This window comes from Bradyrhizobium sp. CCBAU 53421 (genome assembly GCF_015291625.1).
Classification (GTDB): Bacteria; Pseudomonadota; Alphaproteobacteria; order Rhizobiales; family Xanthobacteraceae; genus Bradyrhizobium.
Window position 1 is genome coordinate 6,057,245 of record NZ_CP030047.1, and the last position, 115,343, is coordinate 6,172,587.

General features: G+C 65.0%; 95 protein-coding genes (2 of these 95 running past the window's edge). 23 read left to right on the top strand and 72 right to left on the bottom strand.

All coding sequences use genetic code 11. The features are described from left to right. Positions 1-3,967: the 5' portion of an S-layer family protein gene (locus tag XH92_RS28840; RefSeq protein WP_194455141.1), read on the bottom strand. 5,810 nt of this gene lie to the left of the window's left edge; 3,967 of the gene's 9,777 nt are visible here — the first part of the coding sequence; the start codon lies at positions 3,965-3,967; its stop codon lies off the left edge, out of view. Between the two features lie 235 nt (positions 3,968-4,202). Between XH92_RS28840 and XH92_RS43185 the strand changes: the two genes are divergently transcribed. Next, positions 4,203-4,646 carry a hypothetical protein gene (locus XH92_RS43185; protein ID WP_246787712.1) on the top strand — a complete coding sequence of 148 codons (444 nt, stop codon included), beginning with the start codon at positions 4,203-4,205 and terminating at the stop codon, positions 4,644-4,646. 27 nt (positions 4,647-4,673) lie between these two features. Here the strand turns inward: XH92_RS43185 and XH92_RS28850 are convergent, their stop codons facing one another. Both XH92_RS28850 and XH92_RS28855 read right to left on the bottom strand, forming a co-directional pair. After that, positions 4,674-5,231: a hypothetical protein gene (locus tag XH92_RS28850; protein ID WP_194455142.1), complete on the bottom strand. Its 558-nt coding sequence runs from the start codon at positions 5,229-5,231 to the stop codon at positions 4,674-4,676. A 287-nt stretch (positions 5,232-5,518) separates the two neighbouring features. Continuing rightward, the gene (locus XH92_RS28855; protein ID WP_194455143.1) at positions 5,519-6,067 is read right to left on the bottom strand and encodes a hypothetical protein; all 549 of its coding nucleotides are present in this window, start codon (positions 6,065-6,067) and stop codon (positions 5,519-5,521) included. 331 nt (positions 6,068-6,398) lie between these two features. Here XH92_RS28855 and XH92_RS28860 point away from each other — a divergent pair, with 331 nt between their 5' ends. Continuing rightward, positions 6,399-6,770, top strand: a complete 372-nt coding sequence (locus XH92_RS28860; RefSeq protein ID WP_194455144.1) for a hypothetical protein — start codon at positions 6,399-6,401, stop codon at positions 6,768-6,770. A 149-nt stretch (positions 6,771-6,919) separates the two neighbouring features. On the opposite strand, the gene XH92_RS28865 is transcribed toward XH92_RS28860, so the two are convergent. The 5 genes from XH92_RS28865 to XH92_RS28885 form a co-directional block, all read right to left on the bottom strand. Continuing rightward, positions 6,920-7,180 (bottom strand): hypothetical protein, encoded by a 261-nt coding sequence (locus tag XH92_RS28865; RefSeq protein WP_194455145.1) that lies wholly within the window; start codon positions 7,178-7,180, stop codon positions 6,920-6,922. Between the two features lie 98 nt (positions 7,181-7,278). Beyond that, positions 7,279-8,049: an SDR family NAD(P)-dependent oxidoreductase gene (locus XH92_RS28870; RefSeq protein WP_194455146.1), complete on the bottom strand. Its 771-nt coding sequence runs from the start codon at positions 8,047-8,049 to the stop codon at positions 7,279-7,281. Positions 8,050-8,102: 53 nt separating this feature from the next. After that, positions 8,103-8,900 carry an SDR family oxidoreductase gene (locus XH92_RS28875; protein WP_194455147.1) on the bottom strand — a complete coding sequence of 266 codons (798 nt, stop codon included), beginning with the start codon at positions 8,898-8,900 and terminating at the stop codon, positions 8,103-8,105. After that, positions 8,900-10,288 (bottom strand): transaminase, encoded by a 1,389-nt coding sequence (locus XH92_RS28880; RefSeq protein WP_194455148.1) that lies wholly within the window; start codon positions 10,286-10,288, stop codon positions 8,900-8,902. Before XH92_RS28880 ends, XH92_RS28875 begins: the two co-directional genes overlap by 1 nt. After that, positions 10,285-11,769, bottom strand: coding sequence for an aldehyde dehydrogenase (locus tag XH92_RS28885; RefSeq protein WP_194455149.1), 1,485 nt, complete (start codon positions 11,767-11,769; stop codon positions 10,285-10,287). Before XH92_RS28885 ends, XH92_RS28880 begins: the two co-directional genes overlap by 4 nt. A 219-nt stretch (positions 11,770-11,988) precedes the next feature. On the opposite strand from XH92_RS28885, the gene XH92_RS28890 reads away from it, so the two are divergent. The 3 genes from XH92_RS28890 to XH92_RS28900 are packed head-to-tail and all read left to right on the top strand — an operon-like array spanning position 11,989 to position 15,276. Then, the gene (locus XH92_RS28890) at positions 11,989-13,251 is read left to right on the top strand and encodes a Tm-1-like ATP-binding domain-containing protein (protein WP_194455150.1); all 1,263 of its coding nucleotides are present in this window, start codon (positions 11,989-11,991) and stop codon (positions 13,249-13,251) included. Next, entirely contained in the window at positions 13,248-13,913 is a 666-nt protein-coding gene (locus XH92_RS28895) for an HAD family hydrolase (RefSeq protein WP_194455151.1), read from the top strand. Before XH92_RS28890 ends, XH92_RS28895 begins: the two co-directional genes overlap by 4 nt. Before the next feature lie 10 nt (positions 13,914-13,923). After that, entirely contained in the window at positions 13,924-15,276 is a 1,353-nt protein-coding gene (locus XH92_RS28900; protein WP_194455152.1) for an aminotransferase class III-fold pyridoxal phosphate-dependent enzyme, read from the top strand. Here the strand turns inward: XH92_RS28900 and XH92_RS28905 are convergent. The 10 genes from XH92_RS28905 to XH92_RS28950 all read right to left on the bottom strand — a co-directional run bounded on the left by XH92_RS28905 (position 15,262) and on the right by XH92_RS28950 (position 26,849). Beyond that, positions 15,262-15,549 (bottom strand): hypothetical protein, encoded by a 288-nt coding sequence (locus XH92_RS28905; protein ID WP_194455153.1) that lies wholly within the window; start codon positions 15,547-15,549, stop codon positions 15,262-15,264. The two genes, XH92_RS28900 and XH92_RS28905, sit on opposite strands and share 15 nt — an antisense overlap. A gap of 26 nt (positions 15,550-15,575) precedes the next feature. Then, complete coding sequence (locus XH92_RS28910) at positions 15,576-17,588, bottom strand: tyramine oxidase (protein ID WP_194455154.1); 2,013 nt, start codon at positions 17,586-17,588, stop codon at positions 15,576-15,578. A 65-nt stretch (positions 17,589-17,653) separates the two neighbouring features. Continuing rightward, on the bottom strand, positions 17,654-18,673 hold the full coding sequence (locus XH92_RS28915) for a branched-chain amino acid ABC transporter permease (protein ID WP_246787714.1): 1,020 nt from the start codon (positions 18,671-18,673) through the stop codon (positions 17,654-17,656). 5 nt (positions 18,674-18,678) lie between these two features. Then, complete coding sequence (locus XH92_RS28920; protein ID WP_194455156.1) at positions 18,679-19,545, bottom strand: branched-chain amino acid ABC transporter permease; 867 nt, start codon at positions 19,543-19,545, stop codon at positions 18,679-18,681. Between the two features lie 16 nt (positions 19,546-19,561). Further along, positions 19,562-20,260: an ABC transporter ATP-binding protein gene (locus XH92_RS28925; RefSeq protein ID WP_194455157.1), complete on the bottom strand. Its 699-nt coding sequence runs from the start codon at positions 20,258-20,260 to the stop codon at positions 19,562-19,564. Beyond that, positions 20,247-20,978, bottom strand: a complete 732-nt coding sequence (locus tag XH92_RS28930; protein ID WP_194455158.1) for an ABC transporter ATP-binding protein — start codon at positions 20,976-20,978, stop codon at positions 20,247-20,249. The genes XH92_RS28925 and XH92_RS28930 overlap by 14 nt, the downstream gene beginning before the upstream one ends. 1 nt (position 20,979) lies before the next feature. Next, positions 20,980-22,293 (bottom strand): ABC transporter substrate-binding protein, encoded by a 1,314-nt coding sequence (locus XH92_RS28935; protein WP_246787716.1) that lies wholly within the window; start codon positions 22,291-22,293, stop codon positions 20,980-20,982. 46 nt (positions 22,294-22,339) lie between these two features. Further along, positions 22,340-23,428, bottom strand: a complete 1,089-nt coding sequence (locus XH92_RS28940) for a GTP-binding protein (protein WP_194455159.1) — start codon at positions 23,426-23,428, stop codon at positions 22,340-22,342. After that, positions 23,428-25,095 carry an amidohydrolase gene (locus XH92_RS28945; protein ID WP_194455160.1) on the bottom strand — a complete coding sequence of 556 codons (1,668 nt, stop codon included), beginning with the start codon at positions 25,093-25,095 and terminating at the stop codon, positions 23,428-23,430. The genes XH92_RS28940 and XH92_RS28945 overlap by 1 nt, the downstream gene beginning before the upstream one ends. Before the next feature lie 176 nt (positions 25,096-25,271). Further along, positions 25,272-26,849, bottom strand: coding sequence for a gamma-glutamyltransferase family protein (locus XH92_RS28950; protein ID WP_194455161.1), 1,578 nt, complete (start codon positions 26,847-26,849; stop codon positions 25,272-25,274). A 491-nt stretch (positions 26,850-27,340) separates the two neighbouring features. Between XH92_RS28950 and XH92_RS28955 the strand changes: the two genes are divergently transcribed. Beyond that, a complete protein-coding gene (locus tag XH92_RS28955; protein WP_246787718.1) occupies positions 27,341-28,267 on the top strand; it encodes a D-alanyl-D-alanine carboxypeptidase family protein in 927 nt (308 codons plus the stop codon). A gap of 669 nt (positions 28,268-28,936) precedes the next feature. Here XH92_RS28955 and XH92_RS28960 read toward each other — a convergent pair. After that, the gene (locus tag XH92_RS28960) at positions 28,937-29,611 is read right to left on the bottom strand and encodes a LuxR C-terminal-related transcriptional regulator (RefSeq protein ID WP_194455163.1); all 675 of its coding nucleotides are present in this window, start codon (positions 29,609-29,611) and stop codon (positions 28,937-28,939) included. Positions 29,612-29,834: 223 nt separating this feature from the next. On the opposite strand from XH92_RS28960, the gene XH92_RS28965 reads away from it, so the two are divergent. Further along, complete coding sequence (locus XH92_RS28965) at positions 29,835-31,037, top strand: serine hydrolase (protein WP_194455164.1); 1,203 nt, start codon at positions 29,835-29,837, stop codon at positions 31,035-31,037. 31 nt (positions 31,038-31,068) lie between these two features. On the opposite strand, the gene XH92_RS28970 is transcribed toward XH92_RS28965, so the two are convergent. The 9 genes from XH92_RS28970 to XH92_RS29010 form a co-directional block, all read right to left on the bottom strand. Beyond that, complete coding sequence (locus XH92_RS28970; protein WP_194455165.1) at positions 31,069-32,472, bottom strand: amidase; 1,404 nt, start codon at positions 32,470-32,472, stop codon at positions 31,069-31,071. Positions 32,473-32,488: 16 nt separating this feature from the next. After that, positions 32,489-33,250, bottom strand: coding sequence for an SDR family NAD(P)-dependent oxidoreductase (locus XH92_RS28975; protein WP_194455166.1), 762 nt, complete (start codon positions 33,248-33,250; stop codon positions 32,489-32,491). A 63-nt stretch (positions 33,251-33,313) separates the two neighbouring features. Further along, a complete protein-coding gene (locus XH92_RS28980; RefSeq protein ID WP_194455167.1) occupies positions 33,314-34,024 on the bottom strand; it encodes an ABC transporter ATP-binding protein in 711 nt (236 codons plus the stop codon). Beyond that, positions 34,014-34,733: an ABC transporter ATP-binding protein gene (locus XH92_RS28985; protein WP_194455168.1), complete on the bottom strand. Its 720-nt coding sequence runs from the start codon at positions 34,731-34,733 to the stop codon at positions 34,014-34,016. Before XH92_RS28985 ends, XH92_RS28980 begins: the two co-directional genes overlap by 11 nt. Positions 34,734-34,736: 3 nt before the next feature. Beyond that, positions 34,737-35,810 (bottom strand): branched-chain amino acid ABC transporter permease, encoded by a 1,074-nt coding sequence (locus XH92_RS28990; RefSeq protein ID WP_194455169.1) that lies wholly within the window; start codon positions 35,808-35,810, stop codon positions 34,737-34,739. Between the two features lie 13 nt (positions 35,811-35,823). Further along, complete coding sequence (locus tag XH92_RS28995; RefSeq protein ID WP_194455170.1) at positions 35,824-36,690, bottom strand: branched-chain amino acid ABC transporter permease; 867 nt, start codon at positions 36,688-36,690, stop codon at positions 35,824-35,826. A gap of 127 nt (positions 36,691-36,817) precedes the next feature. Continuing rightward, a complete protein-coding gene (locus XH92_RS29000) occupies positions 36,818-37,999 on the bottom strand; it encodes an urea ABC transporter substrate-binding protein (RefSeq protein WP_194455171.1) in 1,182 nt (393 codons plus the stop codon). Positions 38,000-38,058: 59 nt separating this feature from the next. Continuing rightward, complete coding sequence (locus XH92_RS29005; RefSeq protein ID WP_194455172.1) at positions 38,059-39,054, bottom strand: acetamidase/formamidase family protein; 996 nt, start codon at positions 39,052-39,054, stop codon at positions 38,059-38,061. A gap of 17 nt (positions 39,055-39,071) precedes the next feature. Then, entirely contained in the window at positions 39,072-40,472 is a 1,401-nt protein-coding gene (locus tag XH92_RS29010; protein WP_194455173.1) for an amidase, read from the bottom strand. Between the two features lie 422 nt (positions 40,473-40,894). On the opposite strand from XH92_RS29010, the gene XH92_RS29015 reads away from it, so the two are divergent. Together XH92_RS29015 and XH92_RS29020 are read left to right on the top strand one after the other, a co-directional pair. Continuing rightward, positions 40,895-42,058 carry a transporter substrate-binding domain-containing protein gene (locus XH92_RS29015; protein WP_194455174.1) on the top strand — a complete coding sequence of 388 codons (1,164 nt, stop codon included), beginning with the start codon at positions 40,895-40,897 and terminating at the stop codon, positions 42,056-42,058. Continuing rightward, the gene (locus XH92_RS29020) at positions 42,055-42,651 is read left to right on the top strand and encodes an ANTAR domain-containing response regulator (protein ID WP_194455175.1); all 597 of its coding nucleotides are present in this window, start codon (positions 42,055-42,057) and stop codon (positions 42,649-42,651) included. The genes XH92_RS29015 and XH92_RS29020 overlap by 4 nt, the downstream gene beginning before the upstream one ends. On the opposite strand, the gene XH92_RS29025 is transcribed toward XH92_RS29020, so the two are convergent. The 23 genes from XH92_RS29025 to XH92_RS29135 form a co-directional block, all read right to left on the bottom strand. Beyond that, positions 42,648-54,596 (bottom strand): filamentous haemagglutinin family protein, encoded by an 11,949-nt coding sequence (locus XH92_RS29025; RefSeq protein ID WP_194455176.1) that lies wholly within the window; start codon positions 54,594-54,596, stop codon positions 42,648-42,650. The genes XH92_RS29020 and XH92_RS29025 overlap by 4 nt on opposite strands. A gap of 145 nt (positions 54,597-54,741) precedes the next feature. Beyond that, positions 54,742-55,737: a FecR domain-containing protein gene (locus XH92_RS29030; RefSeq protein ID WP_194455177.1), complete on the bottom strand. Its 996-nt coding sequence runs from the start codon at positions 55,735-55,737 to the stop codon at positions 54,742-54,744. 94 nt (positions 55,738-55,831) lie between these two features. After that, a complete protein-coding gene (locus XH92_RS29035) occupies positions 55,832-56,335 on the bottom strand; it encodes an RNA polymerase sigma factor (protein ID WP_194455178.1) in 504 nt (167 codons plus the stop codon). A 10-nt stretch (positions 56,336-56,345) separates the two neighbouring features. Then, on the bottom strand, positions 56,346-57,020 hold the full coding sequence (locus XH92_RS29040) for a TonB C-terminal domain-containing protein (RefSeq protein WP_194455179.1): 675 nt from the start codon (positions 57,018-57,020) through the stop codon (positions 56,346-56,348). Between the two features lie 203 nt (positions 57,021-57,223). Beyond that, the gene (locus XH92_RS29045) at positions 57,224-59,512 is read right to left on the bottom strand and encodes a nitric oxide reductase activation protein NorD (RefSeq protein ID WP_194455180.1); all 2,289 of its coding nucleotides are present in this window, start codon (positions 59,510-59,512) and stop codon (positions 57,224-57,226) included. Between the two features lie 14 nt (positions 59,513-59,526). After that, positions 59,527-60,339: a CbbQ/NirQ/NorQ/GpvN family protein gene (locus XH92_RS29050; protein WP_305825371.1), complete on the bottom strand. Its 813-nt coding sequence runs from the start codon at positions 60,337-60,339 to the stop codon at positions 59,527-59,529. Between the two features lie 49 nt (positions 60,340-60,388). Next, positions 60,389-61,408 carry an alpha/beta fold hydrolase gene (locus XH92_RS29055; protein WP_194455182.1) on the bottom strand — a complete coding sequence of 340 codons (1,020 nt, stop codon included), beginning with the start codon at positions 61,406-61,408 and terminating at the stop codon, positions 60,389-60,391. Between the two features lie 34 nt (positions 61,409-61,442). Then, positions 61,443-62,777 (bottom strand): cytosine permease, encoded by a 1,335-nt coding sequence (locus XH92_RS29060; RefSeq protein WP_194455183.1) that lies wholly within the window; start codon positions 62,775-62,777, stop codon positions 61,443-61,445. An 81-nt stretch (positions 62,778-62,858) separates the two neighbouring features. Then, positions 62,859-63,896 (bottom strand): aliphatic amidase, encoded by a 1,038-nt coding sequence (locus XH92_RS29065; protein ID WP_016845713.1) that lies wholly within the window; start codon positions 63,894-63,896, stop codon positions 62,859-62,861. A 33-nt stretch (positions 63,897-63,929) separates the two neighbouring features. After that, entirely contained in the window at positions 63,930-64,622 is a 693-nt protein-coding gene (urtE, locus tag XH92_RS29070) for an urea ABC transporter ATP-binding subunit UrtE (protein ID WP_194455184.1), read from the bottom strand. After that, positions 64,615-65,367, bottom strand: coding sequence for an urea ABC transporter ATP-binding protein UrtD (urtD, locus tag XH92_RS29075; protein ID WP_194455185.1), 753 nt, complete (start codon positions 65,365-65,367; stop codon positions 64,615-64,617). The genes urtE (XH92_RS29070) and urtD (XH92_RS29075) overlap by 8 nt, the downstream gene beginning before the upstream one ends. Continuing rightward, a complete protein-coding gene (gene urtC / locus XH92_RS29080) occupies positions 65,364-66,503 on the bottom strand; it encodes an urea ABC transporter permease subunit UrtC (protein ID WP_194455186.1) in 1,140 nt (379 codons plus the stop codon). Before urtC (XH92_RS29080) ends, urtD (XH92_RS29075) begins: the two co-directional genes overlap by 4 nt. A 16-nt stretch (positions 66,504-66,519) precedes the next feature. Next, positions 66,520-67,389 carry an urea ABC transporter permease subunit UrtB gene (gene urtB, locus XH92_RS29085; RefSeq protein WP_194455187.1) on the bottom strand — a complete coding sequence of 290 codons (870 nt, stop codon included), beginning with the start codon at positions 67,387-67,389 and terminating at the stop codon, positions 66,520-66,522. Positions 67,390-67,509: 120 nt separating this feature from the next. Beyond that, positions 67,510-68,760: a transporter substrate-binding domain-containing protein gene (locus XH92_RS29090; RefSeq protein ID WP_194455188.1), complete on the bottom strand. Its 1,251-nt coding sequence runs from the start codon at positions 68,758-68,760 to the stop codon at positions 67,510-67,512. Between the two features lie 128 nt (positions 68,761-68,888). Then, positions 68,889-69,530: an ANTAR domain-containing response regulator gene (locus XH92_RS29095; RefSeq protein WP_092125390.1), complete on the bottom strand. Its 642-nt coding sequence runs from the start codon at positions 69,528-69,530 to the stop codon at positions 68,889-68,891. Then, complete coding sequence (locus XH92_RS29100) at positions 69,527-70,681, bottom strand: transporter substrate-binding domain-containing protein (protein ID WP_210345483.1); 1,155 nt, start codon at positions 70,679-70,681, stop codon at positions 69,527-69,529. The genes XH92_RS29095 and XH92_RS29100 overlap by 4 nt, the downstream gene beginning before the upstream one ends. Before the next feature lie 274 nt (positions 70,682-70,955). Further along, on the bottom strand, positions 70,956-71,405 hold the full coding sequence (locus XH92_RS29105; RefSeq protein WP_194455190.1) for a Zn-ribbon domain-containing OB-fold protein: 450 nt from the start codon (positions 71,403-71,405) through the stop codon (positions 70,956-70,958). Continuing rightward, positions 71,402-72,598: an acetyl-CoA acetyltransferase gene (locus XH92_RS29110; protein ID WP_194455191.1), complete on the bottom strand. Its 1,197-nt coding sequence runs from the start codon at positions 72,596-72,598 to the stop codon at positions 71,402-71,404. The genes XH92_RS29105 and XH92_RS29110 overlap by 4 nt, the downstream gene beginning before the upstream one ends. Continuing rightward, a complete protein-coding gene (locus XH92_RS29115; RefSeq protein WP_194455192.1) occupies positions 72,595-73,878 on the bottom strand; it encodes a CaiB/BaiF CoA-transferase family protein in 1,284 nt (427 codons plus the stop codon). Before XH92_RS29115 ends, XH92_RS29110 begins: the two co-directional genes overlap by 4 nt. Positions 73,879-73,931: 53 nt before the next feature. Further along, positions 73,932-75,155 carry an ABC transporter substrate-binding protein gene (locus tag XH92_RS29120; RefSeq protein WP_194455193.1) on the bottom strand — a complete coding sequence of 408 codons (1,224 nt, stop codon included), beginning with the start codon at positions 75,153-75,155 and terminating at the stop codon, positions 73,932-73,934. A 27-nt stretch (positions 75,156-75,182) separates the two neighbouring features. Further along, the gene (locus XH92_RS29125) at positions 75,183-76,142 is read right to left on the bottom strand and encodes a PDR/VanB family oxidoreductase (RefSeq protein WP_194455194.1); all 960 of its coding nucleotides are present in this window, start codon (positions 76,140-76,142) and stop codon (positions 75,183-75,185) included. 12 nt (positions 76,143-76,154) lie between these two features. Then, entirely contained in the window at positions 76,155-77,474 is a 1,320-nt protein-coding gene (locus XH92_RS29130) for a Rieske 2Fe-2S domain-containing protein (protein ID WP_194455195.1), read from the bottom strand. Continuing rightward, positions 77,452-77,808, bottom strand: coding sequence for a hypothetical protein (locus XH92_RS29135; protein ID WP_194455196.1), 357 nt, complete (start codon positions 77,806-77,808; stop codon positions 77,452-77,454). The genes XH92_RS29130 and XH92_RS29135 overlap by 23 nt, the downstream gene beginning before the upstream one ends. 215 nt (positions 77,809-78,023) lie before the next feature. Here XH92_RS29135 and XH92_RS29140 point away from each other — a divergent pair, with 215 nt between their 5' ends. Beyond that, on the top strand, positions 78,024-78,500 hold the full coding sequence (locus XH92_RS29140) for a MarR family winged helix-turn-helix transcriptional regulator (protein WP_246787720.1): 477 nt from the start codon (positions 78,024-78,026) through the stop codon (positions 78,498-78,500). A gap of 20 nt (positions 78,501-78,520) precedes the next feature. On the opposite strand, the gene XH92_RS29145 is transcribed toward XH92_RS29140, so the two are convergent. The 4 genes from XH92_RS29145 to XH92_RS29160 are packed head-to-tail and all read right to left on the bottom strand — an operon-like array spanning position 78,521 to position 83,700. After that, a complete protein-coding gene (locus tag XH92_RS29145; protein ID WP_194455198.1) occupies positions 78,521-79,714 on the bottom strand; it encodes a CaiB/BaiF CoA-transferase family protein in 1,194 nt (397 codons plus the stop codon). Positions 79,715-79,724: 10 nt separating this feature from the next. Next, positions 79,725-81,953, bottom strand: a complete 2,229-nt coding sequence (locus XH92_RS29150) for an acyl-CoA dehydrogenase (RefSeq protein WP_194455199.1) — start codon at positions 81,951-81,953, stop codon at positions 79,725-79,727. Between the two features lie 13 nt (positions 81,954-81,966). Then, positions 81,967-82,776 carry an enoyl-CoA hydratase/isomerase family protein gene (locus XH92_RS29155; RefSeq protein WP_246787721.1) on the bottom strand — a complete coding sequence of 270 codons (810 nt, stop codon included), beginning with the start codon at positions 82,774-82,776 and terminating at the stop codon, positions 81,967-81,969. A 57-nt stretch (positions 82,777-82,833) separates the two neighbouring features. Beyond that, a complete protein-coding gene (locus XH92_RS29160) occupies positions 82,834-83,700 on the bottom strand; it encodes a FadR/GntR family transcriptional regulator (protein WP_194455201.1) in 867 nt (288 codons plus the stop codon). Positions 83,701-83,781: 81 nt separating this feature from the next. Here XH92_RS29160 and XH92_RS29165 point away from each other — a divergent pair, with 81 nt between their 5' ends. Beyond that, positions 83,782-84,921 carry an acyl-CoA dehydrogenase family protein gene (locus tag XH92_RS29165; RefSeq protein WP_194455202.1) on the top strand — a complete coding sequence of 380 codons (1,140 nt, stop codon included), beginning with the start codon at positions 83,782-83,784 and terminating at the stop codon, positions 84,919-84,921. Positions 84,922-84,975: 54 nt separating this feature from the next. Then, positions 84,976-86,178, top strand: a complete 1,203-nt coding sequence (locus tag XH92_RS29170; RefSeq protein ID WP_194461468.1) for an ABC transporter substrate-binding protein — start codon at positions 84,976-84,978, stop codon at positions 86,176-86,178. 44 nt (positions 86,179-86,222) lie between these two features. Here XH92_RS29170 and hutU read toward each other — a convergent pair whose 3' ends face one another. Genes hutU through hutI form a run of 3 tightly spaced genes read right to left on the bottom strand, consistent with a single transcriptional unit; the run spans position 86,223 to position 90,682 of the window. Further along, positions 86,223-87,893, bottom strand: a complete 1,671-nt coding sequence (gene hutU / locus XH92_RS29175) for a urocanate hydratase (protein ID WP_194455203.1) — start codon at positions 87,891-87,893, stop codon at positions 86,223-86,225. Between the two features lie 18 nt (positions 87,894-87,911). Further along, entirely contained in the window at positions 87,912-89,471 is a 1,560-nt protein-coding gene (gene hutH, locus XH92_RS29180) for a histidine ammonia-lyase (RefSeq protein ID WP_194455204.1), read from the bottom strand. Beyond that, entirely contained in the window at positions 89,468-90,682 is a 1,215-nt protein-coding gene (gene hutI, locus XH92_RS29185; RefSeq protein ID WP_194455205.1) for an imidazolonepropionase, read from the bottom strand. Before hutI ends, hutH begins: the two co-directional genes overlap by 4 nt. A 90-nt stretch (positions 90,683-90,772) precedes the next feature. Between hutI and XH92_RS29190 the strand changes: the two genes are divergently transcribed. The 5 genes from XH92_RS29190 (at position 90,773) to XH92_RS29210 (ending at position 95,597) form a co-directional block, all read left to right on the top strand. Then, complete coding sequence (locus tag XH92_RS29190) at positions 90,773-92,131, top strand: formimidoylglutamate deiminase (RefSeq protein WP_194455206.1); 1,359 nt, start codon at positions 90,773-90,775, stop codon at positions 92,129-92,131. Further along, positions 92,128-92,871, top strand: coding sequence for a histidine utilization repressor (gene hutC / locus XH92_RS29195; protein ID WP_194455207.1), 744 nt, complete (start codon positions 92,128-92,130; stop codon positions 92,869-92,871). Before XH92_RS29190 ends, hutC begins: the two co-directional genes overlap by 4 nt. A 147-nt stretch (positions 92,872-93,018) precedes the next feature. Beyond that, positions 93,019-93,963, top strand: coding sequence for an ABC transporter substrate-binding protein (locus XH92_RS29200; protein ID WP_194455208.1), 945 nt, complete (start codon positions 93,019-93,021; stop codon positions 93,961-93,963). A gap of 78 nt (positions 93,964-94,041) precedes the next feature. Beyond that, on the top strand, positions 94,042-94,815 hold the full coding sequence (locus XH92_RS29205) for an ABC transporter permease (RefSeq protein WP_194455209.1): 774 nt from the start codon (positions 94,042-94,044) through the stop codon (positions 94,813-94,815). Continuing rightward, a complete protein-coding gene (locus XH92_RS29210) occupies positions 94,812-95,597 on the top strand; it encodes an ABC transporter ATP-binding protein (RefSeq protein ID WP_194455210.1) in 786 nt (261 codons plus the stop codon). Before XH92_RS29205 ends, XH92_RS29210 begins: the two co-directional genes overlap by 4 nt. Before the next feature lie 15 nt (positions 95,598-95,612). On the opposite strand, the gene XH92_RS29215 is transcribed toward XH92_RS29210, so the two are convergent. The 7 genes from XH92_RS29215 to urtA all read right to left on the bottom strand — a co-directional run bounded on the left by XH92_RS29215 (position 95,613) and on the right by urtA (position 102,245). After that, positions 95,613-95,963, bottom strand: coding sequence for a zinc ribbon domain-containing protein (locus XH92_RS29215; RefSeq protein ID WP_050627942.1), 351 nt, complete (start codon positions 95,961-95,963; stop codon positions 95,613-95,615). Between the two features lie 100 nt (positions 95,964-96,063). Beyond that, positions 96,064-97,293: a formamidase gene (gene fmdA, locus XH92_RS29220; RefSeq protein WP_050400074.1), complete on the bottom strand. Its 1,230-nt coding sequence runs from the start codon at positions 97,291-97,293 to the stop codon at positions 96,064-96,066. A 25-nt stretch (positions 97,294-97,318) separates the two neighbouring features. Further along, complete coding sequence (urtE, locus tag XH92_RS29225) at positions 97,319-98,008, bottom strand: urea ABC transporter ATP-binding subunit UrtE (protein ID WP_050400072.1); 690 nt, start codon at positions 98,006-98,008, stop codon at positions 97,319-97,321. 12 nt (positions 98,009-98,020) lie between these two features. Then, the gene (urtD, locus tag XH92_RS29230; protein WP_194455211.1) at positions 98,021-98,776 is read right to left on the bottom strand and encodes an urea ABC transporter ATP-binding protein UrtD; all 756 of its coding nucleotides are present in this window, start codon (positions 98,774-98,776) and stop codon (positions 98,021-98,023) included. Between the two features lie 12 nt (positions 98,777-98,788). Then, positions 98,789-99,922: an urea ABC transporter permease subunit UrtC gene (gene urtC, locus XH92_RS29235; protein WP_194455212.1), complete on the bottom strand. Its 1,134-nt coding sequence runs from the start codon at positions 99,920-99,922 to the stop codon at positions 98,789-98,791. A 17-nt stretch (positions 99,923-99,939) separates the two neighbouring features. Further along, complete coding sequence (urtB, locus tag XH92_RS29240) at positions 99,940-100,866, bottom strand: urea ABC transporter permease subunit UrtB (protein WP_194455213.1); 927 nt, start codon at positions 100,864-100,866, stop codon at positions 99,940-99,942. Positions 100,867-100,982: 116 nt separating this feature from the next. Further along, a complete protein-coding gene (gene urtA, locus XH92_RS29245; RefSeq protein ID WP_028331438.1) occupies positions 100,983-102,245 on the bottom strand; it encodes an urea ABC transporter substrate-binding protein in 1,263 nt (420 codons plus the stop codon). 168 nt (positions 102,246-102,413) lie between these two features. Between urtA and XH92_RS29250 the strand changes: the two genes are divergently transcribed. The 4 genes from XH92_RS29250 (at position 102,414) to XH92_RS29265 (ending at position 108,492) form a co-directional block, all read left to right on the top strand. Continuing rightward, positions 102,414-105,782: a hybrid sensor histidine kinase/response regulator gene (locus XH92_RS29250; protein WP_194455214.1), complete on the top strand. Its 3,369-nt coding sequence runs from the start codon at positions 102,414-102,416 to the stop codon at positions 105,780-105,782. After that, positions 105,772-106,698, top strand: coding sequence for a response regulator transcription factor (locus XH92_RS29255; RefSeq protein ID WP_194455215.1), 927 nt, complete (start codon positions 105,772-105,774; stop codon positions 106,696-106,698). The genes XH92_RS29250 and XH92_RS29255 overlap by 11 nt, the downstream gene beginning before the upstream one ends. A 96-nt stretch (positions 106,699-106,794) precedes the next feature. Further along, complete coding sequence (locus XH92_RS29260; RefSeq protein ID WP_194455216.1) at positions 106,795-107,673, top strand: LysR family transcriptional regulator; 879 nt, start codon at positions 106,795-106,797, stop codon at positions 107,671-107,673. A 144-nt stretch (positions 107,674-107,817) separates the two neighbouring features. Next, positions 107,818-108,492: a peroxiredoxin-like family protein gene (locus XH92_RS29265; RefSeq protein ID WP_194455217.1), complete on the top strand. Its 675-nt coding sequence runs from the start codon at positions 107,818-107,820 to the stop codon at positions 108,490-108,492. Positions 108,493-108,546: 54 nt separating this feature from the next. Here XH92_RS29265 and XH92_RS29270 read toward each other — a convergent pair whose 3' ends face one another. Next, positions 108,547-109,542 (bottom strand): AraC family transcriptional regulator, encoded by a 996-nt coding sequence (locus XH92_RS29270; RefSeq protein ID WP_194455218.1) that lies wholly within the window; start codon positions 109,540-109,542, stop codon positions 108,547-108,549. A gap of 130 nt (positions 109,543-109,672) precedes the next feature. Between XH92_RS29270 and XH92_RS29275 the strand changes: the two genes are divergently transcribed. Continuing rightward, positions 109,673-110,209: a carboxymuconolactone decarboxylase family protein gene (locus XH92_RS29275; protein WP_194455219.1), complete on the top strand. Its 537-nt coding sequence runs from the start codon at positions 109,673-109,675 to the stop codon at positions 110,207-110,209. Positions 110,210-110,245: 36 nt separating this feature from the next. Beyond that, positions 110,246-110,770 carry a YkgB family protein gene (locus XH92_RS29280; RefSeq protein ID WP_194455220.1) on the top strand — a complete coding sequence of 175 codons (525 nt, stop codon included), beginning with the start codon at positions 110,246-110,248 and terminating at the stop codon, positions 110,768-110,770. Positions 110,771-111,340: 570 nt separating this feature from the next. On the opposite strand, the gene cobF is transcribed toward XH92_RS29280, so the two are convergent. The 6 genes in view from cobF to cbiE are tightly spaced (at most 7 nt apart) and all read right to left on the bottom strand, a layout consistent with a single transcriptional unit that may run on beyond the window. After that, on the bottom strand, positions 111,341-112,090 hold the full coding sequence (gene cobF / locus XH92_RS29285) for a precorrin-6A synthase (deacetylating) (protein ID WP_194461469.1): 750 nt from the start codon (positions 112,088-112,090) through the stop codon (positions 111,341-111,343). Positions 112,091-112,097: 7 nt separating this feature from the next. After that, entirely contained in the window at positions 112,098-112,826 is a 729-nt protein-coding gene (cobA, locus tag XH92_RS29290; protein ID WP_194455221.1) for a uroporphyrinogen-III C-methyltransferase, read from the bottom strand. Then, positions 112,823-114,133 carry a cobyrinate a,c-diamide synthase gene (locus tag XH92_RS29295; RefSeq protein WP_194455222.1) on the bottom strand — a complete coding sequence of 437 codons (1,311 nt, stop codon included), beginning with the start codon at positions 114,131-114,133 and terminating at the stop codon, positions 112,823-112,825. Before XH92_RS29295 ends, cobA begins: the two co-directional genes overlap by 4 nt. Further along, positions 114,130-114,927, bottom strand: a complete 798-nt coding sequence (gene cobM, locus XH92_RS29300; protein ID WP_194455223.1) for a precorrin-4 C(11)-methyltransferase — start codon at positions 114,925-114,927, stop codon at positions 114,130-114,132. Before cobM ends, XH92_RS29295 begins: the two co-directional genes overlap by 4 nt. Beyond that, positions 114,924-115,292 carry a cobalamin biosynthesis protein gene (locus XH92_RS29305; protein WP_194455224.1) on the bottom strand — a complete coding sequence of 123 codons (369 nt, stop codon included), beginning with the start codon at positions 115,290-115,292 and terminating at the stop codon, positions 114,924-114,926. The genes cobM and XH92_RS29305 overlap by 4 nt, the downstream gene beginning before the upstream one ends. Further along, on the bottom strand, positions 115,289-115,343 hold the final stretch of the coding sequence (cbiE, locus tag XH92_RS29310) for a precorrin-6y C5,15-methyltransferase (decarboxylating) subunit CbiE (RefSeq protein ID WP_194455225.1). It continues 1,127 nt past the right edge of the window; 55 of the gene's 1,182 nt are visible here — the last part of the coding sequence; its start codon lies off the right edge, out of view; the stop codon is at positions 115,289-115,291. The genes XH92_RS29305 and cbiE overlap by 4 nt, the downstream gene beginning before the upstream one ends.

Sequence of the window (115,343 nt, forward strand, 5' to 3'; positions counted from 1 at the left end):
TGACGAACCCGCTCGCCGTCAGGTCGATCAGGTTCGCGGCCAGCTGCTTGATGTCGTTGATATAGGAGCCGTTGTAGGTGTCAGTCTGCGAGTGGTCGATCGACTCCAGCTGGGTCAGCGTCACGATGCCGGTGGTCGGACCGACACTGAGCGTGAACACCGTATTGCCGGCGTTGATCCCGCCTGCGGTGGCCGAGGTCGAGCCGGTGATCACACCGCCGACGTCGTACAGGAAGATCGTGCTGCCCGCATGGGTCAGGCCGCTGGCGCTACCGTCGGCGACACCCGTGTGCAGAGCGAGCGTGTAGCTGATGGTCGTGGATCCAGGGCCGTCCGCACCGTACAGACTGGTGTTGCCGACCGTGAAGGCGCCGGAGAAGTCTTCCGTCGCGATCGTCGCCGACGCGTTGGTGTCGTGCGAGTCTTGCGTGCCGGTGAAGTTGCCGCCGGCGAGGCCGCCGTCGAACGTCAGCAGCACCGGTGCGTTGAACGCCCCCGGCGTCACCGTCGGAGCCTGCGGGCCGTCATCGCCGAACTGGATCTGGTGGCCGACATCGACCGACGCCGAAGCGGTCACGGTCTTGTCGCCTTCGCTGTCGGTGGTGAACGCGCTCGCCTTCAGATCGATCAGGTTCGCGGCCAGCTGCTTGACGTCGTTGATGTAGGCGCCGTTGTAGATATCGGTCTGCGAGTGATCGATCGACTCCAGCTGGGTCAGCGTCACGATGCCGGTGGTCAGACCGACGCTCAGCGTGAACACCGTGTTGCCGGCGTTGATGCCGAGCTGGGTCGCCGAGGTCGAACCGGTCACCACGCCGGTGACGCTGTCGAGATACAGGAAGATCGTGCTGCCGGCATTGGTCAGCCCGCTGTCGACGCCGTTGGACACACCGGCGTGGAAGCCCAGCGTGTAATTGATCGTGGTCGCGCCAGGACCATCGGCACCATAGAGATTGGTGTTGCTGATGGTGAACGCACCCGAGAAGTCCTCGGTCGCGATCGTCGCCGACGGGTTGGTGTCGTGGATATCCTGGGTGCCGACGAAGTTGCCGCCGGGCAAGCCACCATCGAACGTCAGCAGCACCGGCGCCCGGAACGCCGCCAGCGTCACGGTCGGGGTCTGCGGACCGTCGTCGCCGAACTGGATCTGATGGCCGACATCGACCGAGGCCGAAGCCGTGACGGTCTTGTCGCCTTCGCTGTCGGTCGTGAACGCGCTCGCCGTCAGATCGACGAGGTTCGACGCCAGCTGCTGGATGTCGCTGATGTACGAGCCGTTATAGGTGTCGGTCTGCGTGTGATCGATCGACTCGAACTGGGTCAGCGTCACGATGCCGGTGGTCAGGCCAACGCTGAGCGTGAACACCGTGTTGCCGGCGTTGATGCCGCCCGCGGTGGCCGAGGTCGAGCCGGTGATGACACCGCCAACATCGTACAGGAAGATGGTGCTGCCGGCGTGCGTGAGACCGCTGGCGCTGCCGTCGGCGACACCAGTATGCAGACCGACCGTGTAATTGATCGTGGTCGCGCCGGGGCCATCGGCGCCATAGAGGTTGGTATTGCTGATGGTGAACGCGCCGGAGAAGTCCTCGGTCGCGATCGTCGCCAACGGATTGGTGTCGTGGATATCCTGGGTGCCGGTGAAGTTGCCGCCGGCGAGGCCGCCGTCGAACGTCAGCAGCACCGGCGCCTTGAACGCCGCCAGCGTCACGGTCGGGGTCTGCGGACCGTCGTCGCCGAACTGGATCTGATGGCCGACGTCGACCGAGGCCGAAGCCGTGACGGTCTTGTCACCTTCGCTGTCGGTCGTGAACGCGCTTGCCGTGAGGTCGACGAGATTCGACGTCAGCTGCTGGATGTCGTTGATATACGAGCCGTTATAGGTGTCGGTCTGCGTATGGTCGATCGACTCGAACTGGGTCAGCGTCACGATGCCGGTGGTGAGGCCAACGCTCAGCGTGAACACCGTATTGCCGGCGTTGATGCCGCCCGCGGTGGCCGAGGTCGAACCGGTGATCACACCGCCGACGTCGTACAGGAAGATGGTGCTGCCGGCATGGGTCAGACCGCTGGCGCTGCCGTCGGCGACGCCGGTGTGCAGGCCGACCGAATAACTGATCGTGGTCGCGCCGGGGCCGTCCGCACCATAGAGGTTGGTGTTGCTGATGGTGAACGCACCGGAGAAGTCCTCGGTCGCGATCGTCGCCGACGCATTGGTGTCGTGTGCGTCATCCGTGCCGATGAAGTTGCCGCCGGCGAGGCCGCCGTCGAAGGTCAGCAGTTCGCCGGTCTTCGCCCCGGACACCGTCACCGTCGGGGTCTTCGGGCCGTCATCGCCGAACTGGATGTTGCCGCCCAGATCGAGCAGCGCCGAGACCGTTGCGGACGTATCGCCATCGTTGTCGGTGGTGACCGCACTCGCCTTCAGGTCGATCAGGTTCGCGGCAAGCTGCTTGATGTCGTTGATATACGAGCCGTTGTAGGTGTCGGTCTGCGTATGGTCGATCGCATGCGTCTGCGTCAGCGTCACGCTACCCGTGGCGTCCACGCTCAGCGTGAACACGGTGTTGGCAGCCGTGATCCCGGCTTCCGTCAGCGACGTCGAGCCGGTGACGATACCGCCGATCTCGTACAGATGGATCTCGTGACCGCCGGACGTCAGACCGGACGCGCCGCCGTCACTGAACCCGGTATGGAATTGCAGCGCGTAGGTGATCGCCGTCGTACCGTGGTCGGCACCGGCATCGTTCAAATTGCCGAACGTGAACGCGCTGGCAAAGTTCACCGTCGCAACCGTCGGAGACGCGTTGGTGTCGTGCGCGTCCTGCGTGCCGACGAAATTGCCGCCGGCGAGGCCGCCATCGAACGTCAGCAGCACCGGCTCGACGCCGGACGTGACCACCGTCGGGTTGACCGGGCCGTCGTCCAGGATCGTCAGATGCGATCCGACATCGGCGGTCGCGGTTGCGGACTGGCCGAAATTGTCCGTGATCGTCGCGGTCACCGTGATCAGGCCGGACGCCAGCGTGATGCCTTCATTGAAGTCGCCGGGCGTCAACTCATGAACGGCGCGCAGATCCGTCAGCGTCACGTGGCCCGTGGCATCGACCGCGACCGTGAAGACGAGATCGCCACCGATCGCCGTGCGTCCTTCCACGACGCCGGCCGCGTTGACCGTCAGCAGCACGTGCTGACCGGTCCCGGAATCGATCAGACCGGAATCGGCGTGGGGTGAACTGATGGACAGCGAATAGGTCAGCGATTGCTGGCCACCCGGCACGGTGACGTTGAACGACACCTGCACGGTGGCGACCGTTGTCCCTGCGGGACCCTGCCCCGAACCGGCAACGCCGTTGGTGGCGGCGGTCAGGAAGCTCTCGTCGACGATCAGTTGCGGTACGAGACCGCCGGAAATGGTCGGGCCCGGAGGGATTCCGTTCAGCACAAAGCCTGGCGGCACCGTGGTCTGGAAGCCCGGCAGCTCTTCGTTCCCCGCCAACGTATTGGTGCCCACCGGGCCGAGCGGATCAACCGCGAACGGGCTGAAGTTCGCGCCGCTCGCCTGCGCGTTGCCGTTCGAGTTGCCGCCATTGTCGGCCGCCGGCAACACGGAGGAATCGGTGCTGATCGGAAACAGACCTGCAAACTCCTGCACCGAGACGTCGCGCCCCGGCGCCATCTCGATGGTGATGTTGCTCTGCCCATCCGCGCGGGAGTCGAAGAACGGCTCAACCGTGACGGTCGACTGGTTGTCGAACAGGATGATCAGCTTTTCGCCGACATGAACCAGCGTGATCTTCTCGTTCGCGATCGACGAGAAGTCGACCTTCACCTTCTGGTCGTATCCGAGATTGATCACCACTGCCTGATCGGTCAGTGGCTTGGTCAGCTTGTAAATTCGTACGGGAGCCGAATTGGTGGAATTGCCGGTGCCGGTAGCCTGAGCGACCTGAAACGAACCCTGCATTATCAACTCCGCAAAATGCGATTAGAGGAAAAGTTGTAGAAAAATTTAGTTTTAGGCTATTGTTAACCCTCCCCTCGGTCAAGGAATGTATTTGGTTAATCAATGCTTTCCGTCGAAGTGTGGTAAAGATCGGACAGGTCGGTGCTGCAAGAACAACGGCATAGCCCGTTTGACTTGGTCGAAAGCCAGTATTTGCCCGGCCCAGTTCGTCCTTGCCGACTATTCGGAGCGCTCGATGCGGGTGATTCTTCTTCTGGCTTGTGCCGCCGTCTTGATTTGGGACTCCTTCGGCACAGTGGCCGCGCAAGCCCCGCAACCACCAGTCCCGCGCGAGACCACGGTCGAGCGCCAGGTTCAGGCCCTGGCCAACCGGGACACCCAGATCGGCCTCTACCTCAACGTGCTGCCGGACTGCACGTCGGGGCCGCTGCCAACCATCCGGCTGGTCAGCCCACCCACTGCCGGGAAAGTTGTGGTGAAGTCAGCGAAGGCCAAGGCCACCAATTACAAGGCCTGCCTGGCGCTCGAGGTCCCCGCCTATGTCGCCTTCTACAAGGCGCCGCCGGAATTCCTCGGCGACGACGCCTTGACCCTCGAGGTCAAGTATCAGGGCGGCCGCACCGAGATTCAGAAGATCACCGTCAAGGTGAGCGGGCCGGGCAACCAGCAAAAGATCTGACGGCCCCCTGCGGGCCTGAACAACGCGTTAGAGCGGTTCGCCGTCGGCCGTTTCCTGCTCGACATCGTGCGAGACCTCGCTCGGCGCGGCGGCCGGCTGGCCGAGCTGTGCCCTGTCCTCGTGGCAATCGCTGATCCGGCGGGCGACCACCCGGTCCATCCGCGGCGCCTGGCCGTGGACTTCGTTGACCTCGGTATAGGCCTCGTCGCTCAGCACCGTGATGACGGTGCTGACCGGGCCCATGTAGTCGCACCGGTTGGAGAACACGTACCGGTTGCTGATCTTCTCCGGCCTCGAGGAATGGCAATTTCCGATCGACGGGGACGAGAATGTCGCCTTCATCGCCTGGGTCGGGTCGACACAGCGCGTCATCTCGCGCTCCAGCAACTTCTGCCGGCCGCTGGATGGCGACACCAATTCCAGCGTCCGCACGAAGCGCCACATCCCTTTTCGGAAGGTCGGCCCATTGAAGCTTTCCTCGGCCGCAGCACCCTGGGATGCGAGCAAGGACACGGCAAGGGCGGCCACGACGCCAAGCGTGCATGCGAAGACCTTCGACCGCCCGAAGCTCTCACGCGTAGTCATTCGGTGAATCCTTATCGGCTGCACGATACGCATCGCGTGACTTCACTTGAAGCACGCCCAACCTCACTTCATTCCAGAACACTTCGCGTTAAGGTGGAGTAAATGCTCGCCCTTTTGGCTGGAGATCTCCGCCGTCGACTGCTCGATCCGGCGCGAGGCGCGATCAAGGCTCACTGTGGAAAATCCTCTCCGGAAAACTACGGACCCGCCCGGGCCCGTCGCAAACGAGGCCCGCGCCTCAGCCTCCCAACCGCTGAGGCTGGCAAGCTGCCTCGGCTGATCGCAAGCTAGTGCTGCAAACGCGCCGCCGCGGATTTCTCGGAATTGGCAGCGCCGCTATCGTCGCAGTCGCCGATCCGCGTCGCGACCACCGTGTCGGTCCTGGGATGCTCGCCGGTGCTGACCTCGTTCAGCTCGGTATAGGCCTCGTCGCTGCGCACGGTGATCACGGTGCTGACCGCGCCCATGTAATCGCATCGACGCCCGAAGGTGTATTGATTGCCGACCTTTTCAGGCTTGTCCGAGACGCAGCTTCCGACCGGGTCTGGTGAGAAGGTCGCCTTCATGGCGAAGGTCGGATCGACGCAGCGGGTCGTTTCCGCGTTGACCACCCGGTACTTGAAGTTCTTGTTGGCGCTCTTGACGACGTCGAGCGTTCGGATGAAGCGCCACAACCCCTTGCGGAAGCTCGGCCCCGAGAACGCCCGATCGCTCTGCGCCGGCTGCGCCGCCGCTGTCCGGCCGTTCGCCGGCTGAGGAGATGGCGTCTGCGCGTGAGCCGCAGGGACGATCAGCAAGGTCAGGAGCGAACCTGCAATGGCACCACGGAAGTTCATTCCCACCCCCGATGTTCGCCCCGAAATCCGCTCGCGATGCGATCCGGCCGGGCGCTTGAAGCAGTCGCTGCAAAACGACTCAAATACCCCTCACCAGTTGCAGGCCAATTGTGGCCAGTAAAGGCACGTTGTCGCAGCCGGACGGTCTCGAGCGCAATTCCGTTCCAGTGCAGCAAACGCGCAACACCTAAAGCTCAATCCGCAAGCTGAAGGAGCCAATCAGTCGCGTTGCACCGGGTGGCGCGGTTTGACCTTGAAGGTTTTTTTTGCTCATTTAGCGCGAGTTATTTTTCCTCAATTACTTAGCCTATCGCTGGACAAGGGGGCACTGATGCGCATTCGGTTTTGCTACGTGGTCGCGGGCATTTTGGCATTGAGCGCAACGCTATCGGGCAACTCCCGGCCGGCAGCGGCCGCAGATCTTGGCCTGGTCACGAAGGCACCGGTCGGCACCTGCACCGAGATCGTCTTCACCTGCGAGAACGGCCATCAATATCCGCTGTGCCCGCGCGCCGTGTCGGTCGAAGGCGAGGTGGTCACGGCTTCGCTGCTGACCGGCCATGGCGGCGTGCATGTGCGGCTGGTGCCGATGGGCGTCGGATATCGCTATGCCGGTCAGGGCATCTGGCTGGACGGTTTCCGGGAAAACGCGCTGCTCAACTTCGGCAAGCACCACCAGGTGGCCTGCGCCATCGCGCATTAATCAAGGCCTGACCTGCCAGCTCCGCGCCCGCGCGGAGATCATACTCAAACAAGGCGCGATAGCGATTCGGCCCGATCGATCGCGCGTCACTTTGCGCTCCGCGCCGCACCGATTGGCGCGACACGAAGCACATCGTGAACGGCCGCTCCTCACCCCTTGGTGCGGAGCACGGCGCGCGATGAGCGCGAGAACATATACGCCTTCGGATAGACGTAGACCGGGCAGTAATCCTGCCACTGGTACAGCTGCCAATTCCATTTCCAGCAGCCCTGCTCGATCTGAGGCTCCTGCACGTAGTCCAGCCGGTACGGCGGATCGCCAAACGGATAGTCGCCGCATCGCGCCGCCGTCGACGACAGAACGACGATTGAAGCGGCCGCGGCAATGATCACAGAAAATGACTTGTTCATAACGCCCCTCGATCGAATGACGTGACGGCGCGAGAGTGCCAAATCCACCGGTCCTTATCAAGGTGCCGGCCGCCACACCCCGACGCCAAACGACCGTTCTAGACCGCGCGATTCTGCGTCGGCGAGCGGCCGCCGCCGTCGGCGACCAGCACCGCTCCAGTCACGAAGGACGCCTCGTCGGAGGCCAGGAACAGGCAGCACGCCGCGATCTCGGCAGGCTCGGCCATCCGTCCCAAGGCGATCCGCCGCTCGACGCCGCTAAACTCGGTCTCGGCGGTGGTGCCGTTCTGGTCCGCGAGCAGCTGCATCTCATAGGCGCTCATCGGCGTTCGTACCCAGCCGGGCGCCACGGCATTGGCGCGGATGCCGTCGGCGCCATGGGCGTAGGCCAGCGAACGCGTATAGGCGACGACGGCCGCCTTGCTGGCGGCGTAGCTTGCGCTGTCCGGGCTGGCATTGAACGCGGCAACCGAGGCGATGTTGACGATCGCGCCGCCGCGCTGCCGGAGCAGCGGCAGGGATGCGCGGCAGACCCGCATGGTCCCCGTGAGGTTGACGTCGAGCGTCTTGGCCCAGACCTCGTCGGAGACGCTTGCGGGCTGATCAGGTACGATCAGGCCGGCGGCATTGACGACGATATCGAGCCACGCGCCGCAAGCGGCCACGGCTTTGGCAATGTCGTCCGGCCGGGTGACGTCGCCATGGACCGCCTGCCCTCCGCACTCCGCCGCGGTCGCCTGCAGCTCGGAGTCACCGAGCCCGAACAGCACGACGCGCGCGCCGCTCAGCGCCAGCAGCACAGCGGTGGCCCGGCCGATCCCGGTGGCTGCGCCGGTCACCAGCGCGGTCTTTCCGTCGAGCCGCGGCATCAGAGCAGTATCCGGAAAGGTGGAAACCGGTTTTCCGAAACGATCATGCTCATCTAGAGTCCCCACTGCCGTTCGACGGCAAATCCGGTCTCCGGCAGTGTCGAGCCGCCGTCGACGGCGATGGTCTGCCCGGTGACGTATTTTGCCTCGGCCGAAGCGAGATAGAGCATCGCGCAGGCAATGTCGTCGGCGCTCCCCATGCGCCCCATCGGGATGAAGCGCTCGAGCTTCGCCTTGTTCTCCGGCGCGCTCATGGTGCCGCGGCCGGGCTTCTCGATGAAGCCGGCTTCGACGCCGTTGACGGTGATGCCGTCGCGCGCGAGCTCGAAGGCGGCGCCGCGGATGAACGCATTGACGCCGGCCTTTGCCGCCGAGTAATGCGCGCCGCCGCCCATCGCGACGCGCGCCGACACCGACGATGTCACGAGGATACGGCCGAAGCTGACGGCGCGCATGTGCGGAATAGCTGCCTGCGCGAGCCAGATGGTGGCGTTTAGATTGAGCCCCAGCGTCTCGTCGAGCCTCGCTTCGTCGAGCTCGTCAAGCGAGGCCCACGGACAACCGCCGGCATTGTGCACGACGATATCGAGCCGGCCGTGTTGAGCGGCGACACCGTCAACCATTGCACGCAAGCTGCTGCGATCGAGCCGGTCGAACGGGACGCAATCCGCGGTCCATCCATCGGCCGCCAGATCGCGCGCCAGTGCCTCGGCCACATCAAGCGTCCGGTTGGCGATCACCACGGTCGCACCGGCCTGCGCCAGCCGCCTCACGATGGCGGCACCGATCCCCCTGCCTCCGCCCGTGACGATGGCGACCCGGCCGTCGAGCTTGAACGGAGGCGCCTGCATCAGATTGCTCCCGCACCGCGCAGCAGATCGATGAACTGCGCGAACACCGCCGTGTGCTTGTCGACGTCGCGTCCCGACGTTGCCGGACACATCAGCAGCATGGTGTGGAACGGCGTCACAAGGATGCCCTCGTTCATGTAGAACGCATGGAGCAGGGTCTCGAGATCAGGCTGCCGTCCGGCAATGACGTCGGCGCCGCTGCGTGGCGGCTTTGGCATGAACATGATCTCGGCGCGCGCCCCGATCTGGGTGACGTGCCAGGGCAGTCCGGCGGCCTCAATCAGCCGGCGCGCCTCCTGCGCGAGCCATGTCGCGGTTCCGATCATCCGCTCGTAGTTCGCCGAGGTCAGGACCTTCTCCAGCACCGCGCGCATGGTCGCGACCGTCAGCGCGTTGCCGGCGAGCGTGCCGCCGAAACCGAGATGCGCCGACTGCCGCTGGCGCGGATTGACGTGGGGCACGAGCTTCCAGAGCCGCTCGGCGATCTCATGGCTCAGGCCGAATATGCCGGCAGGGATGCCACCCGCGATCGCCTTGCCGGCGACGAAGATGTCGGGCTCGAGCCCCTGACTTTCGGTGTAGCCGCCCGGTCCACAGGACAGCGTATGGGTCTCGTCGATGATGAGGACGGTGCCGGCGCGTCGAGTCAGGTCGCGCAGCGCCTGATGAAAGCCAGGATCGACCGGGATCATGCCGAAATTCGTCATCAGCGGCTCGGTCAGCACGCAGGCGACATCGCCCTGCGCCAGCGCCGCCTCCAGCGCGGCGACATCGTTGAACTCGACCACCCGGCTCACGGCGTCATGATCGATGCCGTTGGGGTGGATCATGTTGCGCAAGCCAACGCGGCCGTCGCGAATCTCGACATGCGCCTCCTCGACGCCGCCATGATAGCAGCCGGAGAACACAAGCACCTTGCGCCGGCCGGTGATCATGCGCGAGATGCGGATCGCGGCGCGGTTGGCGTCGGTTGCCGACGTGGTCAGCGTCCAGTATTTCGGACCGAAGCGGCGTGACAGCTCGGTGCCGACCCAGAGACTGTCCTCCGTCGGCAGCATCATGGTCGCGCCGCGCTTGAGCTGAGCAAGCGCAGCTTCCGTCACCGCCTCCGGCGCATGACCGCACATGCCGCCGGTGTCGCCGAGGCAGAAATCGATATAGTCGCGGCCATCGATGTCCCTGATATGCGCGCCCTGCGCCTCCTCGACATAGACAGGGAAGCCGCCGGCCCAGCGCCGCATCCAGTGCGACGGGCCGCCATAGAGATAGTGCTGCCGGCCTTCCTGCCAGGCCGCCGCCGATCGCGGATGCAGTGCCCGGAAGCGCTCCTGCTCGGCATCAAGCAATCGGTTCAGAACGCCCGCGCGTTCGGCAGTCGTTGTTGTCATAGGGCGATCCAGGCGGTCTTGAGGTCGGTATAGGCGTCGAGCGCGTGGAGCGACTTGTCGCGTCCGAAGCCGGATTGCTTGAAGCCGCCGAGCGGCACCGTGATATCGGCGCCGCCATAGGCGTTAACGTGCACGACGCCGGCCTTGACGGCGCGCACCATGCGATGCGCCGTTGACAGGCTTCCGGTCCACACCGCCGACGCAAGTCCATACGGCGTCGCGTTGGCGAGCGTTGTGGCATCTTGCTCGTCTTCGAAGTGCGTGACCGCCAGCACCGGTCCGAACACCTCTTCGCGCCAGATCTCCATCGACGGCGTCACCTCGGTGAGGATCGCGGGTGCCATGAAATTGCCGCCGCTCTCGGCGCGGACCTGCTCGCCGCCAGTCAGCCGCTTTGCGCCCTGCGCTTCCGCGCGGGCGACGGCATCCAGGTTTTTGCGCAACTGCACCTGGCTCGAGATCGCGCCGATATCCGATGTCAGTTCGAGGGGGTCGCCGACACGGAGCTTGGCGGTGGCGTCGAGCAGTTCGTTCATGAAGCGATCATAGATCGCGGACTGCACCAAGAGCCGCGAGCCGGCCACGCAGACCTGGCCCGAATTCCGGAAGATGCCGTTGGCCGACACCTTGGCCGCATGCCTGATGTCGGGCACATCGGCGAACACGATGTTGGGCGACTTGCCGCCCAGCTCGAGATGGACCCGCTTCAGGTTCGACCGCGCCGAGCATTCCAGCAGGCGCCGGCCGACCGCGCCCGAGCCGGTGAAGGCCAGCACATCGACATCCATATGCAATGCGAGCGCCTCGCCGGCCGATGCGCCGCGGCCGGTGACGACGTTGAGCACACCGTCCGGCAAGCCCGCCTCCGTCGCAAGCTCGGCAAGCCGTAGCAGTGTGAGCGATGCCAGCTCCGGCGGCTTGACCACGACGGAATTTCCCGCGGCGAGCGCCGGACCGATTTTCCACGCGCCGATCATCAGCGGGAAATTCCACGGCACGATCACACCGACGACGCCGAGCGGCTCGCGATGCACGAGCCCGAGCACGTCGGCCGAGGTCGGCGCGATCTCGCCATACACCTTGTCGATCGCCTCGGCGTAGTAGCGAATGGTACCGGCGGCCGACAGCGGCTCGGCCTTGTAGGCCATGCCAATCTCGGTGCCATTGTCGCGCACGCCGAGCACGGCGATCTCGAGCGCGTGCTGCTCGATGAGATCGGCGAACCGCAGCAGCACTTTCTTGCGCTGCGCCGGCGCCGCGCGCGACCAGCTGCCCTGCTCGAAGGCCTGCCGCGCCTGTTTCACCGCAAGATCGACATCCGCCGCATCGCCATCTGCAATGCTCGTCAGCACCCGGCCGTCGATCGGCGACACCACATCGAGTCGCGCCTCGCTGACGGCTTGCGCCGGCCGTCCGCCGATGAAAAGCTGTTGGGCCGGAATGACGGTCGAGCGATAGCGATCGATCTGGGCTTGCTGCATGCGAAGACGATTATGACGGTGAAAAAAGCGACTCCCGACCAGGGATCGCTGGCATGGCGCAATCCTCGCCAAATCAAGGCTTTGGCAGCAATCAACCGATAGGTGGATGTTGCCGCGGCCAGCGCCCTCATAGCGTGATCGCACGATGGCCGAACGCCCCGTCCGCTGGGTGCAAACCAACTCGTCCACATTCCTCACGCCGCCGGCGAGCCGAAGGTCATGCCTGAGATCACGCAGCCCCGCATTCTTCTGATCGGCACTGGAGACACCAAGGCCGACGAACTGCTGTTCATGAGCGCGTGCATCGCGCGCGCCGGCGGCAGCACGATCATGATGGACATCAGCGTGCTCGGCGATCCGCCCTATCCGGTGGCGCACGACAAGCACGCGGTGGCGGGCGCCGCGCAGACCACGATCGCGGCGATCGCATCGAGCGGCGACGAAAACTCCGCGATGTCGCTGATGGCGATCGGCGCTGCAAATCTGGCACGCGAGCTTGCGGCGCGCGATGCCATCGACGGCGTGATCGCGATCGGCGGGACGATGGGAACCGACCTTGCGCTCGACGTCGCGCAGGCACTGCCGCTCGGCTTGCCGAAGCTGATCGTCTCGACCGTCGCATTCTCGCATCTGATCCCGCCCGAGCGCGTCGCCGCCGATCTGATGATGATCCTGTGGGCCGGCGGCCTCTATGGCCTCAACGGCACCTGCACCGCCGTGCTGTCGCAAGCCTGCGGCGCGATCGTCGGCGCGGCGAAGAGCGCCATCAAGCCAAGCCGGGATCGGCCGGTCGTTGCGATCACCTCGCTCGGCAAGAGCTGCCTGCGCTACATGGTGGAGCTCAAGCCGCAGCTCGAGCAGCGCGGCTACGAGGTGGTGGTCTTCCACACCACGGGCATGGGTGGCCGTGCCATGGAGTCGATCGCAGCCCAGGGCGGCTTTGCCGCGGTGCTGGACCTCAGCCTGCAGGAGGTCGCCAATCAGCTCACCGGCTCGGTGGTCAATTCGGGCGCCGACCGGCTGGAGAATGCCGGCAAAGCCGGCATCCCGCAGATCGTCGCCCCCGGGGCGGTCGACATGGTCGACTTCCCGGCGTGGCTTGGAGTTCCGAACGAGCTATCGGATCGGCCGTTCCACGCCCACAACCGGCTGCTCGCGTCGGCGACATCGGGAGCCGCAGATCGCCGCCGGATCGCCCACGCGATCGCCGAGAAGCTGGCCGGCGCCAGCGCGCCCGTCGCCTTCGTGCTGCCCGCCGGGGGCATCCAGCAATGGGACCGCGAAGGCGAGGCCCTGCACGACCCCGCCGCCCTCGCCGCCTTTCTCGACGCGATGCGCTCGGCAGTCCAGCCGCCGGTCGAGCTGCACGAGATCAAGGATCACATCAACAGCGCGGCGTTCAACGAAACCGTGCTCGGCATCTTCGACCGTTGGGTCGCGGCCGGCATTGTCCGTCCCGGCCGCGCGACGGCTGCGGCATGACGCGGCCGTTCGCAAAGGCGCTGGTGCTCGACTTCGGCGGTGTGATCTCGAAGACCCTGTTCGAGACCCACGATTTGACCGAGCGCGCGCTCGGGCTCGCGCCGTGCGCGCTGAAATGGCTCGGACCATTTGCCCCCGACAGCGATCCGCTCTGGACGGCGATGCAACGCGGCGAGATTTCCGAACGCGACTACTGGCTGACGCGCAGCCGCGAAGTCGGACGCATGGTCGGCGAAGACTGGCAGGACATGGAAACCTTCGTGAAGCGTGCGCGCGGTGCCGATCCCGACACCGTGATCCGCCCGGAGGCTGTGCGGGCGATCACGCTGGCCGCCGATGCCGGCTTCCGGCTTGCGATCCTCTCGAACGAGCTCGACCTGTTCTACGGTGCCGATTTCCGCACCCGCCTCTCCATCCTCAAGCGCTTCGACACCATCGTCGATGCGACCCATACCCGAATCCTGAAACCCGATCCGCGCGCTTATCAAAGCGTACTGGACGAGCTGGCGCTGGAGGCAGAAGATTGCGTGTTCGTCGACGACCAGCGCCGCAACATCGCCGGCGCCGCGGCGCGCAACATGCGCACCGTGCTGTTCGACGTGCGCAGCCCGGCCGAGTCCTACAGCGAGGCACTGCGACATTTCGGGTTGCAATTCGACTGAGAGAGCGATCATGCGCGACAGAAACTTCCTGGTTGAGAACAACGCCAAGCCGATCTGGCACCCGATGGCCCACCCTGCCGAGATGCGGACGCAGCCGCCGCGGATCGTGATGAAGGGCGAAGGCGTGCACGTCACCGACATCGACGGCAAGACCGTGATCGATGCGGTCGGCGGCCTGTGGAACGTCAACCTCGGCTACAGCTGCGATCCGATCAAGCAGGCGATTGCGGACCAGCTCAGCGCCTTGCCGTATTATTCCGGCTTCCGCGGCACCTCGAGCGGTCCCTCGATCGAGCTCGCCTACGAGCTCACCGAATGGTTCAAGCCGGAAGGCATGGTGCGCGCCTTCTTCACATCGGGCGGATCGGACTCGGTCGAGACCGCGCTGCGGCTCGCGCGGCAATACTGGAAGATCAAGGGCCAGGCCGACCGAACCAAGTTCCTGGCGCTGAAGAAGGGCTATCACGGCACCCATTTCGGCGGCGCGTCCGTCAACGGCAACGCCAATTTCCGCCGCAACTATGAGCCGATGCTGCCCGGCGTATTCCACATCCCCGCGCCGTCGACCTATCGCAATCCCTTCAACGAGACCGATCCCGCAAAACTCGCGCAGCTTTGCGCGGCGGCGATGGAGGAGGAGATCGCGTTCCAGGGCGGTGACACCATCGCGGCCTTCATCATGGAGCCGGTGCTAGGTGCCGGCGGCGTGATCGTGCCGCCGGACAGCTTCATGAAGCTGGCGCGCGAGATCTGCGACCGGCACGGCATCCTGATGATCGCGGACGAGGTCGTCACCGGCTTCGGCCGCACCGGCGCGTGGTCCGGCTCGCGGCTGTGGGGCGTGAAGCCCGACATGATGACGATGGCCAAGGCGATCACCTCGGGCTATTTCCCGCTCGGCGCGACGCTGATCGGCGAGCAGGTCGCGGAAACCTTCGAGAGCGATACGACTGCGTTCGGCTCGATCGGCCATGGCTACACCTATTCGGGTCATCCGGTCGGCTGCGCCGCGGGCCTTGCGGCGCTCGCCGAGACCCGCCGTCTCAAGCTCGACGAGAACGCCGCCGCGCGCGGCAGGGACCTCGCGCAGGCGCTGGCCGCGCTCAAGGCCAAGCATCCGCTGGTCGGCGACGTCAGGGGCAAGGGACTGATGGCCGCACTCGAACTGGTCGCCGATCGCGACACCAAGAAGCCGGCGGACAAGAAGACCATGGCGAAGGTGGCAGATGCCGCCTACGAGGCCGGCGTGATGCTGCGCGTCTCTGGCAACAACCTGATCCTGTCCCCGCCCCTGATCCTCACCGCATTGGATGTGGAGGTGATCGCCGAAGGGATCGACGCCGGGCTCTCAGCGGCCGGCTGACAGCGCACCGACACAGGCCATGGCGCGCTCGAACAGCGCGCCATCCGCCTTATCGCGGTCGAGGCAATCGGCGAGCGATGCCGCTGACATTCTCTGGTCAGTGCAGAAGATCCGCATGAAGTCGGCCGCGAGCGCGACCTTGCGCGGCGTGGATTGGCGTGCCCAGTCGCCGCTGCTCAGATAGAGCAAGGACGCATCGTCAGCGCCGCTTTCGGCCGCCGCGCCATGCGCGACCGGCTGCGCCGTCAACAAGGCCAGCAGCATGCCGGCCATCGCTCCCGAGCGACGCAGGCGACCCCTCATTTGGTGTCCCTGGCATTCACCATCGGCGGCACGTCGAGCGCGGGATTGCGATCGAAGAAGTTGAACGGCCGCAGCCGGAAGCCATGCCACAGGCCCGGCATGACCGGCCAATCCTCGGCGCGCGGCACGTGGCGGAAGCCGACCGTGTACCACAGCACGAGGTCGCGATCCTCGATCGGCCGTTTCGCCGCCGTCCATTTCGGCAGGCCATCGACGTCAGGGTTTTCGTTCGGATACATGCCCGCGGCGTAGCGCTCGTCCCTGGCGTAGGCCGAGGTCCAGAGCGTGTAGGCGCTGAAGCCGGCGCGCAATTGGATCGGATCGTCCTTGGCGAGCAATGAGACGTCGGAGTGGCCGGGCATGATCTGGTAGCTCGTCCGGTAGCCCTGCCTGTTGGTCTTGCCCGTACTCTCGATCCTGAACTGCGCAGCGTTCAGCGGTGTCGTGATCGGCCCTTCGGTCCCGACCGGCCTGGTGTCGACCTGCCAGAGGCTCTTGCGCTGGCCCTCATCCAGCCGGCGGACGCTGAAGCGGTCCTCGACCAGCCGATTGCCAGTGCCGTCGACGTCCATGTCGATCCGGAAGGTCATGTAGTGATCGTGATTGACCGCGAGCAACCGCTCGTCGACCAGCGTCCCGTAAGCGGTATCCTGCTTCGCCGTCGGGTCGCTCAGCGTCTTGCTCGCCACGCCCTTGGTCGCATCGATGCCGTAGGCGCCGAGCCGCACGTCGATGTTGCCGGCACGGTCGAACACATAGTCGACCAGATAGTCGTAATTGCCGACCACCGGCGCCATCCGCACCACCAGCTCATTGTTCGGCCGCACCTCGGCGGTGTTGTTGATGAGCTCGCTGTGGCGCCAGATCGGATCGCCGGTCGGACGCTCGAAGATGCAGACCGCGCCCTTGGAGACCACCGGATTGCCCTTGGTGTCCGAGATCGTCAGATCGAGAAAATGCGCGCCTTCGGGGCAATCGATGCCGCGCTGCAACTCGCTGGAGAGCACGCCGAAACCGTATTCGCCGATATCCATATAGGCCCGGAACGACCAGGTCGGCGAAGGATCCATATAGGGCACGAACATCTCGCTCGCCGAGATCTGGTAGGCGATGTCGCGGAGCGTGCCGTGGTCGTCGTAGCGGATCAATGACAGCACCGCGCCGACGCGCGGCTCGAGCCGGACATGGAACGACCAATTGTCCCAGCGGACCTGGCCCCCCTCCACCTTCACGTTGCTGCCCTCGGGCGCAGTGATCTCGATCGGCTTCGGCGGCTTGCGGTACTTTCCGGAGTCGGCATAGGCATGCGAGGGTGTCTGTGGCGGCGGCGGCATCACGCCGAGATCGGTCACCGACAGCACCGTCTTGCTCTTGAGATCGACCTGGGCGACCAGGTTCTCGATCGGCTTGCCCCAGAGATTGTTGGCAGCGCCGGTCGTGTCGACGCAGGGCACGTTGAGCAGGCGGCGGCCCTTCATGGCGGGATCGCTCACCGGACCGACGGTCAGCGGCAGGCACATGACGTTGCGGAAATCGGTGATGCCGCGCTTGGCCATCGCGGCGATCCAGCGCGGGTCCTGCTTCGGCAAATCGCCGGCCGACATCAGCTCGTCGATGGTCAGCGCGGCCTCGTGGTCCCGGATCTCGTCCCAGCCGGCCAGGCTGCGCGCGGCGAGATCGATATGCGCCTCATAAAGATGTCCACCGTTCAGCAGCGTCGCGTTCGCCCGGCGCGTGAACGGCTGTCCGGGCTTCCACGCCCGTACTTCGTCCTTGGGATCCTCGTCGACTGTCATCGAGACGACCCGCGTCGCATCGTCGAGCTTGCCGGCGCCGCGGAGGATTTCGGAGACCGAGCGGATTTCGTCCGTCGTGAGCCCATCCATCGGGTGCGTTGCGGCCGCCTGCGGCCACATCCTGCGCTCGGCCAGCGCCGGCAGCGGTGCCGCCATCGTCGCCGCGACCAGGCCGGCCAATACCCATCCGCCATGCCGAAAAATCAGAGCCATCACGCCCTCCACTCAAAGCCAGAACGGTCAGAATACAATCAATGGTGACGGCGTGAAGGCCTGCCTCATCCGGTAACCCGTTCCGACGCGCCCGGCAGGATCGTGGCCGCGGCCGGCCGTGGCGCGGCGCGGTGGACGTCGAGCAGCCGCACCCCGAGACGATCACGCAACGCCGGCCAGATGCCGCGCGGCGCCACGATCATCACGACGACGGCAATGATGCCGAGCCCGACCAGATACCAGCCGCCGGACAAGCCGAGCGGCCCGGTCATCAATTCGCGCAAGCCGAAAAAGATGATGACGCCGAGGATCGGGCCTTCCAGCGTTCCGATACCGCCGATGATCACGATGAACATCATGTAGACCGACCAGTTGACATCAAATGCCGCCAGCGGCGCGATGAACAGATTGCCCATGAAGCTGAGCGCGCCGGCCAGCCCGCATCCCGCCGCCGACAGCACGAAGGCGATGAAGCGGTTATGCCGGACGTCGACGCCGACGCTCATCGCGGCGAGATCATTGTCGCGCACGCTCATCAGCCCGAGCCCGAAGCTCGAGGTCATCATCTTGTACAGCGCCGCGATGGTGACCAGCGTCAGGCCGCCCGCGAGCCAGAACATGGTCGGCTCGAACCAGTCGAAATCGATCAGCTTGCTGGTGGCGAGCGGCATGCCCGACGTGCCGCCGACCTCCTGCGATTTCATCGTGAAGGCGCCGATGATCTCGGCGAACACCCACATCGCGATCGAGAAATAGGCATCACGCAAACGAAACAGCGGAAAGGCGATGATGGCCGCGACAGCCGCCGCCACCAGCGGCGCCACCGGCAACACCCAGATCGGGGTGACCTCGAGCCAGCCCGAGGTCAGGAACAGCGCATAGGCGCCGAAGGCGATGAAGACCTGATGGCCGAGCGAGACCAGCCCGGCATAGCCCGCCAGTAGGTTCCACATCTGTGCCATCGTCAGCAGCAGCAGACACTCGGTCGCGAGCCGCAGGAAACCTTCGTTCAGCACGAAGGGCGCTCCGGCGATGATAGCGATCAGAATGGCACTGCTGGCCAGGAGAATTGTCCGTGTCGGCATCGGCGTCACACCCTGCTCGACACGAGACCCGACGGGCGGATCAGCAGCATGATGAAGAACAAGAGGTGCGCGTAGAGCAATCCGGCATTGGGATCGATCTTGAGCCCGATCAACTGCGCCATGCCGAGCGCGATGCCGCCGAGCAGCGCACCCCAGAACGAGCCGAGCCCGCCGAGCACCACGACCTCGAAGGCGATCAGCAGGCGTTCGGCGCCGGAGAACGGCGTGAAGCTCGAACGCACCGCGAGCAGCACGCCGCCGATCGCGCCTAGCGCGAGCGACAGGCCCATCACATAGTTGTAGACCCGGTCCGGCTTGACCCCGGACAGCCGGACGATGTCGCGGCGGTCGGCGGTGGCGCGCACGATCCGCCCGAACTCGGTACGGCGCAGCACGAGCTGCAGCGCCATGAACAGCAGCGCGGCGAGCACGAGCGTCAGCAGCGGCATGATCCCGATATTGAGGCCGGCGATCTCGAGGCTGGCGCGCGACAGCTCGCCGACCTGGAGGCTGCGCACGTCGGCACCGAAGATTTCGACCATCACGTTGCGCAGGATCACCGAGACGCCGAAGGTCAGCAGCAGCGGCGACAGCGGATCGGGCGACGTCACCACCCGGTTGACGATGGCGGCCTGGTAGAGCCAACCGACCGCAAAGGACAGCGCGATCACCGGGATCAGCATCAGCAGCGGCGAAACCTGCGGAAACAGGTTGGAAAGCAGCACGGCGCAGAATGCGCTCAGCACCATGAATTCGCCGTGCGCGATGTTGACGACGCGCATCACGCCGAACACTAAAGCCAGCCCGATGCCGAGCAGGCCATAGAGCCCGCCCAGCAGGGCTCCGTTGATCAATGTCTCAACCCAGATCATGTCGTGCCAATCCTGGCTAGTTACCGAAATAAGCGTGCGTCAGCTGTTCCGGCTGCAACCCTTGCGCCGGGCCGGTCAGCGACACCCGCCCCTTCAACAGGCAATAAATTCGTTCAGAGGTCGCGAGCGCGCGCTTGACGTCCTGCTCGACCAGCACCACAGCCGTCCCCTCGCGGCGGATGTCGGCAAAGGAGCGATAGATCTGCTCGACCACCACGGGCGCGAGCCCGAGCGAGATCTCATCGCAGAGCAGCAGCCGCGGGTTCGACATCAGCGCGCGGCCGATCGCCGCCATCTGCTGCTGGCCGCCGGAGAGCTGGCCGGGAAGCATTCGTCGCCGCTCCTCCAGGATCGGGAACAGGTCGAACACCCGCCGCAAGGTCCAGCTGCCCTTGCGACGGTTGACGCTGCCCATCAGCAGGTTCTCCTCGATGGTCAGCGAATCGAACAGCAGGCGCCCCTCGGGCACCATGATGAGGCCGAGCCGCGACACCTGCTCGGCGGGCATCTGCGAGATGTCGACGCCGTCGAAATGCACCGCCCCCTTGCGCTCCTCGTTAAGCCCGACCAGCGCCTTCAGGAACGTCGATTTGCCGGCGCCGTTGGCGCCGACCAGCGCCACCGCCTCGCCGTCGGCGACGGTGAAATTCATGTCGAACACGGCCTGGAGATCGCCGTAGAATATCTGCAGGCCGTTCACATCAAGCAACGCCATCGGCCTTCAATCCCATGTAGATCTCGCGCACCACGGCGCTGTCCATCACCTCCGCCGGCGGCCCTTCCAGCACCTTGCGGCCGAAGTCGAGCACCAGGATGCGATCAGAGACCGCGCGCAGCGCGTGCGGAATATGCTCGATCCAGATCATGGCGTGATCCGCCTTCACCGACTTGATGATGGCGACGAGGCGCTCGACCTCGGGCTCGGTCAGACCAGCCGCGATCTCGTCGAGCAGGATCAGCTTGGGCTTCGAGGCCAGCGCCTTGGCGAATTCCAACCGCTTGCGGTCGATCAGCGGCAAGGCGCCCGCGAGCTTGTCCGCCTTGGCGTCGAGCCCGGTGCGCTGCAACACCTGCATCGTCCAATCCGACGCCGCCTCGCCGTACAGGCCTGCACCATAAGATGCCGCGACCAGCGCGTTCTCGTAGACCGACAGATGCGGAAACGGCTGCGGGATCTGGAACGCCCGCCCGAGCCCCATCCGCGCTCGGCGATGCGGCGGCAGCCCTGATATCTCCGTGTCGTCGAGCATGATCGACCCGTCGTCGGCCGTGAGCAGGCCGACGATCAGGTTGAGCAGCGAGCTCTTGCCGGCGCCGTTCGGGCCGATCACGCCAAGGCATTCGCCGCGCGCCAACCCGAAGCTGACGTTGTCGGCGACCACGATCTCGCCGAAACGCTTCGAGAGGCCGCTGACGCGCAGAAGCGGTGCCATATCAGGCCAGCTTGGAGAGCAGCTGGAGATCGGCCTGCTTCGGGATGAACGGCGCCGTTCCGTTATGCACGATCAGGAGCTCGTATTTCGACTTGCCGCCCCTGGTCTTGCGCCACTGCCCGCCCGACAATGAGGTCACCGCGACATTCTTGATCGGCGTTCCCTTGAATTTCACCGGTCCAACCACGGTCTCCATGTCGAGACCTGCGATCGCATCACGCAGCGAGTTCTTGTCCTTAGGGTCGCTGTTCTGCAACGCGGCGAGCGCGACCTCCCACAAGGCATGCGCGTAGCCGATCGGCTGGGTCCATTGCTTGCCGGTGGTCTTCTCCCATTCCGCGGCGAGCTCGGCGGCGCTCTGCCCGGTCAGCGAGGACTTGAACGGATAGGCCGGCGTCCACCACACCTCAGTCGACATGCCGTCGCCGCGATCGCCGAGCGCGTTCACCGCGCTCGGGAACAGGAACGCCGCCGCCACGGTGCAGATCTGCGGCTTGAAGCCGGCCTGCGCCGCCTGGTTCCACAGCGTCACCCAATGATTGCCATAGGTGAAGCCGGACACGATATCGACGCCGTTGCTCTTGAACGACGAGACCTGATTGGTGAAGTCGTCGGTCGCAATCTGGAATTTTCCAGCCGAGAATTCCTGATAGCCCGCCGCTGTGATGCCGCCGGGCAGACCGACCTTCGGATCCGAGAACGCCTGTCCGGCGGGATTGTCGATGTAGAGCGTGCCGACCTTCTTGTTGGTGTCGACCGACTGCCACATGCCAAGGAAGTTCTTCACGACGTCGTCGGCGCCCCAGAAGAAATGATAGCTGTAGGGGAAGCCCTTGTCCGGCGTCGACTTGCGCGGGAACATCCAGCCCTGCCACGGCACCATGGTGGAAATCGAGGGAATGCCGCGGGCATCGGCGAGCTCCTGCACTGGAGCCTGCGCGTCGCCGTCCTCGATCAGGATCAGGTCGCATCTCTCCCGCAGCACCAGTTCGCTGGCGACCACCGACGAGCGGTTGGGGTCGGATTGATTATCCTTGAAGACAAACTCGACCTGCCAGGTCTTGCCGCCGATCTTCAGGCCATCCTTGAGATGCGCCTTGATGCGTTCATGGATCCAGGTGTCGGGCTCGGCAAACGGCGCGCGGACGCCGGAAAGGCAGCCGACCCAGCCGATCTTGATGGTGTTGCCGGCGGCGCGCGCGACATTGACCAGCGGCACGTTCAAGGCGGACGCAAGTCCGGTGGCGCCGGCCGCCTTCAGCAGCGTGCGCCGGTTGAGCCGGCTCGACGCCGAACTGTTCTTCGTCTCAGTCATGTCCCTCTCCCTCCACAACCAATGATGAAATGATTTGGCCGCAGGCTCATGCTGCGGATCGCTGGATCGCGCCACGGCTCACCGCGGCAAATTTGCACAAGGTGTTTTCGATGATCTGGCGCGGGATGCCGCGCACGATGAAGACGAGCCGCGAGCGCCGGTCCGCAGATGGCCAACTGGCAAGCGTGATCGGCGGATGAAACACGTGCTGTACGCCATGCACCACGACCGGCGCATCGGGCTGTTCGGCGACATGCACGATCGCCTTGAAGCGCAGCAGGTCTTCGCCCCTGAGCGCCGCCACATAGTCGAGCCAGCGCGCGAATGCATCGCGCTGGATCGGCTCGTCGATGATCAGACTGTAGGACGAGACGTCGGCATCGTGCCCGTGATGGCTGTGATGACCGCAATCTGCGCCGTCGCAATCATGATCGGCGTGATGGTGCGGCGCGTTCGCCACCTGCGATGCCAGATCGAACCAGCGGACCACATCGGCGGAGCGGGCCGCCGGATCGAACAGCCCGGCATCCAGAACCTTCGCCGGATCGACCATCCCGTTCTGGACACGGTGGCGAGTCGCCACCGGATTGATCGCGGCAAGGCGCGCATCGAGCCGCGCCAGCGCATCATCGGCGGCGAGGTCGGTCTTGGTCACCAGCAGCCGGTCGGCGACCGCGATCTGCCTGATGGCCTCGCCATGCGTCTCGAGGGAGCGCGCACCGTTAACGGCATCGACGGTCGCGACCACGCCGTCGATCCGATAGCGACTGAGGATCTCGGGCGCCGTCATCAGCGTGTGCAGCACCGGCACGGGATCGGCGAGCCCGGTGGTCTCGACCAGCACGCGGTGGAACGGCGGGATCGCCCCGGTGGCGCGGCGGGCGCCGAGATCGGCCAGTGTCTCGATCAGATCCTCGCGCACTGAGCAGCAGATGCAGCCATTGTCGAGCAGCGCCAGGCGGTCCTCGCTGCTCTCGACCAAGAGGTGATCCAGCGCCACCTCGCCGAACTCGTTGATGATGGCCACAACGCCGCCAAGCTCCGGCTGGCGCAGCAGATGGTTCAGCACCGTGGTCTTGCCGCTGCCGAGGAAGCCGGTAAGCACCGTGACCGGGATCTGATCCGCCGTGCCCATCATGCGCCCCGCTGGTAGACCTTGCGGCCTTCGAAGAAGGTCATCTCGACCCGCGTGTCAGCCAATTGATCCGGCGGGATGTCGAAGATCATCTGGTCGAGCACGATCAGGTCGGCCGACTTGCCGACCTCGATCGAGCCGATCGACTGGCCGAGGCCGGCCGCGCGCGCGGCGTCGATCGTGTAGATGTCGATCACGGTGGCGAGATCGAGCGCTTGCTCGGCCCACAGCGACTTGCCGGGAAAATCCCCGGTCGGATTTTGCCGGGTCACCATGCCCTCGATGCCCTGCCAGGGATCGGGGATCGGGATCACCGGCCAGTCCGAGCCGCCGGCCATCAGCGCGCCGGCCTCTTTCAAATCCCTGTTCGGCCAGAAGCGCTGCGCACGCTCCTCGCCCATCGCGGCCTTGTGCGCCTCGAGGAAGATGGTCGGATACCAGATGATCGGCGACAGATCGGCCGCGACACCAAGCTCGGCGAAGCGCTTGACGTCATCGGGCGCGATGTAGCTTGCATGCGCGACCTGGTGCACCAGATGGGTCGGCCCATTGAAGCTGCGCACCACATCGATCGCATCGAGCGCCTGCGTCACCGCGGCATCGCCGGCGCAATGGATCTTGGCGGCAAGGCCGAGCTTCTCGCAGCGCCCGAGCCAGCGGATCAGGTCCGGCACGGTCAACATGGTCGAGCCACGGAAGCAGCAGCCGCGCACCGGATCGGCCAGATACGGCTCGTGGAAGGCCGCGGTCTTGGCACCGGGCACGCCGTCGAGGAACACCTTCACATAGTCCGGCTTCACATGCGCGCCGCGATACTGCTCGCGCAGCGCGAACAGCTCCTCGCCGGCCTTGCCGAACATGAAGCCCGGCTCGACCACCGGCATCGCGCACACCGCCCAGGCGGTGAGCTCGCCGCGGTCGTCGAGCCCCTTCAGCGCCGCCATGATCGGCTGCATGCTGGCGGCGTCGATGAAGGCGGTGACGCCATAGGTGTTGAGCACCGAGATCGAGCGCGCCACCGCCGCGCGGTCCATCTCGGCCGTGTAGTGACCGGAAGCCGCGAGCGCCCGCTCCACCAGGCCCGAGGCGGCCTCGATCATGATCCCGGTCAGCGTCCCGGTCTTGAGATCGCGGCCGATCTCGCCGTCGGTCAGATCGGCGGTATCGGTCTGCACGCCGGCCAGCCGCAGCGCGGCCGAGCTTGCCCAGCGATTGTGATAGGTGTCGTCGCGCAGCACGACGGGATGTCCGAGGCACGCAGCGTCGAGCAGTGCGCAGGACTCCGCGGTGTTCATCTCGTTCAGCAGATTGTTGCCGAACTGGCCGCCGACGATCCAGGCGCCGGGCGCAGCCGCCGACGCCGCCTTGTGCAGGGTCTCGGCGATCCTCGGTACGCTGTCGGCGTTGGAGAAGCGCAGCTCGTAGAGATCGGCCTGCCCGCCCATCATGATGTGATTGTGGATGTCGACGATCCCCGGCATCGCCATGCGTCCACCGAGATCGACGGTCACAGTCCCCTCACCGATCAGCGACGCGACGTCGCGCTCTTCGCCGACGGCGATGAACCGGCCGGCCTTGACCGCCGCGCACGCCGCCCAGGGTAGCTCCCGGCTCGACGTGTAGATCCGGCCGTTGCGGAAGACCGTGTCGGCGAATGTCCTGTTCATACGGATCAACTTCTTCGATTGGGAAAATCCGGAGCGTTCAGCCTTTCGCCGTGCACAGCAGCGAAACCACGCACGGCGCCGGCATGATCGGCCAAACGTTCGACATGTCGGCATTTGGAACAATCCACCGTCCGGTGGATGCTCCGCCGCCTGCCGCAAGGCGGGCGGCGGCCCCTTCAGAAGCCGAGCGCCAGACCGTCCTTGCGATGATCGGAAGCGCCGAACAGAACGCCCCTCTCATGGTCGATGCGGATCGCTTGACAGCCGCCGATCGGCTCCTCGGAGAAGCGCGCTTCGTGGCCACGGGCACGCAGCTCGTCGCGGACATCGGGCGATATCGTCGTCTCCAGCGACAACGCGCCGTCGAAGGCAAACGAGCGCGGTGCCTCGGCCGCCGCCTGGATGTCCATCTTCAGATCGAAGATGTTCGAGATCAGATTGGCATGACCCGCGGCCTGGTAGTGCCCGCCCATCACGCCGAACGACATCACGGTCTTGCCGTCCTTGCGCAGCAGGCCCGGGATGATCGTGTGCATCGGACGCTTGCGCGGCCCAAGCGAATTGAAGTGTCCGGGCCTGGCGCGAAAACTCCAGCCGCGGTTGTGCAGCAGGATGCCCGATCTCGGTGCGTAGATGCCGCTGCCGAACGGATAGAACAGCGAGTTGATCAACGAGACGGCGTTGAGGTCGCGGTCGACCACCGTGACATAGACGGTGTCGCGATGCTCGATATCGTCCCAGGTCGCGGGCGCGGACGCGCGGCGCATGTCGATCTTGCTGCGGATCGTCCCGATATAGTCTTCGGCCAGGAATGCAGCTGGATCGACCTTGCCGGTCGACGGATCGCAGAAGAAGGCGTCGCGCGCGCGGTAGGCGGCTTTGGTCGCCTCGGCCAGCAGATGGATGCGATCGGCCTGCGCGAGATCAGCGACATCGAAGCCGGCGAGCGTCCGCAGGATCATCAGCGCCGCCAGGCCCTGCCCGTTCGGCGGACACTCGACCACATCATGGTCATGATAGCGCGCCGAGATCGGGCGCACATAGTCCGAGGTCTGCGCGGCGAAATCCTCGGCGCTATGGGCGCCGCCGAGTCCGCGCAAGATGCCGGCCATCTCGTCGGCGGCCTCGCCTGCGTAAAACGCGTCGCGCCCGTGCTGCGCGATCCGGCGCAAGGTCCGACCGAGCGCGGGTTGCGTGCGGATATCGCCGACATCGGGCGCCTTGCCGCCGGGAAGGAACTGCGCGGCCGCATTGGCGTCGATCTCGATCCGCGCCCGGAAACGTCGCCAGTCCTCCGCGACGCGCGGTGTCACGCAAAAGCCGTGCTCGGCCGCCGCGATCGCCGGCCTGAAAATCTCCTCCAGTGACCTGCTGCCGTGGTCGGCGACCAGCCTGCACCACGCGTCGATGGCGCCCGGCACGGTCACGGCCTCAGGCGCGGTCGGCGGAATGTCGCGCGCGCCGCTGCCGGCAAATTTACCCGCATCGGTGCCGGCGGGCGTGCGGCCCGAGCCGTTCAGCGCGATCGGCTCGCCTGCCTTGGGCGAATACAGCGCAAAGCAGTCGCCGCCGATCCCGGTCATCTGCGGCTCGACGACGCCCTGCACCGCCACCGCCGCCACCGCCGCATCGACGGCATTGCCGCCGGCCTTCAGCATCTCGACCGCGGCAAGTGTCGCCTGCGGATGCGAGGTCGCGGCCATGCCACGCTCCGCAACCGCCACCGAGCGGCCGATGGCCATGAAATCACGCATGTCGCTTCCTTCAATGCGATGAGCGGCAGCCGCTCGCCAACATTGTCGAAAACGACACCGGTCCTTGAGGGACTCTCGGTCGGCCGCGCGGTGGGCGGCAATCCACCTAACGGTGGATCGGTGCACACAGGCGAAGTTATCTTGCTAGATGCTTTCCGGACGCGGTGAAGCAATCCGACGGCGACGCAGCAAACCTGTCAAACCTGCGCGTGAGGACTGCCTTGGCCTATCTGGTTAGTTGCGTGTTCGCCAGCTCATTCCGCAGCGGTTAACTGGTTGCCAAGCTCGGAGCGCGATGGCACGCTGTCATGATCAATTTGGCTCATGCCTGATTTCCAATGCGGATGTCATCTCGCAAAGAGGTTCATGGCGCCAGGCGGAATCAGTTCGGTTGCGGGGCTGGTTGGTTGCGTGTTGCCGCGCCTCTGGTCGCGCTGTCATGCGGTGTCGCCGTTCACGCGGCGTCGCCCACGGAAGAGCCGGACCGACAGGTGACAACATCCGAACCGTCGGCTCAAGCCGATGTTCAGAGCGCGCCGCCAGGTGCGGACCGGGCGAGCCCCGAGGCCCTGCCAGCGACGGAAGCCGAAAAGCAATCCGAGCAAGCATCTCAGACGGCCAACGTTGTCGACCCGCTCAAGGTCGTCCCGGACAATATCGATACAATCCTGATCCTGGACGAATGCTTTGTTGCCGAGGCATGCATCGACCGGTTCCTTGGCGCGCTTTATACGCGAGCGCCGAAGACCGACTGGATCGTCGTATACGAAAAGAAAGACGTGACGATCAAACGGAAGGGCAAACTGGTCACCGTCACCCGCAGCATCCCGAAGCGGGTCGAAAATGACTTCGGATGGAAGGACCCCAAAGCAGCAGACAAGGCCGGCATGCCTCTGATGGATTACGTGATCGGAGGGATGGATCGAGCCTTCAAGGGAAAGCTGTTCTATATGCTCCATGCGGCAGAACAGGCCGGACTGGCACCTGGGATCACCAGCGGCTTCCGGGATGACTACCGCCAATCAATTGCAAGCGGGCTGAAGGCCGCGAATGACAAGTCCTATCACGGTGGCAGTTCGCGTGGAGGCTATGGTCACGGGCTCGCCGCAGACGTCATCAGCCTGAATGGCGGGAGCAAGGAGGAGCGCGTAGTCGAGACCAAGCGATTGTGGAAATGGATCGACGAGCGCGAGAAGCAGTTCGGTGTTGGACGTCCATATTTGAATGGCGACCCAGCGCATCTTGCACCGGTCGATGGTCAGGAATACGCAGCTCATCGTTCAGCATCAAGCCACGTAAAGCTGGTCGGTAAGCGACACACACGAATTGCAGCGTCTTCCAGACATGGCGTGACGACGCGAGCGAAGTCAAAGGCAGCGAAGAAGCCTGCGACAACGAAAATCAGCTCGCGCCTCTGACCGGCCCGCCCCTCGCCTCGCTTCGAATGTACGCTCCAGAGCGCGCCCGGCTCAGGGGGTGAGCTGGGGCTAACGGCGGCTTTGGAGGTTGTAGCGGCCAGCCTCCACCTCTGACGTTACGCCCCTTTCCTGAACCTCATCGACCAGGAATCGAAATTGCTGCGCCGCGCTACTACTTTTGCGCCGCCGGATCTGCTTGCCGTTAGATCTGTTGCTCTGGGCTAGTTCCGAATGGCAATTGCCGCGTGCATTTGCCTATTTATGATGTCCCCAGTCGTGCGGATTGGCCGACGTCAACCCCACACCCCGACCATGCACATCGCGCGATCAGGGATCGCCGCTTCGGCCCACGGAGCGACGGTCCCGCCCAATTGGGGATGCGACAGACTGCCCCGACCGGCAACTCAGCAAAAACGTGTCAATCCCTCGTCATCAAAAGCAAGGCTCGGGCAGATCATGTTGCGAGAATGCGGATGTGTGACTCACCGGCCGCGCAACAGATTCCGTGTCGTTCCTGCGAAAGCAGGGACCCATAACCACAGATGGTCATGGTCGCGCATGGTGGAACGAAGAATCCCGCTCGCAACATCCGCGGCGGAGTATGGGTCCCTGCTTTCGCAGTGACGACGCGTGGAAAGAGCTGCGGACTCGCAATCTACCGCCCGTGCCCTAATGCGGTCGCGACATCAGCGCCACGACGGCGGAGCGGGTCTCGACGCCGAGTTTCTCGAAGATATGGATCAGATGCGTCTTCACTGTCGCAAGACCGATATTGAGGCACTCGCCGATCTCGCGGTTGGTGCGACCGCAGCACAAGAGCTCGACCACTTCCATCTCGCGCGAGGTCAGCCCGTAGCGCGCCGGCTCGTCGGCGTTCGACGACAGGCGACTGGTCAGGTTGAACTCGAGATAGTCGTGGATCTTCTCGGCGATGTGCATGCTGCTGTCGGGAATCGCGCAGCCCGGCGCCCAGAGCACGCTCATTCCGGCCACGATCCGGTCGTTGCGGCGGAAGAAGAACTCGATCATGTCGGCGACGCCACATTGGCCGGCGAACGCGCGGTAGGTCGCCGCCTCCTGGGACGCGCATTGGTCGAGGGCGACGCTCAGCCGGGCAATTGGCCGGTTGCTCGCGGAGCGCGGATGCAACGGATCGAGCCGGTTCATGCCGGCAAGATACCGGTCGTGGAAACTCGGCGGGACGTTGCTAGAGAGCACGAAGCGGTTGAGGGTCAGATTGCCGTCGACCTCGTAGAACGCGGTCGCCGATCCCTCGAGAATCCCGCGAGCGAACTGAATGGCCTGCGTGGTCGCCGGATCCGGTCGGCCCAGAAGCGCGATCATGACCTACCTCCCGATGTTTCCCGATGGCGAACGTCTGTGCGTCGCATGGTTGTCACGCTGGGGCAGACGCAGGGCGTAGTCAAGCAATTTGCGGGCCAAGCGCCCATCCTGGAAACGGTTACGCCGGAGTAACCCAATGCCCCCCTCCACCATCCGGTTGATTGCAGGCGGGGCGGCGGATACGGAACTCTCGCAGGTCTCCCAACTCATTGCTGGATCAAGAATGAATTCGCGTCGCATCATGGCCGCCTTCCCGTCGGCGGCCGAGGAACAGGTTACGCTCGCCAACTGGCGGCAGCATCCCGTCAACGAGTGGGCATTTCGCAATGTCCGCGAACTGCTGCCCACCGCCAACATCGCACGCGCCGCAGTGCCGGCGCCGCTGTCCTTTGCGCCGCGCTATCTCGACGACGTCAGCTTCGCTGACCCGCGCGGCGAGACGGTCGGCGTCGGCCAGGCGCTGCGCGCAAGCCACACCGACGGCATCGTCGTGTCGCATCGCGGACAGGTCGCGTTCGAATGGTACGCCCACGGCCTGGCACCGGACAGCCCGCATTTGATCTTCTCGGTCAGCAAGTCGGTCGCCGGAACGCTCGGCGGCATCTTGGCGGATCACGGCAAGCTCGATCCCGACGCTCCGGTGACGCGCTACATCCCGGAGATGGAAGGATCGGTCTATGGCGGCAGCTGCACGGTGCGGCATCTGCTCGACATGAGCGTCGGCATCCGCTTCGACGAGGACTACATGGCGCGCGACGGCGACATCATGAACTACCGGCGCTCGACCGGCTGGGAGCCGCCGGATCCGAGCATTCCGCCCAGCAACCTGCGCGACTATCTGCGCACGCTGCGGCCGAACGGCGCGCCGCATGGTCAAGTCTTCCACTACGTCTCGACCAACACCGACGTGCTCGGCTGGGTCTATGAGCGTGCCTGCGGCATGTCCTATGCGAAGATCCTCTCGCACTATCTGTGGCAGCCGATGGGCGCCGAGCACGACGCCTACATCACCGTCGACTCGCGCGGCGCGGCACGCGTCGCCGGCGGCATCTGCGCTACACTGCGCGATCTCGCCCGTTTCGGCGAGATGATGCGCAATCACGGCATCAGCAACGGACGGCAGGTCGTGCCAAGCTGGTGGGTCGACGACATCAGGCAGAACGGCAATGCCGAGGCATGGTCGCGCGGCGACCTGACGAAAGTGTTTCCGAACGGCAACTATCGCAACAAGTGGTACACGCTCGACCGCGGCGAAACGCCGTTCGCGGCGGTCGGCATCCACGGCCAATGGATCTACATCGATCCGACGAGCGAGACCGTGATCGCGCGCGTCTCCTCGCAGCCGCTCCCGATGGATCTCGATCTCGATCACATGTGGATGCGGGGCTACCGCGCGATCGCGGCGAGGCTCAGCGGCAAGGCTTGACGCCTTGCGATGGAGCGTCAACGACGACGCATCATTCGATCGGCGGCCGCCGCGTATGCCAGTCCGTCACCGACTGGAATGCGGCGCCGGCGCGAACCAGCACATCCTCGGACAGATGCGGGCCGACCAGCTGCATGCTGAGCGGCATCTGGTCCGAGGCCATCCCCATCGGCAGCGTGATGGTCGGGCTGCCCGAGAAGTCGAACACCGCCGTGAAGCGCAGGATGTTCAGGAGGACGTTGGGGTCGGCGCCATACTCGCTCATCTTGGTCAGCGTCGGGATCGGCACCGGCATCGTCGGGATCAGCAGCAGATCGATATCCTCGAACATGGCGGCGAGGCTGCCACTGAATTTCAGGCGCTCGTGATGGATCGCGGCGATGTCGACACCACTCGTCGCCCTGCCCTGCTCGATCAGCTGCGCGAGGTCCGGGCCATATTCGGCCTTGCGCGACGGGTAGGTGTCCAGATGCGCCTCCGCCGTCTCCACCGAGCACATCGCAATCCACTGGCTGACGAGCTTCTGATAGGGCGGGAAATGCATCTCGCGGATCTCGGCGCCGAGATCGGCGAGCGTGCGCTCGGCTTGCACCAAAGCGGCGACGACCTGCCGATCGATACCCTCCTGGGTGTACCTGCGATCGACGCCGATCCGCAGGCCCCGGATGCTCTCGCCTGCGCCGGCAAGATAGTTCGGCACCGGCGCCCGCAAGGCGGTTGGATCGTTGGCATCCGCACCCGCGATGACGCCGAGCATTGCTCCGGCATCGGCAGCGCTGCGGCACATCGGCCCGACGTGATCGAGCGAGTCCGCCAGCGGGAAGATGCCGTGCCGGCTGACGCGGCCCCAGGTCGGCTTGATCCCGGTCAAGCCGCAGGTCGCCGACGGAAACCTGATCGAGCCGCCGGTGTCGCTGCCGATCGAGCCGTAGCAGAGCCCCGCCGAGGTCGCGACGCCCGATCCGGTCGACGATGAGCCAACCCAGTAGTTCACATTCCACGGATTGAGCGGCGCCTGAACGGCCGGATGGTGGCTGGTATAGGCCCCCTCCGTCATCTTGAGCTTGCCGAGCGTCACCGCGCCGGCGAGCTCGAGCCGGTCCACGATGGTGGCATTGAAGGTCGGCACGAATTTGGCGTGGATCGTCGTGCCGCCGGCGGTCGGCGCAAACGACGTGTAGCAGAGGTCCTTCAGTCCGATCGGGACGCCATGCAGCGGGCCGCGCCAGATGCCCTTGGCGGTCTCCGCATCGCGCTGCTTGGCCCGGGCCATCGCCCGCTCCGCAAGGACGAGCGCGTAGCCATGGAACTGCCCATCGAGCTTCGCGATCCGGCCGAGGATCGCCTCCGTGATCTCGGTGGCCTTCAGCTCGCCGCGGCGAATGAGCCCGGAGATCTCGGTGATGGACTTGTAGTGCAAGGGATCCTCTGACATGTCTTTGCGGCCCCGGCTAGAACTGGACGCCGCGCGTCAAGGCGCCGTCCACGACGAGGTTGGTCCCCGTGATGAAACTCGCCGCCTTGCTCGCAAGGAACACCGCGGCGTTCGCCATCTCCTGCGGCGTGCCCATGCGTCCGGTCGGGTTGAGCGCCAGCGCGGATTTGTACAGTTCGGGATTGCCGTCCTTGATCATGTTCCAGACGCCGCCCTCGAAATAGGTGTTGCCCGGCGACACCGAATTGGCCCGGATGCCCTTGGCCGCGAGCTGGTAGGCAAGGCCCTGCGTGTAGTGGATGATCGCGGCCTTGAACGTCCCGTAGGGACCGCTGGCAAAATCGACCTCGCGCCCCGAGACGCTGGAGATGGTGACGATCGCCGCCGCCGCGCTCTTCTCGAGATAGGGCATCGCCGCGTTGACGAGCCGCACCGTCCCCATCATGTCGGTGGCGAATTCCTTTTCCCAGCTCTCTTCATCCTGCCCGATCGACAGCGCGCTGACATTGGCGACCACGACGTCGATGCCGCCGAGCTTGGACGCCATGTCGGCCACCCAGGCCTTCAGCCCCGGTCCGTTCGAGACGTCGACTGCACCTCCGAACGCCGCAACGCCCTTGGCCTTGATGGCGGCTACCGCAGTGTCGACATCCGCCTGATTGCGCGCGCAGATGCCGACATTGGCACCTTCGGCCGCGAACGTATCAGCGATCGCCCGGCCGATCCCCTTGGTGCTGCCGGTGACGAGAACCCTTGCTCCCTTGAGTCCCAGATCCATGTCCATTCCCTCCGTTGTTATCGATTATGGAACGCGCATTTCCTCGCCACGCGGCACGGCCGATCACAGCAACAGCTGCGCGCGAACATTCTCCTCGTTGACCTCCGCGCCGGCCAGCGTCCGGGTGATCTTGCCCTTCTCCATGATGTAGCAGCGCTGGGCGACGGCAAGAATCGTGTCGAGGTTCTGCTCGACGATGATGATCGTCGTGCCAAGCTCGGTCCGGAACGACTTCAGCGCCTCGCAAATGTGCTGCACGATCGAGGGCTGGATGCCTTCGGACGGCTCGTCGAGGATCATCAGGGACGGATTTCCTATCAGCGCCCGGCCGATCGCAAGCTGCTGCTGCTCGCCGCCCGACATGGTGCCGGCGATCTGCCGACGACGCTCCTTCAGGCGCGGGAAATACGCGTAGACCAGTTCCGGCAGCTTCGTTCCGTCGGGTCCGCCGATCAGTTCGCCGACCTGCAGATTCTCCTCGACGGTCATCTGCGGAAACACGTCGCGGCCCTGCGGGATGTAGCCGAAACCGGCGCGCGCCCGCGCATCGGCCTCGAGCTGCGTGACGTCCTGCTCCATGAATGTGATGGTGCCGCGCCAGGTCTGCAACAGCCCGATCAGGCACCGCATCAGGGTCGACTTGCCGACGCCATTGCGACCGATCACGCCGACGATCTCGCCGCGCGTCACCTGCATGCTGACGCCCTGCAGGATCGGCGTCGCGCCGTAGCCCGCCCAAAGTCCCGACACGTCCAGGATGCGATCAGTGGGCATGGGTCTTACCCAGGTAGATTTCCGCGACCTTCTCGTCTTCCAGAATGGACTCGAGGCTCCCGCGCGCGAAGATTTTACCAAGATGCAGCACGGTGACGCGCTGAGCGACCTGACGCACGAACGCCATGTCGTGCTCGACGACAAGAACCGTCATGCCCTCGGCATTGAACGACTTGATCAGTTCGCCGGTCTTGTAGGTCTCCTCCGGCGACATGCCGGCGGTCGGCTCGTCTAGCAGCAGCAACTGCGGCTGCAACGCCAGCGCCATCCCGATCTCGAGCCATTGCTGCTGGCCGTGCGACAGCGCACCGGCGAGCTTGCCGGAGTCCTCGGCCAGATTGAGCAGCGCCAGCAGCCGCTCCTCCTCGGCCCGGCATTCCGCGCCCGAAAGCCGCTCCTGCAGCGCGATCTGGATGTTCTGCCGCACCGGCAGTTCCTTGAACACGCTCGGCGCCTGCATCTTGATGCTCATGCCGCGCTGCACCCGCGCGTAAGGACGTTCGGCGGTGATATCGATGGAGTCGAAGAAGATGGTGCCGGTGGTCGGCGGATAGAGGCCGACGATCAGCTTGAACAGCGTGCTCTTCCCGGCCCCGTTGGGCCCGATCAGGCAATGCACCTCGCCGGCATTGACCGTCAGGTCGACGTCGGAGACGGCGGTCAAGCCACCGAAACGCTTCGAGACGCCTTTCACATCGACCAGCGCCATGGCTCAGGTCTCATCCGATTGCAGACGGCTGGCATCCGCCAGCGCGGGAGCCTCGTCGCGCCGGCCTCGCCTGGTCCACCAGTCGACGACGAGCTTGCCGATGCCGAGCACAAAGCCCTGCGGCGCCAGCATCACGGTGGCGAGCAGCAGCACGCCCATCAGTACCAGAGCCGCCTGTTGGCTGTACACCGTGATGGTCTGGAATCCGAACAGCAGCAGGAACGATCCGACCAGGGTCGCAGTCAGGTCGTTGCGTCCTGAAAAAGCCACCCACACGATCGGCATCGCCGCCGCCGGCAGACCAATGCTGGACGGCGTGATGAACTGCCCCCAGGACGTATATAGCGCGCCGCTGAGGCCCGCGAGGCCGCTGCCGATCACGAATGTCAGGAGCTGATATTTGCGGACGTCGTAGCCGAGCATCTCGGCGCGCTGCGGATTTTCCCGGGTCGCCACGATCACATTGCCGACGCTCGAATTCACCAGCATGCGCAGCGCGACGTAGACGATCACGATTAGCGCGATCATGAGGTAATAGAGCGCCGATCCCTCGATATCGAAGTCGCCGACGGTGAGCGGGTCCATTCCCTTCATGCCGTTGAAGCCGTTCAGCCGTGCCGGACCGATATGCCATTCAGGGCCGGCGGTCTGCCCGAGGAAGAAGGCAAGGACGAGCGTCGCCGACAGCGTCACGATGCCGAAGAAAATCCCGCTGATGCCGCCCCAGATCATGAAGTAGCCGAGGATTCCCGCCGCAATCATGGCGATGACGACCGAGAGCACCAGCGCGGCAATGGTCGCCGTCCCCCCGCCCATGTTGATGGCGAGCACGCCGTAGCCGTAGCCGGCGATCCCGAAGAAGAAGGTCTGGCCGAACGACAGCATGCCGCCGTAGCCCCACATCAGGCAGAGCCCGAGCGCCATGAAGATCCAGATCAGGAAGTAGGCGAAATTGCCAACGTCATAGGAGTCGGCGAACAGCGGATAGATCAGCGCACCCGCCAGCACGGCGAGGAAGCAGGACCAGAAGATCTTTCCGCGTCCGAGCGTCTGCGGACCGTCGAGCAGCTTCAACATCGGAACTTCCTGTCTAGCGCCCACGACGAACCAACACGCTGGATAGCCCCTCAGGCAGCACACGTATGATCAGGATCACGGCAAACAGCATGCCGATCTGCCCGATGATCTGACCATAGCTCGCATTCAGCGCCATCCGGATCATCGCCAGGAATACCGCGGCCGGCGCGGTTCCGAGCAGAACATTGGCGCCGCCGATCACCACGGTGACAAAGCTCTCGACCACGAAGGTCGCGCCCATGGTCGGGATCAGCGTCATGGTCGGCGCGTAAAGCGCACCGCAGAGCCCCGCGAGCGCCGTGCCGATCCCGAAGCTGATGGAATAGATGCGCCCGGTGCGCGCGCCGAGCGCCTTCGCCATCGCGGCGTTCTGCATCGTCGCCCGCGCGATCACGCCGAAGCGTGTCTTCATGAAGATGATGTAGAGCCCGCCAAGAACAGCGACCGCGCAGACGAACAGCACCAGGCGGTAAGTCGAGAACGTGTAGCCCCCGATCGCAAAACTTCCTTCCGGCGTACCGATGCCGCGCACCGCGGAGCCGATGATCAGCAGCATCGACTGCGTCACGATCAGGCTGAGGCCCCAGGTGGCAAGCAGCGAGTCGAGCGGACGCTTGTAGAAGCGGCGCACGATCAGGAGCTCGACGATCATGCCGATGATCCCCGCGGTCAGGGCAGCCAGGATCTGGGCGATCGGCAGCGGCACGCCGAGATTCACGAGACCTACGGTCACATAGGCCCCGCACATGATGAACTCGCCATGCGCCATGTTGATGACGCCCATCATGCCGAACACGATGGCAAGGCCCGCCGCGGACAGGATCAGGAACGCGAAGACGTCGGCGAACTGATAGAATACCGAGAAGAGTTCAGCCGACATTCCGCTCTCCGTGATCACGGCGCCGCATCATTGCGGCGCCGGTTCGCTTCAAGTTCGAGATGCAAAATACGAGCAAGATTCGTGCCCGCGCGCATCACGATTTGCTGGGCAGATGGCTCGGCGTGTACTAATCCTTGTCGTTCTTCTTGGTGAGGTCGCAGCCGATCTCGCCGAGCCAGTACGGCTGAATCGTCCCGTAGTCCTTCTCGACGGTCACCTCATGCTTGGGCCCGACCGAGATCAGACGCATGCGGTGCGACGTGTGCTGGCTCTTCGGGTCGATGCAGACCTTGCCCTCGGGAGCGTCGATGCAGGCATCGCCGGTCGCGATCACCTTGCGCATGTCCTCGAGCTTGGTCGACTTGGCCTTCTCGACCAGCGCCTTGTACATGTAGAGCGCGTTATAGGCGTTGTAGCCCATGTCGTTGATGTAGAGTTCGTCGGGGAATTTGGCGTGCCAGCGCTTCTTGAAGTCGTTGGCTTCGGGCGTATCGATCTCCTCGAACCAGTTGGCGGTCGCATGCATGTTGTTGAGCGCCGGCGGCTTGAACCGCTTGTGCTCGAAGCCGAGCATGACCTTGATCGAGGACCCCATCGGCAGATTGAGGTTGGCCGCGGCGGCCTGCTCGAAGAACGAGTCCTGGGCGGCGCCGACGTTGATCGTCAGCAGCCAATCCGGCTTCGCCTTCTGGATGTTCTGGATCGTCTGCGCGAATTGCGACACGCCGAGCGGGATGAACTCCTCGCCGACGACCTCGCCGCCGAGGTCCTTCATGATCTTGCGGTTCCACTCCGCGGAGATCTGGCCGAAATTGTAGTCGGCGGCGATCACGTAGACCTTCTTGCCGAACTTCTGGACCATCCAGGGGATCAGCGTCGAGAACTGCTGCTCCGGCACCGCGCCCATGCTGACCATGGAGGCATCGCAGACGCCGCCTTCATACTGGTTCGTATAGAAATATGGCGTGGTGGTGCGATCGACGATCGGGCGCAATGCCTCGCGCGAGGCCGAGGTGATGCCGCCGATCAGCACATCGACCTTGTCGCGATTGAGCAGCCGCCGGCCGAACTCCTGGTAGCGGGCATTGTCACCTTGGGGATCAAGGTGAATCAGCTCGATCTGGCGTCCGAGAATGCCGCCGCTCTTGTTGATCTCCTCGACCGCGAGCTGCGAGCCGTGCAGCTTCGGCATACCCATGAACGCGAGGTCGCCGGAGACGTCCTCCAGCAGGCCGACCTTTAGCGGCGGTTCTGCCGCCTGGGCAGCGCCAATTGCCGCGGTCCCGAGCATTGCACCAAGCAAAGCCATTCCGACTATACGCCCCGAATACATCGCGATGTCCTCTGTCGTTGAAGGATGTTTTGAATTCACGCCTTGAGGTAGTTCTTCAAGATCGACGCCCCCATCGTGTATTTGGGGTCGACCATGTTGCCGAGCCGCATCCGGCCGGCCTGGCTGAGCAGCATGTAGGCATCGATCTCATCGAAGCCGTAATCGGCGCTCATCCAGCGCACCAGTTCGCGATAGGCGATCCGCGCCGCGTCTTCGAGCGGCCGCGCGCTGCCGATCGTCATGATGAAGTCTCGCGTCTCGAGCCGCGGCCAGGCGAAGCTCCAGTTCTTGATCAGATCGATCTGCAGCGTCACGGTGGCGCGCTGTTCGAGCGCGACGCCCGAGAGCTCGCCGTCGCCCTGCGTGGCGTGGCAATCGCCGACATAAAGCAGCCCGCCCTCGGCGTGGACCGGAAAATAGATGATCGCACCGGGCGCCACGTCGGGCAGGTCCATGTTGCCGCCGTGATAGTCGGGCTGCAGCGAGGAGATCGCCTCGATCTCGGGCGAGACGCCGATCGTGCCGATGAACGGCTCGTAGGGCAGCGTGATCTTGTCGTTCCAGCGCACGCCGTTGCGGTCGACATGCAGCTTCTTGACGCGTTCCGGCAGCGGCGGATTGAGCAGCGCCGTGGATGCGGTCCCGACCAGGCCGCCGAATTCCGGAATGATGCAGGTGGTGCCTGCCGGCTGCGCGCCGCGGGTCTCGACGTCGCGGATATAGACGGCGAGGCAATCGCCCTTCTTGGCGCCCTTGACCGCGATCGGCCCGCATTGCGGGTTCAGATAGGGGAAGTTCAGTTTCGCCGTGGGGCTGTCGCTTTCGCTGGTGAGCACGCCGCCGAAGGCATCTTCGGTCTCGACGACGACGACCCCGCCGGGATCGATCGACAGGGTCGGCTTGGCATAGGGTCCATAGACGTAATGGAATCCGCCCTGCTGCTCGATCGTCAGACTATGGGTCGTGCCGGTCGCACCTTTTGCGACGGCTCGCTTGGCCATGATGGAACTATTCAACCAGTCTTCGGTCATGCGAACGGCTCCTCAACTCAGATCGCGGGGTGGCGCTTGTGCCAGTCGGTGACGCGCTGGAAGGCATCGCCAGCGCGGACGAGACTTGCCTCGTCGAAATGACGGCCAACGAACTGGAAGGCGACCGGACCGCCGTTTGGCGCGAAGCCGCCGGGAAGCGTCACGGTCGGGCTGCCGGTCATGTCGAACGGACAGGTGAAGCGCAGCAGCCCCGTGATCAGCGACGGGTCCTCGCCCAGCGCCGCCATCTTGGCCAATGTCGGCGCAGCGAACGCCTGAGCTGGAACTGCGATGAGATCGACCGTCTCGAACAGCAGCCGCACGGCGCCGCGAAAGGCTTCGCGCCGCAGCACGATCTTCTGATAGTCCATGCCGGACTGCGCCCGGCCGAGATCGAGCAAACCGGCGAGCGCGGGACCGTATTCATCCTTGCGCGCGGGATAGGTTTCTTCGTGGGCGACCGCCACCTCGATGCCGCACAGTGGGAACCAGTCCTCGATCACCGCCTTCGGATCGGCGAACGTGATCTCCTTGATCGTCGCGCCGAGATCAGCGGCAACACGCAGACCTTCGCTGAGCACCTTGCCGGCCGCCTCATCGGTGCCCTCGCTGGTCCAGCGCCGATCGACCCCGATCGTCACACCGCGCAAATCTCCGGTCAGGCCGGCGAGATAGTCCGGCACGGCTAGCGGTACCGACGTGGTGTCCTTGGGATCCTGCCCCGCGATCACGCCGAGGATCACCCCGCAATCGGCCGCGCTGCGCGCCATTGGCCCGATGTGATCCAGCGTTGCGGCGAGCTCGAATGCGCCGTAACGGCTGACGCGCCCCCAGGTCGGCTTCAGCCCGGTGATGCCGTTGGCCGCCGACGGAAAGCAGATCGAGCCGCCGGTGTCGGTTCCAAGCGAACCGAAGCAGAGTCCCGCCGCGGTGGCGACGCCGGAACCGCTCGACGACGCGCCGGACCACAGATCGGCATTCCACGGATTCTTCGGCGGATCGATCTTCGGGTGATGATCGGCATAGGCGCCCTCGGTCTGCTGCAGCTTGCCGAGAATGATCGCGCCGGCATCCTTGAGCCGCGCAACGACCGTGGCATCCTCGCTCGGCCGGAAATCACGGTGGATGGTCATGCCATGCGCGGCCGGCGCGCCCTTGGCCCAGCACAAATCCTTGACCGCGATCGGCACGCCGTGCAGCGGCCCCTTGATCTTGCCGGACGCAATCTCCTTTTCGGCGGCCGCAGCTTCGGAAAGCGCTGCGTCGCCCATCACATACGCGTAACTCTTGAGCTTGCCGTCGAGCTGCTCGATCCGGCCGAGCATCGCTTTGGTCACCTCGACCGGCGAGAGTTTCCTGGCCTGGATTTGCCGCCCGACCTCAATGAGCCCGAGATAGTGAAGTTCCGTCGTCGGCATCGCTTCTCATCCCCGCACTTGGCACGACGCAAGCGCAGGCACTGCCCATCACCGCGCATGCGCCTCCGGCTTGGCGACACGGACGTGTCGCCAATTTGTTTGGCGGCAAAAGCAAAAAGCCACCCGCCCCTCCAAAACGAAGGTGACGAATGGCCCAAATGCCGCGGCTATGAACTATCGCGTGGGGCTCTGGATCGAACGGAGCACTCTGCGCGGCGACCGGGACGTCATCGGCCAAATCGACGCACGCAAGGTTCGACAGGAAGCCCTGTAGGAGAAAACTCTAAGGAGGAGTGCAGCGCGTTGTCAACGAGGCGGGGTGCACAAATTTCGCTAGGTGCATGCGCAGCAAATCGGCATGACCTCTTGCACCGACCTCTGCGAAGATGATTTCCTTCGCGCGTTGCACTGAAAGTTCGTCGATGACAAAGCCGTCCATTCCCGTTGGCATCATCTGCTCGCAGCACGGGCCCTATCAGGCCATGGGGCGCGAGATCCTGAAGAGCGCCATGATGGCGGTCGACGAGATCAACGAGCAGGACGAGTTCGACTTCGCGATATCGGCGCATGTCCGCGATCCCCGCGGAATCATTTCGGAATACCATACGGTCTGCGACGACCTCATTCGCAATGTCGGGGTCGAGCACATCATCGGCTGCTACACTTCGGCCTCGCGCAAGCAGGTGCTCCCGATCGTCGAGCGCACCGACCGCCTGCTCTGGTATCCGGCCCGCTACGAGGGCTTCGAATGCTCCGACAACGTCATCTATGTCGGCGCCTCGCCCAATCACAACGTGCTGCCGCTGGTGCGCTACGTGCTCGACAATCTGTCGCGGGAGATATTCTGCGTCGGCTCCAACTATGTCTGGACCTGGGAAACCAACCGGGTCACCCGCGAGCTGGTGACGGCGGCGCGGGGACGCATTCTCGCCGAACGCCTGCTCGAGCTCGGCGAGAGCGCGGTCACGCACATCGTCGATGAGATCGTGCGGCGCCGCCCGCCGGTGGTGTTCAACACGCTGGTCGGCAGCTCGAGCTATGATTTCATCCGCGCCTTCCATGCCGCGACCCTTGCTGCGGGTCTCGACATCCCGATGCTGAGCTGCAGCCTGTGCGAGCCCGAGCTCAAGATCGCAGGTCCCGCCTCGGCCGGCTGCATCACGTCGTCGGCTTATTTCGAGAGCATCCGCCTGCCCGAGAACCAGGCCTTCGTCGCGCGCTGGAAGGCGCGTCACGGCGACCACAGCATCCCGTCGGTGGACGGGCAATCCGCCTATGTCGCGGTCTATCTTTTGGCCCGCGCGCTGCAGCGCGCCGGCACGTCCGATATCGGCGAGGTGCGCCGCGCCGCAGCCGGCCATCGCTACAATTCGCCGCAAGGTCCGGTCTGGATCGACGGCAGCAACAACCACTGCGTCCTGACGCCGAGGCTCGCCGTCTCCAATGCCGAAGGACAGTTTGACATCTTCTGGGAAGCTGAAGCTCCGGTTAAGCCGGATCCCTATCTGACGCAGCTCGACATCGCCGCCAGCCCGGCAAGGGATGGAACGTCGCCGAATGCGCCGCATTTGCGGGTTGTAAAATGAGCAAGCCGTCGTCATTTTCGCTGCGCGGACGCAAGGCGCTCGTCGCCATCAGGGACGAGCGCGACGCCACCATCGTCAGGCGCCAGTTCGAGCGTCTCGGGATCGACATCGTCACATGGGAGCCCGGCGCCAACATCGACTGCCGGCCGGATGTGACGTTGATCGACGACGACTTCCTTCCGCTTACCTCGGCTGCGCAACGCGCGTCGCTTGGACGAAGTCCGGTCATCGCCCTGCTCGGCACCGAGACGCCGAGCCGGCTTAAGCTGGTGCTCGACCTCGATCCGGCCTCGTTCCTGGTCAAGCCGCTGCGCTCGGCCGGCATCTATGCCGCGCTCGTGCTGGCCTTCGAACGAAGCGAACGAACCAGCGAGCTGAAGCAACAGGTGGTGAAGCTCGAACAGCGTCTCCGATCGCGCCGCGTCGTGCTCGCCGCGGTCCTTCAGGTCATGCACACGCATGCGCTGGCCGAGCCGGCCGCCTTTGCGCTGATCCGGCGGGCTGCCATGGAACAGCGCAAGACCATCGAGGAGCTCTCGGCCGAGATCACGGCCAAGGGCTCCCTGCCTGCGCAACGAGCTAAAGCGCTCTAGTTCACCACCTGACGGCGCTCCTCCGGCGTCAGCTTCTTCATCTGCTCCGCGGTCAACTGGCCATCGCCGATCAACTGGAAGGCGCTGTTCGGGTCGTATTGGCTTTGCTTGTCGTTGCCGCGCCGCTTTTGATCATCGCTGCCGTCACCCCCGCCGTAACCGAGCACTTCGACGATGATGACCGAGGGCTGCTCGTTGGTGTTCGGCGGCGGCACGGCGGCCTGCTTGGCGGCAGCGCCTGCCGTGTTCGAGGCCTCGCTCAGGGCGCCCATGTTTGGTGCCTGGACCTGCGGCACGCCGATGACGCCACCCTGCGCCTGAATGTTGGCGGCGTTGACGATATGCAGGGCTGCGATGTTGACGAAGCTCGACGCGCGGATGCCGGCTTCGCCCGCATCGACGGTGCCGAGCGGTGCAATCAGATCGACCGTTCCCCGCGTTACCTCCGGAATCGGCTGCAGCGTCGCGATGCCGGCGCCGCTGGAGGGCGTCACCGGCGATATCGTGATGTCGCCGTAGTTGTCGTAAGCGCGCTTCGGCGGCGTGTAGATCACGGTGGTCTTGGCGCCGCGGCCGGCGTTGATGTCGCCCTCCGCCGACCAAATGACGATATTGCCGCCGAACGTCGTCATGATGCGCGACAGGCCCATCAGCACGCTGTTCTGCGAATAGATCTGGATGTTGCCCGCGCCTTGCGTGATCAGGCCGGCGTCGGCGCCCGGCAGCAGCCCTTCGGTGCCGATCGTGACGCCGCCGCCCGGCGTGAGGAACTGGATGTCGCCGCCGAAATCGGTGTGAACGAAGCCGCTTCGAATGGCGTAGTTCACGCCCGCGCCGGATGCCGCCGTGAAGATCGTGATATCGCCATCGTAGGCGGACGGGTTCGGGAACAACGCCGCGATCGCCTCGCGCCCGCGCAGATAGGAGCCGGCGCGCGGACCGTTCGTATCGGTGTATTCGCGCCCGCCCGCGGTCAGCTCGGCGTAGTAGACTTGCCGCAGGAAGATGCGTTGCTGCTCGCCCGGCAGCGGAAGGAAGTAGCCGAGCGCATCGGCCTTCGCCCCGCTATAGCCGAAGCGCTCCGTCAGCCAGGCATAGAGCTCGTCGCCATAGGTCTTCGCCACCTTGCCGTGCTGATCGGCGAGCGGCCCGACCGCGGCGAGATTGTCCGGATCGAGATAGAGCCTGGCAAAGCCGGTCCAGTCGACCTGGCCGACACCGACTTCACCCGCGCCGGCACCGGCCTGCATGACGACACTTGCGCCCGGCCGGCTGTCGCCGGCGACCACGGCGCCGATGCTTTCGACCGTAGCCGTCGATCCCTGGTAGATGTTCTTGGCCGCCGTGATTTCGAAGGTGCCCGGTCCGGCGATCGCCCAGCCTCTGTTCGCTGCCGAATCGACCCCAGGCCAGCCGGCGTAGATGACGCTGCCGCCAGCCGCGATGGTCGACACATCGTTGGGGTCGTTGTGGAGGATCAGGCCCTTGGTGTTGACGATGTCACCGCCCGCAAGCATCCGCAGCGGTCCGCCTGCCTGATAGTAGGCGTTGCTGGCGTTGACGCCGAGCACCGTCGTGATTTGTCCGTAGGTGATTCCGGTGATATCGCCGTTCACCGCATAGATGCGCGACAGATTGCCGTCGTACGATACCGCCCTGTCCTTCACCGTGTTTGCATCAAAGACGAAGGGATATCCGCCCGTGTCGTAGCCGTAGACGGGCTGTCCGCTGGAGCTATCGCTTACTGCATTGCCGCCCCAATAATTGGAAGCCGCGACGGTCAGTCCAACTCGACCGTTCAGGATTGCCCAGCCGGGCTGGAACGGGGTCGCCAGAGCCGACGGCGGCGCCATTGACGGACCCATCAAGATCGTGTCGCCAAAGATCGAGCCTTGCGCCAGCACCTCGAGCACGCCGTCCTCCGACGGCAGCAGCGTCCCGTCGCCGGGATTGTAGATGCTGCCGTTGGCGGCGACCGCGCGCATGGTCGATGGCAGGAACCGGAAGTACGCGGAAGCGGCTCCCGGCGCGAGCGAACCGCCCGCGGCGAACTCGTTGACGGCGGTTGCCCCCGTCCACAGCGTGAACCAGCTCACGCCGGCGCCGGCCGCGCTGCCGTTGTTGGCGTCCGTCAGGTTGGTGAGGCCGACACGGCCCGGATCGAGGATGGTTCCCGCAGCCAGGTCCCCGCGCGCACGAATGTTGATCACGCTGTCGCCCGGAGCGAAATCGCCGCCGGCGAGCTTGGTCACCGAATAGGAGGTCAGCGGGTTGATCGGCCGCGGATCCACTCCACTGGCATTGCGGTCGTTGGTTGCGATGAGGCTGCCGAAATCCCCTGTCGCGACATCCATCGCACCGCGCAGATTGACGAACTGATTGCCGCCGGTGCCGACAGCACTGGCCGTCACCGACATTGTGCCGCCGCCGGTCTGCACCAGGCTGCCATCGGCCATCACGCGACCGCTGCCGCCGACGGCAATGACCAGACCCCGGCCCGCGTCGCCGATCGTGCCGCCGGCCTGCAAGGTCACATTGCCGCCGCCGAGCGTGCCGAGGCCGGAGAACGCCGACAGTCCCAAAGACAAGATGCTGGGGTCACGGACTTGATCGAGCGTATAGCTGCCGAAGTTGATGCCCCATGCGGTCCGCTGACCGATCTCCGAGCCGCCCTGGCCCCATAGCCAGGACCCGATCTGGGTCGCTCCCTTCGTCAGCGTGCCGCTGACGTCGCCCTGCGCCACCAGCAGGAAATCGCCGCCATGTTCGGGGTAGTACATCCGCTGCGAGCCGAGCGTTGCTTCGTAGCCGGCATTGGCCGATCCGAGCACCGTGCCGTCGGCCGATGTCGCGCGGTCGACATTGTAGGGATCATTCTCCGCGGTCCCGGTCGCCCTGATCGCGGTGCCTGCGGTATAGACGCCGAACGGCGACTGCTGATCATAGTTGCCGCCGGCGAGAATTTCGAGATTACCCGTACCGGTACGCACGACACTGACGCCCGGCGTGGACGGCTTGTTGATCGTGACGCTGTATGGATCGTTCAACACCACGTTGCCCGAACCGGCGAGCGTATCGACTGTCAGCAGTGCGCGGCTGTCGGCGCTGGCGAGATCGGCGCCGCCAACGAGCCGCATCGACCAGGATTGCATTCCCGGATCGAGCATTGGCGAAGTCGCCCAGATCTGGCGATCGCCCGGTCCGGTCAGATTGACGTTCGTCATGCCGGCCGGCAGCACCGTGCCCTTGGGAAGCGGCGTATCGGCCGTGAACGTGTATCCGCCGAACAGGACAAGGCTGGTCCCCGCCGGCAGCTTAACAGGCTCAAGCGCCAGACTGTTGAATGTATTAATGAAGACCCGCCCGGTGAAATAGAGACCTTTTTCGAATACAGTGCCGGCCGGAAACACCGTTCCAACGGGGATCGTATCACCGGGGTTGAAAGTCTGGTCCGGCGTGATGATACGCCCGCCATTCACCTTCCTTACTGGCGTGGGGGGTCCCCTCACCGTGAAGTCCTCCGTCAATTTGATCGCGACGGGAAGCGGATTTGCGGCGTCCGGGCTTCGTTCGACACTTCCGCCGACGAGGTTAAGCTCCATGTTGATGGAGCCATTGCTCGAAATCGTCGAGCCGGCACCGAGGACCACACCGCCCGTTTTGACCGTGTAGGCGTCCGACAAGGTGCCGGAGGCAATCACGGTCACCGCATCGGGTGATGCCGACGGCGGCGCGAAACCGTCATTGATGCTGCCGTTGATTTTGAGATCGTTGGCGGCGCGGACGACGAGCGCGCCCGGCTCACCCGAGCCGAGCACGGCCGGATTGGCATTCGGCCCGTAGCGATAGCTCGAGAGATCCAGATCGCCCTTGGTCGAGAGATCACCGCTCGACGTGATCGCAACGCCGGGTCGCATGTGGAAGGCCGAGCCGAAGGCAGCGAGACCGGCAAGACGGTTGCGCAAATCGCCGTTCTGGAGCGCTGCATTGATGAACGCCGTGCTGTCGCCGTGCAGGCCGTCGAGATAGGCCTGATCGATGATGCTGCCGCCCGGCAGGTCGTAGGTGCGGAAGCCGTTCAACGCAATACTGCTCGCGCCGCGGATGTTGAGCGAGCCGCGCGCGTCGATCGCGATATCGTTGGCGCCGGCGCCGTCCCCGCCGGTGCCGCCGCGGCGCGGCGCGTCGAGCTCCAGCTTGCCGCGCGCCACGCCGTCCGGCGAGCTCATGTCGATGGTCGCACCCGCGGCCAGCGTCATGGTGCCGCGTGTCGTGGTGAGCTCGACATGCGCGGTGTTGTTGGCCTCGATCGGCGCGCCGTAGCTGTCGGTCTGCAGCACATTGCCGTGAACATCGAGCACGGCATTTGCCGTAAGCGTGAGATCGTCGCGCGCCGACAGGCGGATGGTGCCGGGCCTGGCCCCGCTCGCGTCGATCCTGCCAACGACCGTGAGGCTGCCCTGGTCGACTGCGATCGTCACGGTGCGCGCCTTGACGCCGTCGCCGACGACAAGGCTGCCCTGCCGGAGATCAAAGCTGCGCGCGCTGAAGAACCCGGCGTCGTTGAGCCTGGCATTCAACGCGGCGAAATCGCCGAAATTCTGCGCCGCGACCGTGAACTGGCCGCTGTCGTAATCACCGGTCGAATATCCCTTCAGCGTGCCGTCGAACGCGACCTGCCCATGCGCGGCGTCGATCGCCTTGGCCGAAATCGAGCCCGCGGCGTTGTTCACCGCGGAGACGTCGATCACCGAGCCCGCGTTCTGGACGATATTGCCGTTCGAGGAACTCATGATGAGATCGCCGCCCCAGCTGAACTTGGTGACGTCGAAGAAGGCGATGCTCCGGCCCGACAGGTCGATCATCGCGCTTCCGCCAAGCACGACGTCGTGCGTCGCATTGAGCGTCAGCTTGCCCGAAGGCAGCGCGAACGCGGTGCCGACCAACACGCTGTCGCCGGTGAAGGACAGCGTGCCGCCGATATCCGTCACGCCGCGCGTATCGGCGGGAGCGCTTCCGGACGGCGTGACCAGCTGCAAGGCCGCGCCCGCGCTGACATCGAGCTTGGCCCCACCGCTTGCCGTGATCAGCGAGGTCGCGATGATGAGCGCGCCGCCCTGCAGGGCGCCGCTACCATCCTGGCTGAGTCCTACCTTCAGCGTGCCATCGCTGCTCGCGGTGATGCGTTTCGCCGCCGTCAGCGTGACATCAGAGAAACCGAGGATGAGACGGTTCAGCGTTGCGCCGTCGGTCGGCCTGCTGTGCGCAGCGTCGTAGCCGAACAGGATCTCGTTGGCCGTGATGTCGAGATGCCCCGATCCCGTGCCGGGCCCGCCCGGCAGAACGACAGCGGGCGCCTGGCTGCCATAGGGGCTGGACGTGGAGCCGCTGCCGCTGCGGATGCCGTTCCAGATCAGCGTATCGGCGGTGATGCTCGCGGTCTCGCCGGCCGCGCCAAGGCCATAGACGGCCGGTGTATTGAGGACGAATTTGAGAGGATCGGACGAGGAGCCACCCTCGCGCGTGGCATCCAGGTCGATGTTGCCGATCAGATTGAAGGAGCCGCTCGCTGTGATGACGAGTTGTTCGAGCGCCGGACTCCCTACGGTCGTCGACGGCCGCAGCAGCTTGTCGAGCACCGCCTGGGTCAGGTTCCATCCCGATGGCAGTTGGCCTGCAGCCTGCGCCGCAGCAAGCGCGGCCTCGGTGCCGACATTGACCCGCTCCTGCGTCACATTGAGATAGCGCGCGGCGAAATTGACGTCGCCCATGGTGAGCCCGCCCGGCCCGGCCAGGACGATGCTGCCGTCGGTGAGCAGCGAAGCGCCGCTCGCGATGTTGATCTTGCCCGGTCCAACGGCGTTCAGGAACTGGAACCAGCCATTGGCGACCGCGAGCACGGCCGGGCTGCCGTCGGGCGTGGCCGTCGAATAGGGCGCGATGTTGGAATAGACATAACCGAGCGTCGAATCGACGGCGGCGTTTTTCAGCCCACGCGTATCGATGGTCGCGCCGCCCGCCATGTTGACGGCGTTGCCGACCAGGAACACCTGGCCCGCGCGGATGCTGGCGCCATCGAGCAGGTTGATGGCCGCGGTTGAGACCCCGCTGAAATAGATCTTGGCGCCATCGCCGGGACCTTCGGAAAAGAAAGTGCTCGTGCCGCCCAGCATGAGCGTCGGCGCCCTGAAGGCGTTGATGTCGTCGCTCGATACCGACGTGTGCCCGGCGATCGGCACGGCCCCCGGCGCCGTGATGTCGAGCACGGCGGGCCCCGATGCGGCGCTCGACGGCTTGATGATCAACGTGCCGTCGATGCCGTCCTTGGCGCCATCGAACAATGCTGCGCCGGCAAAGGACAGTGATTTGCCGGCGTCGAGCGGCGGCAGAAGACTGATTTGAAGGACCTTGCCGTCCGCCGGCAAACGCGGCCGGAAGCCGCCGAACGTGGCCGCCTGCGTGCGCTCGAAGTCGGCATAGCTGGTCTCGTTGTATTGCGAATAAAGCCGCGTGGTCTGGCCGGAGGTCAGGATGACGCGTGTCGGCAGCGTATCCTTGATTGCGGTATTGGCGACGCCGAGAAAGCCCGATGTGACGACGGAGCCATTGCCGGCAGTCACTGGGGGCATCACAGTCGTTCCGGTCGCGCCGAGCTCGACGCGATAGCCACCGGGCACCAGCGCATAGCTCGAAGGCAGTAGCGTGTAGGTGCCCGCCGGCACTCCCGGCACGCCGGAGGGGAGCGTGATCTGCTGGCCGATCACGGGATCGCCGGCACCATTGGTTGCGATCACCGGCGCGTAGTCGACCGCGGAACCCGGTACGATCGCATAGACCTTGTTGCCGGCGGCGCTGTAGCTGTTGACCGGATTGGCATTGACGAGCGCTGTCTTCAGCACGTCGACCGAGCCGCCACGGCCGGAGATGAAGCCAGCGCCAGTGAGTGTGCCGCCGCCTGTGAGATCGAGCACGGCTCCGGCCTCACCAATGACCGATGCGGCGTTGATCGAGATACCGGCTGCAATCAAGACGTTGCTCGCGTGGTCGTCATAAGACGCAGCTGCCAGATTGCGCAGCGTACCGTCCGCGCCCTGATAGGCGATGCCATCAGAGGTCCCGCCAAACGGCATGACCAAGCCGGCCGCGCTCGCTGAGGTGATGCTGCCGCTGCGGAAGGTGACGCGCGCATTGGCAGGCGCATTGTTGACAACGATACCAGTATAATTATTGAACCAGATGCGCCCCAACGGCGCACGTACAACGCCGCCCTGGTCGATGTTGGCGGCGACAAAAACCAGATCGCCAAACACCGAAGCCGGGACCGCCGGCGTTGCGTCGTCATTGCGGCGAATGATGAGATCCGCGTCGGGATCATAGGCGGAAAAAGTCCCGCTCGGACGAAGCCCAACCTTGATGACGGCGACTGCGCCGCTCAAGGGATAGATCTGGTCCGCGGTCAGCGCGAGATTCTCGACATCGAGCCCGCCGGTGCCGAACCGGATATCGCCGCTGCTCTGCAGTGCGACCTGATGAAAACCACGAGCGTCGAATGGAAGGCTGATCGGACGACCGGCTCCGAGATCCGCGGCTCCGCTGCCCTGATCGCCGGTGGCTCCGAACTGGACGGGGCCGTAGACGTCGATCAGGTCGCCTGCGACCGTGAAACTTCCGCCCGCCGCCGGATTCCGGACACGAAGATTGTTGATCCCGGGCGAATAGCCGACCGCGGTCTGCGCATCTTCGGCATTGTAGACGCCATCAAGCCGGACATAGGGCGCCGACAGACGGATCGTGCTGTTTGGCGTGTCCGACGCCGATGCGATGACGCCGCTCGACACCCGAAGACTGCGCGACAGGCTGAGATCCACATTGCCGTCAAAGACGAGAAGATCGCGCGTGTAGAGCGCGAGCGAGCCGAAGCCGCCCTTCGCGACCTGGTTGACGCCAATCACCGTCCGCCCGAATTGCAGCGCCGGATCGGCCTGACCGGGCGACAGGTCGGCAGCGAGACCGCTGCCCGTCGCGTTTTGCACCAGCGTGATATCGCGCGACCTCTGGAACTCCGGAGGCAGTTCGCTGCTGGCATAGGGCGAACTGGAGTTGGGCTGCCCGACGATGTAGCCGCGCCACGACATCGTCAGGTTCAGCGCGCCGCCGGACGCGCCGCTGCCGCCTGATGCCGCGCGCAAGGTGCCGTCGAGCGCCATGCCGAAGCTGGAATAGAGCGAGATCGTCCCGCCATCGCTCGCGGCAAGCGTCGGGAGATAGCCGTTGCCGCTCTGGACATCGACCACCGCGGAGGTACCCGACGCGTCGATCAGCGCGCCCGGGCGAACGATCACGAAGGCATCGCTGACGACGGGATATTTGGGGTCCAGCGCGCCGGTACCACCGATCCGGATCGTGCCGCCGTCCGGCACGGCGGCATAGGAGATTCCGCGCTCGTCACGCCCGACCGCGTCGCGCGCAGAAACATCCAGCACCGCGTCGCCGCCGATCCAGAATGAACGGGTCAGGCCAAACTCGCCGTAACCGGAATTGTAACGGGTGTCGCCGGTGGCGTCCTGCAGGCTCGTGATCAGGATATTGCCGGCCGGCGCCTTGATCGTACCGTCGATGACGGTCTGGCGATTGGCGTAGATCGACACCGAACGCCCCGGATCGACCTCGATGGACGCGCCCTTGGGCAGCGTGAAATCATGCAGGCTCCAGAATGTCAGATCGGCGCCGGCGCGCTGTGTCACGCTATGCGCGAACGAATTGATCGTGAATTTGGGAGGCGTCCAGAGGTCGGCGGCCTCCGTGACGAGGCTCCCGCTCGGCGTGGTGAAGCTGCGCTGCGCGAAGCGATAGACCGGCACCTCGGCATCCATGCGCACGCCTTCGCCGATCTCGATGCCCGTGTTGCTGCTGATGTTGTAGGCCGTGAAGCCGGACTGGAAGATCGCCGGATCGAGCACCAGCGCATCGGCCACGCCCTCCCCGATCACGATCTCCTGGCCTGCGTTCAGCGTCAGCGTGCCGCCGCCACCGAAGCCATAGGCGCGAATGGTGCCATCGAGGACAAGCGGATTGGTGAAGAACTGCGTCCAGGCCAGGTGCGAATAGTCATTGGCCACGAGGCTGACATTGCCGCCCTTGCCGCCCTGCGTCTTGCCGTTCGCCAGGATGGCACCACCCGACGACACATCGATCAGCGACCCGCTCGCCAGCGTGATGCCGCCGGTCGTCGAAACGATCAAGTTGCCGCCATCCAGGTGCGCCCGGCCGGATCCGTCCGTTCCGGTCTGCTCGTTGCTCCACAACCCGCTGAGATCGACGGTGACATTCTGGCCGATCGTGACCTGCGACTTGCCGTTCGCATCGTTCAGCGCCCACCATTGCTCGTTCTGGCCCTGGCCGAATACGGCATGCATGAGATTGGCCAGCATCATGCTGCCGCCATGCGCCGTGACGTTCGCACCGATCTCGACATGCGGTGCTGCGAAGGTCACCTGCGCGCCCGGAGCAAGCTCGAGCGGCGCGTCGACGAGTATGTCCTTGCTGCTCGCAACATTGAGACCGCCCAGCCTGGCGGCATTGAGCGCGTCCGAATTGAAGAAGGCAGTCCCGATGCGATCGTCGGGCAAGGCCGACGTGGCGTTCAGCGCGTCGGTGATCTCGGGCGTCCGGCCGAAAACGACCCGCGCGGCGGATGCACCGGTGAGGCCAAGCCCCGAATAGCCACCGAGCGCGAGCTTGCCCTGGAGCGGCGCGACATTCTGAGACAATTTGTAGCCGTCGGTGATGCCGTCCGGCCGCGCCGTCGTCTGGCGGGAGCCGGTGACGACATCAGCGACGATATCGGCTTCGAAGACCGACGTCGGCGTGGACAGGACGAGCGAGCCGGCGTCACGGCCGATGGTGTAACCGTCCTCCCAGCGGCTCGTCACGCGGCCTTTGCCGAATGGGCTCATCCAGACCTCGGTCAGGTTCGACGCAACCTTGCCGCCGAGCTTGTGCTCGCGAATGAAACCACCGCCAACGCCGTAGAACTGCATGTCGGCACGTGCCTGCCCGACATTGTAGAGACGGCCATCCGCGCCGAGGAAATTGCTGGTGCGGATGTAGCCGCCCTGATAGCTGACCGAGCCGCCGGAGACGTCGAACACCGCCCCCTTTTGCGCGACGACTTCCTGCGCCGCCAGCGTGACGGTGCCGCCCACCGCGGCCCATTCGCCGATCCGGTGGGCGGTATTGGCGAGATAGCCGGAGACCTCGAGCAGCCCGCCCGGCGTATAATAGCGGTCGGTCGCATAGCCGCCGGTACCTGCCGGCACCAGCACGAGATCGCGCGCATCGATCCAGACATCCGTGTTCTTCAGACCGTCCCGATCACGATTGACGGGCGAGTCGCGCAGCTCGTTGCCCTGTACGTTGATCAGGAGATTGTTGGTCGACATCGGCAGCAGCACGCCGCGCACGCCCGAGACGTCGATGACCGATCCGCTCTCGGCGAAGACGCGGCGGCCGGCGCTGACCGCCACCTGGCCGCCCTGCGCCTGCGTGATCGAGCTGCCCTGGAAGGTTACGGTGCCGCCGCTGACGATCTCGACCCGTCCCTGGTCGAGCCGGTCGGCGAGCTGCGCAAGATTGTCGAACTGGGCGTTGGCGACCGGGGCATGGGTGAAGGCCCTGGAGTCGGCGACCAACTGACTGCGCTGGCTGTCGAGCGCGGTGTCGCTGCTGTCGAGCTCCGGCAGGATCGCGGTCAGGCTGCCGCCGGCGAGCGTGATGCTGCCCGCGGCATCGGAGGCTGCGTTCAGGAGATGGATGGTGCCGCGGGTGTTGACCGACGTTGTCGCGACCAGTACCCCGTCCTGGGTGATGCTGCGGCCCGCGAGCGTGATGTCGCCCTGCTGGGCGAAGATCAGGCCGGAGTTGCCGACGGCGGCGATCGCATCGCGCACGATCGGCGAGATTTCGTTGCCGCGCGTGGTCGAGGCCTGGTTGGCGTCCGTGCTGTAGCCGGGCCGCAACAGAAAGTCGTTGCCGGCCGCGAGCTGCACCTGACCTCGCGGTGCGCTGATCGAGCCGGCATTGCTGACCTCGGTTCCCATCAGCAGGACGAAGCCGCCCCCCTGCGTCACCGAGGACGGCGCGTTGGTCGAGATCAGCGCGCCAGGCTCGACCCTCACGGCCCCCCGGGCATCGGTGAAGCTCGGTACATATTGGCCGCCTGCCTGCTGCGAGTAGATGCCGTTGCTGAGGAACTGGGTGTCGGTGATGCCGGCGGTCGAGGCGATCAGCGAGCCGACATTCACCTGGCTCGCACCGCCGAAGATGATGCCGTTCTGATTGATCACATAGACCGACCCGTCGGCCCTGATATTGCCGAGGATCTGGCTCGGCACCGCGCTGCCGACGACGCGATTGAGCGCCACCCAGTTCGCATGGCCTTGCTGATCGAAGGTCAGCGTGGTGCGCGCGCCGACATTGAATGAATTCCAGTTGAGGATCGCTTGCGCCCTGGTCTGTGCGATGCCGACCTGGGTCTGACCGGTGGCATCGATCGCCTGCGTCGGGGTATTCGCGCCCTGCCATCCCGGCGCCACCTGCAAGCCGCCGGGCGCAAGGCCGTTGGGCACTGCGACCTGCGGCAGCGTCACCGAACGCTGCGAAGCCTGCGCCGCGCTGCGCGCCGCGTTCTGCAGGCCCTGTATCGCCTGGATGGCGCGCGTGGCCCGCGCCATCGCATCCTGGCCTTGCTTGGCTGCTGCCGCCGCGTCCTGCGCCGCCGACTGCGAAGCCGCCATCGCCGCGGCCGACGGTGACACCGTCCAGCTCGATCCGAACGGGCGCGCGACCACCGGCGTATTGGCGAGAAGTGCCACGACGCTGACGCTGCCGAACATTGCAGTGCGAACGGTCGCGCGGGTGAGAGACCTGGAGAGGCGGGGAACCATGGGATCGCTTTCTTGCGCCGGGCGACGACAGCCGAACATTTCGCGTCTCAGCGCCAGCACCGAGACCCTCGCGGCTGTGACGATCCCGAATGGGCCGACCCGCACGCCGGACATGAACTTTTTTTCTAGGCCGCCCGGCCCCTCCTCAGCTGAGCAGCACGATGCCGCCGGGAAGTGTTTTCGCTTTCACGCCAAAAGCTTGCTCGAGCTGCAGGAGGACCTCGTCGATCCGATCGATATGGAAGCGGCCGTTGATCAGGTGGGCATTGAGCTCGGCGTTGACGATGAAGATCCGGCCCGACCGGTACCGGTTCACCTCCTGCACGACCTTGGGCAGCGGCGTGTAGCGGAAGATCAGCAATCCCTCCTGCCAGGCCGCCTCGACGGCCGGATCGATCGCGACGATGTCGCTCAAGCGCCGCTCGTCATAGCCGACCTGCTGCCTTTCGCGAACGGTCCGGGCATTTCCCTGATGCTCGACGCGAACCTCGCCGCCGAGGCAAGTGACGCGCACCTCGGCTCCGAGGTAGCGCACGTCGAATGACGCTTGCGATGCAACCGTCTGACCACTGGACGCGATCACCGTCACCGGCCGTGACTGCTGCGGGGTCGTCGCGATCGATGCCTGTCCCGTGATCAACTCGATCCGGCTGGTGTCGCCATGATCCGGGCGCAGCGCGATGCTGGTTCGTGTGTCGAGGTTGATCGACACATTGTCGCTCAAGGCAACCTTGCGCTGCTCTCCCGTACCGGTCCGGTAGTCGGCAGCAAGCTCGGACCATGACGGCCAAAGCTCGAGCGGCGGCCGCAGCGTCACCGCACCGACGGCGGCAGCTGCGGTCGCAAGTCCCCCGCCGAGCATCAGCCTGCGGGTCATCACGCGCTTTGCCTCGCCGTCAAGCAACACACCCAGCGACGCGGGACCATAGCGGAGGTTATGGCCGGCCTGGCCAACCGTCTCCCAAAGCCTGCTTGCCTTCGCAAAAGCAGCGGCATGGGCAGCGCTCTGCTGCCGCCACAGCTGGAATGCGTCAGCGTCCTCGACCGTTGCGTCTCCGGACGTCAAGCGCCTCACCCAGGCATGTGCCTCCCGCTCCATCGCTCCGAGCCCTATCGTCGATTTGCCGCCTTCGCGCGTCATGCGGCCTCGCCTCGCTGCGCACGCAAACGGCAGCCTCCGCGGCCGAACCGTCCGCCTATCCACTTGACGTTCGCGATAGCCATCAACCGCACAACTATTTTCCCAGCTTCAGCGCGCAGTGTTCCTGCGCGAGGCGAAGTTCCTTCTCAACCAGGCGCAACGAGACCCCGAGCCGGCTGGCAATTTCCCGCTGCGGCATCCCCTGAAGCCGCGCCGCCAGCAGGATGACCCGGCGGCGCGGCGTCAGCTCCGCGATCGCCTTCTCCAGGGCCTCGATCTCGAAGCGAGCCTCCGTGATCTGACCGGGTCCCGGCGCATCGTCCACAATATGAAGCAGGTCCTGAACCTCATTGTGCGCCAGACGCCGTTTCTCGGCCCGCTGCCGGTCGATTGCTACGTTGAAGGCCATCCGGAACAGATAGGCCGCCGGGCTTTGCACCGACCCCGCCACCTCGGCCCGCCCGAGACGCACATAGGTGTCCTGCAACGCATCGCTCGCAAGCTCCGCCGAACCGAGACGACGGCTCAGCCGCAGCTTGAGATCATCGTAACGGGCAGCCAGGAAGCTGCGCAGCATGGTCCGGGTTGCGTCACTCATTGCGGCACGTTCAGTTCGTCCCACCGCTAGTACGGATTGCGTCGATCCCAGCGCAGTCCTGCATCCGTTCCGACGGACGCGGCGCAACGACCATCGTGAGGGGTTGCGAGATGCCGGGCGGCGGTACCTCATTCATTGTCAATCCGCGAAGCGTCGTCTCGATCGCGTTGTCGACGCGGTCGTCGCCGGTCTTGCTCAAAAGTCTGGTCTGTTGCACCGAGCCCGTCGGAGCGATCCAGAACTGCACGGCGATCCGGTAGCGGCCTGGCCGCAGCATAGCGTCCTTGCAGAACGCCTCCCGAACACGCTCCTGCACCACGGCATAGTAGCGGGCGCGAACGACCGGATCGCCTTTTCGCACATCGACGTCGGGCGTCGTGCGCTGCCCGGCGGCCGGGGCCAAGGGCACGATCACCACTGCATTCTCCGACGTCAGGCGGCCGACAAGACCGGTGCCATCAAGCAGGATCTGCAAGGCTTCGGACGGCGCGAAGACGCCCCTCACCTCGCCTGAGACCCGGCCGGTCGCAAGCCGCGCATCATAGAGCACCTCACGCCGCGACGTGGCGCCGTAACTTTCCAGTGCGGACGTCAGGGGTTGCGCGGGAATATCGAATGTGAGGCGCGGCGCAGGAGCAATCGGGCTCTCCTGCCCCATCGCGACATCGCTGCCCGCGCCCAGCATGCAGAGGCACATCAACACGCACAGCCGACGAGCGTCTGAGGGGCGCCCTGCCAAGCCCCTCGAAAGATATCCAATGCTCATCGTATCCGCGTCGATTGTGTCCCAGGCGGGCGACTGTGTCCAACCTGCAACGTTAGCGTCGAAGTGTGACAGCGGTGCGTAGGCCCTTGGAGGACGATCCGAGCCCGCTCGGGACGGCGGCACTATTTCTTCAGTTCCGCATAAAGCTGCATCACCCGTTGCGGCAACACCTCGATGCGGGGTACCCGGAGCGCATAGCGCTCGCCGAAGATGCGATCGAGCTGGGGAAATCTGTCCTCACCGATGCCGAAGGCAAAGATATCGGTGCCGCGCCGCCGCAGCTGCTGCGCGGCACGGCGCGCGTCCTCCACCAGATATTGCGGATCTGGCACATCGACGTCGGACGGCTCGCCGTCGGTCAGAACCAGCAGCACCTTGCGGAACGCACGCCGCCCGGCGAGGTAGCCCCCGGCGTGGCGCAACGCGGCACCGAGGCGGGTGGAATGGCTGCTGCCAAGGCCCGCGAGACGCGAACGCACGACGGCGTCCATCGGCTCCTCGAAGCCCTTGATGCGGAGATAGCGCACCCGCTCGCGGCCGTCGGAGCTGAAGCCGTGCACCGCGATCGCGTCATTGGCGGCCTCGACCGCCGTCGCCATGATCGCTGCCGCCTTGCGCTCGACGTCGAGAACCGTCCGGCCGCGACGATCGCGGTCGGCGGTCGATTGCGACAGGTCGAGCAGCAGCAGGACGGCAAGATCGCGCGGTCCCGGCGCATCGCGCTGGTAGACCCTGGGCTCGCTGATGCTGCCGGTGCGGCGCTCGATCGTCAGTGCGATCGCCGCGTCGATGTCGAGCGCGTCGCCGTCGCGCTGGCCCTTGTGTCTGATGCGGCGGCCGATCGAAGCGTCGCGGGTCAACCTCGTGACCCAACGGGTCGTCTCCGTGTCCGTCGGCGGATCGAACGGTTGCGCGGAAACCGCGGCATCAGCCTCCAGGATCGTGGTCCAGTCCGCCCGCTCGGTGCGCGCGGCATAATCCCACTCCGGATAGGTCGCGACCGGAAATCCGTCCAGCAACGTCACCGCTGCGGCCTTCACGCGCAGCGTCTCGTCGGGCTTTGCGTTGTCGTCGGTGGACTGCCCATCGACGTCGTCACGGCGCTCCATTCGGACGGAATCGACCGCAAGTTCGATCGTCTCGGTCGGGCTGTCCGGCTGATCGCCAAAATCCCACAGTGCCAGATTGTCGTCGCGATAGGCCGGTTCGACGACGTAGCTCTTGGCATTGAATTGCAGCCGCATCTGCCCGATGTCGTTGCCGAGCAGCCCGCCGATCTCGCGGCTGATGGCCGGATCGATCCAGCGACCGGCGGCTTCGGCAAACAGCCTCCGCCCCTTGGTCACCCACGCGTCCGGGTCCTGATAGTCCGGATCGATCAGCGCCCGTGCCAACCGGACCATCAGTCCGGCGGCAGTTGCCTGGCCTGTTGGCGTCACGCTGTGAAATGGCAACCACAGCCGGCGCAGCCCGGGCATCTCGCGGAGCGCCAGCGTCTCGACCCTGGCATCCTCGATCAGCGAGACCAGCGCAATCTGCAGCGCCTTCAGCCGGCCCACCGGAAAGCGGACGGTGGAATGCACGAGATGCGCTCCGGCATGTGCGACCGCGGCAAGATAGATGCTGTCCGCCCCCTCGCCCGCGAATCCGGGGAAAGTCTCCGGAAGCCCGATCAGGCCGGCGGTGAGCGAGGCGCGCCGCGGCACCGGCGTCGGTGCAACGGCAAGCTTGCGGAAGCGCGGCTTCTTGTTCCACAGCGCAAGCGTGGTGGCGGAGAGGCGCTTCTCCAGCCTTGCAAAATCATCGCCGGTCCGGCCGACCGCGAACAACCGCGCAGACAGCGGATCGTCGAGCGCGAAATAGGCGCGCCTTCGCGCGGCGCGGCCGCCGCTTGCGCGCAGGCCAGCCGAAACCCAGGCTGAGAAGTCACCGGTCCCGGCATGCGCGAGCAGCGGCTCCAGCCGGCCGATCGCAAGGCCAACCGATTCCGGGCCTGCATCCGCGAGTTGGCCAAGCGCAGCGAGTACGGCGGTGAGTTCTCCAGCATCCGTAAGCCGCGGCAGCACCTTGGACAATTCGGTCAGCAATCCATGAGCGGCGCGGCTTCCGGCGCTGCGTCCGATGTCGCCTGTGGCGCGTCCGATCGCGATCAGATCATCGGTCGATCGCTGCGCCGGCCATTGCTCCGATAGCTTCAGAAAGCCGAGTAGCACGGCTTGGCCGAGATTGGCCTCGAACAGGTCGTGCACCGTCTCGTCCCAGGCCGCCAGACGATCGAACGAACCCATCCGGTGCAAGGCGGCCCTTGCCGTCTGCACCGCCACAGCGATCTCATCGTGGCCGCGCAACAGTGCCGCAAGCCGACGTCCGGATCGGAAGCCATCGAGCGAACTGATTTGCGCGACCGCCACCTCGCAGATTCCATTCACGCAGAGGCCGCGATCACGTCACGCAACGTGTTCCTGGTGTCCACATCGTCGGTCAACGGAACGACGATCGTGGTCTCGCAGGCCTTTTCGAGACTGATGCCGCATCCGATCAAGCGGCCCGCATTGACCAGCATCCGGGTCGAGGCGCCTTCGTCGAGACCCTGGCCCTTCAAATTGCGGCTGTGCTGGGCGATCTTCACCAGGAGATCGGCGAGGTTGGGTTCGATGCCGGCCTCGCGCGACACCACTTCGGTTTCCGCCGACCGGTCCGGGTAGCCGAAATCCAGCGCCGCGAAGCGCTGCTTGGTGGACTCCTTGAGGTCCTTGATCGCGCTCTGGTAGCCCGGATTGTAGGAGATCACGAGCTGGAAGTCGGAATGGGCGTGGATCAGCTCGCCGCGCTTTTCCAGCGGCAGCACGCGCCGGTCGTCGGTCAACGGATGGATCACGACCGTGGTGTCCTGGCGCGCCTCGACGATCTCGTCGAGGTAGCAGATTGCGCCAAGACGCACTGCCGTCGTCAGCGGCCCGTCGCTCCACACCGTCCCCTCTGCGTCCAGCAGCCAGCGCCCGACCAGATCCGCTGCCGTCATGTCCTCGTGACAGGCGACCGTGATGAGCGGGCGGCCGAGCCGCCAGGCCATGTATTCGATGAAGCGGGTCTTGCCGCAGCCGGTGGGGCCTTTCAGCATCACCGGCATGCGGTTCGCATAGGCTGCACCGAACAGTTCGACCTCATCCTTGAGCGGCCGGTAGTACGGTTCCTGCCGGATGCGGTACTGGTCGAGCAGCAAAGCGGGATTGGACAAGCTCACGCCTCCCATGATCGCGCAGGCAGCCGTTCACAATCGAGAGGCGTCACGATGCGAGCAATTCCCTAAGCTTGCTATCGATGAAGGCGACATCGACCGGGTTGGTCCCCGGCCCGCCCGCGAAGTGGCCCCAGATCGACGGCACCGGCACGAACTTGGCGTTCGGCATGTTCGCAACCTCGTTCTCGCTGTCTTCTGGCGGGAAGTAGAGATCGGTCTGCCCCGGCATGACATAGGTCTTGGCCTTGATCGCCTTCAGCGCAGCCTTGAAGTCGCCGTTGTAGATCTCGTTGTCGCTGATGTCGCCGTGCTGCCAGGTCCACAGCATGGTCAGCAGGTTGTTGGGATCCTTCGGCAGGAAGAAGCCTTCCCAGAACGCCACCAGGAAATCCTCAAGCGACGAATAGCCCAGCGTCTTGATGTCGAGCTGCTCGCGATAGAAGGCCTGCGAAAAGCCCCAGCCGGCATAGACCCGCGCGGCGGCGCGCAAGCCGCGGGCCGGCTTGTCGGTGTACCAGCCCTCCTTCCATGCCGCATCCGCGGTGAGTGCCGCCTTCACGCCTTCGAGGAACACATAATTGTGGCGCGAGCACTTGGCCGAGCCGCAGAACGGCGCCAGCAGGTCAATCATGTCGGGATAGAGCGCGCCCCAATGGAACGTCTGCAACGCACCCATCGACCAGCCGACGACCAGACGGATGTGCTTGATGCCGAATTTCTCGGTCACCAGCCGGTGCTGGGCGCGTACATTGTCGTAGGCCGTCACCTGAGGGAAACGTGGCCCATTGTACGGCTCCGGCATGTTGCTCGGCGACGACGACAGGCCGTTGCCCAGCATGTTGGGAATGATGATGAAGTATTTTTCCGGATCGAGCGCCATGCCCGGCCCGATCAGCCATTCATTGTCGTAATGCTGGCCGGAGTACCAGGTCGGATAGACGATCACGTTGTCCTTAGCCGCGTTGAGCTGGCCAAATGTCTTGTAGGCGAGCTTGCAGTCGCGGAGCGTGGCACCGCGCTGCAAGGTCAAATTGCCGAGATCATAGATCTGATAGTCGACGCTCATTGATGTATCCTTCTTGCTTGATCGAGCTTGTCGCTTACGCCGGACGCGCCACCTTCTCGGTGGAAGACTCCGCCCGCGCGATCGCTCCGTACACGATGCCGGCGACCAGCGCGGCAGAGATCGCAGTGGACAGCCCCGGCATGAGATTTTCAACCGCAAAGGCGCACAGCGACCCGATGCCCCAGGCGATGAACGGCTTCGCGCGCCAGTCCACATCCGCACGCGCCTCGGTTCGCAGCAAATACTGATCGACCAGGATGATCGCGCCGATCGGCGGCACGAGGATGCCGAGCAGCGACAGCCACTGGATGAAGAACGCCCAGACGTTGCCCGCGGCAACGACGATGCCGATGGCGCCGAGGATCACGGCCATCAACCGCATGTTGGTGCCGAGGATGCGCGACCAGCCGGTGGCCGCATTGTAAAGACAGTGCGAGCAGACCGAACCGAGGTTGGTGTAGAGAAAGATGAACGCGAGAATGCTGAGCCAGGTGAGCTGCTTGCCGTTCATGAAGCCGAACATGTTGTCGACGCCGAATGGATTGGCGTTCGGCACCGCAAGCGCAGCCGTCATCACACCGCCGACCAGCATCGCCACCAGGTTGGCGAACGGGAACGCGCTGAACGTGGCGAACAGCGACGCCCGCGGGCTCGGCGCCCAGCGGTTGAAGTCCGCGGTCACCGTGCCGGCGTCGATGAACAGCGCGAGCACCACGGTGAGGCCGACGCCCATCGACATGCTGGCGACGCCATTGTTGCCGGCATAACCGAAGATCGCCGCTGCCGTCGTGGTCGACGCGGCATCGGCCGCGACCCAGAGGCCGAGCACGACAAACAGCGGCACCGACGCCAGCCCGATATAATGCAATCCCTTCACGCCGACGAAGGTGATCCCGATATAGAGCACGCCCGCGACGATGGTCATCGCCACATAATTGAGGCCGTATGTCGAGGAGATCAATGCGCCGGTGATACCGGTCTGCACCGCGTACCAGCCGAGCAGCAGGGTCGACAGCAGGCCCGAGGCCAGCACATAACCCTTCTTTCCGAACACGATGCTCGCAATCAGCGCGAAGTTCATGCCGCGCCTGGTGCCGATCAGGCCGAGCGCGCCGACATAGGCGAACATGATCAGATTGCCGACGATCATGGCCACCAGCGCATTCTTGAAGCCCATGCCGAGCACCAGCAACGATCCGGTCATCGCGCCGGTAATGATCATCGGAAAGCCCAGCCACACCATGGTGACCGAGAAGGCGCTGCGCCGGGCAGTCATCGGCACCGGCTCGTGCTCGAATTCGTGACCGAGAAGGTCGTCGATCTGTCCTTCGGTCTGATGGACCAGTCCGCTATTCGCTTGGCTGCTCATGGTAACCCCCGTTTCCCCTTGCAACAGTTTCAGAACCGCGCCGGCGCGAATGATCGCGCCGGCACAGCCCGACTTCTCCAATCAACGATGTGCGACTTTCTGGTTCGGAATGCCCTCGATCGGACATTCGTCGGTCCCGACGGTCGGACGGGTCATGGCTTCAACCATCTCCCGGGTACCTTCGGGATCTGTGATCCAGTTCTTGTAGAAGGTGTACGGGCAGACCGCGTGCCCGCGGTCACCGTCGCCGGAGTTGATCAGGCCGGTGTAGCCGCGATGCATCAGCTTGAAGAGATGGTTCTGCGACTGCATGTTGCGGCGGGCGTCGCGGATCAGCGACACCGAGAGCTGGGCGTACTGGATGCCGTTCTCCTCGGTGCCGCACTCCCCGAGCGTACGGCCGTCGAAGCCGATGAGCGCGGAATGGCCGAAGTAGGAATAGACGCCGTCGAAGCCCGATGCGTTGGCGACCGCGACGTAGCAGTTGTTGGCCCAGGCCATCGATTTCGAGATCTGGATCTGCTGCTCCTTGGCCGGATACATGTAGCCCTGACAGCGGACGATCAGCTCGGCGCCGCGCATCGCGCAGTCACGCCAGATCTCCGGGTAGTTGCCGTCGTCGCAGATGATCAGGCTGATCTTGAGGCCCTTCGGTCCCTCCGAGACGTAGGTGCAGTCGCCGGGATACCAGCCCTCGATCGGCACCCACGGCATGATCTTGCGATACTTCTGGACGATCTCGCCCTTGTCGTTCATCAGGATCAGCGTGTTGTACGGCGCCTTGTTGGGGTGCTCCTCGTGGCGCTCGCCGGTCAGCGAGAACACGCCCCAGACCTTGGCCTTGCGGCAGGCGTCGGCGAAGATGCGGGTCTCCTCGCCCGGCACCGACGAAGCCGTCTCGTACATCTCCTTGGAGTCGTACATGATGCCGTGCGTCGAGTATTCCGGGAAGATCACGAGATCCATGCCCGGCAGGCCGAGCTTCATGCCTTCGACCATCTTGGCGATGTTGCGCGCGTTATCCAGCACCTCGGCCTTGGTGTGCAGGCGCGGCATCTTGTAATTGACCACGGCGACGCCGACCGTGTCCTTGCTGCTCGATATATCTCCATGCAACATGTCTCGACTCCCTTTCCTGAACGATAGTTCCCGCTACACGGCCATGTGCAGCTGGATGAGATCATCGGTGAGCTCACCGATCGCGCCCTTGGCGACGACGCGTCCCTTTTCGAGCAACGCGAAGCGGTGAGACGCGCGCCGCGCGAACGCGACATTCTGTTCCACCAGCACGACCGTGATGCCGCGCTCGCGGTTGAGGCGCGTGATCACGTCCTCGATCTGCTCGACGATGTTCGGCTGGATGCCCTCGGTCGGCTCGTCCAGCAGGATGACCTTCGGCTTGGCAAGCAGCGCGCGCGCGATCGCAAGCTGCTGCTGCTGGCCGCCTGAAAGATTGCCGCCGTAGCGATTGAGAAAATCCTTGAGCACCGGAAACAGCTCGAGCACCCATTCCTCAATGCCGTTGGCCGATTTCGCCGCAAAGGTCCCGAGCGTCAAATTCTCGCGTACGGTGAACTTCGGCAGGATGCCGCGGCCCTGCGGCACATAGGCGATGCCCGCCTTGGCACGCTGATAGGTCCGCAGCGGCGAGATGTCGGCGCCGTCGAGCGACAGGCGTCCGGTGCACCGGTCCATCAGGCCAAGGATGCTGCGCATCAGCGTGGTCTTGCCGACGCCGTTGCGGCCGAGCACCGAGAGGAATTCGCCGTTGCCGACCATCAGGTTGATGCCCTGCAGGGCGCGGCTGTTGCCATAGAACGCGTCGACGTCGGTCAGCTCAAGCATGGCTGATGCCTCCCGATCCGAGATAGGCGCGGCGCACTTCCGGATGCGCCTCGACCTCTGCGGCGGTGCCCTCGGCCAGCATCTGACCCATATGCATCACCGAGATGATGTCGCCGATCGCCTTGACGAAGCCCATGTCGTGCTCGACCACGATCAGCGTGTGCCTGCCCTTCAGCCGCGCGAACAGCTCAGCGGTCTTGCGGGTTTCCTGCGCCGTCATGCCGGCGGTGGGTTCATCCATCAGGATCAGCTCGGCATCCTGGGCGACCAGCATGCCGATCTCCAGCCACTGGGTCTGGCCGTGCGACAGATAGGCGGCCGGCCGGTCGAGCTGCTCCGTGAGCCCGACCAGCTCGGCAAGACGTTCGATGTCTTCGCGTCCGGCATTGCCAATATTCCAGCGCAGATTGCCGAGCACGGAGGTGCGGCGTGCCCGCGCCACGTCGAGATTCTCGCTGACCGAGAGCTCGCGGAACACACTGGGCACCTGGAACTTGCGGCCGACACCGGCGCGGGCGATCTCGTATTCCTCGAGATCCTGCAGCGGGGTGCCGTCAAAGCTGACGGTGCCGGCGCTCGGCTTGACCTTGCCGCAGATGATGTCCAGCGCCGTGGTCTTGCCGGCGCCGTTCGGCCCGATCAGGCAGCGCAACTCACCCTTGCGCACGCTCATGTTGAGCGAATTGAGCGCCTTGAAACCATTGAAGCTGACCGAGACGTCGCGGAGATCGAGATGGGAGCTCATGTGCTGCCCTCCGTCTGGCTGACACCCCGTGCAACCGCGCCGCTGGCGGCCTGTCTGCGCTGGATAACCCAGCGCCAAGTGGCCTGCGCGAGGCCGGCAAGCCCCTTCGGCAGGAACAGCACCACGAGCACGAACAGCGCGCCCATCACCAGCGTCCAGGTTTCCAGGAACGCCGCGGATTCCGACAGCGCGCCCTGCATGCCCGCGACCAGCACGGCGCCGAGGAAAGCGCCGACCAGACTTTGCCTGCCGCCGACGGCGCACCACACCACCACCGAAAGCGAGAGTTGCACGCCGAGGAAGGTCGGCGAGGCAAACTCCATCACCACCGTGTAGAGCATGCCGGCGAGGCCCGCGATCGCGGCCGACAGCGCGAACACGAAGATCTGGTAGAGCGCGACGTCATAACCGAAGTAGCGCACCCTGCTCTCGTGATCGCGGATCGCCTGCACGATCAGGCCCGCCTTGGACTTCGTGAAGGCAAAGGCGACCAGCAGGCTGAGCAGCACGCAGCCGGCGACGAGGTAGTAGGTCGCACGACCATAGGCATCGAACGCGACGCCGAAGATCTCGAGCTGGGCCAGATCGGTGATGCCGTTGAAACCGCCGGTGTAGCTCTGCTGGTCGATGATCACGAGATTGATCACCACCATGGTGGCGAGCGTGATGATCGAGACGTAGACGCCGGTGACACGGCCGCGGAACATGAACCAGCCGAGCGCCGCGGCAACCAGCGCCGGCACGATCAAGCCCGCAGCAATCGCGAAGCTGAGCGAGCGGAACGGCTCCCAGAACCACGGCAAATGCTGGACGTTGTTCCAGACCATGAAGTCCGGCAGTCCACTCGCCCCGGTATGCACCGGCACGGTCTTGAGCTTCAGGGCCATCGCCATGGCGTAGGAGCCAAGCCCGAAGCTCATCGCCTGGCCGAGATTCAGGATGCCGCCGAAGCCCCAGGACAACCCGAGTGACACCGTGAGGATGCCGAGCACCAGATAGCGCGCGACCTTGTTGAGCAGGAAGTCATTGTTGAGCAGCACCGGGAGCGAGAACACCACGGCGCAGACGATGAGCAGAGGTGCGAGCTGCGCGATCAGGCGCTGCAATCCGCTCGATGTAGTTGCATTCGACGGCATAGATGAGCGATCTGTCTCAGGCCCGCACGCGTGCGGTGAAAAGCCCCTCGGGGCGGAAACGGATGAGCACGACGATGGCGAGCAGCACGATCGCCTTGGCCACCGTGTCGTTCTGCAGGAAGGCGATCCCGCCGGAGAGCTCGCCGAGGATGAAGGCGCTCGCCACGGTGCCGGCGAGGCTCTGCACACCGCCGAGCACGACCACCATGAAGGCGTCGACCACGTAGCCGGTGCCCATATCGGGCGACACGCTCTTGAGAGGCGACACCAGCGCGCCGGCTAGGCCCGCAAGGCCCGCGCCATAGGCGAAGGTCAGCGCATAGACGCGCTTGGCGTTGATGCCGAACGAGGCAGCGACCGAACGGTCCTGGATGATGGCACGCAGCTTCATCCCGACCGTGGTGCGGTTCATCAGCAACCAGGTCGCGCCGAACAACGCGATCGACACCCCGAACAGGAACACCCGGTACGACGATATCGGGATGCCGAGCACATCCATGCTGTCGGACAGCGCCGGCGGCAGCTGCACATAGCGTAGCTCGCTGCCGACCATCAGCCGCACCGCCTGCTGCAGCATGATGCCGACGCCCCAGGTAGCGAGGATCGTGTCGAGCGGCCGGTTGTTGAGCAGGCTCAGCACGTAGCGTTCGATAACCCAGCCGAACGCGGCAACCACCAGGAAGATCGGAACCAGGCTCGCCAGCAGGCCGAGCCCGAGATAGGTGTGGAACACCCAGGCGGCATAGGCGCCGAGCATCACGAACTCGCCATGGGCGAGATTGATGATGCCCATCGAGCCGTAGATGATCGACAGGCCCAGTGCGACCAGCAGCAGGATCGATCCAATGCTGAGTCCGGTGACGATTTGTTCGATGAATTGGTCCACGTTGGGATCCGCTTTCGATGTTCGTTTGAGCGCTGCGCCCCGCGCATTCGCGCGAGAGGCCGCTGTCGTTGCGGGAAGCTGGCCGCCGGCGCCGCACGCCGACGGCCATCGCCGCCCCCGTCAGCTCTTCTCGACCAGGCCCTTCTCGGTGCAGGACTGCCCGGGATAGGCCGCGTAGGGCACCGGCTTCAGCCAATCCTTGGCCTCGACTAGAATCTCGAACTGGCCGTTCGACTTCGCCTGCGCGATCTTGGGCCATAGCCAGGTGTGCAGGTTCTCCGACTCGATCCGGACCTTGCCCTGCGGCGCAATCATTTCCTGGCCCTTGACCGCGTCGCGGATGTTCGGCGGCGTCAGGTCGCTGGTCGCAAGCTTCTCGACCGCCTGCTTGAACAGATAGGTCTGGAAGTAGCAGGCCTCCGAGACGAAATGCGTCACCTTGTCGGCGCCCCAGCGCTTCTTGTAGGCCTCGACGAACTTCTCGTTCTCAGGCGACTTGTGCACCATGAAGTACGGCGCCGAGGTGAAGTGACCGGCGGCAGCCTCTCCGCCCATCGCCGCGACCTCGTTCTCGGAGGTCGTGAGACTCGCCATCGGCATCTTCTCGGGATCGAGGCCGGCGGCCTTGTACTGTCGATGCAGCGCCACCACGGAATCGCCGACCACGGTGGAGAAGATCACGTTCGGCTGCGTCGAGCGGATCTTGTTGATGACGGAAGAGAATTCGGAATGGCCGAGCGGCACATATTCTTCCGCCACGACCTCGCCGCCGAGCTTCTCGAGCAGCTTCTTGCAGTAGTTGTTCTCTTCCTTCGGATAGATGTAGTTGGAGCCGATCAGATAGAATTTCTTGCCGAACTTCTTGACCAGCCAGGGCACGAACTCGTCCTGCTGCTGGTTCGGCACCGCGCCGGTGTAGATGACGTTCTTCGAGCACTCGCGGCCTTCGTAGAGCGTCGGATACCAATAGAGATTGTTCTGCCGCTCGAAGACCGGAAGCACCGCCTTGCGGCTCGCCGACGTATAGGAGCCGAACACGCTGACGCATTTGTCGCCGACGACGAGCTTGCGCGCCTTCTCCGAGAACGTCGCCGGATCGGACGCCGGATCCTCGACGATCGGCACGATCTTGCTGCCCTTGATGCCGCCGGCGGCGTTGATTTCCTCGATCGCAAGCAGCGTCGCCTTGTTGAGCGATTCCTCGATGATTGCGGTCGTTCCTGTCAGCGAGAACAGCACGCCGACCTTGATCTCGCCGCCCGCGGCGTAGGCGAGGTCGACGTTCTTGATCCAGATATGCGGCAGTCCGGCGCCGGCAAATGCGCCAAGCGCCGCGGTATTCCTCAGCAAAGTCCGCCGTGAAATGCTCATCCTTAAGCTCCCTTCAGGACTGAAAAAACAAAAAGCCCTCCCGATGCGCGCTTACGCGAGCATTGGGAGGGCTTTGTTGCCGGTTGTGTCGAAGGCGGCGCTATCGCCGCCGGCCCCGCTATTGGGGCTTACTGTTGATGATCGTAGCCAAGCAGTTCGAACGAGTCAACAATCGCCGCGGCGACTGCGCTTGCCGACACGCGACGATCCATCGCCTGCCGTCTGATGAATCCATAGGCTTCGGTTTCCGGCATCTGGCGCGTCGCCATCAGGATGGCCTTGGCGCGCTCCACCGTGCGCATCGAGCGCAGATTGTCGTCGAGCTTCTCGATCTTGCTGCGCAGCCGCCGTTCGTAACTGAACTGGCTGCGCGCCAGCACGAGGCTGGACAACACCGCGTTCTGCGTGAACGGCCGCGGCAGCACGGCATTGGGTGTTGCGTGACACAGCGCGTCGGCATGAACGGCTTCCGTCGCCGGCAGGATCACGACCAGCGCCGAACGCGCATCGCCCGGGATCCACGGCAGGCGCCGCGCCAGATCCGGCGAGTATTCGCAGTACACCACGTCGGCATCGGCCGGCACGCTCTCCGGCATCGGCCAGACCTGACGCACCCGCATCCTGAACCGCTGCAATTCGCGGAGCAGCATGCCGACCTGATCGTCGACCGGCGCGACCACCACGGCCGACAGATCGGCAAGTTCCTGAACCATGGTCTTGCGTCCGCCGACGTCTCGGCTCAGCGACGGCTTACGCGACTGCTCGTTCATTGGATGCTTCCTGTTTGCGTTGCACGACCATATCCGATCAGGAACGGATCCGCATGCACCGGCTCCTTCGACTGGCTGACGACATCGAACTGTCCCTGGCGGTTGGCACGTCCGATGCGTGTCCACAGATCGGTATGGCCCGACATCGGGTTGACCGTAACAGCACCTTGCGGTGCATCAAAGCTGGTGCCGAACACCATCGAGCGGAGCACTTCGGTATCGAGCGAGTTGACCTGCTCGAGCGCTTTGGCAAACAGATGCAGCTGGAAATAGGATGCCTCGGCGCACATGTTGGTCGAGACATCGGCGCCAAACCGCTTCTTGAAGCGCTGCACGAACGCATTGTTGGCGCTGCCCTCGACGCCCTGGAAATAGGACGCCGCGGTGACGTGTCCTTCGCCGACGTCGAAGCCCATGGCGGCGATTTCGGCTTCCGTCGTGGTCAGGCTGGCGATCGGCGTCTGCTTGGGATCGAGCCCGACATTCGCGTAGGCCTGATAGAGGAACACCGTGCCCTCGCCGACGACGGTCGAGAAGATCACGTCGGGCCTGACCCGCTTGATGTCCTGGATGATCGGGACAAAGTCCTGCCAGCGCGCGTAGACATTGACATAGCGCTCGCCGACGACCGAGCCGCCGTTGCTCTTCAGCAGCTCCCGCATCACCCGGTTGGACTCGCGCGGATAGATGTAGTCCGAACCCACGAAATAGAAACGCGTTCCGAACGTATCCATCAAATAGCGGCACAGCGCGAGGCTGTTCTGATTCGGCGAGGCGCCAGTGTAGATGACGTTCGGCGACGCCTCGAAGCCCTCATAGAGCGTCGGGTACCAAAGCAGGCCGTTCAGCCGTTCGACGACCGGCAGCACCGCCTTGCGGCTCGACGAGGTGTAGCAGCCGAATATAGTGCTGACCTGATCCTCCACCATCAACCGTTTGGCGTAGTGGCCATAGGCCGCCGAATCCGAGCCGGGGTCGTAAGCGACCGGAACCAGCTCGCGGCCGCAGACCCCGCCCCCTTCGTTCACCTCCTCGATCGCAAGCTGCGTGCCCTGATACTGGGTCTCCTCGATCACCGACATGAAGCCGGTTCGCGAGAACAGCACGCCTATCCGCCACGGAGCGGAGGTCGCTTGGGTAAGATTCGACATGATCAGGCCCTCGACAGAATTGGAGGGACGAGAGGGATTATTGTTCTTGTTGCTCTCGAACAGCATTGCCGGGAGCGGAAGATTGCATGTCGTCTGCCGCGAGACAAGGACCCTCGCAGCTCATCCTGTCAGCGACGCTGACGCGAAAGAAGGCAAATCAGTTCTCACCCGCGACGGATCACAGGTGCAGCGGTCCATCGACCAGCTATCTCCGGTAGACGCGCGATCGAATGCCCGTATCAAGCGCAGGGATGGATAGTCACTCCTGGGAAACCTACGTCCGGCGCCATTGCAGCAAGGAATAAGGCGGATCCGCTTCCGGGTGATGCTCGAAGACCCCTTCGACGTCGGCGCCGATTGCAACCGCCTGTTCGGGATCGCCGAGCAAATTGCCGACCATGCGACTGCCGCCGGCATGCGGCAGCTCGACAAGCACCGCGATGTAAGGTCCGTGTCCTTTCAGCGCTGCATGCGACGGGTGCCACGCGCGTTCCCAGCTGTAGATCCGGCCGCGCGGCTCGACCTCGGTCCATGTCGGGTCGAAGGCGTGGCAGCGATGGCAGAGCCATTCGGGACCGAACTGCCACGTGTTGCAGCGCCCGCAGCGTTGCACCAGCAGCTTGCCCTGACGCAATCCTTCCCAATAGGGCGCGGACAGGCCGTCAGGCTCCGCGACCGGGATCGGCAGCCCTGCCGGGAGATAGCGTTCGCTCGGCTTGCTCATAAAGTGGCCTCCGAACCCAAAATGAGGTCGCTCGCGGGAGAGACCATCGGACCTCCGATGACCATTGCGACGTCGCTACGTCGAGCCTGGTTCGTCGAGGTGCCGCGCACCTGGCGAACCGCTTCCAGCACGAGCTCGAAGCCGTGCATGTAGCATTCGGCGAGGTTGCCGCCGCTGGTGTTGAGCGGCAGCCGCCCCGACGGCGCGATCAGATTGTCGAAGGTCAGGACCTCGTTGGCTTCCTCGGGCTTGAAGAAGCCGTGCTCCGCCAGCGCCATCACGACACCACCGGTAAAATTTTCATACGCCTGCACCACGCCGACATCGGACGGCCCTACCCGGGCCATTCGGTAGAGATCGGGCGCGACGGTGTCGAAGCTCGCGGTGGCGTAGAGCGGCGCGTTGTGCGCCGTCGCCGCCGCGCGATGTCCGGATCCGAAGGCGGCACCGAGCAGATAGGCCGGCTTGTGCCGGAAATCCGTTGCGCGCTCCGCCGATACCAGCACCAAGGCCGCCGCGCCGTCATTCTCCATGCAGCAATCGTAGAGATGGAACGGCTCCACGATCCAGCGCGAGGCGTCGTACTTCGCAACGTCCAGCGGCTTGCCGTGCATCACGGCGCGCGGGTTGGCCTGCGCGTGATGATAGGAGGCGAGCGCAATCGCGCGCAACGCCTCTTGCCGCACGCCGTGCTCGTGCATGTAGCGCTGCACCCGCATGGCAAAGCGCTGCGGCGGCGCCAGCACACCATAAGGCATCAGGTACGACCGCTCGCCCGAAACCGTATGGACCCCGCCCGCCTGCCCGAACCGGCCATACTGGCCCTGCGCCAGCGAGCGGAACACCACGACACAATCGGCGAGGCCCGCGGCGATCGCAGCGGCCGCGTTGGCAACCGCAGCGCAGCACCCACCGCCGCCTCCGCCCCATTGCATGGTGGCGGAGCGCAACCGATGCGTCCCCAGCGCCGCGGCGAGCCGCGAGGCCTCGCTGCGATCGTCGCTGTAGGACGAGAACCCGTCGATGTCGCGAGGATCGAGCCCGGCATCCGCGCAAGCCGCCAGGATCGCTTTCAGCGCGAGCTTGAATTCCGGGTCGGGCGAAGCGCCGTGGCGATAATATTCGGTTTCACCAATCCCGATGACGGCCACACGGCCCCGCAGTGTCCGCTCGTCGCGCGCTCGCGTCGTCATGGCTTGATTTCCTGTCGCGAGGGCTCGCTGCCGAAGGCTCCGCCGGCGGCAAGGCGCGCGATCTCGGACTCATCGTAGCCGAGCAACTCACGCAACACGTCTTCGGTGTGCTGCCCGACCGCCGGTGCCGCAACGGGATCGACGATCGGCGTTCGCGAATAGCGGATCGGCAGGTTCACGTTCGGCACCCAACCCACCGTCTCGTGCGGGATCCGGGTGACGATCCCGCGTTCCCTTGCCTCCGGCGAACGGATCGCCTCGCCGACGCTGCGCACCTGACCGCAGGGGACACCGGCCGCCCGCATCCGCGACTGCCAGTGCGACCAGGGCTTCCGGGCAAAGGCATCGCCGAGAATCGCGAACAGCTCCTCGCGCCGGCGGATTCGATCGGGGCCGGTTGCATAGATCTCGGCCGCCGCGAGATCCTCGCGCTCGAGAACCTGTGCCATCAGGCGCTGGAAGATCTTGTCGTTGCCGCAGTTGATATAGAAGGAGCAATCGCTGGCCAGGAACACGCCCGACGGACACGTGTCCGGACTGGTATTGCCGCTTCGCTTCGGATCGGCATTGTTGAACAGCGACTGCATGGTCGCATAGCCGGTCATCAGGACGGCATTCTCGAATAACGACACCTCGATGGCCTGGCCCTGCCCGCTGCGCTCCCGCGCGAACAATGCACCGAGGATCGCATTGCTCGCCATCATCGCGGTGCTGATATCCATTACCGGCGACAATGCGCGTACGCCTTCGCGGTCGGCATAGCCGTTCATCGACACGAAGCCGCTCTCGACCTGCGCGATCGGATCGAAGCCGAGCCGGTCCGAAAATGCTCCGTCGCGGCCATAGGCCGACACGGAACAATAGACGATCTCGGGTCTGATCTTGCGGCAGCTCTCATAGTCGAGCCCCAGCCGCGCCATCACATCAGCCGAAAAATTCTCGACAATGACGTCCGCCGTTGCGATCAGCTCGCGTGCGACCCTCAGGCCCTCTGGCGATTTGAGATCGAGGGCAATGCTGCGCTTGTTGCGGTTGGTCCAGAGGAACGGTGCACCGTGCCTGAGATCGGGATGCACCGGAGGATAGCGGCGCAAATCGTCACCGCGGCCCGGCACCTCGACCTTGATCACCTCGGCGCCCATGTCGGCGAGGATCATGGTCGCGAACGGTCCCGCGATGAAATGCGAGAAATCGATCACGCGGACCCCCTCGAGCGCCCTTGGCGCGTCGACCGGCCGCGGCGTGTGCTCGGGGAAGTCGGCTTCAAGCTGATCCAGCATCGGGAGGTCCGTCAGTTTGAGAAGGGTTGATCCGAGGGTCGCGGCCGTCGTCGTCAATTGCTCTTCGGCGGCTCGGCGAGCGAGCATCCACCCTGGTCGAGCGGCCGAAACGCCTCCGGCCCGGACAGCACGCCGACCTGCTCCAGCAGGTCCCATTTGCTCTTCGACGCTTTCGGGCTCTTCACCTTGAAGATGTACATGTTGTGAATGGCGCGGCCATCCGCGCGGACCACGACCGGTCCGAACAACGCGTCGTCGATTGGCTTCTCCTTCAACTTCTCGATCACGGCCGGTGCGTCATTGGTTCCTGCGGCCAACGCCGCGTTCAGGTAAGCCAGCACGGAGGAGTAGACGCCGGCGTGAAACGCGGTCGGCGATTGCCCATGCTGCCGCGCGCTGAACCTCGCCGACCAGGCACGGCTGGCATCGTTGAGGTCCCAGTAGAACGGCTGTGTGATGATCAGCCCCTCGCCGACCGCAAGGCCGCTGGACTCGACATCGTTGGTGGTGGTCAGGAGCGCCGCGAAAGTACGCCCGCTTTGCTTCAGCCCGAACTCGGCGGATTGCTTGATCAGGCTGACCGTGTCGCCACCGGCGGTCGCGAACGCGATCACGTCGGCGCCGGAACCTTCGGCTTGCAGGATGAACGAGGCATAGTCCGCATTGTTGATCGGCACATTGACCGACCCGAGCACGGTGCCGCCGCCGGCGCCGATCACCGCCGTGCCGTCGCGCACCATCGACTTGCCGAGCGCATTGTCGGTCGCGATGAAGTACCATTTCTTGCCGCCATGACGCACGAGGTAGGCGCCGATCGTGTGCGAGGCCGCCCAGGTGTCGAACGTCCACTGGATCGTGTTCGGCGAGCAGTATTTCCCGGTCAGGTCGGAGGACGCCGCACTCGATGCAATCAGCGCCGCTTTGGTGCCGCGCACCACTTCGTTGACTGCGAGCCCGACGGCCGAGTTCGGCACGTCGGCGACCGCATCGACCTTCTCCTGATCGATCCAGCGGCGCGCGATCGCGGCGCCGACATCCGCCTTGTTCTGATGGTCGGCCGAGACGATCTCGACCTTGAAATCCGGATGAAGCCGCATGAAATCGTCGGCCGCCATTTTGGCCGCCGTCACCGAACCCTCGCCGGCATTGTCCGAGTAGGGGCCGGATGCGTCGTTGAGCACGCCGATCTTGAGGGAGCGCGCCGCGCCTGCCGACGCGGGCGAACCGGCGCACACGGCCAGCAGGGCTATTCCGGCAATTCGCGAAAGATACTTCATTGGTTCCACCCGTCGTATGTTGTTGTTCTAGAGATCGAGCACGAGCGTACGGGACCTGGCGCCCGAGCAGCAGATCATGACGCTCGTGTTCGCCGCCTGCTCCTCCTTGCTCAGAAACTGGTCGCGATGATCTGGTATGCCCTCGAGCACGCGCGTCTCGCAGGTGCCGCAGACCCCCTCGGTGCAGGCGTAGTTCGCGGTGATGCCGGCATCCAGCAACGCATCGAGGATCGTCTTGCCGGGCTCGACCGCAATCGTGCGATTGCTTCGCGCGAGCTTGACGTCGAAGCCGCCCTCGGTGGCGGGCGCTTCCCGCGCCTGGAAGTATTCGACATGCACGTGATCGGCCGGCCGATCGGCCGTCGCCGCCTCGAAGGCCGCGAGCATGGGCACCGGGCCGCAGCAATAGAGATGGGCTTGCGCCGGCGCGTTTCCGACAATTGCCGGCAGGTCGAACAGTCGCCCGGATCGCTCATCGTCGAAATCGACATGTATCCGCGAAGGATCGGATCGGAATGTGTCGAGCTCGTCGAGGAATGCGGCGGCCGCGCGGGTCCTCGCGGCGTAGAACAACTCCCAGCGGCGTCCGAGCGCCTCCAGGCGCCGGGTCATCGACAGCAATGGCGTGATGCCGATGCCTCCGGCGATCAGGACAGAATGCTCCGCCTCTTCGTGAAGCGCGAAATTGTTGCGCGGCCCGGAGACGGTCATGATATCCCCGACCTTGACGGAGTCGTGGACAAAGCTGGAGCCGCCCCGACTCTCGGCGTCCCTGTTGACCGCGATGACATACCGGTGCCGCTCGCGCTGATCGTTCACCAGCGAGTAGCTGCGGATCATGCCGTTCGGCAGGTGCAGGTCGATATGGCTGCCCGCCGTGAACGGCGCCAGCTCTCCGCCTGTCCGCGCGATCAGCTCATAGGAATTGATCCGCTCGGCCTCGTAGCCGATGCGCTTGACCAGTACGTCCTGCGTCACGTCAGCCATGGCGGGATACGCTCACAGCTCGTACCCGAAATCGGCGCCGAGCTTCGCGCGCATGAACGGCGCGCCGACATCGACCCAGGAATCCTCCGGCGGCAGCCGCAGCGACACCGCGCGCACCATGAACACATCGGGATCCGACACGCCCTTCGGCCTGATCGCGTGATCGCGATAGGCGCCGAGCGCTTCCAGGATGAAGCGCCGCGTCATCGCGATGCCGGTGTCGCTCGAGCAGAGCGTTTCCCTGGTGCGATCGAAGATCGGCGAGACGCCGCTCTGGCAGGCACCGTCCTGCACCCAGAGCCCGGGCAGACCCGAGAACCAGGTGGTCCGCTGCGCCTCGTAGTCGAATTGAAAGCCGTTCTGCGGATTGTATTTGGTCCAGTAGCCTGCATATGGGACCGTCACCGGATGCTGGACCAGTGCGTGGCGGCTGGCATGACCACTCTCGCGGCCCTTGTGGCCTTCGGCGAACACCTGCCGGGTCTTCTCCAGCAGCGGCTCCGAGGGATGATAGGAGAACATGATGCAGAGCGTGTTCTCGTCATCGATCGGCACCCAGGCGTGCCCGCTCAGGTCCGGGAACGGCGACAGCGGGGGCACCAGCGTATAGAACGGCAGCAGGAACTGGTTGACGCGCCAGTACAGCGTGTTGGCGTCGTAATTGCGCCGCGCGGCGATGCTCATGCCGAAATCCTGCTTGATGCATTCGAAGGTCGGCCGCAGGTCGCGCTTCTGGATCCAGGCGCTGGTCGTGCCCTGGGCATCGAGCCGCCCGTGCAGCAGCGGCGCGTGTGCCGAGTCGATCTCGCCTTCGACCGCCTGGAGCCAGTTGCACTCCTGGACGCGAACCGAGATGTGCACCTGCTCGGCCGGCACCAGATTCCATTCGAGATTCGGCAGCGGCGGAAGCTCGGCCTGATCTGGACCCATATAGGTCCAGATCATCCCGTTGCGCTCCCTGCAGGGATAGGCCTTGATCCGAACCCGCTCTTTCAGACGGCTGCGCACGGGCTCGGCTGGCATGTCCGTCACCGCGCCGGTGACATCGAATTTCCAGCCGTGATAGACGCAGCGCAGTCCGCAATCTTCGTTTCGCGCGAAGATCAGGGGTGCGCCGCGATGCGGGCAGGCCTGATCGACCAGCCCGACACGGCCCTCGGTGTCGCGGAAGGCGACCAGATCCTCGCCAAGCAGCCGGATGCGCTTCGGTTGTCCGTCCTTGGTGAGGTCCGCCGACGGCAGGAAGGGAATCCAATAGAGCCGCAACAGGTCGCCGAGCGGCGTTCCCTTGCCGACCCTCACCAGGCGTTCATTGTCTTCGCGCGAGAGCATGCGTTGCCTCCTTCAATTGCGGGTGGCCGGCCCCGCCGCCGAGCAGCGCGGCGACACGGTCGGACAGTCCGAGATCCTGAGCGGTCCAAAGCGGATCGGATGCGGTGAGCGGCTGGCGTGGAATCGGAGGCTGCTTGCCCTGCTCTACCAGGCCGACGATCAATTCGATGCGGCGCCGCTCGAGCTCGCGCAGAGCATCCTCGACGACAGCGGCTTCCGCCGTGCATCCCGGCAGCTCAGGATAGGCAAGCCGAACCCGCCACTGCCCCGGCTCGGTTTCAACCGCCTCGGCCTCAAGCAGATAGGGAATCGATAGCAACTCACGCAGGTCCAAGTTCAACCTCCCTGCACGATGTCTTCGGCATCGCATTTGATACGTATACGTACTACATTGGCGGATAGCTGGCAAGGGGCGAAAGCCATTGCATCGTGCCGGGAACAGGCCGGGGTGCGGTTCTCCGCCGGGTTGAGCACGTCAGGCTAAGCTGATAACGGCTAACGCGAATTCGCAAATTGGAGTTCGACGACGGCATGGCAGCCGACAAGGGTATGAAAACGAGTTCGGCCACAGATATTGCGCGCGACTGGCAACTCGAAGGCGGGATCGGATTTCTGCTGCGCCTACTCGAGGCCCGCTACGACGGGCTCTACCAAAGCATGACGCGCCAGAGCGACATCACGCCGCGGCAGTTCGGCGTGCTGATGGCGCTGTATCAGTTGGGTCCTCTGACGCCGTCGGTGTTGGCGGACCGGATCAGCTGCGACCGCAACACGCTCAGCGAGATGCTGAAGCGGATGGTCGCACGCCGGCTGGTCTCGAAGAAGAACAATCCGGACGACCGCCGCTCGCTCCAGGTGCAGATCACCGCCACGGGCGAGGAAGCGCTCTTGGCCGTCATCCCGGCGGCCGCCGAGCTGCAGAGCATCATGCTGGCTCCGCTACGCAAGGAAGATCGCGCGCATTTCCTGAAATGCCTGCTCGCGATCGCGAAGGCGCCTCCGCCAGACGCCGCGTCCGATAGCTGAGGTCGCCGGCGTCCGGCGGCCTAGACCTGCGTTCTGCCAAACGTGCCCGCAGCGGCGAACGCCATGATCGCCTCCGGCGACAATCCGAGGATCCGCGACAGCACATCGTCGCGCTGCGCACCGATCCCAGGAACCTCACGTCCGATCGACGTATCGGCCCCGGACATCTGCCATGGCGCATTGACGCCGACGAATTCGCCGGCACCATCCGAGACCGTCCCGAACACACCACGTTGACGCAGATGGGCATCGCTCAGCGCCGCGCCCGGCGTCCGGTACTCGGCACAGGGAACGCCGGCGCGATCCAGCGCCGCGATGCATTCTGCGACGGTGTGACGCTCGGTCCATTGCTCGATCACCTGCATCATGGCAGTCCAGTTGGCACCGCGCGCCGGAATCGTCGCAAAGCGCGGATCGTTCGCCAGCTCGTCCTGCCCGGTCACCTCGCACAGCGCGGCAAAATTCCGCGGCGTCACCGGGGCGATCAGGATATCGCCATCGCGCGTGCGCACCGGCCCATAGGTCGGACGCGGCGCGCTGATCGGGAACTGGGCTTCCTGGAGCTCATAGACCAGCAGGTTGAGCATGCAGTCCATCAGCGCCACATCGACGCGCTGTCCCTTGCCGGTGCGTTCGCGCTGGACCATCGCGGTCTGAATCGCGGAATAGCCGAAGATGCCGCCGAGAATGTCGGCAACAAAGATCGCTCCTGCCGCCGGACGCTCCCGGTCGCCGGCATAGCGCGCCAGCGACGTATCGAATCCGCTTTCGGCATGCACGATCATGGCGTACGCCGCCCGCTCGGCGGCGGGGCCGGTCTGGCCATAACCCGAGATCGAGCAATAGATCAGACGCGGGTTGATCTGGCGGAGCGCATCGTAGCCGAGGCCGAGGCGATCCATGACACCGGGGCGGAAATTCTCGACGAGGACGTCCGCCTCAGCGACCATGCGATGCACGAGCTTGATGGCATCGGCGTTCTTCAGGTCCAGCGCCAGGCTGCGCTTGCCGGCATTGAGCTGGCCGAAATAGGTGCTGTGGCCCTCACGCAGCGGCGTCCGCAGCCGCATGTCGTCGCCTTCCGGCGGCTCGATCTTGATGACTTCCGCGCCGACGTCGGCGAGCAGCCGCGCGCAATACGGCCCCGCCACCATGATGGAAAAATCCAGCACCCGCACGCCGGCGAGCGGCGCCCTGTCGCCATCCTTCTGCATCCGATCCCTCCTATCTCGGCAGCCCGAGCGCGCGCTGCGCGATCAGGCTGCGCTGAATCTCGTTGGTCCCGATGCTGATGACCCACATCAGCGAATGCCGCAGGTTCTGCTCGAAACGGCCATTGTCGATCGCGCCCGGCATCTGCTCGGACAGCGCAGCGCGCATGCCGAGGATGTCGAGCGCGGCCTCGCCGAAGCGCTCCATCAGCTCGCCGGAGAACACCTTGCTGATGGCGCCATATTCCGGCGGCGTCGCACCATCGGCGGCAAGCTCGGCACAATGCATCATCAACTGACGGCCGATCTCGATCTCTGAGGCCAGGGTCGCAATCTTGTCGCGGACGATCGGGTTATCGGCCAGGGACCGATCGCCGATCACACGCAACCGCAGCTGCTCGAAGGCGTGCGCGACCTTCAGGACGATGCCGCCGCCGACCAGCCCTCGCTCGAAGGCCAGCGCGCCGGTCAGCACTTTCCAGCCGCCATTGACCTCGCCGACCAGGTTCTCGGCGGGAATGCGGACATCATCGTAGAAGATGTTGGCAAACGTGCCGTCATACATGGTGACGGATGGGTGGATGGTGATGCCCCGCGCATCCATCGGCACGATGAACATGCTGATGCCGGCATGCGGCGGCTTCGCATCCTTGTCGGTCCGCGCCGCGAGGAACATGTATTTGCCCCACCAGGTCGTGGTCCAGATCTTCTGGCCGTTGATCACCCAGTGATCGCCGTCCCTGATCGCAGTGGTACGCAGCGCCGCGAGGTCGGAGCCCGCCTGCGGCTCGCTGTAACCCATGCCGTGCATGGCTTCGCCGCGCAGGATTTCCGGCAGGTATCTCCGCTGCTGCTCTGACGTGCCGAACATCATCAGCGCATTGGCCTGGATCGCCGCGCCAATCCGTGGCGCCTCGCCCCGCTCCATCGTCTCCATGAAGGCGATCTGCTCCAGCGGCGAGCGCGCCTGGCCGCCGAACTGCTCAGGCCATCCGAGGCCGATCCATCCGGTCTCGCCGATATCGCGCGCGAAGTCGGCATCGAATTCGCGTTTGGCGAACGGTCTTTGGTCGAAGGCCTGTTTCGTGTCTCCGGTCCAGTTCTGTTCAAGCCAGCGCCGAACCTGCTCGCGAAATGCGTTTCCGGCAGGTCCGAGGTCGTATTGCGGCAGCCCGGCGCCGCCCGCATCCAACAGCCGCGCGGCCAGTCTGTGCTTTGCATCCGCGGCGCCGCCGAGCGTGATCGTATCCAGATGCACGCGCTTGAAATGAATCGGCGCCTCGTGCTCCTCGGCATAGCCGATCGCACCGAACGTATGTTGGGTCTCCAGCGAGACCTGCCGCAGCGCAGTGCCGGCGAAGGCCGATGCGCAATCGGCGAAGTAACGCCAGTCGTCGTCGCCGCCATCATGCAGTCTGGCGGCATGCTCGAGGATCAACCTGACGCCCTCGAGCGCGACCAGGCAGTTGGCCAGCTTGTGCTGGATCGCCTGGAATTTACCGATCGGTTGGCCGAACTGGTGCCGTTCCTTGGCGTAGTCCACAGCGAGCTCAAAGGCACGCCGTGCCGCGCCGTAAGCACGCGCGGTCAGCGCCACCTTGCCCTTGAGACGGAGGTCATCCAAAACGAGGGCCCTGACGGGAATAGGCGTGACCGGCGCTGCGTTCAGCCTGACCTCGTGAAGTCCCCAGGCACCCATCGCACGAACGGCGATGCATTCAACGCCGGCACCGCCAAGATCGATCAGCACAAGGCGAGCCCCGTCGAGAGCGACCAGAAGATGCGTAGCGCTTCCCGCAGCTTCCACAAAGCGGAGCACGCCGTTGGCCTTGAGGTCCGTGACCTCGATCGAGCCCGTCCCGGGATCGGGATCCAGCGCGCCGAACGAGAAGGCGACAATCGCCTGCCGGGAATGCAGCCGCTCCAGGAGATCCACCGCCGCGTCAAACCGCGATCCAGAGATCAAGAGATTGACCAACGCCGCAGACCACATCGGCGCCGGGCACCCGGCACGGCCAAGCTCCGCCATCACGACCAAAATCTCGGCGAGCCCGCCCTCACCGCTCGCCGAGCCGAGCGCGGCGACGCCCTGCCCCACCAGCTTGCGCCAGATCGCCGACACCTCGTCCGGCGAGGACGAGGCCGTTGCGCCGCGCGGGCACCAATGCTCGTCGAGGAAGCCGCGCAGGGAGTCGCGCAGCATTCCTGCGACATCGTTATCCGACGCTTCGGTCGCCGTCATTGCCAGCCTCGCGCTACGCCTGGCCGAACTTCGGCTTGCGCTTCTCCTTGAACGACATGGTCGCTTCCTTGTGGTCCGCGGTCTCGAACGTCACCTGTTCCAGCGCCATCGAGGCTTCCAGCAGCATGTTCACGCGCTCCTTGACGATCTGGTTGATCGACAGCTTGGTCCAGCGAATGGCCCAGGTCGGACCGCTCGCAAGCTCGACCGCGATCTCGCGGGCCTTGGCCAACACTTCCGCGCGCGGCGCGACATGGTTGACCAGCCCGATCCGCTCGGCTTCCTTGCCCTTCAGCAGCGTGCCGCGGATCAAAAATTCCTTGGCCTTGTTGATGCCGATCAGCAGCGGCCAGATCACCGTGCCGCCGTCGCCCGCGACCAGACCAACGCGCGAGACGTGGGTGTCGCCGATCCGGGCATCCTCGGCCATCACGGTGATGTCGCAGAGCAACGCATGAGTCGCAGCCAAGCCGATCGCATCGCCGTTGATCGCCGCGATGATCGGCTTGTCGAGCTCGAGCTGTCGGGTGACCCCGCGCCGGCTGATCATGGGGTCGTGGACCTCGCCCTCTTCGAGCACGTCGCCGCCCGGCCGCTCCGACATTGCCTTCACGTCGCCGCCGACGCTGAAGAAGTCGCCGGCGCCGGTCAGCACCACGACATTGACGGCGTGGTCGTCGGCGAGGTCGTCCCAGATCGTCCGCAGCTCGCGGATCAGTTTCTGATTGATGGCATTGCGCGCCTGCGGGCGATTCAAGGTCACGGTCGCGACCTTGTCCGCGACCTCGACCGTCAGGCATTCATACTTGGCGTAGTTGGACACGTTTGCCTCCATTGTTATTGCTGTTTGAGTGTTGATTTTGTTCGCCGGCGCTGCGCACTACCGGCGCAACCCGGGTTGCACGTCGGCCAATGCGACGTGAAGCGACATGGCTCCCGGATCCTGCTCCAGCATGCGCTGCACGGATTCCAGGTGCGAGCGCAGCAGCCGGCTCGCCAGCGCCACGTTTCGCTCGCTCAGTGCCGCCAGGAATTGCCGCCGCTTCTCCGCCAGCCGCGCCATCGCGACCCCGCTGGAAGCGACCTTGGCGTAGACGAAGCGCATATGGATCTCGGTGACGGAGTCCACGATCATCGCGATCACCTTGTTGCCGGTCGATGCCGCCAGCAGCTTGTAGAACTCGCGCGAGCATTCGACGCGATCGAGCAGCCGGCCTTCCTTCGTCGCAAGCTCCGTCCGTTCGATATTGGCTTCGAGCGCATCGAGGTCGGCCCGGCGCGCGTTCGCGCAGGCCAACTGAACCACGAGATCGAGCACGTGGACGCGCGCCTCCGACAATTCCCGCACGGATATCGTGCCGAGGCTCAGCATGTCGCGCATGACCTCGTTCATGCGGCGGGTGTCGCCCTGCTGGATGAAGGCGCCGCCCTTGACGCCCTTCTGCAGCCGCAGCACGCCGGCCATCTCCAGGCTGCGCAGCGCCTCCCGCAGCACATTCCGGCTGACGCCGAGCTGCTGCGCGAGTTCGCGCTCGGCCGGCAGCTTGTCGCCGGGCTTCAGCACGCCGAGCGCCAGCTGCTCGCGAATCCGCTCGCAGATTTCCTCGAACGTCCGCCTGGTGTGGATCGGCTTGAAGGTCGGCGCGGCGGCGGAGCCGGCGGCACGGAGATCGGCGGCCCGCTCCCGCCGGTTCGGCGAGGCGGTGCGGGAGCGCTGCGGCGCGCGAGGGCTTGACTTGGTGCTCATGCGATGAATTATTAAATGGATCACCCATTCAATGGAAGCCCCTTTTTGGCTTCCGGCAAAGAAAACAGACGGGGAGTCCGTATGAGTTTTTCCGAGGAGCAGGTCGCATTCCGCGACAACGTGCGCAGGATGGTCGCAAGGCACGTGGCGCCGATCGCCGCCGAGATCGACGAGACCGACCGCTTCCCGCTCGAGCTGGTCAAGCTGTTCGGCGAGATGGGACTGATGCAGCTCTGGGTGCCGGAGCGCTATGGTGGCCCGAACGGCAACCTGACCATGGCCTGCATCGCGCGCGAGGAGATCTCGAAGGTCTCGCCTGCCTGCGCATCGATCGCGGCGCTCAACACCATGTTCATCATGCCGCTGCTGCATTTCGGCTCGGAGGAGCAGCGCAAGAAGTATCTGCCGATCATCGCCGAGGGCGGCGTGGTCACGGCGATCGCGATCTCGGAGCCGCAGGCCGGCTCCGACGTCGCAGCGCTCAACACCCGCGCCCGCAAGGACGGCGACAGCTATGTCCTGAACGGCCGCAAGCAATGGTGCAGCTACGGCGTCGCCGCCGACTACATCGTGGTGATGGCGCGGACCAGCGACGGTGCCGGCGCCGACGGAATCAGCGCCTTCATCGTCGAGCCGAAGAAGATGCCGGGCATTACGTTCGGCCGTCACGAGCGCAAGATGGGCTTTCGCGGCGCCCCCAACACCCCGATCTTCTTCGACAACGTCCGGGTGCCGGCCGAGAACCTCGTCGGCGAGGAAGGCAAGGGTTTTCGCGCGTCGATGCGCGCGCTCGACCTCAACCGCCCGACCATCGGCGCGCAGTCGGTCGGCCTCGCCCAGGGTGCGCTCGATGCCTGCATCGCCTACGCCAAGGAACGCAAGCAGTTCAAGAAGCCGATCGCCGAGTTCCAGGGCGTGCAGTTCATGCTCGCCGACATGGCGATGCAGATCGAGGCGGCCCGCGCGCTGGTCTACGAATGCGCCCGGGCCGGCGATGCCGGCGACTGGAAGCGGCTCAACGTGCTTGCCAGCATGGCCAAATGCGTCGGCAGCGACATGGCGATGAAGGTCACGACCGACGCGGTCCAGATCTTCGGCGGCTACGGCTACACCATGGACTACCCGGTCGAGCGCATGATGCGCGACGCCAAGCTGACCCAGATTTTCGAAGGCACCAACCAGATCCAGCGCGTGGTGATCGCCCGCGAGCTGCTGCGCTAGCGCGGATCGATTGCAACAAGAAACGAATTACAGGGAGAGACGACCTTGAACCACATCATCGACCGGGCATTGGCAGCCGTCGCGCTGTCAGCCCTGCTGGCGGCGCCTGCTTACGCGCAGAAAGCCTATGGACCCGGGGTCAGCGACACCGAGATCAAGCTCGGCCAGTCGACGCCGCTGAGCGGCCCCGCCTCCGCGTTCGGCGCCGGCGCCGGACGTGCCGTGGTCGGCTATTTCGAGATGCTGAATACCAAGGGCGGCATCAACAGCCGCAAGATCAGCTTCACCCAGCTCGACAATGCCTACAGCGCGCCGAAGGCGGTCGAGCAATCCCGCAAGCTGATCGAGGACGTCGGCATATTGGCCGAGGTCGGCACGATCGGCACTGCGCCCAACGTCGCGATCCAGAAATACCTCAACGCCAAGCAGGTGCCGCAGCTCTTCATCACCGCCGGCGGACGCCGCTTCAACGATCCCAAGACGTTCCCGTGGACGATCCCGCTCTATCCGGACTTCGAAACCGAAGGCCGCGTCGTCGCCAAGTACATCCTGCGGGCAAAGCCCGACGCCAGGATCGGCGTGCTCTACCAGAATGACGACTACGGCAAGGACTACCTCAAGGGCCTGCGCGCCGGGCTCGGTCCGAAGGCCGAGCTGATCGTCGCCCAGGCCTCCTACGAGCTTGCCGACCCGACGATCGACTCGCAGATCGTGCAGCTGAAGGCCGCCGGCGTCGACACGCTGATCGAGCAGTCGTCGTCGAAGGCCGCCGCGCAATCGATCCGCAAGGTCTATGAGCTCGGCTGGAAGCCGCTGCACGTGATCGGCGGCTCGACGGCGTCGGTCGAAACCATCCTGAAGCCCGCGGGCCTCGAAGCATCGAAGGGGCTGGTCACCACGCAATTCCTCAAGCAGCCTGGCGACCCGGCCTGGGCCAATGACGACGAGGTCAAGGCCTACAAGGATTTCCTGAAGACGTACGCGCCCTCGGCCAATCCGGACGACTATTCGGTGCTGGTTGCCTATATGAACGTGCACGCCGTGGAGCTGGCCTTGCGCAAATGCGGCGACGACCTCACTCGTGAGAACCTGATCAAGCAGGCGACGTCGCTGAACGGCGAGCGGCTGCCGATGATGCTGCCGGGCGTCACGATCGGCACCCGACCCGGCGACTACACGCCGTTCAGGACCTTGCGGATCGCGACATTCGATGGCGAGAGCTGGTCGCTGACCGGCGAGCCGCTGTCGGCCGATTGAGCCGGGTTGGCGAGAACCGTCATGGGCTTCTCGCCAACGTCAGCTCACGCGCGCAAGCTCGGCAGATCGAGCCCGTTGGCGCGGGCGCATTCGATCGCCGTTTCATAGCCAGCGTCGGCGTGACGCATGACACCGGTCGCCGGGTCGTTCCACAGCACGCGTTCGAGCCGGCGCGCCGCCTCCGGCGTGCCGTCGGCGACGATCACCATGCCGGCGTGCTGCGAATAGCCGATGCCGACGCCGCCGCCATGGTGCAGCGACACCCAGGTGGCGCCGCTCGCGCAGTTGAGCAGCGCATTGAGCAGCGGCCAGTCGGACACCGCGTCCGAGCCGTCACGCATCGCTTCGGTCTCGCGGTTCGGGCTTGCCACCGAGCCGCTGTCGAGATGATCGCGGCCGATCACGATCGGCGCCTTGAGCTCTCCGCGCGCCACCATCTCGTTGAAGGCAAGGCCGAGCCGATGGCGGTCGCCGAGCCCGACCCAGCAAATCCGCGCCGGCAGCCCCTGGAACTTGATGCGCGCCTTCGCCATGTCGAGCCAATTATGCAGATGGCCATCGTTGGGCATAAGCTCCTTGACCTTGGCATCGGTCTTGAAGATGTCCTCGGGATCGCCCGACAACGCCGCCCAGCGGAACGGCCCGACGCCGCGACAGAACAGCGGCCGGATATAGGCCGGAACGAACCCCGGAAAATCGAATGCCTGCTTCAGGCCCATGTCCTTTGCCATCTGGCGGATGTTGTTGCCGTAGTCGAGCGTCGGAATGCCTTGCGCGTGGAAATCCAGCATGGCCTGGACATGATCGACCATCGAGGTCTTGGCTGCCGTCTCGACCGCCTTCGGATCGGCGGCGCGCCGCGCCTCCCAATCGGCGAGCGTCCATCCCTTGGGCAGATAGCCGTTGATCGGATCGTGCGCGCTGGTCTGGTCGGTGACGATATCCGGCCGCACGCCGCGGCGCACCAGCTCGGGAAAGATCTCGGCCGCATTGCCGAGCAGGCCGACCGACACCGGCTTTTGAGCCTTGGCGGCGTCGGCGATGATCGCGAGGGCTTCATCGAGCGTCGCCGCCTGGCGATCGAGGTATCCCGTGCGCAGACGCATCTCGATCCGGCTCGGCTGGCACTCGACGGCGAGCATCGAGGCGCCGGCCATGGTCGCGGCCAGCGGCTGGGCGCCGCCCATGCCACCAAGGCCCGCCGTCAGGATCCATTTGCCCGCAAGACTGCCGCCATAGTGCCGGCGGCCGACCTCGACGAACGTCTCATAGGTCCCCTGCACGATGCCCTGGCTGCCGATATAGATCCAGGAGCCCGCCGTCATCTGGCCGAACATCATCAGGCCCTGGCGGTCGAGCTCGTTGAAATGATCGAGCGTCGCCCAATGCGGCACCAGGTTCGAATTCGCGATCAGCACGCGCGGCGCATCGGCGTGAGTGCGGAAGATGCCGACCGGCTTGCCGGACTGCACCAGCAGCGTCTGATCGCCTTCGAGCTTGCGCAACGAGGCGGCAATCCGGTCAAAGCTCTCCCAGTCGCGCGCCGCGCGGCCGATGCCGCCATAGACCACGAGCTCGCTCGGGCGCTCGGCGACATCGGGATCCAGATTGTTCATCAGCATGCGCAGCGGCGCTTCCGTCAGCCAGCTCTTCGCGCTGATCTCGGTGCCGCGAGAAGCGCGGATGATACGTTCGTTATCCAGTCGGCGGTTCATGACGGATGTCCCTGTCGGCTAAGCAAGTTTTGGAAACGGATCGGTCGGAAGCACCGCGACCGCAGCGGCGGGCAACGCGTCGGCCTCGATCAGCGACGCGGCCTTTGCGAGATCGTCAGCCATGTAGCGGTCGGCGGCCAGCGCCGGAACATGCACGCGCAACGCGGCAATCACCGCAGCGAGCGGCGCGCTTGTCGAGTGCGGCGCGCGCAGCGTGATGCCTTGCGCTGCGACCAGCAGCTCAATGCCGAGGATGGCCGCGAGGTTGTCGGCCATGTCGGAAAGCCGGCGCGCGGCATGCGCGGCCATCGAGACGTGATCCTCCTGATTGGCGCTGGTCGGTGTGGAGTCGATCGAGCACGGCATCGCGCGCTGCTTGGTCTCGGCGTAGAGCGCGGCCGCCGTCACCTCGGCGATCATGAACCCGGAATTGATGCCGGGGTCGGGCGTCAGGAACGGCGGCAGACCGAAGTTCAAGGCGGGATCGACGAGGGTCGCGATCCGGCGCTCGCTGGTCGCGCCGACCTCCGAGAGCGCCAGCGCGATCTGGTCGGCAGCAAACGCCACCGGCTCAGCGTGGAAATTGCCGCCGGAGACGATCTCACCGGTCTCGACCAGGACCAGCGGGTTATCGGTCACGGCATTAGCCTCGATCGTCAATCCGCGCGCGGCTTGCGCCAGCAGATCGAGCACGGCGCCCGCGACCTGCGGCTGGCAGCGCAGGCAATACGGGTCCTGAACGCGCTCATCGCCTTCGAGGTGAGATTGCCTGATGTCACTGCCGTCGAGCAACGCGGTCAGCGCCGCAGCCGCGGCGATCTGTCCATCATGGCCACGCAGCGATTGAATCTCCGGACGAAACGGCACCGTGGAAGCCATCGCCGCATCGACTGACAGCGCACCGGTCACCAGCGCGGAACACGCCAGACGGTGCGCGCGCAGCAGGCCGGAAATCGCATAGGCCGTCGAAAACTGCGTGCCGTTGATCAGCGCGAGCCCCTCCTTGGGGCCGAGCGTCAGCGGCGCGAGCCCTGCAGTGGCAAGCGCGTCGTGACCCGGCACGATCCTGCCATCGAGGAACGCCTGCCCCTCCCCGATCATGACCGCGGTCATATGGGCGAGCGGCGCCAGATCGCCGGAAGCGCCGACCGAGCCCTGCTGCGGCACCAGCGGAGCGACACCGCGCGCCAGCATGCCCTGCAACTGCTCGATCACATCACGCCGCACGCCGGACGCGCCGCGCCCCAGCGAGATCACCTTCAGCGCCATCATCAGGCGCACGATCGGCTCGGGCGTCGCCGGGCCAACCCCGCAGCAATGCGACAGGATGAGGTTGCGCTGAAGCAGCGCGGTCTGATCGGGTGCAATGCGCGTCGAGGCCAGCTTCCCGAAGCCGGTATTGATGCCGTACGCGGGCACGTCGGTCTGCGCCGCTTTCGCCACGATCCCCGCAGCGGCCTCGACGCGCGGCCAGAACGAGGGATCGAGCGCAATGGGCGCGCCGGCAAGCACGCGCGCCAGCACGTCGAGGCCGACCGTGCCGGGCGTCACGACAATGGGAGCGTCCGTATCGCTCATTGCCCTCTCCACACCCGGCTGTGCAACGGATTGAAACCGATGCGGTAGACCAGCTCGGCAGGACGCTCGATGTCCCAGATCGCCAGATCGCACCATTTGCCGGCTTCCAGCGTGCCGGTCTCGGCAAGCATGCCGAGCGCGCGCGCCCCTTCCCGCGTCACCCCGGCGAGGCATTCGGCGACGGTCATCCGGAACAGCGTTGCGCCCATGTTCATCGCAAGCAGCAGCGAGGTCAGCGGCGAGCTGCCGGGATTGCAGTCGGTCGCCAGCGCCATGTTCACACCGTGGCTGCGGAACAGCTCGACCGGCGGCTTCTGCGTTTCGCGAATGAAATAGAATGCGCCGGGCAGCAGCACCGCTGTTGTCCCCGCCTTCGCCATTGCAACAGCACCGGCTTCATCGGTGTGCTCCAGATGGTCGGCCGATAGCGCGGAAAACTCCGCGGCGAGTGCCGCGCCGCCGAGATTCGACAACTGATCAGCATGCAGCTTCACGGGCAGCCCGAGCGCACGCGCCGCTGCGAACACCCGCGCCGTCTGTTCTCCGGAAAATGCAATGCCTTCCATGAAGCCGTCGACGGCATCGGCAAGGCCGGCCTTGGCCACCGCCGGCAGCATCTCGTTGCAGACCAGATCGATGTAGCGGTCCTTGTCGCCATTGGCCTCGGGCGGCAGCGCATGCGCGCCGAGAAACGATGTGCGGATCGCAACCGGGCGCTGGCGGCCGAGGCTACGTGCCGCCGCCAGCTGCCGCATCTCGGTCTCGGCATTGAGGCCATAGCCGGACTTGATCTCGACGGTGGTTGCGCCTTCGCCGATCAGCGCGTCGAGTCGCGGCAGTGCGCCGGCGACAAGCTCGGCCTCGGTCGCGCTGCGCGTTGCGGCGACGGTCGAGACGATGCCGCCGCCCGCGCGCGCGATCTCCTCATAGCCCGCGCCCTTCAGGCGCAGCTCGAATTCGTGCGCACGGTTGCCGCCATAGACGAGATGGGTGTGGCAATCGACCAGCCCGGGCGTGATCCAGCGGCCGCCGCAATCGATCCGCTCCACGGCATCCGCATCCACAGGAAAATTCGACTGTGCCCCCGCATAGACGATGCGGCCGTCGCGCGCCGCGATCAGACCCCGCTCGATCTCGCCGAGATCGGGGCGATCGCCGCGCATCGTGGCGAGCCGGGCATTGTGCCAGATGCGGTCGAAACGCTCTGCCATGCGATCGTCCCCTTGAGGTGGGATGCTTGACTTATATGTCTAGACATATAATCGTGTGGGGGTTCTGTCCAGCCGGCGTGGAAAAATGAAATGACACGACTGCATTTCGCATTCGCGCTGCTGCCTTCGGGCTGGGCCAATGACGTGCAAATCGTGCTCACTGACGGCGCGATCGCCGCGGTGACGGCAGGCGTTGCGCCGGCCGCCGGCGACGAGCGTCACCAATTGGCGGTTCCGGGGCTGGCGAGCCTGCATAGCCACGCGTTTCAGCGCGGCATGGCCGGCCTTGCCGAACTGCGCGGTGACACCACCGATACGTTTTGGACCTGGCGCGAGACGATGTATCGCTTCGCGCTGACGATGACGCCGGACGACGTCGCTGACGTTGCGACCCTGCTCTATGTCGAGATGCTCGAGCGCGGCTTCACCCGCGTCGGCGAGTTTCACTATCTCCATCACGATCGGGACGGCGCGCCCTACGCCAATCCCGCCGAGATGGCGGTGCGTATCGCAGAGGCGGCTGGAGCGTCCGGCATCGGACTTACGCTGCTGCCCAGCTTTTATGCCCACGGCACTTTCGGCGGCGCAGCACCGCATGCCGGGCAGCGCCGCTTCATCTGCTCGGTCGATCAATTCGCCGCGCTGATGGCAGCCTCGCGCGAAGCGATCCGAAAACTGCCTGGCGCCAACATCGGCATCGCGCCGCACAGCCTGCGCGCCGTGGCGCCAGACGAGTTCGCGGCGATCATTCCGCTCGCCGGTGCCGACCCAATCCATATCCACGCCGCCGAACAGATGCGCGAGGTGGAAGATTGCCTTGCCTGGTCGGGGCAGCGGCCGGTGGAATGGCTGCTGGAGCATGCCCCGGTCGATCGGCGCTGGTGCCTGATTCATGCAACCCACATGACGGAGCAGGAAGTCGCCGCGCTCGCCGGCAGCGGCGCCGTTGCCGGGCTCTGCCCGGTGACTGAAGCAAGCCTCGGCGACGGCATCTTTTCGGCGCGCGAGTTCCTCGCCGCATCCGGCCGGTTCGGCATCGGGACCGATTCCAACGTACTGGTCGGGGTCGCCGACGAGCTTCGTCAACTGGAATACGGCCAGCGGCTGAAGCACCGCGAGCGCAACGTGCTCTCGGGTCGCCCCGGCGCATCGACCGGCCGCGCCCTGTTCGATCACGCGCTCGCCGGCGGCGCACAGGCTCTCGCGCAGACCAATGCGGGGCTCGTGCCGGGCGCGCGTGCCGACATCGTCACCCTCGACACTGCACACCCATCCCTGGCGGGACGGTCGAGCGATGCCGTGCTCGACGGCTGGCTGTTTGCGTCCGGAAGCGATGCGATCGATTGCGTCTGGGCCGGTGGCGACAAGGTGGTCGCGGGCGGACGGCACAGGCTGCGCGATGCGGCGCGGGAGCGGTTCAATGCCAGCGTCCGGAGGCTCGTCGCATGAGCCTCGCCTCCGAACGGGCTAAACCGGGCGCAAGCGGCAAGCCGACACTCTACAAGCGGATCAGGCTCGATATCGAGACCCGGATCCTGACCGGCGAATGGCCTCCGGGTCATCGCATCCCGTTCGAGCACCAGCTGATGGCGCGCTATCGCTGCTCGCGCATGACGGTCAACAAGGCGTTGTCGGAACTGGCGCAAGCGGACCTGATCGAGCGGCGGCGGCGTGCCGGCTCATTCGTGCGCCGTCCGCAGCACATGTCGGCGGTGCTCAAGATCGCCGACATCCGTGCCGAGATCACTGCGCTCGGCCGCAGCTACGGCTATCAGCTGATCGATTGCCAGCGTCGTGCCGCGACCGCAGCCGATCGGGCCCGGCTCGGCGTGAGCACCGCCGGCAAAGTGATCGCGATCGCATGCCGGCACAGCGCCGACAACGTGCCATTCGCGGTCGAGGACAGGCTGATCGATCTCTCGACGGTGCCGGAAGCCGCGACGGCGGACTTTGCGCGCGAACCGCCGGGATCATGGCTGCTGCATCATGTGCCGTGGACGGAAGCCGAGCATACGATCAGCGCGATTGTTGCGGACGATCGCACGGCGAAGGCGCTCGACATCGCGGTCGGCGCGCCCTGCCTTGTGATCGACCGCTACACCTGGCGCAGCGCCCGCACGGTGACGGCGGTGCGGCTGCATTATCCAGGCGAGACGCACCGGCTGGTCGCTCGGTTCAAGGGAGGCTGAGGACGTCTTGCGCGGCATAATTCATGCAATGCATCATGGGCCACCATCCACCGCCATGCGTCATACGGCAATCCGCCGCGACTGAAAAGACATCACGACGTGAAGACATCAACTGGGTTCAATCCATCGTTCAAGGGGTCGACAATCATGCGTTCCTTCAAGCTATTGCCCGCAATCGCAGCACTGCTCGCGTCCACTGCAGCATTCGCGGATGACGTCAAGGTCGGCGTCGGCATCTCCGGATGGACCGGCTTCGCGCCGCTGACGCTCGCCAAGGAAGCCGGCATCTTCAAGAAGAACGGCCTCGACGTGACCTTGACGAAGATTCCGCAGAAGGACCGGCATCTGGCGATCGCCTCGGGCGACATCCAGTGCGCGGCCACGACGGTGGAGACCTGGATCTCCTGGAATGCCAATGGCGTCGCGACCAAGCAAATCTTCCAGCTCGACAAGAGCTATGGCGCCGACGGCATGGCCGTGCGCAACGACGTCGCCGCGATCAAGGATCTGAAGGGCAAGACCGTCGCGGCATCGGCGCCGGGCACCTCGCCCTATTTCGCGCTGGCCTGGATGCTGAAGAAGAACGGCCTCACGGTAAAGGACGTCACGGTGGTCAATCTGGAGCCGGCCGCGGCGGCGCAGGCTTTCGTCTCCGGCCAGAACGATGCCGCGATGACCTACGAGCCCTATCTGTCGACGGTGCGTGCCGCCCCCGACAAGGGCAAGATCATCGCCACCACGCTCGACTATCCGATCGTGATGGACACGTTCGGCTGCACGCCGAAATTCCTGACCGACAATCCGAAGGCAGCCCAGGCGCTGGCCGACAGCTATTTCGAGGCGCTCGACATGATCGCCAAGGATCAGGCCAAGGCCTATGAGATCATGGGCGCGGACGTAAAGCAGAGTGGCGAGCAGTTCGGCAACTCGGCAAAGTACCTGCGCTGGCAGGACAAAGCCGCCAACCAGAAATTCTTCGCCGGCGACTTCCTCAGCTTCAACAAGGACGCAGCAGAGCTCCTGCTCGAGGTCGGCATCATCAAGGCGGCGCCGAAGATCGAAGACATCTACGACGCGAGCTTCATCAAGTAACGCAGTCATCATTTCGGCCGGTCCTGCCTCGCGACAAGCCGGGCGGGACTGGCGCGTGAGATACGCCTGGATCAATTGATGCGTCCCCTCGAGCCCACAACATCGAAGCAGCGCGTGGCCTACGGCCTCGCTTTCTTCGTGCTGTTCGTCGCCCTCTGGTCCTGGGCGACGTTCGGCGGCCATGTGTCGAAGACATTCCTCGCCAACCCGCTCACCATGATGCAGGAAGGCTATGAGCTGCTCGCCAAGCAAGGTTTTCTGTTCGATATCGGCATGACGGTCTGGCGCGTCGTCGGCGGCTTTGCCCTCGCCGCCGTCATTGCAGTCCCGCTCGGTGTGCTGATGGGCGCTTACAAGCCGGTCGAGGCCTTCCTCGAACCCTTCGTGTCCTTTGCGCGCTATCTGCCGGCCTCCGCCTTCATCCCGCTGTTGATCCTGTGGGCCGGTATCGGCGAGCTGCAAAAACTACTCGTGATCTTCATCGGTGCGGTGTTCCAGATCATCCTGATGGTGGCCGTCACCGTCGGCGCCACACGGCGCGATCTGGTCGAGGCCGCCTACACGCTCGGCGCCCGCGACAGCGGCGTCATCCGCCGCGTGCTGCTGCCCTCTGCCGCGCCCGAGATTGCCGAGATCCTGCGGCTGGTGCTCGGCTGGGCCTGGACCTACGTCATCGTGGCCGAGCTGATCGGTTCATCGTCCGGCATCGGGCACATGATCACCGACAGCCAGGCGCTGCTCAACACCGGCCAGATCATCTTCGGCATCATCGTCATCGGGCTGATCGGCCTGATCTCCGATTTCCTGTTCAAGGCGTTCAACGCCTGGCTGTTTCCGTGGAAGCTCGCATGACCGCGCTCAGGATCGAACAGGTCTCGCGAACCTTTCCCGCCCGCGCCGGCCACGCGCCGACGAGAGCGCTCGAGCCGACCACGCTCGATGTCGGCGACAACGACTTCGTCACCATCCTTGGCCCGTCCGGCTGCGGAAAATCCACCCTGCTCCGGATCATCGCCGGGCTCGACCGGCCGACCAGCGGGCGGGTTACGCTCGACGGGCGCGAGGTCACCGGCCCCGGCGCCGATCGCGGCATGGTGTTTCAGTCCTACACGCTGTTTCCCTGGCTGACCGTGCGCGAGAACATCGCCTTCGGCCTGCGCGAGCGCGGCGTTCCGCAAGGAGAGCGTCATGACATCGCGGACGCCTTCATCCGCCGGGTCGGGCTATCGGGCTTCGAAAACCACTGGCCCAAGCAGCTGTCGGGCGGCATGCAGCAGCGCACCGCGATCGCCCGGGCGCTGGCCAATGATCCGAAGATCCTGCTGCTCGACGAGCCGTTCGGCGCGCTCGACAACCAGACGCGGGCATTGATGCAGGAGATGCTGCTCGGGATCTGGGAGCGCGACCAGAAGACGGTGCTGTTCGTCACCCACGACATCGAGGAAGCGATCTTCCTCGGCAGCCGCGTCATCGTCATGAGCGCGCGTCCCGGCCGCATCAAGGCCGAGATCGCGGTCGACTTGCCGCATCCGCGCTCCTACAAGATCAAGACCACGCCCGAATTCGTCGCTCTGAAGGAGCGGCTGGTCGAGGAGATCCGCACCGAGGCCCTGAAGGTCGCCGAACAGGCCTGATGATCCGCCACTCTGTCAGTGGCTGATCATCCAGGGACGCGCGGTCGGAAAACCCTTCGCGCCGCTCTTGGTCTTGGTCATCAGTCGCGCCGGCTTCTTCTTTCCCGAGGAAGAGCAGCAGCCGCAGCCCGGGCCATGCGCAGCCTTGTACTGGTCGAGCGTCTTCGGCGCGTGCCGGCTCTGCTCGTTGGTGGCATGCGCCTTGCGCTTGTCCGAGGGCATGCAGAAGAACGCCGGTGCGGTCAGGATCACGCGCGGCGACGTCGTCTCGCATTGTGGGCAGTCCTGCGGCAGGTCGCATTCCGCCATCGGCCGCATGTCGGTGAACGGGCCGCAGTCGTTGCAGAGATATTCGTAGATCGGCATTTCCCTAATCCTTGCGCAGTCGTGTGAAGCCCGGCGATGGGTGCGGGGCGGCCAAATACGCAGCCGTCCCGCACCCTTCGCGCAGGGATCGCCTAAAGGATCACTTGTCGGGCGAGATCGGCATCTGCACGTCGCCCTTGATGTGCTTGATCGGTCCCGCCGACGACGGCATCACGTCGAAGTCGAATATCTCCGTCGGCAGCCACAGCGTGGCGCAGGCGTTGGGCACGTCGACGACGCCGGAGATATGGCCCTGGCACGGCGCGGTGCCGAGGATCGAATAGGCCTGGGCGCCGGAGTAGCCGAACTTCTTCAGATACTCGATCGCGTTCAGGCAGGCCTGACGATAGGCGATGTGGACGTCGAGATAGTGCTGCTTGCCGGCCTCGTCGACCGAGATGCCCTCAAAGATCAGATAGTCCTTGTAGTTCGGCGTGATCGGCGACGGCTTGAACACGGGATTCTTGATGCCGTATTTCGAGACGCCGTCCTTGATGACGTCGACCTTGATGTGCAGCCAGCCTGCCATTTCGATGGCGCCGCAGAAGGTGATCTCGCCGTCGCCCTGGCTGAAATGCAGGTCGCCCATCGAGAGCCCGCCGCCCGGCACATAGACCGGGAAATAGATCTTCGAGCCGCGCGACAGATCCTTGATGTCGCAATTGCCGCCATGCTCGCGCGGCGGCACGGTGCGCGCGCCCTCGAGGCCGATCTTGGCCTTGACGTCGCCCTTGGCCTGGCCGGCATGCGCGGTCGGCGCGAACGGCGGATTGGCGAGGCCCGGCACACGGGTCGGGTTGGTCGCGATCAGCTCGGCTTCGCGCGCGTTCCAGGCCGCCAGCATCTTGGCATCGGGCAGACAGCCGATCAGGCCGGGATGAATCAGGCCGGCGAAGTTGACGCCGGGGACGTGGCGCGACGAGGTGTAGAGGCCCTTGATATCCCAGATCGACTTCTGCGCCAGCGGAAAATGGTCGGTAAGGAAGCCGCCGCCATTCTGCTTGGAGAAGAAACCGTTGAAGCCCCACAGGCTCTCCTTCAAGGGACCGACGTCGAGCAGGTCGACGACGAGGAGATCGCCGGGCTCGGCGCCCTTGACACCGATCGGGCCGGACAGGAAGTGCACGATCGACAGATCGATGTCGCGCACGTCATCGGCGGAATCGTTGTTCTTGATGAAGCCGCCGGTCCAGTCGACGGTCTCGATGATGAAGTCGTCGCCCGGGCTGACCCACTCGACGATCGGAACCTCCGGATGCCAGCGGTTGTGGATCTTGTCGTTTTCATAGGCCGACTTGCTGAGATCGACCTTGATCAGTGTATCTGGCATCGAGATGCTCCCCTTCGTTTACTGGTTAGACGGACAAGTATTTGGAGATCTGCGCGGCATCGACGCTGGCGCGCGGATCGTCGCGGACGATCTCGCCGTTCTCGATGACCAGCACGCGATCGGCGATATCGAGCGCGAAGCTCAAGACTTGCTCGGAGACGACGATCGACAGCCCGCGCTCGTCGCGGATCCGCTTCAACGTGCGTGCCATGTCCTTGATGATCGACGGCTGGATGCCTTCGGTCGGCTCGTCGAGCAGCAGCACCTTCGGCTTGGTCGCAAGCGCGCGGGCGATCGCGAGCTGTTGCTGCTGTCCGCCCGAAAGATTGCCGCCGCGGCGGCCTTTCATCTCGAGCAGAACCGGGAACAGCTCGTAGATATCGCCGGGCACCTCGGAACCGCCTGACACCACGAGCCCGGTCTCGATGTTCTCCTTCACCGTCATGGTGGAGAAGATCATGCGGCCCTGCGGCACGTAGGCGAGCCCCTTCGCCACCCGCTCGTAGCTCTTCATCGCGCCGAGCTCGGTGCCGTCCATGGTCACCTTGCCGCTCTTGGCCGGCAGGATGCCCATCAGGGACTTCATCAGCGTCGTCTTGCCCATCCCGTTGCGGCCCATGATCGCGACGATCTCGTTGGGTGCGACCGAGACGTTGAGGCCATGCAGCACCTCGCTCTGGCCATAGGCGACGTGAAGATCATTGATTGCCAGCATCGCTTCAAATCCTTAATGGCCGAGGTAAACTTCGATCACCTTCGGATCGTTCTTGACGTGCTCCATCGTGCCTTCGGACAATATCTGTCCCTGATGCAGCACCGTGACCTTGTGCGCGATGTCCTCGACGAACTTCATGTCGTGCTCGATCACCAGCACCGAGCGGTCCTTGATGATCCGGTTGAGCAGCTCGGCGGTCTTGGCGCGCTCGGACACGCTCATGCCGGCAACCGGCTCGTCGAGCATCAGGAGGTCTGGGTCCTGGATCAGCAGCATGCCGATCTCGAGCCATTGCTTCTGGCCATGGCTGAGCTGATCGGCATAGGTGTTGAGCCGGTCCTTCAGGAAGATCATCTCGGCGACCTCCTCGACCCGCTGCTTGACCGCGTCGTCGCGTTGGAAGGTCAGCGAGCCGAACACGGTGCGGCCGCGCGGAAAGGAAATCTCGAGATTCTCGAACACGGTGAGGTCCTCGAACACCGACGGCGTCTGGAACTTGCGTCCCACCCCGGCCTGCACGATCTCGTTCTCGCGCAGCCTCGTCAGCTCCTGGCCGCGGAACTGGATCGAGCCCGAGGTCGCCTTGGTCTTGCCGCAGATCAGGTCGAGCACGGTGGTCTTGCCGGCGCCGTTGGGGCCGATGATGACACGGATCTCGTTCTCCTCGACATAGAAGGAGAGATCGTTGACGGCCTTGAAGCCATCAAACGACACGGTGAGGCCGGAGACGGCGAGCAGGAAGTCCTTGGGCTGATGGCCAACGAGCATGATGATCCCTCCTCACTCGGCCGGTGCGCCGTCGGCGACGAGCCCCGCCGATTTTGATCGTCGCGATGCCAGCAGGCGGTCGATGCGCGGCTGGATATGATCGGCCCAAATGCCGGAGAGCCCGTTCGGGAAAGCCAGCACGACCGCGATGAACAGCGCGCCGAGGCCGAACAGCCAGAGCTGCGGGAAGGATTCCGAGAGGCTGGTCTTGGCGAAATTGACCAGCAGCGCGCCCCAGACCGCGCCGAAGATCGACATCCGGCCGCCGACCGCGGTGTAGATCACCATCTCGATCGACGGCACGATGCCGACGAAGGACGGCGACATGAAGCCGACCTCGAGCGTGAACATGGCGCCACCGATCGCGGCGAACACCGCCGCGGCACAGAACGCGAAGATCTTGAAGTTGGCGACGCTGTAACCGGAGAAGCGCACGCGATCCTCCTGCTCCCTCATCGCCACCAGGATGCGCCCGAGTTTTGTCAGCCGGATGAATTGCGCGGCGACGATGCATCCGAACAGCAGCACAACCTCGACGAAATACAGAATGAACTTGGCGTGATCGGTGCGGATGTCCCAGCCGTGCAGCGTGCGCAGGTCGGTAATGCCGTTGATGCCGCCGGTGTAGCCCTGCTGCCCCACGATCAGGATGGTGAGGATCGCAGCGATCGCCTGCGTGATGATCGCAAAGTACACGCCGCCGACCCGGCGCTTGAACATCGCGGCGCCGATGATCAGCGCGAAGAACGCGGGAACCAGCAGGATCGCCAGCAGCGTGACCGGGAAACTGTGAAACGGCTTCCAGAAGAAGGGCAGCGAGGTGAGCTGGTTCCAGTCCATGAAATCAGGGATGCCCGGCGTCGACTGGATCTTGGTGTTGGCAACCGACGATGCCTCGAGCTTGAGGTACATCGCCATGCAGTAGCCGCCGAGGCCGAAGAACACGCCCTGCCCCAGGCTGAGGATGCCGCCATAGCCCCAGCACAGCACGAGGCCGATGCCGACGAAGGCATAGGTCAGGTATTTGGCGACCAGGTTGAGGCGGAAGATATCCAGCGACAGCGGCAGGATGACAAGCAACAGCACCGCGAGTGCAAGGAAGCCGAGCAGTTCGGAGCGATTGAAAAAGCGCGAGTTGATGATCATGACCAGCCTGCTTGTTCTTATTTGCGGACCTTGAGCGCGAACAGCCCCTGCGGACGCACCATCAGGATCGCGACGATCGTGAGCAGCGTGATCACCTTGGCCATCGATCCCGACAGGAAGAACTCCAGCGTCGACTGGGTCTGCGAGATCGAGAACGCGGAGGCGATGGTGCCGAACAGCGAAGCTGCGCCGCCGAACACGACGACCAGGAAGGTGTCGACGATGTAGAGCTGGCCGGCGGTCGGCCCGGTCGAGCCGATCATGGTGAAGGCCGAGCCTGCAATGCCGGCGATGCCGCAGCCGAGCCCGAAGGTGTAGCGATCGACCTTCTCGGTGTTGATGCCGACGGCGCCCGCCATCACGCGGTTCTGCACCACCGCGCGCACCTGCTTGCCCCAGTTCGACCAGAACAGGATATAGAACACGACGATCGTGATCAGGATGGTCAGCCCCATCACGAACATGCCGTTGATCGGAATCTGGATCGAATCGGTCGCCTGCCAGGAGCCCATCATCCATTCCGGCAATTCCACGCCGACCTCGCGCGCGCCGAAGATCGAGCGATAGGCCTGCTGCAGAATCAGGCTGAGGCCCCAGGTCGCCAGCAGCGTATCGAGCGGACGCTTGTAGAGATGACGGATCAGCGCCCATTCGACCAGCATGCCGAGCGCGCCGGAGGCGATGAACGCCAGGATCATCGCAATGAAGAAGTAGCCGGGAAACAGCCAGGGCGCGACGTGCTGCACGGCGTTCGACGTCATCCAGGTGACGTAAGCGCCGAGGATCATGAACTCGCCATGCGCCATGTTGATGACGCCCATCTGGCCGAAGATGATGGCAAGCCCGAGCGCCATCAGCACGTAGACGGAGAACAGGATGAGCCCGGCAAATCCCTGCATCGCAAGGATGGCGCCGAGATCGCTGATCGAATAGTCGCCGAACATGATGTCCTCCAGTCCAAGGGGCACGCGCCGCGCGCAGCGGCGCCCGATCGGCGGCGTGGGCGGTGACGTCCACGCCGCGATGCGTTGAAGTGAGGTTGCGCCTTACGCGCTCAATCTCACTGGTAACCCTTGGGGAACGGATCCGGCTCGACGAGATCGGCGGTCTCGTAGATCAGTTCATACTGGCCATCGGCCTTGGCGCGACCGACGCGGGTCTTCGACCAGAGGTGATGGTTCTCGTGGATCCGGACGTAACCTTCCGGCGCGCCCTTGAACTCGACGCCGGGAGACGCCGCAGCGATCTTGTCGATGTCGAAGCTCTGCGCCTTCTCCACCGTCAGCTTCCACAGCCACGGGCCGAGATACGCGGCCTGCGTGACGTCGCCGATCACGGTCTTCTCGCCCCACATCTTCTTGAACGCGGGCACGAAGGCCTTGTTGTTCGGATTGTCGAGCGACTGGAAGTACTTCATGCAGGCATAGGCTCCCGCGATGTTCTCGCCGCCGATGCCGTCGATCTCGTCCTCGGTGACCGAGATCGTCAGCAGCGTCTGCTTCGACAGATCGATGCCCGCCGCCTTGAGCTGCTTGTAGAACGCGACGTTGGAGCCGCCGACGATGATCGCGTAGATCACGTCCGGCTTGGTCAGCTTGATCTTGTTGATCACCGAATTGAACTGGGTCGAGCCGAGCGGGAAGTATTCCTCGCCGACCACCTTGCAGCCCTGCAGATGGTTCTCGATGTGCTTGCGCGCGATCTTGTTCGAGGTGCGCGGCCAGATGTAGTCCGAGCCGAGCAGATAGAAGCTCTTGGCGCCCTTGGTCTTGTTGACCCAGTCGAGGCCGGCGATGATCTGCTGCGTCGCCTCCTGCCCGGTGTAGATCACGTTCTTGGACTGCTCGAGACCCTCATAGAAGGTCGGGTAGTACAGCATGCCGTTGTACTGCTCGAACACCGGCAGCACCGCCTTGCGCGAGGCCGAGGTCCAGCAGCCCATCACGGCGGCGCATTTGTCGTTGACCAGGAGCTTCTTGGCCTTTTCCGCGAAGGTCGGCCAGTCACTCGCGCCGTCTTCCTGGATGAACTTGATCTTGCGGCCGAGCACGCCGCCGGCGGCGTTGATCTGCTCGATCGCGAGCTTCTCGGCCTCGACCGACCCGGTCTCGGAGATCGCCATGGTGCCGGTCACGGAGTGCAGGATGCCGACCGTGACTTCGCTATCGGTGACTGCAAGACCGGTGGTGTTGACCGCGGAGGTTGCAGGAACGTCGGCGAATGCGGGACGGCCCAGCATCGAAACGGCCGGCAAAGCAGCCATTCCCATCAAGAGCTTGCGCCGGAGCGGAGACTTCAGGCCTGGTTTTGTTTCGTCTGACATGAGCACCCCATTGGTTCGAGAACGCTTATTGATCAGGCGAGGATTGCTCACTTTTGTGCAGCGCACTGATACGTGAGATCGCGTATACTGCACCGCAAAATAGCGACGTAGGTTTTTGGTACGGGATTTGCCCGCGATCAGCGCATCGTGGACCAGGAGTTCAAACGAGTGGCAGGGCGGCAGCGGATAGACCGCGTCAGGCGCCAATACAATCAATGGGTCGCCAACCAGACGCTGGAAGACTACGCGCTGCGCTTCACCGCCAAAAGCGCGCGGCGCTGGTCCGCCGCCCGTGTCGCCAACACCGCGCTCGGCGCGATCTCCTTCCTGGCGCTGGAGGCGATCGGCGGCACCATCACGCTGAACTACGGCGCGATGAACGCCTCGGCCGCGATCCTGGTCGTCAGCGTCATCATCTTCCTCTGCGGCCTGCCGATCGCCTACCACGCCGCGAAAAGCGGCATCGACATCGACCTGCTGACCCGGGGGGCCGGCTTCGGCTATATCGGCTCGACCATCACATCACTGATCTACGCCTCCTTCACCTTCATCTTCTTCGCGATCGAGGCCGTGATCCTGGCCAGCGCGCTCGACATGTGCTTCGGCATCCCGCGACCGATCGGCTATCTGATCAGCGCGGTCGTGATCATTCCACTCGTCGTCTACGGCATCACGCTGATTAGCCGCTTCCAGCTCTGGACCCAGCCGCTGTGGGTGGTCCTCCACATCATGCCGTTCGCGGCGATCGCCTGGGCCAATCCGCATTCGTTTACCGAGTGGCGCAAGTTCGCCGGCGAGCATGGCGATCCCGCAGGGAATCTCGACCTCCTGCTGTTCGGCACGGCGGCCTCGGTCGTGTTCGCGCTGGTGGCGCAGATCGGCGAGCAGGTCGACTTCCTGCGCTTCCTGCCGCGCGACCGCCGCACCTCGCGAAAGGCCTGGTGGATCGCGTTGCTCAGCGCCGGTCCGGGCTGGATCGTGCTCGGCGCGCTCAAGCTGCTGGCCGGCTCGTTCCTGGCCTTCTTCGCGCTCAGCCATGGCGTCTCGGCCGAGCACGCGGCGGAGCCGGCGAACATGTATCTCGAGGCGTTCCGCTACGTGCTGTCGCAGCCGGATCTCGCAATGGCGCTGACCGGGACGTTCGTGATCCTGTCGCAGGTCAAGATCAACGTCACCAATGCCTATGCCGGCTCGATCGCATGGTCGAACTTCTTCTCCCGCCTCACCCATTCGCATCCCGGCCGCGTGGTGTGGCTGGTGTTCAACGTCGTCGTCGCGCTGCTGCTGATGGAGATCGGCGTCTATAAGGCACTGGAGCAGACGCTGGCGCTCTACTCGAATGTCGCTATCGCCTGGGTCGGCGCGCTGGTCGCCGATCTCGTCATCAACAAGCCGCTCGGCCTGCGGCCCCAGCACATCGAATTCAAGCGCGCCCACCTCTGCGACATCAATCCGGTCGGCGTCGGCGCGATGACGATCGCAACCGTGGTCTCGATCAGCGCGTTCTACGGCCTGTTCGGTCCGACCGCGAAGGCGCTGTCCGCCTTCGTCGCACTTGCGGTCGCGTTCATCACGGCTCCCCTGATTGCCTGGGCGACCGACGGCAAGTATTACATCGCGCGCAAACCGAAGCGGAGCTGGCAGAACATCGAATCGATCCAGTGCTGCATCTGCGAGCATGCGTTCGAGCCCGAGGACATGGCGGCCTGCCCCGCTTATGCCGGCCCGATCTGCTCATTGTGCTGCTCGCTCGACGCCCGCTGCCACGATCTCTGCAAGCCGCATGGGCGGATCGGCGCGCAAGTCGCGGATGCACTGGGCAAGGTGATGCCGCAGCCGATCTACGCCCGCATCAACTCGCAGCTCGGCCATTACCTCGGCGTGTTCGCGGTCTCGGCCGGTCTCGTGGCGCTGGTGCTCGGCCTGATCTATCTGCAGACCACCGCGGCTGTGCATGCCAATGACCTATTGGCCGACGTGCTGTGGAAGGTGTTCTTTGCGCTGACCCTGATCATCGGCGTCGTCGCCTGGCTGTTCGTGCTGGCGCAACAGAGCCGCCGCGCCGCGGAGGACGAAACACGCCGGCAGACCACGCTGCTGATCCAGGAGATCGACGCCCACAAACGCACCGACGCCGAGCTGCAGCGCGCCAAGGAAGTCGCCGAGTCAGCCAATCTCGCCAAGAGCCGCTATGTCGTCGGCCTCAGCCACGAGCTCCGCTCGCCGCTGAATGCGATCTCCGGCTACGCGCAGCTATTGGAGCAGGACGACAGTCTCCATATACGGCCGCGCGAGCAGGTCCGCGTGGTCCGCCGCAGTGCCGATCATTTGTCCGGACTGATCGATGGCATTCTCGATATCTCCAAGATCGAGGCCGGCCGGCTCTATCTGTCGCGCGACGAGGTGCGGTTGAACGATTTCCTCGAGCAGCTGGTCGGCATGTTCCGCCTGCAAGCCGCGGCGAAGGGCATCGACTTCGTGTTCAGGCGGCCGGCGGTGTTGCCCGTCGTGGTCTATGCCGACGAGAAGCGGCTGCGGCAGATCCTGATCAACCTGCTCTCGAACGCGATCAAGTTCACGCAGACGGGCAACGTCCAGTTCATCGTGCATTACCGCAGCCCGGTCGCCGAGTTTGAGGTGATCGATACCGGGCCGGGCATCCAGCCCGACGACCTCGAGCGGATCTTCGCGCCCTTCGAGCGCGGTGCGCTCGGCGTCACCCAGCCGCAGACCGGCACCGGGCTCGGCCTCACCATCAGCCGCCTGCTCGCGGGTGTGATGGGCGGCGACATCAAGGTCCTGAGCACGGTCGGCACCGGCAGCACGTTCCGCGTCAAGCTGCTGCTGTCCGAGGTCACCAATCCGCGCCGCGACGCGCCGGTCGACGCTCCCGTGTACGGCTATCACGGCCCTCGCAAGACTATCCTGATCACCGACGATGACCCGACCCACCGCGACCTCCTGCGTGAGATTCTGGCGCCGCTCGGCTTCATCCTGCTCAGCGCACCGGACGGACCGGGCTGCCTCGCCCTCGCGCAGCATTGCCGGCCGGACATGTTCCTGCTCGATATCTCGATGGCAGGCATGGACGGCTGGACGGTCGCCGAAACCCTGCGCTCCGAAGGCCATCACCAGGCGCGAATCCTGATGATCTCTGCGAGCGCATTGGAAGCTCACGGCGCGCCGCTGGCGCAACCGTTCCACGACGGCTATTTGATGAAGCCGATCGACATTCCGCGGCTGCTCGAGACCATCCGGCAGCTGCTCAAGATCGAGTGGCAGTATGAGGTCGAGCAAACTCCGGCTCCGCAGTGGAAACCTGACACCGGCTCACGCCCGCCGGTGAAACATGTCGAGGAGCTGATCAGCCTCGGCCAGCTCGGCTATATCAGGGCGATCCAGCTCAAGCTCGACGAGATCGGCAACGAGCATCCCGAACATGCCGATTTCGTCGGCCAGATGCGCACTCTGATCGACCGGTTCGATCTCGATCAATATATGGCGACGTTGAAGACATTGCACAGCTATGACCATTGAACAGAGAAAGCGCGACGTAGCGCTCGTCGTCGACGACTCGCCGGAGACGTTGCGCCTCTTGACCGATGCGCTCGACGGCGCCGGCATGACCGTGATGGTCGCGCTCGACGGCGCCTCCGCGATGCGCATCGTCGACCAGATCACCCCCGACATCGTGCTGCTCGACGCCGTGATGCCCGGCATGGACGGGTTCGAGACCTGCAAGCGGCTGAAGCGCGATGCCGGGCTCGACGGCGTGCCGATCATCTTCATGACGGGGCTGGCCGAAACCGAGCACATCGTCCGTGGGCTGGAGGCCGGCGGCGTCGACTATGTCACGAAGCCGATCGTGGTCGAGGAGATGCTGGCGCGGATCCGGGTCCACCTCGCCAATGCGCGGATGACGCAGAGCGCCCGCGCCGCGCTCGACGTCTCCGGCCGCTATCTGCTCGCGGTCAACAGTGCGGGCGCGCTGCTATGGGCGACGCCGCAGGCACAGCGACTGCTGTCCGATACGCTCGCCGACGCGGCCGATAATTTCGTGCTGCCGGAGCCGATGCCGCAATGGCTCGAGCAGGCGCAGAAGGGCAAGGCGGGACCGAAGACCGCGACGGTGGCGTCATTCCCCGGCAACGAGCAGCTTCGCCTGCAATTCATGGGCAAGCTCGGGCCCGACGAATTCCTGCTGCGGCTGGCCAAGGACACCAGCGCCGACATGCCGGCCGAGTTCTCCAGCGAGCTCGGCCTGACCACCCGCGAGGGCGAGGTGCTGTCCTGGCTCTCCAAGGGCAAGACCAATCGCGACATCGCGCAGATCCTGGGCCTCAGCCCGCGCACCGTCGACAAGCATCTCGAGCAGATCTACGCCAAGCTCGGCGTCGAGAATCGCACCGCCGCCGCCGCGATCGCGGTCAACGCCAGGCACCGCAAGTCGTAGTCTGCCAGCTCCACCGCCGGCGCGCATCCGAAAATGGCCAATCGCCTCCGACCGTGACAGGATGCGCCGGATCGCTCATTCCTGTGGAGAATAGCCATGGATCGTCTGGCAGCGATGGAGACGTTCGTGCGGGTGGTCGAGACCGGCTCGTTCTCCGGCGCGGCGCGGCAGCTCCGGGTCGGCCAGCCGGCGGTCTCGAAATCGGTTGCGCAGCTCGAGGAGATTCTCGGGGTCAAGCTGCTGACACGCTCGACCCGCGGACTCACCCCGACTGAAGCAGGGCTCGGCTATCTCGAGCGCGCCAGGCGCGCGCTTGAAGAGGCGGCCGAGGCCGAGATCGCGGCGCGCGGCGCCGGCGCCGGCCTCAAGGGACGATTGCGGATCTGCGCCGCCGTCACCTTCGCCCGCATCCACCTCATTCCGATGTTGCCGAAGTTTCTCGCCCAGCACCCGGAGCTGGAGCTCGAGGTCGTGCTCGACGACCGCCAGATCGATCTCGTGCAGGAAGGCATCGACGTCGCCCTGCGGATGGGCAAGATGACGGATTCGACGCTGACCGCGCGCCGTGTCGCGCGATGCAAGCGCCTGGTGCTGGGCACGCCGGCCTATTTCGACCGCGCCGGTACGCCGGCCACGCCGAGCGAACTGAGCCGGCATCAGGCCGTCGTCTATCTCCGCGAGGGCAGCGTGTGGTCCTTTCAACGCGAGAGCACCGAGCTCGCCGTCACGGTGCGGAGCCGGTTGCGGGTGAGCGCAGCCGAAGGCGTCCGCGCTGCGGTGCTCGCCGATTCCGGGCTCGCGATCGCGTCGGAGTGGATGTTCACCCCCGAGCTCAGGACGGGCACCGTCCGTGCGGTGTTGCCGGAGTGGAGCCTTCCCGCGCTCGATCTCTGGACCGTGCTTCCGACCGGGCGCGCCGCAACCGCCAAGGCCCGCGCATTCGCTGACTTCTTCGAGCGCAGCTTTAATGCGTGATGCGTCAGCGCTTATTCCGGATAGGAATAAGCGTTAGTCCAACGGCAGCGCTACCCGGCGCGGCCATCTCCTTTAGCTTCCTGCGTGTGATTTCAACAACGGACGGCGCCGCCGTCCACCACGCAGAAACCAAGGAGAACCGCCATGTCGCTGCAAGCCAAGCTCGACGCTTTCAAGGCCGATTTCGAAGCCGGAAAGCCGCCCTACAACGTTCCGCCGGCCGTGATCGAGACCATGCACCGCGCCACCGCGGAGCTGATCGCATCCGGTGCTGCCCAGCGCGCCAAAAAGGCGGGCGATATCGCCCCCGCCTTCTCGCTCCGCGATCCCGACGGCAACATCGTCAACTCGGCCGATTTATTGAAGCGCGGCCCGCTGGTGCTCAGCTTCTACCGCGGCGTCTGGTGCCCGTATTGCAACATGGAGCTGCAGGCACTGGAAGCCGCCAAGCCGGAATTTGACAGATATGGCGCTTCGCTGATCGCGATCTCGCCGCAGACCGCGCCGAACAGCCGCAAATCGGTGCGCCAGAACAAGCTCTCCTTCCCGATCCTGTCCGACGTGAAGGGTCAGGTCGGCGACGCCTTCGGACTGCGCTTCCATCTGCCCGACTATCTGGTCGAGCTTTACAAGCAGCTGAAGAACGATCTGCCGACCTTCAACGACGATCCGAGCTGGACGTTGCCGATGCCGGCCCGCTACGTGATCGGACGGGACGGCATGATCCTCTACTCCGAGGTCAACCCCGACTACACCCGCCGCCCGGAGCCCGAGGACATGATCGCAATTCTCCAGCAGGCCGCCGCCGTGAAGGCATGACAGCGCGCCGAGCGGCCGGTGGCGATCAACCACCGGCCGCTTTCCTTTCGCAGGTTATTCCGGCGCAGCCGGCAAACTCCCATCCGGATCGGCGGGTGCGCCAAGTCCGGCCAATGCATCCTCGCCGGAGTGCTGCGCCTTTCGCCAGTGCGCCGGCGTCACGCCGATATGGCTCTTGAAGGCGCGCTGAAAGGCGGCTTCGGACTGGTAGCCGGCCATCTCCGCAACGGCGCCGGTCGAAAGCGATGATCTCTTCAACTCGTTCGCCGCAAGCATCATCCTGATATCGGTGAGCAGATCGCTGGGCGACCGCCCGAGCTTCTCCTGGAACTGCCGTGCCAGCGTGGCGCGCGACATGTTGCAAAGACGCGCAAGCTCCGGCAGCGACCATGCGCGCGCAGGCTGGTTGAACATGGCCGCTACCGCCGGCGCAAGGCGGGGATCGCCGACCAGCGCGAGCAGACCGCGAGAGCTGTCATCGGTCTCGCTCGCGAGCCGCAGCACAAGCGCAAACATCGCCGTGGACAGCGCGTCCAGCATGGCGCGGCCGCCCAGATGATCGTCGGCCGTTTCGCTGCGCATCAGCGACACCAGTCCGGCGAGTTGCGCCGCTGTCCCCTTTCCCGTCCGCGCGCCGGCATGCACGACAAGACGCGGCGGGAGATAGGTGCGCAACAGACGGTCGTGCGGCGGCGCGATCGCGAAGTGCCCACACAACAGGTCAAGCCGCTCGTCCGACCCGAGGTTTTCGCTGATCGTGAAATTCTGTGCCGCCCGGTTGCGCGGCGGTAGCGGTGCCGCCCCGCTGCCGTCATGCATCACGTGTCGCGGGTTGCCGGGCAGCAGAAGGATGTCACCGGTCTTCAGCAGCAAAGGCCGGCCGCCCGCGGGATCGTCCAGGATCGCCGAGCCGGCAAGCACCGCATGATAGGGGATCTCGTTGGTCACGCCCGGACCCTGCTCGATGCGCCAGGGCACGCTGTAGCTGCAGCGAATATCGAGCCGCCCGCGCACCGGCATCATCTCGAATAGCCGGCTGAGCCAATCCATGGCCAATCCCCCCGAGGCAGTTCATGAGACGATTGAGCATATAATCGAGCAATATGAACATTCAATGTCTCAAATCTCAATCCTATTGTCACTCCGCAATCGTTCACCACCCCAAACAAGGAGTGCCACCATGTCCCGTCTTTCAGTCCCCAATCTCGAAACCGACACCGGCCCGTCGGGCCAGGTCTACGCCCAGATCAAGAAGGCGGCCGGCAGCGTCCCGAACGCCTATGCGGCGATCGCCGCCCACGGCCCCGCGGCGCTCAAGTCGATGCTTGCCGCCGATGCCGTGCTCGCCGGCGGCAGTCTGTCCAAGCGCGATCGGGAGATCATCAAGCTCGTGATCAGCGCCGCCGGCGGCTGCGACTACTGTGTCGCCGCACATTCTCATCTCGCCAAGCTCGCCGGCGTGAAGGCCGACGCACTGAAGCAGATCCGCGACGGCGCGCTGACCGGTGATGCCAAGCAAGACACGCTGATCCATTTCGTCCGCAAGCTCGCGCAGTCGAGCGGCACGGTCAGCGCCGAGGACTTCGCCGCGATCAAGGCCGCCGGCTACAGCGACGCGCAGCTGGTCGAGATCAGCCTGGCGTTCGCAACCATCGTCTTCACCAACGTTTTCAATCGTATCAACGACACCGACATCGACTTCCCTGCCGTCGCGTGAAGCGACCGAAGTCAGTCGATTGGAAGGATCACGACCATGACTGCGCTTTCCAACACCGTTCAGTTGTCCGACACGACGCAAAATCCGATCGTCCGCGCGCTTCATCGATCCGGGCTGCTCGCCGACGATCTTGACTACCACGTCGTCAGGGCCGCGATGGTGATCATGTTCCTGTTCTTCGGCTACCAGAAATGGTTTCCGTACGAATTCGAACGGCTGGTCCCGTTCATCAGCAACGGGCCGCTGATCTGGTGGCTCTATCCGGCCTTTGGTCATGCCGGCGCCAGCTACTTCCTCGGCGCGTCGGAATGGACGTTCGGATCGCTGCTGCTGGCAGGATTCTGGGACAAGCGGCTCGGCGTGCTCGGTGCCCTCGGCTCGACCGGCACCTTCATCGCGACCGTAACTATCATCCCGTTCATGCCTGACGGCTGGGACGTTGCGGCCGGAGGCTTCCCGGCAATGACCGGCAACGTGCCCTTCCTGATGAAGGACGTCGTCCTGCTTGCCGTCTCGCTCTACCTTCTGAGGCAGGACGTGGTTCGCCTGATCAGGAAATAGATGGCATCCCTTGACGGCCATGGATCGCCGGCGAACCTCACGGTCGCCGGCGATCGCGCGTTGATCGAAGACAGGACAGACGAGGAACCGACGGGCTCAGCGAGATATTGCGGCGCAAGCGCGCTCGGTCCCGCCTTCGACATCACGCCATAACTCATTGCTGAACTTGCAGAATGCGTTGAAGTCACCGATCCGTCCCGGTTCGCGATCGAACCAGCGGCGCCGTCGTTCGAGTTGCGACGCCATGCATGAATGATCCGGAGCTCTCCGGTCATGAACATAGTTCCGCCGCGCGGTATGCGGTAAAAGCGTGGCGCCGGTGTTGCTCTGGGGTGAGTTGATGAAGAAGGACGACGTCACGTGTCCGCGCTGCGGGGCTGGTTTCCGGCGCCTTGAGCTGTCATCCGGATCGGGAAGCACGGGCGAGTATCGTTGCCCTGTCTGCGAGACTACGCTCGAGCAGTTCGATGGTGACAAGCTCGTGGCCTACCGCCTGACGATCCAACCCTCGATTCGCGGATTAAAGACCGGATAGTCCCCGCTGCGTGGACCGCCGACGCAATCCCTCGATCACGATCCCCGCTTCAGGACATAGCTGTCCATGATCCAGCCGTGCTCTTCACGCGCATTCCGGCGCGCGGCGACGATGCGAGGGCCCACCTCGGCTAACTCGCCCGCCATGAGGATCTGGTCGGGCATACCGAGATATGCGCCCCACCAGATCTTCATGCCCGCAGGATCCAGCGTCTGGAAGGCAGCGTCGCCATCGAGCATCACGACGATGGTGTCGACGCCGGAGGGCCAGCCGGCCTCACGCAACCGCCGGCCTGTCGTGACCAGGAACGGCTCGCCGATCTCATTGAGCGGCAGCGCATGCGCCGCGCACAGCGCTTGGATCGACGTGATGCCCGGGATCACCTCGATCGACGGCAGCGGATCGAGCCGCCGCGCGATCCGCAGACTCGAGTCGAAGAGCGACGGGTCGCCCCAGATCAGCAGGGCCACGCGCCCCTCGCCGCCAAGATGGCGTCCGATTTCCTTTGACCAGGTTGCGGCGACGGCGTCATGCCAATCGTCGACGCCCTTGCGATAGTTCTCTTCACCGGCATCACGCACCGGCAGGTCGAACTCGGCAATGCGCGTGCGCTCGTTGCTCAGCGACCCTGCGCAGATCGTTCGGCGCAAGTCGGCGAGGTCCGACTTCGCGGTGCCCTTCCGCGGGATCAGGACCAGATCGGCGGCATTGATGGCAGCGATCGCAGCAAGGGTGAGCTGCTTGGGATCGCCGCAACCGATGCCGATCAGGGACAACGTCAACATGGCCAGATCAACCTTGCTCCGGCGCCAGCGCGCCGAACAGAATGACGGCAGCCGCCGTGGCAGCGCCCGCATCCGTCAGCCGTTCTGCAAGCTCCGCGATGGTGGTGCGGAGAAGCCGCTCGTCGGCATGGCCGAGCGACTCCGCGAGCAGTGCAGGCGTGTCGGGAGAAAGGCCATGCGTGATCAGATTCGCCGCCAAGGCCGGGAACGTGCGCCGGCCCATATAGACGACGGTGGTCGCTTCCGGGTCGGCCAGCGCCGCCCAGTTCAGATCCGCGGGCAACTCGCCTGTGACATCGGCGCCGGTCACGAACTGGACCCGCCGCGAGGTCAGCCGCCGCGTCAGCGGAATGCCGGCTTGCGCCGCGGCAACCGAGGCCGAGGTCACGCCGGGAATGATCTCGTAGCCGACGCCTGCCGCGCGCAGCGCCGCGATCTCCTCCTCGAGCCGTCCGAAGATGCCGGCATCGCCGGATTTCAGCCGCACCACGCGCACGCCAGCCGCCGCGTAGTCGACCAGCAGGCGGCTGACATGATGCTGCTTCGCCGAGAGGCGGCCGGCGCGCTTGCCGACCGCGACAAGATTGGCGCCGGGACGCGCCAGATCGAGGATCGCGCCCGAGGCGAGGTCATCATAGAGCACCACGTCGGCCTCGCGCAGCCGAGCGGCTCCCTTCATGGTCAGGAGTTCGGGATCGCCGGGGCCGGCCGAGACGAAGGAAACGAATCCGCTCACCGGTCCTCCGCAATCAGATGGAAGAATGTACCGGTTGCATTACCCCGCCGCGATCCGGTTTCGGCCACGATCGCGCCCGTCGCATCACGTACCACCGCAAGCTGCGTATCGGGCTGTGCGATGATCGTCGAATAGTGAAACTCGTGGCCGCGCAGGCGCGCGCCCGGACCATGCCCGGGCATCGCGGCGGTAAGCTCGGCGAGCCGGTAGCCCAGATGCATGCGGCGCTTGGCATAGCTGGTTTCGAGGCCGAGCAAGCCCGCCATCTCGTGGCGCACGCCGTCGGCGTCGGTCAACGCGGCGCCCAGCACCATGTAGCCGCCGCACTCGCCGTGCACCGGCCTCGTCTCGGCGAATGCGCGCAACTGCCCGAGAAATCGCCTGTTGGATGCAAGCCGGCCAGCGTGCAGTTCGGGATAGCCGCCGGGCAGCCAACACACATCGGCGGCCGCGTCGGGGCCCTCGTCCGCGAGCGGCGAGAACGTCACTATCTCGGCGCCCGCCGCACGCCAGCCCTCCAGCATGTGCGGGTAGACGAAGGAGAATGCGGCGTCGCGCGCGAGCGCGATACGCTGGCCCGGCGGAGTGATATCGAGGTCGCGCACGGCCGATTGCGGCGACCAGTCGCGTGCCGACTGTAGCACCGCGTCGAGATCGACATGTTCGACGACGAAGCGTGCGGCCTCACTGATCAGACCGTCGATCTGAACCTGCTCTTCGGCCTGCACCAGGCCGAGATGACGTTTCGGCAAGGCGATCTCGGCGTGCCGGGGCAGCGCACCCAGCACCGCAATCCCCGCAGCCGCCATGGCGCTGCGCACCAGCGCTTCGTGCCGCGCACTGGCGACACGGTTGAGCACGACACCGGCAAGCCGCACGCCGGGCCGGAAATCGCGCAATCCCGCCGCGACCGCGGCCGCCGTCTGCGCCTGGCCGGAGGGATCGATCACCAGCAGCACCGGCCATCCCATCATCTCGGCGATGTCGGCGGTGGCACCGGTGCCCGAGACCCCGCGCGTAGCGACGCCGTCGAACAACCCCATCGAGCCTTCGGCCAGCACGAGATCGGCGTCCGCGCCGCGGCTTGCCAGACGCGCGATCGCCTCGCGCGACATCGCCCAGCTGTCGATGTTGACGGACGCGCGTCCGGTGGCGACCGCGTGGAAGGCGGGATCGATATAGTCAGGCCCGCTCTTGAGGCATTGCACCTTCAGCCCGCGATTGCGATAGGCGCGCGCCAGCGCCAGCGTCAGCGTCGTCTTGCCGACGCCCGATGCCGGCGCCGAGATCACGAGCCCCGCGGTCATTGCGAAGATCCCGGCGATGTTTCCGGAAAGCGCGGCTCCGCGCCCACCGGCCGATAGCGGCGGTCATAGTCGGCCGCATAGAGACGGCTTTCGGGGAATTCGCCGGCGCCGAGCGTCTTGCCGACCAGGATCAGCGCGGTGCGTTCGAGCTCGGGGCCGACCGCGGCATCGAGGGTGGCAAGCGTGGCGCGCACGATGCGCTGCTCCGGCCAGCTCGCGCGCCAGACGATCGCCACCGGGCAGTCCGCGCCGTAATGCGGCGTGAGCTCGGCGATGACCTTGTCGAGCAGATGGATCGACAGATGGATCGCGAGCACCGCCCCGGTCGCGGCGAAGGCCGCGAGCGTCTCGCCATCGGGCATCGCGCTCGCCCTGCCCGGCGTGCGCGTCAGCACCACCGATTGCACAAGGCCCGGCAGCGTCAGCTCAGACTCCAGTGCCGCCGCGGCCGCCGAGAACGCCGGCACGCCGGGCGTGACCGAATATGGAATCTGCAACGCGCGCAACCGGCGCAGCTGTTCCCCCATAGCCGACCAGATCGAGAGATCGCCCGAATGCAGCCGCGCGACGTCCTTGCCCTCGGCATGCGCCGCGGCGATCTCGGCGATGATCTCGTCGAGCGACATCGGCGCCGTGTTCACGATGCGCGCACCCTTCGGGCAATGCGCCAACACGCCCGCGGGGACCAACGATCCGGCGTAGAGGCAGACCGGGCAAGAGGCGATGAGATCGCGTCCGCGCAGGGTCAAGAGATCGGCAGCGCCTGGCCCAGCGCCGATGAAGTGCACCGTCATTCGCCGTCTCCTTCTGCGATCGCCGCGGTGGCCATCCGATCTTGGGACATAGCTCTTGCCGCGATCAGGCGAGCGCCGCGTCCGGCGGCAGCGATCGCGGCTGCTTCGGCGACCGAGCCCGTCCCGAACCTGGCCTTGATGCGCTCGGATTGCGTTGTAGTCTCTACCTCAGCCAATATTGCGGCGGGAAAGCCGCGGATCGGCAACCCCAATTCCTTCGCCAGCACTTTCAATGCCAGCGCGTCGGCCTTGTCGCTCACCGTCGCAACCGCCGCAAGGCCGTTGGGCCCGCCGGCCGCGTCGAGCGCTTCGCGCAGTGACGCGACACTGGCATTGCTCCTGAAGCCCAGCCCCGCGACCTTCATCGGACCGCGCTCCATTGCACGATCGGCCGCGTCGCTTTCCAGGAGCGATAC

What these genes read in the sequence shown, in the direction of transcription:
- XH92_RS43185 (WP_246787712.1), top strand. Translation starts at nt 4,203, where the DNA reads ATGCGGGTGATTCTTCTTCTGGCTTGTGCCGCCGTCTTGATTTGGGAC.
- XH92_RS28850 (WP_194455142.1), bottom strand. Translation starts at nt 5,231, where the DNA reads ATGACTACGCGTGAGAGCTTCGGGCGGTCGAAGGTCTTCGCATGCACG.
- XH92_RS28855 (WP_194455143.1), bottom strand. Translation starts at nt 6,067, where the DNA reads ATGAACTTCCGTGGTGCCATTGCAGGTTCGCTCCTGACCTTGCTGATC.
- XH92_RS28860 (WP_194455144.1), top strand. Translation starts at nt 6,399, where the DNA reads ATGCGCATTCGGTTTTGCTACGTGGTCGCGGGCATTTTGGCATTGAGC.
- XH92_RS28865 (WP_194455145.1), bottom strand. Translation starts at nt 7,180, where the DNA reads ATGAACAAGTCATTTTCTGTGATCATTGCCGCGGCCGCTTCAATCGTC.
- XH92_RS28870 (WP_194455146.1), bottom strand. Translation starts at nt 8,049, where the DNA reads ATGCCGCGGCTCGACGGAAAGACCGCGCTGGTGACCGGCGCAGCCACC.
- XH92_RS28875 (WP_194455147.1), bottom strand. Translation starts at nt 8,900, where the DNA reads ATGCAGGCGCCTCCGTTCAAGCTCGACGGCCGGGTCGCCATCGTCACG.
- XH92_RS28880 (WP_194455148.1), bottom strand. Translation starts at nt 10,288, where the DNA reads ATGACAACAACGACTGCCGAACGCGCGGGCGTTCTGAACCGATTGCTT.
- XH92_RS28885 (WP_194455149.1), bottom strand. Translation starts at nt 11,769, where the DNA reads ATGCAGCAAGCCCAGATCGATCGCTATCGCTCGACCGTCATTCCGGCC.
- XH92_RS28890 (WP_194455150.1), top strand. Translation starts at nt 11,989, where the DNA reads ATGCCTGAGATCACGCAGCCCCGCATTCTTCTGATCGGCACTGGAGAC.
- XH92_RS28895 (WP_194455151.1), top strand. Translation starts at nt 13,248, where the DNA reads ATGACGCGGCCGTTCGCAAAGGCGCTGGTGCTCGACTTCGGCGGTGTG.
- XH92_RS28900 (WP_194455152.1), top strand. Translation starts at nt 13,924, where the DNA reads ATGCGCGACAGAAACTTCCTGGTTGAGAACAACGCCAAGCCGATCTGG.
- XH92_RS28905 (WP_194455153.1), bottom strand. Translation starts at nt 15,549, where the DNA reads ATGGCCGGCATGCTGCTGGCCTTGTTGACGGCGCAGCCGGTCGCGCAT.
- XH92_RS28910 (WP_194455154.1), bottom strand. Translation starts at nt 17,588, where the DNA reads ATGGCTCTGATTTTTCGGCATGGCGGATGGGTATTGGCCGGCCTGGTC.
- XH92_RS28915 (WP_246787714.1), bottom strand. Translation starts at nt 18,673, where the DNA reads ATGCCGACACGGACAATTCTCCTGGCCAGCAGTGCCATTCTGATCGCT.
- XH92_RS28920 (WP_194455156.1), bottom strand. Translation starts at nt 19,545, where the DNA reads ATGATCTGGGTTGAGACATTGATCAACGGAGCCCTGCTGGGCGGGCTC.
- XH92_RS28925 (WP_194455157.1), bottom strand. Translation starts at nt 20,260, where the DNA reads ATGGCGTTGCTTGATGTGAACGGCCTGCAGATATTCTACGGCGATCTC.
- XH92_RS28930 (WP_194455158.1), bottom strand. Translation starts at nt 20,978, where the DNA reads ATGGCACCGCTTCTGCGCGTCAGCGGCCTCTCGAAGCGTTTCGGCGAG.
- XH92_RS28935 (WP_246787716.1), bottom strand. Translation starts at nt 22,293, where the DNA reads ATGACTGAGACGAAGAACAGTTCGGCGTCGAGCCGGCTCAACCGGCGC.
- XH92_RS28940 (WP_194455159.1), bottom strand. Translation starts at nt 23,428, where the DNA reads ATGGGCACGGCGGATCAGATCCCGGTCACGGTGCTTACCGGCTTCCTC.
- XH92_RS28945 (WP_194455160.1), bottom strand. Translation starts at nt 25,095, where the DNA reads ATGAACAGGACATTCGCCGACACGGTCTTCCGCAACGGCCGGATCTAC.
- XH92_RS28950 (WP_194455161.1), bottom strand. Translation starts at nt 26,849, where the DNA reads ATGCGTGATTTCATGGCCATCGGCCGCTCGGTGGCGGTTGCGGAGCGT.
- XH92_RS28960 (WP_194455163.1), bottom strand. Translation starts at nt 29,611, where the DNA reads ATGATCGCGCTTCTGGGCCGACCGGATCCGGCGACCACGCAGGCCATT.
- XH92_RS28965 (WP_194455164.1), top strand. Translation starts at nt 29,835, where the DNA reads ATGAATTCGCGTCGCATCATGGCCGCCTTCCCGTCGGCGGCCGAGGAA.
- XH92_RS28970 (WP_194455165.1), bottom strand. Translation starts at nt 32,472, where the DNA reads ATGTCAGAGGATCCCTTGCACTACAAGTCCATCACCGAGATCTCCGGG.
- XH92_RS28975 (WP_194455166.1), bottom strand. Translation starts at nt 33,250, where the DNA reads ATGGATCTGGGACTCAAGGGAGCAAGGGTTCTCGTCACCGGCAGCACC.
- XH92_RS28980 (WP_194455167.1), bottom strand. Translation starts at nt 34,024, where the DNA reads ATGCCCACTGATCGCATCCTGGACGTGTCGGGACTTTGGGCGGGCTAC.
- XH92_RS28985 (WP_194455168.1), bottom strand. Translation starts at nt 34,733, where the DNA reads ATGGCGCTGGTCGATGTGAAAGGCGTCTCGAAGCGTTTCGGTGGCTTG.
- XH92_RS28990 (WP_194455169.1), bottom strand. Translation starts at nt 35,810, where the DNA reads ATGTTGAAGCTGCTCGACGGTCCGCAGACGCTCGGACGCGGAAAGATC.
- XH92_RS28995 (WP_194455170.1), bottom strand. Translation starts at nt 36,690, where the DNA reads ATGTCGGCTGAACTCTTCTCGGTATTCTATCAGTTCGCCGACGTCTTC.
- XH92_RS29000 (WP_194455171.1), bottom strand. Translation starts at nt 37,999, where the DNA reads ATGGCTTTGCTTGGTGCAATGCTCGGGACCGCGGCAATTGGCGCTGCC.
- XH92_RS29005 (WP_194455172.1), bottom strand. Translation starts at nt 39,054, where the DNA reads ATGACCGAAGACTGGTTGAATAGTTCCATCATGGCCAAGCGAGCCGTC.
- XH92_RS29010 (WP_194455173.1), bottom strand. Translation starts at nt 40,472, where the DNA reads ATGCCGACGACGGAACTTCACTATCTCGGGCTCATTGAGGTCGGGCGG.
- XH92_RS29015 (WP_194455174.1), top strand. Translation starts at nt 40,895, where the DNA reads ATGACAAAGCCGTCCATTCCCGTTGGCATCATCTGCTCGCAGCACGGG.
- XH92_RS29020 (WP_194455175.1), top strand. Translation starts at nt 42,055, where the DNA reads ATGAGCAAGCCGTCGTCATTTTCGCTGCGCGGACGCAAGGCGCTCGTC.
- XH92_RS29025 (WP_194455176.1), bottom strand. Translation starts at nt 54,596, where the DNA reads ATGGTTCCCCGCCTCTCCAGGTCTCTCACCCGCGCGACCGTTCGCACT.
- XH92_RS29030 (WP_194455177.1), bottom strand. Translation starts at nt 55,737, where the DNA reads ATGACGCGCGAAGGCGGCAAATCGACGATAGGGCTCGGAGCGATGGAG.
- XH92_RS29035 (WP_194455178.1), bottom strand. Translation starts at nt 56,335, where the DNA reads ATGAGTGACGCAACCCGGACCATGCTGCGCAGCTTCCTGGCTGCCCGT.
- XH92_RS29040 (WP_194455179.1), bottom strand. Translation starts at nt 57,020, where the DNA reads ATGCTGGGCGCGGGCAGCGATGTCGCGATGGGGCAGGAGAGCCCGATT.
- XH92_RS29055 (WP_194455182.1), bottom strand. Translation starts at nt 61,408, where the DNA reads ATGAGCGTCGACTATCAGATCTATGATCTCGGCAATTTGACCTTGCAG.
- XH92_RS29060 (WP_194455183.1), bottom strand. Translation starts at nt 62,777, where the DNA reads ATGAGCAGCCAAGCGAATAGCGGACTGGTCCATCAGACCGAAGGACAG.
- XH92_RS29065 (WP_016845713.1), bottom strand. Translation starts at nt 63,896, where the DNA reads ATGTTGCATGGAGATATATCGAGCAGCAAGGACACGGTCGGCGTCGCC.
- urtE (WP_194455184.1), bottom strand. Translation starts at nt 64,622, where the DNA reads ATGCTTGAGCTGACCGACGTCGACGCGTTCTATGGCAACAGCCGCGCC.
- urtD (WP_194455185.1), bottom strand. Translation starts at nt 65,367, where the DNA reads ATGAGCTCCCATCTCGATCTCCGCGACGTCTCGGTCAGCTTCAATGGT.
- urtC (WP_194455186.1), bottom strand. Translation starts at nt 66,503, where the DNA reads ATGCCGTCGAATGCAACTACATCGAGCGGATTGCAGCGCCTGATCGCG.
- XH92_RS29090 (WP_194455188.1), bottom strand. Translation starts at nt 68,760, where the DNA reads ATGAGCATTTCACGGCGGACTTTGCTGAGGAATACCGCGGCGCTTGGC.
- XH92_RS29095 (WP_092125390.1), bottom strand. Translation starts at nt 69,530, where the DNA reads ATGAACGAGCAGTCGCGTAAGCCGTCGCTGAGCCGAGACGTCGGCGGA.
- XH92_RS29100 (WP_210345483.1), bottom strand. Translation starts at nt 70,681, where the DNA reads ATGTCGAATCTTACCCAAGCGACCTCCGCTCCGTGGCGGATAGGCGTG.
- XH92_RS29105 (WP_194455190.1), bottom strand. Translation starts at nt 71,405, where the DNA reads ATGAGCAAGCCGAGCGAACGCTATCTCCCGGCAGGGCTGCCGATCCCG.
- XH92_RS29110 (WP_194455191.1), bottom strand. Translation starts at nt 72,598, where the DNA reads ATGACGACGCGAGCGCGCGACGAGCGGACACTGCGGGGCCGTGTGGCC.
- XH92_RS29115 (WP_194455192.1), bottom strand. Translation starts at nt 73,878, where the DNA reads ATGCTGGATCAGCTTGAAGCCGACTTCCCCGAGCACACGCCGCGGCCG.
- XH92_RS29120 (WP_194455193.1), bottom strand. Translation starts at nt 75,155, where the DNA reads ATGAAGTATCTTTCGCGAATTGCCGGAATAGCCCTGCTGGCCGTGTGC.
- XH92_RS29125 (WP_194455194.1), bottom strand. Translation starts at nt 76,142, where the DNA reads ATGGCTGACGTGACGCAGGACGTACTGGTCAAGCGCATCGGCTACGAG.
- XH92_RS29130 (WP_194455195.1), bottom strand. Translation starts at nt 77,474, where the DNA reads ATGCTCTCGCGCGAAGACAATGAACGCCTGGTGAGGGTCGGCAAGGGA.
- XH92_RS29140 (WP_246787720.1), top strand. Translation starts at nt 78,024, where the DNA reads ATGAAAACGAGTTCGGCCACAGATATTGCGCGCGACTGGCAACTCGAA.
- XH92_RS29145 (WP_194455198.1), bottom strand. Translation starts at nt 79,714, where the DNA reads ATGCAGAAGGATGGCGACAGGGCGCCGCTCGCCGGCGTGCGGGTGCTG.
- XH92_RS29150 (WP_194455199.1), bottom strand. Translation starts at nt 81,953, where the DNA reads ATGACGGCGACCGAAGCGTCGGATAACGATGTCGCAGGAATGCTGCGC.
- XH92_RS29160 (WP_194455201.1), bottom strand. Translation starts at nt 83,700, where the DNA reads ATGAGCACCAAGTCAAGCCCTCGCGCGCCGCAGCGCTCCCGCACCGCC.
- XH92_RS29165 (WP_194455202.1), top strand. Translation starts at nt 83,782, where the DNA reads ATGAGTTTTTCCGAGGAGCAGGTCGCATTCCGCGACAACGTGCGCAGG.
- hutU (WP_194455203.1), bottom strand. Translation starts at nt 87,893, where the DNA reads ATGAACCGCCGACTGGATAACGAACGTATCATCCGCGCTTCTCGCGGC.
- hutH (WP_194455204.1), bottom strand. Translation starts at nt 89,471, where the DNA reads ATGAGCGATACGGACGCTCCCATTGTCGTGACGCCCGGCACGGTCGGC.
- hutI (WP_194455205.1), bottom strand. Translation starts at nt 90,682, where the DNA reads ATGGCAGAGCGTTTCGACCGCATCTGGCACAATGCCCGGCTCGCCACG.
- XH92_RS29190 (WP_194455206.1), top strand. Translation starts at nt 90,773, where the DNA reads ATGACACGACTGCATTTCGCATTCGCGCTGCTGCCTTCGGGCTGGGCC.
- hutC (WP_194455207.1), top strand. Translation starts at nt 92,128, where the DNA reads ATGAGCCTCGCCTCCGAACGGGCTAAACCGGGCGCAAGCGGCAAGCCG.
- XH92_RS29200 (WP_194455208.1), top strand. Translation starts at nt 93,019, where the DNA reads ATGCGTTCCTTCAAGCTATTGCCCGCAATCGCAGCACTGCTCGCGTCC.
- XH92_RS29205 (WP_194455209.1), top strand. Translation starts at nt 94,042, where the DNA reads ATGCGTCCCCTCGAGCCCACAACATCGAAGCAGCGCGTGGCCTACGGC.
- XH92_RS29210 (WP_194455210.1), top strand. Translation starts at nt 94,812, where the DNA reads ATGACCGCGCTCAGGATCGAACAGGTCTCGCGAACCTTTCCCGCCCGC.
- XH92_RS29215 (WP_050627942.1), bottom strand. Translation starts at nt 95,963, where the DNA reads ATGCCGATCTACGAATATCTCTGCAACGACTGCGGCCCGTTCACCGAC.
- fmdA (WP_050400074.1), bottom strand. Translation starts at nt 97,293, where the DNA reads ATGCCAGATACACTGATCAAGGTCGATCTCAGCAAGTCGGCCTATGAA.
- urtE (WP_050400072.1), bottom strand. Translation starts at nt 98,008, where the DNA reads ATGCTGGCAATCAATGATCTTCACGTCGCCTATGGCCAGAGCGAGGTG.
- urtD (WP_194455211.1), bottom strand. Translation starts at nt 98,776, where the DNA reads ATGCTCGTTGGCCATCAGCCCAAGGACTTCCTGCTCGCCGTCTCCGGC.
- urtC (WP_194455212.1), bottom strand. Translation starts at nt 99,922, where the DNA reads ATGATCATCAACTCGCGCTTTTTCAATCGCTCCGAACTGCTCGGCTTC.
- urtB (WP_194455213.1), bottom strand. Translation starts at nt 100,866, where the DNA reads ATGTTCGGCGACTATTCGATCAGCGATCTCGGCGCCATCCTTGCGATG.
- urtA (WP_028331438.1), bottom strand. Translation starts at nt 102,245, where the DNA reads ATGTCAGACGAAACAAAACCAGGCCTGAAGTCTCCGCTCCGGCGCAAG.
- XH92_RS29255 (WP_194455215.1), top strand. Translation starts at nt 105,772, where the DNA reads ATGACCATTGAACAGAGAAAGCGCGACGTAGCGCTCGTCGTCGACGAC.
- XH92_RS29260 (WP_194455216.1), top strand. Translation starts at nt 106,795, where the DNA reads ATGGATCGTCTGGCAGCGATGGAGACGTTCGTGCGGGTGGTCGAGACC.
- XH92_RS29265 (WP_194455217.1), top strand. Translation starts at nt 107,818, where the DNA reads ATGTCGCTGCAAGCCAAGCTCGACGCTTTCAAGGCCGATTTCGAAGCC.
- XH92_RS29270 (WP_194455218.1), bottom strand. Translation starts at nt 109,542, where the DNA reads ATGGATTGGCTCAGCCGGCTATTCGAGATGATGCCGGTGCGCGGGCGG.
- XH92_RS29275 (WP_194455219.1), top strand. Translation starts at nt 109,673, where the DNA reads ATGTCCCGTCTTTCAGTCCCCAATCTCGAAACCGACACCGGCCCGTCG.
- XH92_RS29280 (WP_194455220.1), top strand. Translation starts at nt 110,246, where the DNA reads ATGACTGCGCTTTCCAACACCGTTCAGTTGTCCGACACGACGCAAAAT.
- cobF (WP_194461469.1), bottom strand. Translation starts at nt 112,090, where the DNA reads ATGTTGACGTTGTCCCTGATCGGCATCGGTTGCGGCGATCCCAAGCAG.
- XH92_RS29295 (WP_194455222.1), bottom strand. Translation starts at nt 114,133, where the DNA reads ATGACCGCGGGGCTCGTGATCTCGGCGCCGGCATCGGGCGTCGGCAAG.
- cobM (WP_194455223.1), bottom strand. Translation starts at nt 114,927, where the DNA reads ATGACGGTGCACTTCATCGGCGCTGGGCCAGGCGCTGCCGATCTCTTG.
- XH92_RS29305 (WP_194455224.1), bottom strand. Translation starts at nt 115,292, where the DNA reads ATGAAGGTCGCGGGGCTGGGCTTCAGGAGCAATGCCAGTGTCGCGTCA.